The 85,998-nt window shown below is 60.4% G+C and carries 62 protein-coding genes (1 of these 62 only partly in view); 31 read left to right on the top strand and 31 right to left on the bottom strand.

Annotation, left to right across the window (positions count from 1 at the left end; all coding sequences use genetic code 11):
* Positions 1 to 52: 52 nt before the first annotated feature.
* Positions 53 to 856, bottom strand: coding sequence for a tetratricopeptide repeat protein (locus tag E4P00_RS10700; RefSeq protein ID WP_032877640.1), 804 nt, complete (start codon positions 854 to 856; stop codon positions 53 to 55).
* A gap of 186 nt (positions 857 to 1,042) precedes the next feature.
* Here E4P00_RS10700 and E4P00_RS10695 point away from each other — a divergent pair, with 186 nt between their 5' ends.
* Positions 1,043 to 2,062 carry a Glu/Leu/Phe/Val dehydrogenase dimerization domain-containing protein gene (locus E4P00_RS10695; RefSeq protein WP_248128073.1) on the top strand — a complete coding sequence of 340 codons (1,020 nt, stop codon included), beginning with the start codon at positions 1,043 to 1,045 and terminating at the stop codon, positions 2,060 to 2,062.
* 55 nt (positions 2,063 to 2,117) lie between these two features.
* Here E4P00_RS10695 and E4P00_RS10690 read toward each other — a convergent pair whose 3' ends face one another.
* Entirely contained in the window at positions 2,118 to 2,378 is a 261-nt protein-coding gene (locus E4P00_RS10690) for a YebG family protein (protein WP_003188807.1), read from the bottom strand.
* Positions 2,379 to 2,657: 279 nt separating this feature from the next.
* Between E4P00_RS10690 and E4P00_RS10685 the strand changes: the two genes are divergently transcribed.
* On the top strand, positions 2,658 to 3,146 hold the full coding sequence (locus E4P00_RS10685; RefSeq protein WP_003188808.1) for a phosphate-starvation-inducible PsiE family protein: 489 nt from the start codon (positions 2,658 to 2,660) through the stop codon (positions 3,144 to 3,146).
* On the opposite strand, the gene E4P00_RS10680 is transcribed toward E4P00_RS10685, so the two are convergent.
* The 3 genes from E4P00_RS10680 to E4P00_RS10670 all read right to left on the bottom strand — a co-directional run bounded on the left by E4P00_RS10680 (position 3,143) and on the right by E4P00_RS10670 (position 6,452).
* Entirely contained in the window at positions 3,143 to 3,460 is a 318-nt protein-coding gene (locus E4P00_RS10680) for a DUF3509 domain-containing protein (RefSeq protein ID WP_032877639.1), read from the bottom strand. The two genes, E4P00_RS10685 and E4P00_RS10680, sit on opposite strands and share 4 nt — an antisense overlap.
* Positions 3,461 to 3,727: 267 nt before the next feature.
* Positions 3,728 to 5,014, bottom strand: coding sequence for a serine/threonine transporter (locus tag E4P00_RS10675; RefSeq protein ID WP_248131384.1), 1,287 nt, complete (start codon positions 5,012 to 5,014; stop codon positions 3,728 to 3,730).
* Between the two features lie 61 nt (positions 5,015 to 5,075).
* Positions 5,076 to 6,452, bottom strand: a complete 1,377-nt coding sequence (locus tag E4P00_RS10670; protein WP_032877637.1) for an L-serine ammonia-lyase — start codon at positions 6,450 to 6,452, stop codon at positions 5,076 to 5,078.
* Between the two features lie 137 nt (positions 6,453 to 6,589).
* Between E4P00_RS10670 and E4P00_RS10665 the strand changes: the two genes are divergently transcribed.
* Together E4P00_RS10665 and E4P00_RS10660 are read left to right on the top strand one after the other, a co-directional pair.
* A complete protein-coding gene (locus E4P00_RS10665; RefSeq protein WP_005785109.1) occupies positions 6,590 to 7,537 on the top strand; it encodes a LysR substrate-binding domain-containing protein in 948 nt (315 codons plus the stop codon).
* 213 nt (positions 7,538 to 7,750) lie between these two features.
* Positions 7,751 to 8,161, top strand: a complete 411-nt coding sequence (locus E4P00_RS10660) for an HPF/RaiA family ribosome-associated protein (protein ID WP_005785111.1) — start codon at positions 7,751 to 7,753, stop codon at positions 8,159 to 8,161.
* A 54-nt stretch (positions 8,162 to 8,215) separates the two neighbouring features.
* Here E4P00_RS10660 and E4P00_RS10655 read toward each other — a convergent pair whose 3' ends face one another.
* Positions 8,216 to 9,727: an MFS transporter gene (locus E4P00_RS10655; RefSeq protein ID WP_078820354.1), complete on the bottom strand. Its 1,512-nt coding sequence runs from the start codon at positions 9,725 to 9,727 to the stop codon at positions 8,216 to 8,218.
* Between the two features lie 106 nt (positions 9,728 to 9,833).
* On the opposite strand from E4P00_RS10655, the gene E4P00_RS10650 reads away from it, so the two are divergent.
* Positions 9,834 to 10,706: a LysR family transcriptional regulator gene (locus E4P00_RS10650; RefSeq protein ID WP_032877634.1), complete on the top strand. Its 873-nt coding sequence runs from the start codon at positions 9,834 to 9,836 to the stop codon at positions 10,704 to 10,706.
* Positions 10,707 to 10,841: 135 nt separating this feature from the next.
* On the opposite strand, the gene fecA is transcribed toward E4P00_RS10650, so the two are convergent.
* The 3 genes from fecA to E4P00_RS10635 all read right to left on the bottom strand — a co-directional run bounded on the left by fecA (position 10,842) and on the right by E4P00_RS10635 (position 14,695).
* A complete protein-coding gene (gene fecA, locus E4P00_RS10645) occupies positions 10,842 to 13,178 on the bottom strand; it encodes a TonB-dependent Fe(3+) dicitrate receptor FecA (RefSeq protein WP_248131382.1) in 2,337 nt (778 codons plus the stop codon).
* Positions 13,179 to 13,268: 90 nt separating this feature from the next.
* Positions 13,269 to 14,210: a FecR domain-containing protein gene (locus E4P00_RS10640; protein WP_248131380.1), complete on the bottom strand. Its 942-nt coding sequence runs from the start codon at positions 14,208 to 14,210 to the stop codon at positions 13,269 to 13,271.
* Complete coding sequence (locus E4P00_RS10635; protein WP_248131386.1) at positions 14,207 to 14,695, bottom strand: sigma-70 family RNA polymerase sigma factor; 489 nt, start codon at positions 14,693 to 14,695, stop codon at positions 14,207 to 14,209. Before E4P00_RS10635 ends, E4P00_RS10640 begins: the two co-directional genes overlap by 4 nt.
* Positions 14,696 to 14,865: 170 nt before the next feature.
* Here E4P00_RS10635 and E4P00_RS10630 point away from each other — a divergent pair, with 170 nt between their 5' ends.
* The 6 genes from E4P00_RS10630 to E4P00_RS10605 all read left to right on the top strand — a co-directional run bounded on the left by E4P00_RS10630 (position 14,866) and on the right by E4P00_RS10605 (position 21,022).
* Positions 14,866 to 15,168 carry a DUF3649 domain-containing protein gene (locus tag E4P00_RS10630; RefSeq protein WP_032877631.1) on the top strand — a complete coding sequence of 101 codons (303 nt, stop codon included), beginning with the start codon at positions 14,866 to 14,868 and terminating at the stop codon, positions 15,166 to 15,168.
* The gene (locus E4P00_RS10625) at positions 15,165 to 16,739 is read left to right on the top strand and encodes a PepSY-associated TM helix domain-containing protein (RefSeq protein ID WP_248131378.1); all 1,575 of its coding nucleotides are present in this window, start codon (positions 15,165 to 15,167) and stop codon (positions 16,737 to 16,739) included. Before E4P00_RS10630 ends, E4P00_RS10625 begins: the two co-directional genes overlap by 4 nt.
* A complete protein-coding gene (locus tag E4P00_RS10620; protein ID WP_005785124.1) occupies positions 16,739 to 17,065 on the top strand; it encodes a DUF3325 domain-containing protein in 327 nt (108 codons plus the stop codon). Before E4P00_RS10625 ends, E4P00_RS10620 begins: the two co-directional genes overlap by 1 nt.
* 7 nt (positions 17,066 to 17,072) lie before the next feature.
* Complete coding sequence (locus E4P00_RS10615) at positions 17,073 to 17,651, top strand: RNA polymerase sigma factor (protein ID WP_248131376.1); 579 nt, start codon at positions 17,073 to 17,075, stop codon at positions 17,649 to 17,651.
* Complete coding sequence (locus tag E4P00_RS10610; RefSeq protein WP_078820358.1) at positions 17,648 to 18,625, top strand: FecR family protein; 978 nt, start codon at positions 17,648 to 17,650, stop codon at positions 18,623 to 18,625. Before E4P00_RS10615 ends, E4P00_RS10610 begins: the two co-directional genes overlap by 4 nt.
* 156 nt (positions 18,626 to 18,781) lie before the next feature.
* A complete protein-coding gene (locus E4P00_RS10605; protein WP_228309375.1) occupies positions 18,782 to 21,022 on the top strand; it encodes a TonB-dependent receptor in 2,241 nt (746 codons plus the stop codon).
* A 135-nt stretch (positions 21,023 to 21,157) separates the two neighbouring features.
* Here the strand turns inward: E4P00_RS10605 and E4P00_RS10600 are convergent, their stop codons facing one another.
* Together E4P00_RS10600 and yejK are read right to left on the bottom strand one after the other, a co-directional pair.
* On the bottom strand, positions 21,158 to 21,508 hold the full coding sequence (locus tag E4P00_RS10600; RefSeq protein WP_032877625.1) for a glutaredoxin family protein: 351 nt from the start codon (positions 21,506 to 21,508) through the stop codon (positions 21,158 to 21,160).
* Positions 21,508 to 22,512 (bottom strand): nucleoid-associated protein YejK, encoded by a 1,005-nt coding sequence (yejK, locus tag E4P00_RS10595; RefSeq protein WP_003171997.1) that lies wholly within the window; start codon positions 22,510 to 22,512, stop codon positions 21,508 to 21,510. Before yejK ends, E4P00_RS10600 begins: the two co-directional genes overlap by 1 nt.
* Positions 22,513 to 22,909: 397 nt before the next feature.
* Here yejK and E4P00_RS10590 point away from each other — a divergent pair, with 397 nt between their 5' ends.
* Positions 22,910 to 23,191 carry an HU family DNA-binding protein gene (locus tag E4P00_RS10590; protein ID WP_005785131.1) on the top strand — a complete coding sequence of 94 codons (282 nt, stop codon included), beginning with the start codon at positions 22,910 to 22,912 and terminating at the stop codon, positions 23,189 to 23,191.
* A 74-nt stretch (positions 23,192 to 23,265) separates the two neighbouring features.
* Here the strand turns inward: E4P00_RS10590 and rlmF are convergent, their stop codons facing one another.
* The 5 genes from rlmF to E4P00_RS10565 all read right to left on the bottom strand — a co-directional run bounded on the left by rlmF (position 23,266) and on the right by E4P00_RS10565 (position 29,902).
* A complete protein-coding gene (rlmF, locus tag E4P00_RS10585) occupies positions 23,266 to 24,285 on the bottom strand; it encodes a 23S rRNA (adenine(1618)-N(6))-methyltransferase RlmF (RefSeq protein WP_005785132.1) in 1,020 nt (339 codons plus the stop codon).
* Between the two features lie 204 nt (positions 24,286 to 24,489).
* Entirely contained in the window at positions 24,490 to 27,336 is a 2,847-nt protein-coding gene (locus tag E4P00_RS10580; RefSeq protein WP_248131374.1) for a valine--tRNA ligase, read from the bottom strand.
* Positions 27,337 to 27,548: 212 nt separating this feature from the next.
* Positions 27,549 to 27,923, bottom strand: a complete 375-nt coding sequence (locus E4P00_RS10575; protein WP_005785135.1) for a hypothetical protein — start codon at positions 27,921 to 27,923, stop codon at positions 27,549 to 27,551.
* Between the two features lie 8 nt (positions 27,924 to 27,931).
* Complete coding sequence (locus E4P00_RS10570; protein WP_005785137.1) at positions 27,932 to 28,360, bottom strand: DNA polymerase III subunit chi; 429 nt, start codon at positions 28,358 to 28,360, stop codon at positions 27,932 to 27,934.
* 51 nt (positions 28,361 to 28,411) lie between these two features.
* On the bottom strand, positions 28,412 to 29,902 hold the full coding sequence (locus E4P00_RS10565; protein WP_032877622.1) for a leucyl aminopeptidase: 1,491 nt from the start codon (positions 29,900 to 29,902) through the stop codon (positions 28,412 to 28,414).
* A 284-nt stretch (positions 29,903 to 30,186) separates the two neighbouring features.
* On the opposite strand from E4P00_RS10565, the gene lptF reads away from it, so the two are divergent.
* From lptF to tadA, 10 genes are all read left to right on the top strand, one after another.
* Entirely contained in the window at positions 30,187 to 31,305 is a 1,119-nt protein-coding gene (gene lptF / locus E4P00_RS10560; protein ID WP_032877621.1) for an LPS export ABC transporter permease LptF, read from the top strand.
* Positions 31,298 to 32,377: an LPS export ABC transporter permease LptG gene (lptG, locus tag E4P00_RS10555; RefSeq protein WP_032877620.1), complete on the top strand. Its 1,080-nt coding sequence runs from the start codon at positions 31,298 to 31,300 to the stop codon at positions 32,375 to 32,377. The genes lptF and lptG overlap by 8 nt, the downstream gene beginning before the upstream one ends.
* 151 nt (positions 32,378 to 32,528) lie before the next feature.
* A complete protein-coding gene (gene lepA / locus E4P00_RS10550; RefSeq protein ID WP_032877619.1) occupies positions 32,529 to 34,328 on the top strand; it encodes a translation elongation factor 4 in 1,800 nt (599 codons plus the stop codon).
* A gap of 5 nt (positions 34,329 to 34,333) precedes the next feature.
* Complete coding sequence (gene lepB / locus E4P00_RS10545) at positions 34,334 to 35,188, top strand: signal peptidase I (RefSeq protein WP_032877618.1); 855 nt, start codon at positions 34,334 to 34,336, stop codon at positions 35,186 to 35,188.
* Positions 35,189 to 35,340: 152 nt separating this feature from the next.
* The gene (rnc, locus tag E4P00_RS10540; RefSeq protein WP_005785145.1) at positions 35,341 to 36,030 is read left to right on the top strand and encodes a ribonuclease III; all 690 of its coding nucleotides are present in this window, start codon (positions 35,341 to 35,343) and stop codon (positions 36,028 to 36,030) included.
* Positions 36,023 to 36,925, top strand: coding sequence for a GTPase Era (gene era, locus E4P00_RS10535; protein WP_005785147.1), 903 nt, complete (start codon positions 36,023 to 36,025; stop codon positions 36,923 to 36,925). Before rnc ends, era begins: the two co-directional genes overlap by 8 nt.
* A gap of 157 nt (positions 36,926 to 37,082) precedes the next feature.
* Positions 37,083 to 37,772 carry a DNA repair protein RecO gene (gene recO / locus E4P00_RS10530; protein ID WP_005785148.1) on the top strand — a complete coding sequence of 230 codons (690 nt, stop codon included), beginning with the start codon at positions 37,083 to 37,085 and terminating at the stop codon, positions 37,770 to 37,772.
* A gap of 51 nt (positions 37,773 to 37,823) precedes the next feature.
* The gene (pdxJ, locus tag E4P00_RS10525; RefSeq protein WP_032877617.1) at positions 37,824 to 38,567 is read left to right on the top strand and encodes a pyridoxine 5'-phosphate synthase; all 744 of its coding nucleotides are present in this window, start codon (positions 37,824 to 37,826) and stop codon (positions 38,565 to 38,567) included.
* 249 nt (positions 38,568 to 38,816) lie between these two features.
* Positions 38,817 to 40,199, top strand: a complete 1,383-nt coding sequence (locus E4P00_RS10520; RefSeq protein WP_032877616.1) for a multicopper oxidase family protein — start codon at positions 38,817 to 38,819, stop codon at positions 40,197 to 40,199.
* A complete protein-coding gene (gene tadA / locus E4P00_RS10515; RefSeq protein WP_216090793.1) occupies positions 40,199 to 40,696 on the top strand; it encodes a tRNA adenosine(34) deaminase TadA in 498 nt (165 codons plus the stop codon). Before E4P00_RS10520 ends, tadA begins: the two co-directional genes overlap by 1 nt.
* Before the next feature lie 141 nt (positions 40,697 to 40,837).
* Here the strand turns inward: tadA and cmoB are convergent, their stop codons facing one another.
* The 5 genes from cmoB to lon all read right to left on the bottom strand — a co-directional run bounded on the left by cmoB (position 40,838) and on the right by lon (position 46,224).
* Positions 40,838 to 41,794: a tRNA 5-methoxyuridine(34)/uridine 5-oxyacetic acid(34) synthase CmoB gene (gene cmoB / locus E4P00_RS10510; protein WP_248131371.1), complete on the bottom strand. Its 957-nt coding sequence runs from the start codon at positions 41,792 to 41,794 to the stop codon at positions 40,838 to 40,840.
* Entirely contained in the window at positions 41,791 to 42,534 is a 744-nt protein-coding gene (gene cmoA / locus E4P00_RS10505) for a carboxy-S-adenosyl-L-methionine synthase CmoA (RefSeq protein ID WP_078820363.1), read from the bottom strand. Before cmoA ends, cmoB begins: the two co-directional genes overlap by 4 nt.
* A gap of 35 nt (positions 42,535 to 42,569) precedes the next feature.
* Positions 42,570 to 43,226 carry a lysoplasmalogenase gene (locus tag E4P00_RS10500; RefSeq protein ID WP_103733385.1) on the bottom strand — a complete coding sequence of 219 codons (657 nt, stop codon included), beginning with the start codon at positions 43,224 to 43,226 and terminating at the stop codon, positions 42,570 to 42,572.
* A gap of 1 nt (position 43,227) precedes the next feature.
* Complete coding sequence (locus E4P00_RS10495) at positions 43,228 to 43,617, bottom strand: protease inhibitor I42 family protein (RefSeq protein ID WP_078820365.1); 390 nt, start codon at positions 43,615 to 43,617, stop codon at positions 43,228 to 43,230.
* A 186-nt stretch (positions 43,618 to 43,803) separates the two neighbouring features.
* Entirely contained in the window at positions 43,804 to 46,224 is a 2,421-nt protein-coding gene (gene lon, locus E4P00_RS10490) for an endopeptidase La (RefSeq protein ID WP_032877610.1), read from the bottom strand.
* A 312-nt stretch (positions 46,225 to 46,536) separates the two neighbouring features.
* Here lon and E4P00_RS10485 point away from each other — a divergent pair, with 312 nt between their 5' ends.
* On the top strand, positions 46,537 to 48,873 hold the full coding sequence (locus E4P00_RS10485; protein WP_078820366.1) for a GGDEF domain-containing phosphodiesterase: 2,337 nt from the start codon (positions 46,537 to 46,539) through the stop codon (positions 48,871 to 48,873).
* Here the strand turns inward: E4P00_RS10485 and E4P00_RS10480 are convergent.
* From E4P00_RS10480 to E4P00_RS10465, 4 genes are all read right to left on the bottom strand, one after another.
* Positions 48,870 to 50,291, bottom strand: coding sequence for a pyridoxal-dependent decarboxylase (locus E4P00_RS10480; RefSeq protein ID WP_248131369.1), 1,422 nt, complete (start codon positions 50,289 to 50,291; stop codon positions 48,870 to 48,872). The two genes, E4P00_RS10485 and E4P00_RS10480, sit on opposite strands and share 4 nt — an antisense overlap.
* Before the next feature lie 34 nt (positions 50,292 to 50,325).
* Positions 50,326 to 51,171 carry a 2OG-Fe(II) oxygenase gene (locus tag E4P00_RS10475; RefSeq protein ID WP_032877604.1) on the bottom strand — a complete coding sequence of 282 codons (846 nt, stop codon included), beginning with the start codon at positions 51,169 to 51,171 and terminating at the stop codon, positions 50,326 to 50,328.
* 243 nt (positions 51,172 to 51,414) lie between these two features.
* On the bottom strand, positions 51,415 to 53,832 hold the full coding sequence (locus E4P00_RS10470; protein ID WP_032877602.1) for a glucose/quinate/shikimate family membrane-bound PQQ-dependent dehydrogenase: 2,418 nt from the start codon (positions 53,830 to 53,832) through the stop codon (positions 51,415 to 51,417).
* Between the two features lie 372 nt (positions 53,833 to 54,204).
* Complete coding sequence (locus E4P00_RS10465; RefSeq protein ID WP_032877600.1) at positions 54,205 to 56,223, bottom strand: TonB-dependent receptor; 2,019 nt, start codon at positions 56,221 to 56,223, stop codon at positions 54,205 to 54,207.
* A 171-nt stretch (positions 56,224 to 56,394) separates the two neighbouring features.
* Here E4P00_RS10465 and E4P00_RS10460 point away from each other — a divergent pair, with 171 nt between their 5' ends.
* Complete coding sequence (locus tag E4P00_RS10460; protein WP_003188882.1) at positions 56,395 to 56,628, top strand: VF530 family protein; 234 nt, start codon at positions 56,395 to 56,397, stop codon at positions 56,626 to 56,628.
* Between the two features lie 4 nt (positions 56,629 to 56,632).
* Entirely contained in the window at positions 56,633 to 57,256 is a 624-nt protein-coding gene (locus E4P00_RS10455; protein WP_032877598.1) for a Pr6Pr family membrane protein, read from the top strand.
* 1 nt (position 57,257) lies between these two features.
* On the opposite strand, the gene E4P00_RS10450 is transcribed toward E4P00_RS10455, so the two are convergent.
* Positions 57,258 to 58,025 (bottom strand): siderophore-interacting protein, encoded by a 768-nt coding sequence (locus E4P00_RS10450; protein WP_248131367.1) that lies wholly within the window; start codon positions 58,023 to 58,025, stop codon positions 57,258 to 57,260.
* Complete coding sequence (locus E4P00_RS10445) at positions 58,022 to 58,531, bottom strand: PadR family transcriptional regulator (RefSeq protein WP_005785185.1); 510 nt, start codon at positions 58,529 to 58,531, stop codon at positions 58,022 to 58,024. The genes E4P00_RS10450 and E4P00_RS10445 overlap by 4 nt, the downstream gene beginning before the upstream one ends.
* Before the next feature lie 493 nt (positions 58,532 to 59,024).
* Here E4P00_RS10445 and E4P00_RS10440 point away from each other — a divergent pair, with 493 nt between their 5' ends.
* The 5 genes from E4P00_RS10440 (at position 59,025) to E4P00_RS10420 (ending at position 64,733) form a co-directional block, all read left to right on the top strand.
* Complete coding sequence (locus E4P00_RS10440) at positions 59,025 to 59,522, top strand: CS1 type fimbrial major subunit (protein ID WP_032877593.1); 498 nt, start codon at positions 59,025 to 59,027, stop codon at positions 59,520 to 59,522.
* A gap of 108 nt (positions 59,523 to 59,630) precedes the next feature.
* Complete coding sequence (locus tag E4P00_RS10435; protein WP_216090796.1) at positions 59,631 to 62,153, top strand: CS1-pili formation C-terminal domain-containing protein; 2,523 nt, start codon at positions 59,631 to 59,633, stop codon at positions 62,151 to 62,153.
* Positions 62,154 to 62,200: 47 nt separating this feature from the next.
* A complete protein-coding gene (locus tag E4P00_RS10430; protein WP_248129975.1) occupies positions 62,201 to 63,427 on the top strand; it encodes a hypothetical protein in 1,227 nt (408 codons plus the stop codon).
* 59 nt (positions 63,428 to 63,486) lie between these two features.
* Positions 63,487 to 64,245, top strand: coding sequence for a molecular chaperone (locus E4P00_RS10425; protein WP_248131365.1), 759 nt, complete (start codon positions 63,487 to 63,489; stop codon positions 64,243 to 64,245).
* 5 nt (positions 64,246 to 64,250) lie between these two features.
* Entirely contained in the window at positions 64,251 to 64,733 is a 483-nt protein-coding gene (locus tag E4P00_RS10420) for a CS1 type fimbrial major subunit (RefSeq protein ID WP_078820401.1), read from the top strand.
* A 98-nt stretch (positions 64,734 to 64,831) separates the two neighbouring features.
* Here the strand turns inward: E4P00_RS10420 and E4P00_RS10415 are convergent, their stop codons facing one another.
* Both E4P00_RS10415 and E4P00_RS10410 read right to left on the bottom strand, forming a co-directional pair.
* A complete protein-coding gene (locus E4P00_RS10415; RefSeq protein WP_248131363.1) occupies positions 64,832 to 71,050 on the bottom strand; it encodes a membrane-targeted effector domain-containing toxin in 6,219 nt (2,072 codons plus the stop codon).
* 216 nt (positions 71,051 to 71,266) lie between these two features.
* Complete coding sequence (locus E4P00_RS10410) at positions 71,267 to 76,345, bottom strand: DUF6543 domain-containing protein (protein ID WP_248131361.1); 5,079 nt, start codon at positions 76,343 to 76,345, stop codon at positions 71,267 to 71,269.
* 134 nt (positions 76,346 to 76,479) lie between these two features.
* On the opposite strand from E4P00_RS10410, the gene E4P00_RS10405 reads away from it, so the two are divergent.
* Positions 76,480 to 81,117, top strand: coding sequence for a hypothetical protein (locus E4P00_RS10405; RefSeq protein WP_248131359.1), 4,638 nt, complete (start codon positions 76,480 to 76,482; stop codon positions 81,115 to 81,117).
* Here the strand turns inward: E4P00_RS10405 and E4P00_RS10400 are convergent.
* The gene (locus E4P00_RS10400; RefSeq protein ID WP_248131357.1) at positions 81,104 to 84,196 is read right to left on the bottom strand and encodes a transglycosylase domain-containing protein; all 3,093 of its coding nucleotides are present in this window, start codon (positions 84,194 to 84,196) and stop codon (positions 81,104 to 81,106) included. The genes E4P00_RS10405 and E4P00_RS10400 overlap by 14 nt on opposite strands.
* Before the next feature lie 80 nt (positions 84,197 to 84,276).
* Positions 84,277 to 85,998 carry the end of a hypothetical protein gene (locus tag E4P00_RS10395; RefSeq protein ID WP_248131355.1) on the bottom strand. The gene runs 3,315 nt beyond the window's last position, so the window shows 1,722 of its 5,037 coding nt (coding positions 3,316-5,037); the start codon falls outside the window, past its right edge; the stop codon is at positions 84,277 to 84,279.

The raw sequence follows: 85,998 nt of genomic DNA, 5'->3' as shown, positions 1-85,998 counted from the left end.
CCGCTTTAAGGCGACAACGCGGCGGGGAAACTAATTGAGAACGCCCCCTAGGTCAATGCACCACTGAATTGGGCGGCAGGTGCCCCAGTCGCTCGGTCAGGCGCAGGCGCTGGATTGGGTCTTCGCTGAGCATCAATGCGTGTTCCAGGTCAAAGCGCTCGGCGCTCGGGCAATCCAGTCGCTGGTACAGGCTGGCGCGGGCAAGGTAGTCGGCGGCGCTGGCATTGCCCAGTTCCAGTACGCGCTCGGCGTCCACCAGGGCGGCCAGGGGATCGTCGTTGGCGAGGTGCAGTTGGCGCAGGTTGCGCGACAGCCGCTGCAGGATCGCCCTTGGCTCGGCGGTGTGCAGGTGGTCGGCGTGCAAGTTGAGTTTTGGCCCGTATTGGCGGTGCAGCAGTTCGCGACAGTCGTTGGGGTACAGGCGTCGACCGCCGCACGGGTCCAGCAGGTGGTCGGCACCGGGTACCCGTAGCAGGAAGTGGCCGGGGAAATTTACCCCGACCATGGGGATATCCAGGCGCCGTGCCATTTCCAGTGCGATCAGGCCCATGGCCAAGGGTTGCCCGCGTTTTCGCAGCAGCACTTTGTCCAGCAGCGCGGCGGCGGGGCGCAACGGGGTGTGATCATCCTGGGCAAACCCCAGGTCATTCAGGCGCCGCAGCAGCGGCTGGCCGAGTTCATCGGCCGGCAACAGGGGCATGCCCAGGCTGACCTGCTGTTGCAGTACGCGCAGCTCTTGCAGGATCAGCAACGGCTGTACGCTGGCATCGTGCTCGGCAGCCATCCACAGCGCGGCTTCAAACAGCGCAGGGGGTGAACGGTCCAGGCAGGCGAAAAAGGCTGTGCGGGGATTCATCGCGTTCTCCGGCGGATGCCCCGTTTTAGCCTTGCCAGGAATTTTCGTCCAGTATCTTGAAAAATATCCTGCGTGCTTATGTCCTGGATCTTACGAAACAGCGCGGCTTATTCCAGTGCAATCCAGCAGTTTTCTGCCGCGAGCCTATACTTTGCCCACAACCAAAAGTGATTCGGGAGCTCATTGATGTTTGCGCTCATGCACAGCACCCGCCTTGAATCGCTGCACCTGAGCGTCGACCCGGTGACCGGGCTGAAAGCGATCATCGCCATCCACAACAGTCGCCTGGGGCCTGCCTTGGGCGGCTGTCGCTACCTGGCTTACCCCAACGATGACAGTGCCGTGGCCGATGCCGCGCGCCTGGCCCAAGGCATGAGCTACAAGGCTGCATTGGCCGGGCTGGCGGTGGGCGGCGGCACGGCGGTCATCATCCGCCCTGTGCACGTGGAGAGCCGCGCCGCGCTATTCGAGGCGTTTGGCCGCTGTATCGAAAAACTCGACGGCCGTTTCATTACCTCGATCGACAGCGGCACCTCGGTCGCCGACATGGATTGCATCGCCCAGAACACCCGCTTTGTCACCAGCACCACCGCCGCTGGCGACCCCGCGCCCCATGCCGCCATGGGCGTGTTCGCCGGTATCCGCACCACCGCCATGGCGCGCCTGGGCAGCGACAACCTTGAGGGCCTGCGCGTAGCGGTGCAGGGCCTGGGCAACGTTGGTTATGCCCTGGCCGAGCAACTGCACGCCGCGGGTGCAGAACTGCTGGTCAGCGACATCGACCACGGCAAGGTGCAACTGGCCATGGAGCAACTGGGCGCCCACCCGATTGCCAACGATGCTTTGCTCAGCACCCCCTGCGACATCCTCGCGCCCTGCGGCGTCGGCGCCGTATTCAACCGCAACAGCGTCGGCCAACTGCGCTGCGCCGCCGTGGCAGGTGCCGCCAGCGCACAATTGACCAACCTGGACATCGCCGACCAGTTGGAAGGCCGCGGCATCCTCTATGCCCCGGACTACGTGATCAACTCCGGCGGCCTGATCTACGTCGCCCTCAAACACGCCGGCACCGATCTGCCCGGCATCACCGCGCACCTATCGAACATTGGCACGCGCCTGACCGAAATCTTCGCCCACGCCCAAGCCGAAAAGCGCTCCCCCGCACGGGTCGCCGATGAGCTGGCCGAACGCTTGCTGTACAAATAGGCCGGGCATTAAAAAGGCCCTGAATCCATGATTCAGGGCCTGTTCAATTCGGGCTTTACTCTGCCGCCGGGTTCAACAACTCGGACAGCGCGTCCGGTTGGCTCTTGAACGCCTTGGCAAATACATCGCGGTTCTTCGCCATGTAGATCCCGGCTTCTTCCACCTGCTGCTCGCTCAACGACGGCACGGCTTTTTGCAACACCTCTGCCAGCAACTCAGCGAGTTCAAGCATCTTGTCATGACGGTCAGCTTCGGCTTTATCCATGAACAAACGCTCCAGATCTCGGCTGCTGCGGTATACCACTTCGACGGCCATTCACCACCTCACATGCCTTCACGATAGTTGTCTTTTGCGACTACTGTATTTATATACAGCGAAAAGGATAAGCCAAACGTTGGGGTTTGGATAGTAGGTTTTTAATGTAGTTGGGAAATGGGGGCGCTGCGCACCCCAGCGGGAGCAAGGATTGATTAAGTGCCTAATGTCAGCCCGCCACCATCTCACTATCCTGTCTATGGCCTTGTTTCTGCATACAGAACAACCGTCACGTCCAACCCGCATTATCCGGTCGAACCGACCTAAGGAAGCATCATCGTGAAAATCAACTGGGCCGAAAGGCTGCGCCAGCAAGTCCATGGGCTGGCCGAGTCCCTGGGCAATCTGTTTGTCGAGTCGTTTCACTACCTGGCGTTGTTTGCCATTGGTGCGGTGACCGCCTGGGCAGCGGTGATGGAGTTTTTGGGGATGCTGGAAAATGGGCACATCAAGATCGATGACATCTTGCTGCTGTTCATCTACCTGGAACTGGGCGCGATGGTCGGGATTTACTTCAAGACCAACCACATGCCGGTACGCTTCCTGATCTATGTGGCAATCACCGCGCTCACGCGTTTGCTGATCTCCAACGTGTCGCACCACAACCCGCCGGATGTAGGCATCATCTACCTGTGCGGCGGAATTCTGTTGTTGGCGTTCGCGATCCTGGTGGTGCGCTATGCGTCGTCGGCGTTCCCTTCGGTGAAGGTCGAGAGCCCGCGCCGCAAGGGCGAAGCGAGCCTTGAGACCGAGAAGGGCGAGCTTTAAAGCCCCACGCTGAAGGGCAGGGTACGGGCGGGCGGTCGCTGCAGGAGTTTGTGGCTGTCGCCGTCCGTCATCAGCTCCAGGATTTCCACGGCGCTATGACCCTGTTCGATGGCGATGCCGAACTGGATGCTTTGCACCAGGCGCTTGAGGCGCTGCGGGTCGTTGCGCTGTTCGGCGCTGATCATGCGCTTGGCCACCACGCCGGTCTCGTCCGAGAGGGTGAGCATGATGCTGCCGTCCAACCGTTGGATGCTCAGATTGACGCGGTATTGGGGGGTGAAGGTGTCGGTGATGATCTGAAAAGGATTGTCCATGGTGCGTTACCGCCTGATAAGAACATGCAGTCATTGACGGCCGGTGTCAGGATTAGTTCGCATTGCCTGACCATCGGCCAAATTCCGTTTTCCTCAATAGCTCTACAGCAAGGGCCGTGCCGTACAGGCGCTGGAAGCTCAATGTGGGAGGGGGCTTGCCCCCGATAGCAGTCTTTGAGCCGAGTATTTATTGGCTGATACACCGCTATCGGGGGCAAGCCCCCTCCCACATTTGATCTGCGTTGTGCTTGAGGTCGGTGAGCTATTTCAGGGCATCACGGAAAAAACGATCGCAGACAGCGCAATCAGCCCGATGACCACCACAAACACATTCGATACCTGTCCCGAATACTGGCGCAGCGATGGCACGAGGAGAATCGCGTACATCGGCATCAGGAACAGCAGACACGCGATAATCGGTCCGCCCATGGTTTCGATCATGCCCAGAATGCTTGGGTTGAAGGTGGCCACGGCCCAGCAGGTCAGCACCATGAACAGCGCGGTGGAGCGTTCCAGCCATTTCGCCGACATCGAGCGGTTGCGCCCGCGCAGGGATTTGACGATCAAGCCCTGGAAGCCTTCGCTGGCGCCGATGTAGTGGCCCAGGAACGATTTGGTAATCGCCACCAGCGCGATCAGCGGCGCGGCGTAGGCGATCACTGGGGTCTGGAAGTGGTTGGCCAGGTACGACAGGATCGAGATGTTCTGCGCCTTGGCGGCGGCCAGGTCAGCAGGTGACAGCGCCAGTACGCAACTGAAGCAGAAGAACATCACCGTCAATACCATCATGGCGTGGGCGGTGGCGAGGATGCCGCTGCTTTTGCGCTCGGCCTGGGCGCCGTAGACGCGCTTCTGGTCCACGGCGAAAGCGGAGATGATCGGTGAGTGGTTGAACGAGAACACCATCACCGGGATCGCCAGCCACAGCGTCTTGAAGAACAGCGGCAGCGGCATGCCTTCGCTGGCGGAGGCGAAGAACGCGCCATTCCAGTTGGGGATCAGGCTGACAGCCAGCAGCAACAGCGCAGCAACGAAAGGGTACACCAGCACACTCATGGCCTTGACGATCACACCCTGGCCACAACGCACGATGGCCATCAGGCCGAGGATCAGCACCAGGGACAAGATCGCACGGGGCGGTGGGGTCATGTGCAGTTGGTGCTCCATGAAACTGCCCAATGTGTTGGTCAGTGCCACGCTGTACACCAGCAGGATCGGGAAGATCGCAAAGAAGTAGAGTAGGGTGATCAGCTTGCCGGCGCCGACACCAAAGTGTTCCTCGACCACTTCGGTGATGTCGCCGGATTTGCCCGACAACACAAAGCGCGTCAGCCCACGGTGGGCGAAGAAAGTCATCGGAAAAGCCAGCAGCGCCAGCACGATCAGCGGCCAGAACCCGCCGACGCCTGCGTTGATCGGCAGGAACAGGGTACCGGCGCCGATGGCGGTGCCGTAGAGGCCGAGCATCCAGGTGGTGTCGTGTTTGGTCCAGCCGGTGGTAACGGTGTTGTCCAGAGCGGGATTTTCGGCAGCAGGTGTACGTACATCAGTCATCGGTATTGCCTCGTTATTATTTTTGCGCGGGCTCACGTTGGGGCGGGTAGTAGTGCTCCGATCAGCACTCCACCCAGCTGACCGCCAGGCCGCCCCGTGAAGTTTCTTTGTATTTGTCATGCATATCGGCGCCGGTATCGCGCATGGTGCGGATTACCCGGTCGAGGGAAATGAAGTGCTTGCCGTCACCGCGCAGGGCCATTTGCGTGGCGTTGATCGCCTTGACCGCGGCAATGGCATTACGCTCGATGCACGGCACCTGCACCAGGCCGCCGACCGGGTCGCAGGTCAGGCCGAGGTTATGTTCCAGGCCGATTTCGGCGGCGTTTTCCAGTTGCTCGGGGGTGGCGCCGAGAATATCGGCCAGGCCGGCAGCGGCCATGGCGCAGGCCGAGCCCACTTCGCCCTGGCAGCCGACTTCGGCGCCGGAGATCGAGGCGTTTTTCTTGCAGAGGATGCCGACGGCGGCGGCGGCCAGGAAGAAATTGACCACATCATCGTCAGACGCGTCGGCGTTGAATTTCATGTAGTAATGCAGCACCGCCGGGATGATGCCGGCCGCGCCATTGGTCGGGGCAGTGACCATGCGCCCGCCGGCGGCGTTTTCTTCATTGACGGCGAGGGCGAACAGGTTGACCCATTCCATCGCCGACAAGGTTGAAGTGATCACATTGGGTTTGCCGATTTCCAGCAGGCTGCGGTGCAGTTTCGCCGCCCTGCGCGGTACGTCCAGCCCGCCGGGCAAGATGCCTTCATCGCGCAGGCCCTGTTCCACGCATTCGCGCATCACCGACCAGATGTGCAGCAGGCCACTACGGATCTCTTCGTCGCTGCGCCACGCACGTTCGTTGGCCATCATCAGTTCGGAAACCCGCAAGCCATGCTTGTTGCACAACGCCAGCAGTTCCACGGCACTGGAAAAGTCGTACGGCAATTGCACGTCGCTGGTCGGCGCAATGCCCGAGGCGGCTTCCGCGGCTTCGATGATGAAACCACCGCCTACCGAGTAATAGGTCTGCTCGCTCAGCAGGCCGCTGTCGCCATAGGCGTGCAGGGACATGGCGTTGGGGTGGTAAGGCAGGCTTTCATCCAGCAGCAGCAGGTCGGTGTGCCAGTTGAAAGCGATTGCCTGGGAGCCGGCCAATAGCAATTGACCCGACTCGCGCAGTTGCTGGATACGCGCATTGATCGAGGTGGGGTCGACGCGGTCCGGCCATTCGCCCATCAAGCCCATCACACAGGCGCGATCAGTGGCATGGCCTACGCCGGTGGCGGACAGCGAGCCGTACAGGCGCACTTCAACGCGGCGGGTTTGGCTGAGCAAATGCTGATCGGTCAGGGCCTGGGCGAACGTCGCGGCAGCGCGCATCGGGCCGACGGTATGGGAGCTGGAGGGGCCAATGCCCACCTTGAATAGATCGAAAACACTGATAGCCATGCTAAAGCCTTACAAGCAATGGAGTAGAAATCGCTGCCATGTTTTGTAGAGCAGGCGGAATTGGCGCGATACTGAGCCTCTGGATCGGCACTGACCAACGAATTATCCTAAGACACCCTTTAGCAGGACTAAACGCTATGACCCGCCCCCTTCACGGCCAGACCTATGTGTGGCTGCATGTGTTTTCTTGCGCTGCACGGCATCTGTCGTTCACCCGCTGCGCCGAAGAACTGCACATCACACCGGGGGCGGTGAGCCAGCAGATTCGCCAGTTGGAGGAGCGCCTGGGCTTTCGTCTGTTTCATCGGCGCGCCCGTGGCGTTGAACTCAGCGCCGAGGGGCAGCGCCTGGCGGCGGTGGTCGGCGAGGCTTATGGCAGCATTGATGCGGAATTGCAGCGCTTGGATGCCGGGATGATCAGCGGCACCCTGCGCCTGCGCTCGATCCCCTCGTTTCTCGGCAAATGGCTGACCCCGCGCCTGCCACGTTTGCAGCAGCGCTTTCCCGATATCCAACTGCGCATGGTCGCCGAAGACAGCAGCATCGCCCTGCATGAAGGCGACTTCGACCTGGCCATCGACCTCAACGATGGCAGCTACCCCGGCTTGTTATCCACAGCCCTGCTGGACGAGCAGATATTCCCGGTGTGCGCCCCCAGCCTTCTACGTGGACGGCCGCCGTTGCATGGCCCGGCCGATCTGGCGCATTTTCCGCTGCTGCACGACATCACTGCCTGGCGTGGGAGTTATGAATATGCCGAGTGGGAGTTCTACCTGAATGCCATCGGCCACCACGGTGCCGACGTGCGGCGCGGGCATACCTTCAACCGCAACCACCTGACCATCGAAGCCGCCATTGCCGGCATGGGGGTAGCGATTGCGCGGCGCACGTTGCTCAATGATGAACTGGAACGCGGCACCTTGATTGTGCCGTTTGGCCTGGCCGTGCCCAACCATAAGCGCTATGTGCTGCTGTATGCGCCAGGTGCATTGAGCCACCCCGGCGTGCGCGCGGTGCACGACTGGCTGGTGGAGGAAGCAGGGATTTTTCGCGGTTTGCACCCGTTGGGAGAGGGGCAATTGTGAGGAAAACAGAACGTAAGAAGTTGTAACTAACTCCCCACCCTACCAGCGTTTTTGCCCGTCGTCAGGGTTAATTTGTAATGTAGGATTTATCTTTGCAAAGGGGTTGAATTGTTTTAGCAGGTGCTCAATTGTGTAATCAGGAGGTCATGGTTTCACCACCCTGGTGTTGCAGTTTGTGACCTCTGGCGAGCTAGCTGAAATAAGGGAAGAACTATGCAAATCCAAGTCAATAGCGATAACCATATTGAAAGCAGCATCCGACTGGAGGAGTGGGTACGTACTACCATTGAGAGCACGCTCGAACGTTACGAAGAAGACCTGACCCGCGTTGAGGTTTACCTGCGGGATGAGAACGGCGACAAGCCCGGTCCCCACGATTTAAGTTGCCGCCTGGAAGCACGGCCAAAGGGCCACCAACCAGTTTCCGTGTGCCATAAAGCCGATACGCTGGAGCAAGCGATCGATGGCGCCGCCACTAAGCTGGATCATGCGTTGGAGCACCTGTTCGGCAAACTGCAAGGCAAGCCTCGCGCTGCCGGGAAAAACCAGCCGATCAACAAAGTGAATGAAGACGCGCTGGAAGAGGAATTCCTGGAAAACGAAAACGCTGTCATTAACAGCTAACTGTTTTTTCATTCCCCACTGAAAACGGGCCTGCATATGCAGGCCCGTTTTCGTTCAACGCCGTCGCTGGAAGAAATACCGGCTCAGAGCGGCCAGTCCGCAAGCGCCCAAGCCCGCAAACAGCATGGCCCAACCAGCGCCGCTACGCAGGGCCGTCTGTGCCTCCAGGCTTGTGAGTCCAGGCGCGTTCAGCTTGCCCGCCGCAATATGCTGGCTGAGGGTTGCCCAATCCGCCGCCGTGCTGGTCGGCAATACATTGGCCAGGTGATGGCTGATTCCGAGCAACAGCACCAGCCCCATCAATGCGATGTTGAGCGCCAGGGTGATCAGCCGTGCGCTGAAGTCGATGCCCGAGGCCATGCCTGCGCGGTCAGTCGAGACGGCGCCGGTGGTGGTATTGGTGGTCGGCGAATTGGTCAGTGCCAGCCCAATGCCGGCGATCGCGCAACTGAGCAGCACCAGTGCTGTGCTGGGCTGTTCGGCATAATTAACGGCGGCCATGCCCAAAAAACCTGCGCCCATCGTCCCCAGGCCCAGGGGGATGATGCGTTCGGCGCCAAAGCGCAGGGCCAGGCGTTCGGCCAATGGCGGTACCAACAAAGTGGGCAAGGTATACGCGAGCAGTGCGGCGCCGGTGGTCAGCGTGTCGTAACCCAGGCCCGCCTGGAAATACAGTGGCAAGTAGATCATGAACGGCCAGAAGCTGAAGTTCATGCCGATTGAGCCCATCAAGGCGCCGTTGAAACGTTGGATGCGGAACACCGAGAAGTCGAACATCGGATGGGCGCTGCGCCGTTCGATCAAGATAAACAGCAGCAGTCCGAAGACCGACAGGCCGGCCCAGCCGAGCATCGCCGGGGTGCCGAAGCCGTTCTCGCTGCCCTGGGTGATGAAGTAGACCAGCGCAAACACCGCCAGCGTCATGGTCAACATGCCGGCAATGTCGAGGCGATGGCTGGCCGGGTCACGGGATTCCTGCACGCTGATGTGCAGCAGCGCCAAGGTAAACAGGGTCAGTGGTACATGCACCAGGAACACCCAGCGCCAGTCCGCGACGGCCAGTATCACTGCCCCGATCATCGGCCCGAAACCCAGGCCCACGCCAGCAATTACGCCCCATATCGCGAACGCTCGCGCCCGCGCCGCCGGTTCGCGGAACTGGTGGGACAAGATGGCAAACTGGCAAATCATCATCGCGCCGGCGCCAATGCCCTGGATGAACCGCGCCACGATCAGTGTCGGCGCCTCGTTGGCCAGGCCACACGCCAGCGAGGCCAGGGCGAACACCCACAGACACAGCACCAGCACGCGCCGCCTACCAAAACGATCCGCCAGCGTGCCTGCCGCCATCAGCACGCTGGTGCAGGCCAGGGTGTAGGCATTCATGATCCATTGGGCGTCTTGAAAGCCGGTGCCCAATTCCTGTTCCAGCGTCGGCAGGATCACCGGCACGCTGGAGATTTCCAGGCCGAACATGAGGGCCACCAGGCAAACGGCGGTGAGGGCCAGGGCATTTCTGGCGGTGCTCGGCGGGTTGAGGGCCGATGCAGCTGCGGCGGACGGCATGACGAGTTCCTTTCAAATAGGGGAGGGCTCTATTCTCTCGGGAACCAGATTCGTTATTCGTGATAAGTTTTCCATTGATATGGGAATCAAAGGCGACAATTGACGCATGGCTACCCCGCGTTTTGATGGCGTTGAGCTGTTTTTGCAAATCGTCGAGAGCGGCAACCTGACCGACGCCGCCGAGCGCCTGAACCTTACACGCTCGGCCGTCGGTAAAGGCTTGGCGCGTCTGGAAGCGCGGCTGGGCACGTGCCTGTTGCAGCGCTCCACGCGCCGCCAGCGGTTGACCGAGGACGGGCAGGCGTACTACGAACATTGCCTGCGCGCATTGGCCGAACTGGAAGCGGCCGAATCGGTGCTCGAAAGTGGTCGGCAACAACCACGGGGACGGCTGAGGGTCAGTGTGCCGCTGGCGTTCGGGCACCACTATGCGGCACCGGCCTTGTGGGGCTTGATGGAGAGTTACCCTGAACTTGAAATCGAGATTTGCTTCTCCGACCGCATGATCGATTTGGCGCAAGAAGGCTTCGACATGGCCGTACGCATCGGCCCGTTGCCGGACACCGACCGCCTGAGTGCCCGTCGCCTGGGCCAGCAGGCCATGGGGCTGGCAGCCTCGCCGGCGTATCTGCAGCGCAAGGGCGCCATTGAACGTATCGAAGACCTGGCCGCTCATCGCGGCATTGCGTATCGCAGCAACACCACGCATCGCTCGCGTCTGGCTTCGCCCCTGATAGTGGACGACCTCCAGGCGCTGGCCGATGCCGCCATCGCGGGCGTGGGCCTGGCCTGGTTGCCGAGTTGGTTGATTGCTCACTATGCGCTGCGGGGGCAATTGGAAGCGGTGCTGCCCAGCTATCGCGAACAGCCTGCGCCGATCCATGTGGTCTGGCCGACGGCGGTGCATATGCCGGCCAAGACGCGGTGTGCCATCGATGCGTTGGTGGCGGCCACGCCCAGTTGCCTGGCGGGCAGTTGAAGTCGGTTAGGTCCAATGTGGGAGGGGGCTTGCTCCCGATGGCGGTGTATCAGTGGCAAATGTACCGACTGACACACCGCCATCGGGAGCAAGCCCCCTCCCACAGTAGGTTCTGTGTTGTTCTGCAGATTTGGGTCAGAACGCGATAGAGGTTTGCACATACACCGTACGCGGCTCACCCACATACTTGCCCTTGTTGTTGTCGTCAAACGAGCGGGTGTAGTACTGCTTGTTGAAGATGTTCTTCACCCCCACCGCCACATTCAAATCCGACAATTGCGGGCCGAAGTCATAGGCCGCGCGGCTGCTGAACAGCATGTAGCCGGGGATGCGCCCATTGGCACCGTCGGCGCTTTCGGCCTGGGTGTTGGCATTGTCGGCGAATTGGCTGCTCTGGTAGCTGCTGTCCACATTCAGCTTCCACGGGCCTTCGGTGTAACCCACGCCGAGGGTGCCTTTGTGCTTGGACGAGAAGGGCACGCGGTTGCCTTTGTTCGGGCCGTCTTCGCGAATGGTCGCGTCGACATAGGCATAAGTGGCATACACATCGAAACCCGCCAGCGCCGGGCTCAGGCCGTCGAGCGCATAGTTGATGCTCGACTCGATGCCCTGGTGACGGGTTTCACCGCGGGCGATCACCGTGTCGTTGGTCTGGTTGCTGTCGTACTGGTTGTCGAAGTTGATCAGGAACGCGCCGATTTCTGCGCGCAGGCTGCCATTGTCGTAGCGCGTGCCGAGTTCCCAGGTGCGGGCTTTTTCCGGTTTTACTTCGCCGCTGTTCACGCGGTTGGGCATCTGGCTGTACTGCACGCTGCCGAACGAGCCTTCGGTGTTGGCGTAGAGGTTCCAGTCGTCGGTGAGGTGATAGAGCACGTTCAGTGCCGGCAGTGCGGTGTTGTAGTCGCCTTTGTATTTGACGTTGCTGAGGTTGTTGGTCTGCTGGGACTCGATCATCTCGTAGCGCACGCCCGGTGTGATGGTCCACTTGCCGATATCAATGCGGTCGTCGATAAAGAACGCGTTGGCTTCAGTGCCGCCACGGGTGTCGCGGTCGTTGCGACTGTTGGTGTTGGGGATTTGCTGGTTCGCGGCAATCGGCGTGCGGTAGCGCAACTCGTGACCCGCTTCATTGATATAGCGATAGCCGACACCCACTTCATGGCTGGTAGGGCCAAGGTCGAAGCCCTGCGCGAAGCGGGTTTCCAGGCCGCGTACCCAGTATTCGCGTGGCGACAGCGACAGGAAGCTGCCCTGGTCCAGGTAACCGCTGCGCAGGGTCTTGGTGAAGAAACTGTTGACCGTGAATTCGCGGCGATCCTGCTCGTAGCGATAGCCGACGTTGAACATCGTACGGCGGCCCCAGAATTTGTCGTACGGGCGGGTGGACTGATACGGGTCGGCCTTGTAATCCTTGACGTTCAAGCCTCCGGGCATGTCGGCCTGGCCTTCGTAGTACTGCGCCATGGCGTTGAAGCTGTTGGCGTCGTCCAGTTGGTATTTGCCCTTGAGGATCAGGTCGTCGATGCGCGTGTTGCTGTTTTCGCGCCAGTCGCCACCCCGGGTGCCGGAGTACAGGATCGCGCCGCCCAAGCCGTTGTCAGCAGTGCCGCCGGCCAGCAGGTTGCCGGTGGTCTTGAAGCCGTCGTGGCTGGAAGACGGGCTGGTCTCGGTCTGCAAGCCGCCCTTGACCGTGGGCGCATCCGGGATGGCGCGGGTCACGAAGTTGACGATGCCGCCGACGTTCTGCGGGCCGTAGCGCACCGCACCGCCGCCACGGACCACGTCTACCGCGTCCATGTTGCCCATGCTGATCGGCGCAAAGGACAACTGCGGCTGGCCATAGGGCGCGAAGGGCACCGGGATGCCATCCATCAGCACCGTGGAGCGCGATGCCAGGCGCGGGTTGAGCCCGCGAATGCCGAAGTTCAGCGCCATGTCATGGCTGCCGGTGCCGTTGTTTTCCGGGGCGTTGACGCCGGGAATGCGGTTGAGTACGTCGCGGGCTTGGGTTGCACCTTGGCGTTCGAACTCTTCGCGGCGGATCACATCACGGGCGCCGGGGTGTTCGAACACGTTGGTTTGCGCCGCGTCACCGAGCCAGTCGCCGACCACGTTGGAGGTTTGCAGTTCGAGGGTGACGGGGGCGCCAGCCGGTTGCAGGCTGAAGGCATTGTCGCCCTCGGCCCGGGCTTGCAGGCCGGTGCCCTCCAGCAGTTTGCTCAGGCCCTCGGCCGCGCTGTAATCGCCCGACAGGCCAGGGCTTTGCATACCGGCCGTCACGTGGGAACCGAATGACACCAGCACACCGGCTTGGCGGCCAAATTGATTCAGGGCCGCTTCCAGGGTGGTCGGCGCGATGTGGTACGCCTTGGCGTCGGCGGCCATCACCGCAGGCAGCACGGTCAGGCTGAGGCTGGCGCCCAGTAGGAGTTGGCGCAAGGTGCGGGCAAGAAGCGTCGGTTGCTGGGGCATGAAGGTGGTCCTGAGAAGGAAGGATCAAGGTGGCTTTCCTTCTCTGTCACGCCAGGTGCGGAAAACAGCTCACACAAATGCAAAATAAATTCAGGCTCGGGCCTGCACGGTCACCCAATAGCGGGTAAAGCGCCGAACTTTCACCGGCAGGCTGATTTCCAGCAGGTCCAGGATGCGTTCGCTGTTATCCAGTGGGTAGCTGCCGGACAGCAAAAGGTTTGCCACTTGCGGGTCACAATTGAGCTGGCCGCGACGATAACGCCCCAGTTCATTCAAGAAGTCTTCAAGGCGCATGTGTGCAGCCACCAACATACCGTCGGCCCAGGCGCCGCTGTTGGCGTCGGTGGCGCGTGGGGTGTCCCAGCCCTTGCGGGTGAAATTGACCTGGCGTGCGGCATCGACGCTCAGCGGCAAGCCGCTGTAGTTGTTGGGCATCACCTCGACCTGGCCGGCCAGCATCGCCAATTGGGTGTGGTCGTTGAACTGGCGCACATTCAGGCGCGCCGCCTGGCTGCTGAGCAGGCCCTGGCCGGTCAGCACGCGCAACGGCGTATCACCGGCACGGGAGGTGAGCAGGATTTCCCCTTCGAGCAGGCGTACCAGGCGCTGCCGACCGTCGAAATGTACATCCACCGCGCTGCCGGTGTTGAGCTGCAACTGGCTGCCGTCGGCCAATTGCACCGTACGGCGCTGGCCAACCGGGCTGCGATAGTCGGCGCTCAGCGGCGGCAGAATATGTTGCTGACGCAGGCTCCAGGCCGCTGCCGAGCCAGCGCCCAGGATTAACAGCAACTTCAGCGCCTGGCGTCGGCTGCTGGAGCGCGGTGCATTCAACGCAGCGTGCGCCAGGGGCGAGGGCATCCCGCGCAAGCGCTGATTGACCTGCTGAATCTGCTCCCACGCACGCTGGTGCTCGCTGTGGGCGTTCAGCCATTGTTGCCAGGCCGCTTGCTGGCGAGGGTTGAGCGCGCCTTGCTGCATTTCCAGCAGCCAGTGCACGGCTTGTTCGGCGACTTGGCTGGACACGTTCATAGGGCGAAGTAGCAGCGCATGGCGGCTTTGGTCAGGTGGCGTTTGACCGTGGCGATGGAAATGCCCAGTTCTGCGCTGATTTGCGCGTAGGTCAGGCCGTCGAGCTGGGCCAGCAGGAACGCACGTTTAACCAGCCTGGGCAGGCCGTCGAGCAGTTGGTCCAGCTCCAGCAGGGTTTGCAGAAAGATTGCGCGGTCTTCTTCCGATGGCGCCACGTGCTCGGGCATTTGCGCCAAAGCATCGAGGTAGGCGCGCTCCAGGTCCTGGCGGCGATAGAAGTTGCACAGCACGCGCTTGGCCACGGTGGTGAGGAAGGCGCGGGGCTCGATCAGTGTCGGGGTACCCCGTGCGCTGAGCACGCGAATAAAGGTGTCCTGGGCCAAGTCGGCCGCGTTTTCCGGGCAGCCGAGCTTGCGTCGCAACCAGCCGGTGAGCCAGTGGTGATGGTCGTTATACAAAACTTCGACGGTGTTGGACGGCTGCAACGCGATCACTCCACAAGCATTGATATGCCTTAGAGAACAAGAATTGTTCGCATTGTAGGGCGAGTAACGAGCTTCGGCAATCGGCCAGGGCAGGTGATTCATCCGTTCTCTTTTGCTTATGAGAATATTTATCATTAATATTGCGCGTTGATGAACTTGGCGCCTGCCGCATGAAAAGCAAAACCGCATTGCCCATTTCCTATCGCCTCGCCGTCACCTCGCGCGTGCTGGCGGCTGTGATCGGTGGTTACTTGATGGCCTCCCTGGCCGCCATCTGCCTGGCGCTCTGGTTGCCCACTTCCCGCGCCGATGCGGTGGTCACCGGCATGATGAGTTCGTTTGTGTTCTACCTGCTGGCGGTGCTCTGGTGTTTTGCTTGCCGCACGGCCTGGCGCGCCTGGGCCGGGGTGATGGTGCCAAGTGCGCTGTTTGCAACGTTGGCCGGCGTTGGTTTCTGGGTGGCGCGCACATGAAAGAGGGCTTTCGCCAGGCCATGGCCTGGCTGCATACCTGGGCTGGATTGATCTTCGGCTGGCTGCTGTTTGCGATTTTCCTGACCGGCACCCTGGCCTACTTCAAAGACGAAATTACCCACTGGATGCAGCCCGAAGTGCAGGCCCATCCCCTGGACGACGGGCGTAGCCTTGCCGTAGCCCAGAATTACCTGCAACAACAGGCGCCCACGGCCGCACGCTGGTTCATTACCTTGCCTACCCATCGTGATCCCGGCCTGTCCGTGATGTGGCAAGACAAGGTCGAGCCCGGCAAGCGCGGCACCTTCATCCAGAAAACCCTCGACCCGGTCAGCGGCCAACCCGTCCAGGCCCGCGACAGCAAGGGCGGCGAGTTCTTCTATCGGTTCCACTTCCAGCTGCAGATGCCTTACCCGTGGGGCCGCTGGCTGTCGACCATCGCCGCCATGGTGATGTTGGTCGCGCTGATCACCGGGATCATCACCCACAAGAAAATCTTCAAGGACTTCTTCACTTTCCGCCCGCGCAAAGGTCAGCGCTCCTGGCTCGACGGGCACAACGCGGTGGGCGTGCTGGTGCTGCCGTTTCACCTGATGATCACCTACAGCAGCCTGGTGATTTTCATGAACATGGTCATGCCCGCGCCTATCATGGCGTCCTATGGCGACGACAGCCGGGCGTTCTTCGATGAGTTGTTCCCCGCTACCAACAATGCGCCGGCCCTCGGCCAGCCCGGTCAGTTGCTGCCGTTACTGCCGATGTACCAGCAGGCGCGCGAGAAGTGGGCGGGCGGCCATGTGGGGCGGCTGGCGGTCAATAACCCTGGCGATGTCAACGCCTCGGTGAATGTGTTTCGCGCTGGCTCCGACAGCGTGGTGCACGCCTTTGGCAATACCCTGTCGTTCAACGGCACCACTGGCGAGCTGTTGCGGGCCAGTGGCGAGCCGTCTTTGCCTGCGGTGATTGGTGGCAGTTTCTATGGTTTGCACATGGGCCATTTTGCCGGTCCCGTGCTGCGTTGGTTGTACTTTATCTGCGGCCTGGCGGGCACTGCGATGATTGGCACGGGGCTGGTGATCTGGCTCGGCAAGCGCCAGCTCAAGCATGCCAAAACTTCGGTGATGCCGTTTGAACTGCGGTTGGTGGAAGTGTTGAACATTGCCAGCATGTCCGGGCTGATGATCGCCATCGCTGCGTTTTTCTGGGCCAACCGACTGTTGCCGGTGAGTTTCGCCGAGCGTTCCGACTGGGAAGTACAAGCGTTCTTTATCGCCTGGGGCCTGAGCCTGTTGCACGCCATGTTGCGTCGCGGTCGCCAGGGTTGGGTCGAGCAACTGAGCTTCGGCGCGTTGCTGTTTGCGGCGGTCCCACTGCTTAACGCCAGCACCACCTCGCAACATTTGGGCGTTTCTCTGGTCAATGGCGACTGGGCCATGGCCGGCTTCGACCTGACCTGCCTGGCCAGTGGTGCGTTTCTCGCCTGGGCGGCCTGGAAGATGCACCATCGCACCGCGCCGCAACCCAAGGCCGAACGTGCACGTGGCCTGACGCTCAAGCAGGAGGCCAGCTGATGCTGCTCGCGCTGCTGATGTGCTACGCCGGGTTTACTGCGCTGTGCCTGTCCACAGACCGTCACCACGGCGAGTTGCTGCACAGCAAACCCACCCCCACTCGGCGTTTGGGGCTGCGCGTGGGCGGTTGGTTGCTGCTGATTGTCGCGATCTGGCCCGCGGTGCTTGCCGCCGGTTGGAGCCAGGGCCTGGTGCAGTGGTGCGCGGTGTTGATGCTCAGCGCCTTGCTGCTGGTGTTGCTGCTGCCTTATCGCCCAAGGCTGGCCTTGATCCTGGCGGGCCTGAGCCTGCTGGCCAGCCCTGTTGCGGCATTCGCCCTGTCCTGAGCCTGCCATGATGATCAGTCCACCGCCGGAACCCCAGGACAGCCTGCACACAGATGCGGGCGGTGGGCGAGCGCATTTCCTGCAGGTATTTTTGTCCCAGCGCTCGCAGATGGAGGCACTGGTCAGCCGCCGTGTCGGTTGCCGCGCCACCGCGGCCGACCTGGTGCAGGATTTGTTCCTGCGTTTCTGGCGCCGCCCCCTGGTGCAGGTCGAAGAGCTCAGTACCTACTTGCTGCGCTGCGCGGGCAATATCGCCATTGACCATTTGCGCACTGAAGGCGCCCGAGTGCGCAGCAATGAAGGCTGGTTGCCGGAGCAACAAGATAACCAGCGGTGCGAACCCCAGGCGGCGCTGGAGGCCGGCAATGATCTGCGCCATGTCGAAGCCGCCTTGCGCAGCTTGCCCGAGCGCACCCGGCAGATTTTCCTGCTCAACCGCATCCACGGTCGCAAATACGCGGAGATCGCCAAGGCCATGGGGCTGTCCCAAAGCGCCGTGGAAAAACATATGATGCGCGCCCTCGAAGCCTGCAAGGCCAGCCTTCGCGAACCGCCGCCTCCACGCACGCCAGGGAAAGCACCGTGAACGTTACGCCCACACCCGCCCAGGAACAGGCCGCGCTGGCCTGGCTGAGCCTGTTGCATGATCAGCCCAGCAGCGGCGACCAGGCTACTTTCAGCCGCTGGCTGCGCGCTGATCCCGCGCATGTCGAGGCCTACGCCCAGGCCCAGGTGCTGTGGGAGTTGAGCGAAGTGCCGGCACGCCAGCTGGCTGATGAGGATGCGCTGGCCTTGCAGGGCTACCTCAATAAGATCAACACCTCCAAGCATTCACGTGGGGTGCGTTGGTCCGGCGCCCTGGCGATGGCCGCAAGCCTGCTGTTGATGGTGGCGATGGGCGCCGGTTGGCAGCCGTCGCGCTGGGTTGATGAGTTAGGTGCCGATTACGTGACGGCGGCGGGGGAGGTGAAGACTTTTACCCTGGCAGATCAATCCCAGGTCACCCTCGATGCCGACAGCGCGATTGCCGTGGATTTCAGCCATGGCGAGCGGCATATCCAACTGCGTCGCGGTGCGGGATTTTTCAGTGTGACCCACACGGGCCAGCCTTTCGTGGTGGAGGCAGGCGGTGGTGAAGCGCGGGTGCTGGGCACCCAGTTTGAAGTGCGCCTGCAACCTGCCGGGGCAGAGGTCACCGTGTTATCCGGACGGGTTGGCGTGACGCCATCCAAACAGGGCCTGCAACAGGTACTGGCTGCAGGTCAGCAAGTGGCCTATGCCGACGGCGTAGCCGACACCCTGCACGCTGTCGACAGCCAGTCACGCCTGGCCTGGCGTGACGGCTGGCTCAATTACTACAAGGCGCCGCTGGCGGATGTGGTCAAGGACCTGAGCCGTTATTACCCGGGCCGCATCGTGTTGCTTAACGATGAGATGGGCGCCAGGCGCGTCAGCGGCAGCTTTCCAAGCAAGGATCCGCAGGCGGTGTTGAATGCGCTGCAAGCGGTGCTCGGCTTTGAACAACACTCGCTGCTGGGGCGCATGATCGTGTTGCGCTAGGCCCACGGCGCGCTTCACCAAACCTTCATCGCAATCGCCAAAACCTGTCACCAAACGGTTACACGTGCCGTGGATCATCCCTGGGGTCCTGAACAAGTGGTCAGGAAGAGCACCTCTGCCCCATACAACACAACAATGTCAGTAAGGGATCTACACGTGAACTACAACACTCTTTATGCCCTGCTTATGGCATCGGGCCTGGGCGGCTTTGCGCCGCTGGTTCTGGCCGATGACACACAGGATGTGGGGTCGGTGAACGTTACCGGCAAGCAGACCCTGGGCAACGGCCATATGATCCGCGAAGAAAGTGCCAAGGCGCGTTCCACGGTCACCAAAGAAGCCATGGATGAAATGTCGGGCACCGCCAACGCCATCGACAAGCTCAAGTACACCCCGGGCATCAACGTTTCCAGTGATGACGCCAGCGGCACCAGCGGCACCACCTTCACCATGCGCGGCATGAGTTCGGACCAGGTCGGGGTTTCGGTCGACGGCGTGCCGATCAACGACTCGGGCAACTACAGCGTGTATTCCAACCAGCTGGGTGACCCGGAAAACCTCGCCGAAGTGTTCGCCACCCAAGGCTCTTCCGAGGCAGACGGCCCGCACATTGGCTCCAGCGGCGGCAACATCGGCATGATCACTGTCCGGCCGACCAAGGATGCCGGGGTATTCGCCAAGCAGATCGTAGGTGCCAACGCCCTGCGCAAGACGTTTGTGCGGGCTAATACCGGCGATTTTGGCGGCCTGAAAACCTGGGTCTCGGCGTCGCATCTGGAAGGCGACAAGTGGCGCGGCAAGGGCACTCTGCGCAGCGACAAGATCGAGTGGAGCAGCTTGTTCGAAGATGACAACGGCAATTCCACACTGGCCACGGTCAAGTACAACAAACAGGAAAACTACAACTACAACAGCCTGAGCAAATCACAGTTTGACACGCAGGGGCGGCGCAAGGACTACGCCGAAAGCCCGGTGTACAAGGCAGGTCTGTTGTCTGCGTCCTACAAGCTCAACCGCAACCCCTTCGAAAGCGTAAACGCCACGCTGACCCAGCGCTGGCAATTGCAAGACAACCTGTCGCTGACAGTCACGCCGTACTACTACTGGTCCAACGGCGGCAGCTTCAGCGGCCAGACCGCCTCCAACCTGGGGCCAAAGTCTGACAAGGCCGGCAACTACGACCTGAGTAACCTGCAATCGGCCAACTATTACCGCCCTTCATGGACCGAGACCTGGCGCCCCGGCGTCACGGCCAAAATGAAGTGGGACATCAACGAAGCGCACAGTCTGGACTACGGCTACTGGTATGAACGCGCACGCCAGCGCCAGACCCAGCCATTTATCGGGATCAACGGCGAGGGCGCACCCGATGATGTGTGGGGCGATTACAACAGCGGCGGGCAGGTGGTCGACAAGAATGGCGCCACTGTACAAGGCCGCCACTATTACACCGTTACCCCGGCGCAGAAACTCTGGGTACAGGACAACTGGCAAGCCACGCCGGACCTGAGTTTTGTCGCGGGCCTGGCCTACCAATACGTCGAGCGCGACGGCAACAATCTCGGCAGCCTCTACGACAAAGCGGAAAAACGTAACACCCGTTACCATCAGTTCCTGCCCAACTTCAGCGCCAAGTACCAGGTCGATGAAAGCAACCAGGCGTTCTACAACGTCACTCGCAATATGCGCACGCCTCCCAACTACGTGCTGTACAACAAGGGCGACTCCGTCAGCCTCAAGTCCGAATTGAGCTGGAACCAGGAACTGGGCTGGCGCTACACCGAAGACGACATGGCGCTGAGTGCGACCTTGTTCTATATCAGTTTCAAGGATCGCCAGGTGTCGACCACCGACGCCAGCGGTGACTACATGGTGCTTAACGTCGGCAGCGTCGATAACAAGGGCCTGGAGCTGGAGTGGAGTGGCTTGTTGCCGCACAACTTCAACTACTACGCGTCGTACACCTACACCCAGTCCGAGCAGAAGGACGACCTGCTCAGTAAGAATGTGCTGCTGCCAACGTCGGGCAAGCAACTGGCCAACGTGCCGGAAAACATGTTCAACCTGGTGCTCGGGTACGACGACTCGCGGTTTTACGGCAACGTCGCGGGCAAGTATGTCGGCAGCTTCTATGGTGATTTGACCAACAAGGAGAAGATCGAAGGCCGTACGGTGTTTGACCTCAATGCCGGTATTTACTTGCCGGTGGACAAGAGGGTCATCAAGTCGGCGACCCTGCGCCTGTCGATGCTCAACGTCTTCGACAAGGAATACTTGAGTTCGGCGCGTACCGTGGCGTTCAACTCGGCGCCGGTCAACGGGTTGGGGGCGAGTACGGCGTATTACAACGTGGGTGAAGAGCGCACGGCGATGGTGTCGCTGGAGGCCAACTTCTAAGACCACCACAAACCAAATGTGGGAGGGGGCTTGCTCCCGATAGCGGTGAATCAGTCATCATTTTCATTGATTGGCACACTGCTATCGGGAGCAAGCCCCCTCCCACATTTGATCCACGGTGTTTCAGGAATCAGGTTACTTCAGCGCCGCCATGATCGCATCCGGGTTGTAGTCGCGAATCAAAGTCCCGTTCACATCCACAAACGGAATCCCACCCCCGCCCAGTGCTTCATACGCCTTGCGCGCCTGGGCATCCTTCTCGATATCGACGGCCTGGTACGGGATACCCTTCTGGTCCAGAAAACGCCGGATCTGCTTGCAGTACCCACACCACTCGGTGGCATAGAGCACCACACGCGCCGAGGCGCGTACCTGCTCCGGCACCACCTGGGACGGGTTGAACACCCGCTCGATCTTGCCCCAGTTCTGGATCGCGACTACCACCAGCAACACCAGCAGGACTTTCTTTAAAACCCCGCCCAGCATCAATTACGGCGCTTGAGCTGATCGGTCAGTTGGGTCGGCAGGCCCTTGATGATCAAGGTGCCGGCGGCTTCGTCGTATTCGATCTTGTCGCCCAGCAGGTGCGCTTCAAAGCTGATGGACAAGCCCTCGGCGCGCCCGGTGAAGCGGCGGAACTGGTTGAGAGTGCGTTTGTCGGCCGGAATCTCCGGCGACAGGCCGTAATCCTTGTTGCGGATATGGTCGTAGAACGCTTTTGGCCGATCTTCATCGATCAGGCCGGAGAGTTCTTCCAGGCCCATGGGTTCGCCGAGCTTGGCCTGGCTGCTGGCGTAGTCCACCAGGGTCTTGGTCTTTTCGCGGGCGGATTCGTCAGGCAGGTCTTCGCTTTCAACGAAGTCACTGAACGCCTTGAGCAGGGTGCGGGTTTCGCCCGGGCCGTCGACGCCTTCCTGGCAACCGATAAAGTCGCGGAAATACTCCGAGACCTTTTTGCCGTTCTTGCCCTTGATAAAGGAGATGTATTGCTTGGACTGCTTGTTGTTCTGCCACTCGGAGACGTTGATGCGCGCCGCCAGGTGCAACTGGCCCAGGTCCAGGTGGCGCGAGGGCGTCACGTCCAGCTCGTCGGTGACCGCCACGCCTTCGCTGTGGTGCAGCAGGGCGATGGCCAGGTAGTCGGTCATGCCTTGTTGGTAATGGGCAAACAGCACATGGCCGCCGGTGGAGAGGTTGGACTCCTCCATCAGCTTCTGCAGGTGTTCCACCGCAGTGCGGCTGAAGGTGGTGAAGTCCTGGCCACCGTCAAAGTATTCCTTCAACCAGCCGCTGAACGGATGCGCGCCGGACTCGGCATGGAAGAAACCCCAGGCCTTGCCTTGTTTGGCGTTGTAGCTCTCGTTGAGGTCGGCAAGCATGTTCTCGATGGCGGCCGACTCGGACAGTTCGGAGTCGCGGGCATGGAGCACTGCGGGGGTGCCGTCGGGTTTTTTGTCGATCAGGTGGACGATGCAATGACGGATCGGCATAGGCTTCTCGGCTGGTTGAAGGGGGAGGGGGCGGCCTCCCCGAAAAGTCGCCCAGTGTACCGCACCCATTGGCCGTGACGTGCCCCGAAGGGCATTTTGGATGCCCTCCGACTGCCCATATGCCTTTTTTTCACGGTTTAGAGCGATAAAGCTGACCAAATGGGTATGTTGAGGCGGATATTTCCCCGTCTCTGTGCTAGTTTTGCCCCGTCTTACGCCAAGTCTCGGCGTTAAGCGTGCATTCAGCATTTGTCAGGTCGAACCAATCCCCGTTTCAAGCATCTATAACCCCGATCTCCGTGGTTATAGCCGGGGGTGCCAGGCCATGACGGTCGGGCTCGACGGCTGACACTGCACTCTGCAATCCATATGAATTTGATAGGGAAGGAACACCACAATGGCTTTGACTAAAGACCAACTGATCGCTGATATCGCTGAAGCTATCGACGCGCCAAAAACCACCGCGCGCGCTGCTCTGGACCAACTGGGCCAGATCGTTGCTGATCAGCTGGAAAATGGCGGCGAAATCACTCTGCCGGGCATTGGCAAGCTGAAAGTAACCGAGCGTCCTGCCCGTACTGGCCGTAACCCTTCGACTGGCGCTGCCATCGAAATCGCTGCCAAGAAAGTTATCAAGCTGGTTGTGGCTAAAGGCCTGACCGACGCTGTTAACAAGTAAGACGCAGTAAAAAAAACCGTGCTCCGGAGTGATCCGGGCACGGTTTTTTGTTGCCTGCGGTTTTATTGTGATGATTAGTCGCGCACCCAGCGCTGGCGCCAGATCTGCTGCTCATTCTTGGTCTGGAACGTCCAGGCCACAAACCGGCTTTGCTTCTGCCCCTGAGACATCTCTACCACCTGGCTTTCCAGCACGCCGGCTTTTTTCAGCGCGGTTTCGATCGCAGGCAAGTTGGACGCTTTTGACACCAGGGTGCTGAACCACAACACCTTGTGGGCAAAATGCGCGCTCTCGGCGATCAACTGCGTCACAAAGCGTGCTTCGCCGCCTTCACACCACAGTTCAGCCGATTGGCCGCCAAAGTTGAGTACCGGCAACTTGCGTTTCGGATCCGCCTTGCCCAGGGCGCGCCACTTGCGCTCGCTGCCCTTGGTGGCTTCATCCATGGATGCATGGAACGGCGGGTTGCACATGGTCAGGTCAAAGCGCTCACCGGGTTCCAGCAAACCCAGCAGGATCTGCTTGGGGTTGGGCTGCTGGCGCAGCTGGATAACCTTGCTCAGGTCGTTGGACTGCACGATGGCCTTGGCGGCGCTCACGGCGATAGGGTCGACCTCCGAGCCCAGGAAGTTCCAGCGGTACTCCATGTAGCCAATCAGCGGGTAGACGCAGTTGGCGCCCATGCCGATATCCAGCACCTTGACGATCGAGCCACGCGGGATCTTGCCGTCGTTGACGCTGGCCAGCAGGTCGGCGAGGAAGTGCACATAGTCGGCACGTCCCGGTACCGGCGGGCACAGGTAATCGGCCGGGATGTCCCAATGCTGGATGCCATAGAACGACTTGAGCAACGCCCGGTTGAACACCCGCACCGCGTCCGGGCTGGCGAAGTCGATGCTTTCCTTGCCATAGGGGTTGATGATCACGAATTTCGCCAGTTCTGGCGTGGTCTTGATCAGCGCCGGGAAGTCGTAACGGCCCGTGTGGCGGTTGCGCGGGTGCAGAGTGGCCTCTTTGCGCGGTACCACGGGCTTGGCCGGGGTAGCGGATTTAGGCTTCTTGCGCGAAGGTTTAGGCGTAGTGGGGGCGGTCATGATGATTCTGGTGTTGGCTCAAAGTGGCGGCCATTGTCACACATCCTGAGCTCAACCCGGTCAAATGTGGGAGGGGGCTTGCTCCCGATAGCGGTGTGACAGTCAAAAATATTGAGACTGATACACCGCTATCGGGAGCAAGCCCCCTCCCACAGAGGCAAAAAAAAGAGACCCGAAGGTCTCTTTCTTTACGCGACTCAAGCCTTACAGGCTGGAAATCCGCGCATGTTGCTCGGCCAGTTTGCCCAAAGCCTGTTCAGCTTCGGCCAACTTGGCGCGTTCTTTCTCGATCACCTCCGCCGGCGCCTTGTCGACGAATGCCGCGTTGGACAGCTTACCGCCCACGCGTTGCACTTCGCCTTGCAGGCGGGCGATTTCCTTGTCGAGACGGGCCAGTTCGGCGCCCTTGTCGATCAGGCCTGCCATCGGTACCAGCACTTCCATGTCGCCCACCAATGCAGTGGCGGACAGCGGCGCTTCGGCATCGGCAGCCAATACGGTGATCGACTCCAGCTTGGCCAGCTTCTTGAGCAACGCGTCGTTCTCGCCGAGACGGCGCTGATCTTCGGCACTGGCGTTCTTGACGAACACGGCCAATGGCTTGCCCGGCCCGATGTTCATCTCGGCGCGGATGTTGCGCGTGCCGAGCATCAGGGTCTTGAGCCATTCGATATCGCTTTCGGCGGCCTCATCGATGCGCGCTTCATTGGCCACTGGCCAAGGTTGCAGCATGATGGTCTTGCCTTCGATACCGGCCAGCGGCGCCAGGCGCTGCCAGATTTCTTCGGTGATGAACGGCATGAACGGATGCGCCAGGCGCAATGCCACTTCCAGTACGCGCACCAGGGTGCGGCGAGTACCGCGCTGGCGTTCGACCGGGGCGTTTTCGTCCCACAGCACCGGCTTGGACAGTTCCAGGTACCAGTCGCAGTATTGGTTCCAGATGAACTCGTACAGCGCCTGTGCAGCCAGGTCGAAACGGAACTGGTCGAGTTGGCGGGTCACTTCGGCTTCGGTGCGCTGCAACTGCGAGATGATCCAGCGATCAGCCAGGCTCAACTCATAGGCTTCGCCGTTCTGGCCGCAGTCTTCGCCTTTATCCAGCACGTAGCGCGCGGCGTTCCAGATCTTGTTGCAGAAGTTGCGATAGCCTTCGACGCGGCCCATGTCGAACTTGATGTCGCGACCGGTAGAGGCCAGCGAGCAGAAGGTGAAGCGCAGGGCGTCGGTGCCGTAGCTGGCGATGCCGTCGGCGAATTCGTCGCGAGTCTGCTTCTCGATCTTTTTCGCCAGTTTTGGCTGCATCAGGCCCGAGGTGCGTTTCTGCACCAGGGTTTCCAGGTCGATGCCGTCGATGATGTCCAGCGGGTCCAGGACGTTGCCCTTGGACTTGGACATCTTCTGGCCCTGGCCGTCGCGTACCAGGCCGTGTACGTACACGGTCTTGAACGGTACCTGCGGGGTGCCGTCTTCGTTTTTCACCAAATGCATGGTGAGCATGATCATCCGGGCAACCCAGAAGAAAATGATATCGAAGCCGGTGACCAGCACGTCGGTGGAGTGGAATTTCTTCAGGAATTCGGTCTGCTGCGGCCAACCCAGGGTGGAGAACGTCCACAGGCCCGAGCTGAACCAGGTGTCCAGTACGTCGTTGTCCTGTTGCAGCGCGATGTCGGCGCCGAGGTTGTGCTTGGCACGCACTTCGGCTTCGTCGCGGCCTACATAGACCTTGCCCGACTCGTCATACCAGGCCGGAATACGATGGCCCCACCACAGCTGACGGCTGATGCACCAATCCTGGATGTCGCGCATCCACGAGAAGTACATGTTTTCGTACTGTTTAGGCACGAACTGGATGCGGCCATCTTCCACGGCGGCGATGGCAGGCTCTGCCAGCGGCTTGGTGGACACGTACCATTGGTCGGTCAGCCACGGTTCGATCACGGTGCCGGAGCGATCGCCCTTCGGCACTTTCAGGCCGTGGTCGTCGACGCTGACCAGCAAGCCGGCGGCGTCGAAGGCGGCAACGATCTGCTTGCGCGCTTCAAAACGGTCCAGGCCGGCATATTCGGCCGGAATCTTGCCGTCGATGCTGTCGTTCAACGAGCCGTCCAGGTTGAATATCTGGCAGGCCGGCAATACGGCGGCATTCTTGTCGAAGATGTTCAGCAGCGGCAGGTTGTGGCGCTTGCCGACTTCATAGTCGTTGAAATCGTGGGCCGGGGTGATTTTCACGCAGCCGGTGCCGAATTCAGGATCGCAATAGTCGTCCGCAATGATCGGGATGCGACGGCCAACCAGTGGCAGTTCGACGAACTTGCCGATCAGCGCCTGGTAGCGCTCGTCGTTCGGGTTAACGGCGACGGCGGCATCGCCGAGCATAGTTTCCGGACGAGTGGTGGCGACGATCAGGTAATCGTTGCCCTCAGCGGTCCGGGCGCCGTCAGCCAGTGGGTACTTGAGGTTCCACAGGAAACCTTTCTCATCGTGGTTTTCCACTTCGAGGTCGGAAATGGCCGTGTGCAACTTGGTGTCCCAGTTGACCAGGCGCTTGCCGCGGTAGATCAGGCCGTCTTCGTGCAGGCGCACGAAGGCTTCCTTCACGGCTTCCGACAGGCCGTCGTCCATGGTGAAGCGCTCGCGGCTCCAATCCACGGAGGAGCCCAGGCGACGGATCTGACGGCTGATATTGCCGCCGGACTGATCTTTCCATTCCCAGACTTTCTCCAGGAATTTCTCGCGGCCCAGGTCGTGACGGTTCTGGCCGGTGGCTTCCAGTTGGCGTTCCACCAGCATCTGCGTGGCGATACCAGCGTGGTCGGTGCCCGGCTGCCACAGGGTGTCGCGACCCTGCATACGGCGGAAACGGATCAACGCATCCATGATCGCATTGTTGAAGCCATGGCCCATGTGCAGGCTGCCAGTGACGTTCGGTGGCGGGATCATGATGGTGTACGAGTCGCCCGCACCTTGTGGGGCGAAATAGTTCTCGGACTCCCAGGTGTTGTACCAGGAAGTTTCGATAGCGTGGGGCTGGTAGGTCTTATCCATGCGCGGCGGGACCCTAGTTGGCATTTATTCAGGAAAGCCGGCAAGTATAACGGGGCAAGGCGTGGAGGGCGAGTTGAAGACGGACTTAAGGCTGATGCAAAACTAATGTGGGAGGGGGCTTGCTCCCGATTGCTGAGTGTCAGCCACCGAATCATCGGCTGATACAACGCTATCGGGAGCAAGCCCCCTCCCACAGGAAATATCAGTGTCGTTTAGGACTGGTACTGGCTGAGCAACCGCTCCATCCGCGCATCCATCCGACGCTTGATCTCGGCTTCAATATGCGGCGCAAAGTCGTCAATCACATCCTGCATGATCAATTGCGCGGCGGCGCGCAGTTCATTGTCCAGGTGCAGGAGCAGGGCATCGGGGGCTTTTTCTGCGGCGGGAGCGGGTTCTGCAACCACAGGTTCCGGCGCGGCAGGCTTGCCGCTGACCATGTCGAACAGCAGCGGGATCTGTACCTCGCCGTCGGCCGTTTCGGTCAGCAGCGGCGGTTGCAGGTTGTCATCACCCAGCAACTGACGGATCGACTCCAGGTCGTCCAGCAGGTGGTCGTCTTTTTTCAGCGGGTTGGGAGTGTCCATCGTGTGCTCTAAAGTCGTTGTAGCCGGTGATCCTGCAGAGAATAGCCCTGTTCGCGATAGAAACGGAAACTCTCCCGCGCGGCCTGACGAATAGCCGGGTCTTCCACCACCACTTCCGCCACGCGGGCGAAAGCCTTGGCAAAGGCCGGTACTTTCAGGTCCAGGTTGACCAGCAGGTCATGGTGATCGCCGCAACTGTCGCCCACACCCAGGACTACCAGGCTTTCAGGTTCGGATTCGGCGGGGCCGTGGGGCACGAAGCTTTCGCCCTTGAAGCGCCACAGGCGGGCATCCAGCTCATCGCGTTGGGCGGCATCGCTGCAATGCAGGTAGATGCGGTGGCCCATGCGCCAGGCTTTTTCGGTGAGCTTGCAGGCAAAGTCCAGGCGCGCGAGGGGATCGGCGCTGGGCAATATATAGAAGTCGACTTGGGTCATTGCGGTTCCTGAGACCGGGGCGGCGGGATGGTCGCCCCGGCATCTTCAGTTTCAGGCCTTGGCGCGATCCAGCAGGTATTGGGTCAACAGTGGCACCGGACGGCCGGTTGCGCCCTTGTCCTTGCCGCCGCTGGTCCAGGCGGTGCCGGCGATGTCCAGGTGGGCCCAGTTGAAGTTCTTGGCAAAGCGCGACAGGAAGCAGGCCGCCGTAATGGTGCCGGCTTTCGGGCCACCGATGTTGGCGATGTCGGCGAACGGACTGTCCAGTTGTTCCTGGTACTCATCGAACAGCGGCAGTTGCCAGGCGCGGTCGTCGGCAGCCTTGCCGGCGCTGAGCAGTTGCTCGATCAGTTCGTCGTTGTTGCCCAGCAGTCCCGAAGTGTGGGAGCCCAAGGCAACGATGCACGCGCCGGTCAGGGTGGCGATGTCGATCACGGCCTGGGGCTTGAAGCGCTCGGCGTAGGTCAGGGCGTCGCACAGCACCAGGCGGCCTTCGGCGTCGGTGTTGAGGATTTCCACGGTCTGGCCGCTCATGGTCGTGACGATATCGCCCGGGCGGGCCGCGCCGCCGCTCGGCATGTTCTCGGCACAGGCCAGGATGCACACCAGGTTGATCGGCAGCTTGAGTTCCAGCACGGCACGCAGGGTACCGAACACGCTGGCCGCGCCGCCCATGTCGTATTTCATCTCATCCATGCCCGCGCCCGGCTTGAGGCTGATGCCGCCGGTGTCGAAGGTGATGCCTTTACCCACCAGGGCGTAGGGCTTCTCGGATTTCTTGCCGCCGTTGTATTGCATCACGATCAGACGTGGCGGCTGGTCGCTGCCCTGGCCTACGGCATAGAACGAGCCCATGCCCAGGTCCTTGATCTTCTTTTCATCCAGCACTTCAACCTTCAAGCCCTTGAACTCTTTGCCCAATGCTTTGGCCTGTTCGCCCAGGAATGTCGGGTGGCAGATGTTCGGCGGCAGGTTGCCCAGGTCGCGGGTGAACGACATGCCGTTGGCGATGGCCTGGGCGTGGGTCACGGCGCGCTGAACTTCAGCCTGGGCAGCCTTGATGGTCAGCAGGGTGATTTTCTTCAGGGCGCGGGGTTCGGCCTTCTGGCTCTTGAACTGGTCGAAAATATAGCCGCCGTCCAGCAGCGACTCGGCCAGCAGGCGGGTCTTGCCGTAGCTGTCACGGCCCTTGATCACGATTTCGTCGAGGGCCAGTGCCGCATCGCTGCCGCCCAGGCCCTTGAGGGTGGTAAGGATGCCGCTGATGATCTTGCGCAATGGACGGTCGCCCAGTTCGGCGTCCTTGCCCACGCCTACCAGCAATACGCGCTCGGCCTTGAGGTTGGGCAGGCTCTGCAGCAGCAGGCTCTGGCCGACTTTGCCGGCCAGGTCGCCGCGCTTGAGGATCGCGCTGATCGCGCCGCCGCTCAGTTCGTCCAGTTGCTTGGCGGCGACGCCGAGTGTGCGGCCTTCGCCGACAGCGACCACGAGGGTGGCGGTTTTCAACGTTTCGGGGCTAACGCTTTTTACAACCAATTCCATGTTCGGGTCCCTTATCAAGGTCTGTGAGCCTGGAGTTTGTACTCAGGCTTGAAGCTCGGCAGCTTGGTAAACCGCCAGCGGACAAAGGCCGCAGTTTGAACCTCGCCGGCGGAGCCTGACAACCCTTGGCGCACGCTTTGTGCGTGCGCATGAGTAAGCTCCGTGACAGGCGCGGTCAATCACAGGATAATGCGCCATCTTTTTAGCCGATCCGTGATAAACGGGTCGTCTCGGTATGCTTGCTTGTTTGGCCGCCTTAGCCTGACAACCCTGGAGTGTCTGGTTTGATCGTCTTCCGTTATCTGTCCCGCGAAGTCCTGTTGACCCTGAGTGCCGTGAGTGCGGTGTTGCTGGTCATCATCATGAGTGGTCGTTTCGTCAAGTTCCTGGCTCAAGCCGCCGCAGGCGCCCTGGATCCGGGGTCGTTGTTCTTGATCATGGGCTACCGGATGCCCGGGATGCTGCAGCTGATCCTGCCCCTTGGCCTGTTTCTCGGCATATTGTTGGCCTATGGCCGCTTGTACCTTGAGAGTGAAATGACCGTGCTGTCGGCCACCGGCATGAGCCAGCAACGTTTGCTGGCCATGACCATGGTGCCGGCCGCCGGCGTTGCCCTGGTGGTGGCCTGGTTGAGCATGAGCCTGGCGCCCCAGGGCGCCATGCAGTTCCAGCTGCTGTTGAACAAGCAGGATGCGATGACCGAGTTCGATACCCTCGAGCCCGGGCGCTTCCAGGCGCTCAGTGACGGTTCGCGGGTCACCTATACCGAAACCATGACCGATGACCGCTCCAACCTCGGCGGCGTGTTCATTTCCCAGAAAAACCTCGGCCAGAACCAGAAAGACCGTGGCATTACTATTCTGGTGGCCGATAGCGGGCGCCAGGAAATACGCCCCGACGGCAACCGCTACCTGATCCTGGAAAATGGCTACCGCTACGACGGCAGCCCTGGTCTGGCGGACTACCGGGCGATCAAGTACGACACTTATGGCGTCATGCTGCCCAAGCCTGAGATCAGCGGCGAGGTCACCGACCGCGACGCACTGCCGACTGCATCGCTGTTCGGCAGCCAGGAACTGCGCTCCATTGCCGAGCTGCAATGGCGTTTGTCCTTGCCGCTGCTGGTGTTTATCGTAACCTTGATGGCCGTGCCGCTGTCGCGCGTCAACCCGCGCCAGGGGCGTTTCCTCAAGCTGCTGCCGGCGATCCTGCTGTACATGGCCTACCTGACCATCCTGATTTCCGCCCGTGGCTCCCTCGAGAAAGGCAAGTTGCCGCCAGCCCTTGGCCTGTGGTGGGTGCACGGGGTTTTCCTGTTGATCGGCCTGGGGCTGCTCTATTGGGAACCTATCCGTTTGAAAATGAAGAGCCGTCGTGGCCTGAAGGAGTTGGCCCGTGGCTAAGCTTGATCGCTACATAGGCAGCAGCGTACTGATCGCCATCCTGGCGGTACTGGGCATCATTCTTGGCCTGGCCTTGCTGTTCGCCTTCATTGATGAAGTGGGCAACGTCACCGACACCTACACGGTCACGGATGTACTGAGCTACGTGGCACTGACTGCGCCGCGCCGCCTCTACGACATGATGCCGATGGCGGCGCTGATCGGTTGCCTGATCGGCCTGGGCACCCTGGCCAGCAACAGCGAGCTGACCATCATGCGCGCCGCCGGCGTTTCCATTGGTCGTATCGTCTGGGCGGTGATGAAGCCGATGCTGCTGCTGATGGCGTGCAGCGTGCTGATCGGTGAATACGTAGCGCCCCCGGCCGAAGCCACTGCCCAGGCCAATCGCGCCCTGGCCCAAGGCTCGGGCGATGCGCAAAGCGCCAAGCACGGCCTGTGGCACCGCCAGGGTGATGAGTTCATCCACATCAACGCCGTGCAGCCAGGCGGCCTGTTGATCGGTGTCACGCGCTATACCTTCGATAAAGAGCGGCACATGCTGTCCTCCAGCTTCGCCAAGCGCGCGCAATACAATGCCGAGCAATGGCAACTGAGCGACGTCACCACCACCTACTTCCGCAATGTGGGCCAGGGCACCAAGGCCAGCACCGAAGTGGTCAATGCACCGACCGAGCAGTGGGATATCGCCCTGAAGCCGGAACTGCTCAACACCGTGGTGATGGTCCCCGAAGCGCTGCCGATCTCGGGGTTGTGGAGCTACATCCATTACCTCAAGGACCAGGGCCTGAACAACGGCCGCTACTGGTTGGCGTTCTGGGTGAAAGTCCTGCAGCCGGTGGTAACCGCCGCGTTGGTGTTGATGGCGATCTCCTTCATCTTCGGGCCGTTGCGCTCCGTAACCCTGGGCCAGCGGGTATTTACCGGCGTGCTGGTGGGCTTTACCTTCCGCATCGCCCAGGATCTGCTCGGGCCGTCGAGCCTGGTGTTCGGTTTCTCGCCGCTGTTTGCGGTGCTGGTGCCGACGGCCATCTGCGCCGTGGCCGGGTTCTGGCTGCTGCGTCGGGCCGGTTGAAGCTGCGCTTATGCACAAAAAATGCCCCGCTCTCGTGAGTGGGGCATTTTTGTTCTGGTCAGCAAAGATGACGTCTGGCCTGAGCATCAGGTACAATTCCCGGCTATTTTTCAGCGGGCAATCTGCCTGCAGCCTTTTTGAGTGTTGATCCGTGAGTGATTTGAGTCATATCCGCAATTTCTCCATCATCGCCCACATTGACCATGGCAAGTCGACGCTGGCCGATCGATTCATCCAGATGTGCGGCGGCCTTGCCGAGCGTGAAATGGAAGCCCAGGTACTGGACTCCATGGACCTCGAACGCGAACGCGGGATCACCATCAAGGCCCACAGCGTTACTCTGTATTACAAGGCCAAAGACGGCATCACCTACCAGCTGAACTTCATTGACACCCCGGGCCACGTCGACTTCACCTATGAAGTCAGCCGTTCGCTTGCGGCCTGTGAAGGTGCCTTGCTGGTAGTCGACGCCGGCCAGGGCGTCGAGGCGCAGTCGGTTGCCAACTGCTACACCGCGATCGAGCAGGGCCTGGAAGTCATGCCCGTGCTCAACAAGATCGACCTGCCCCAGGCCGAGCCTGAGCGTGTCAAGGAAGAGATCGAGAAGATCATCGGCATCGACGCCACCGACGCCGTCACCTGCAGCGCCAAGACCGGCCTGGGTGTCGACGAAGTACTCGAGCGTCTGGTGCACACCATTCCCGCGCCGACCGGCAACTACGAAGATCCGCTGCAAGCGTTGATCATTGACTCCTGGTTCGACAACTACCTGGGCGTTGTCTCCCTGGTCCGCGTGCGCCATGGCCGTGTGAAGAAGGGCGACAAGATCCTGGTCAAGTCCACCGGCAAGATCCACCTGGTGGACAGCGTCGGTGTATTCAACCCCAAGCACACCGCCACCACTGATCTGAAAGCCGGTGAAGTAGGCTTCATCATCGCCGGTATCAAGGACATCCACGGTGCACCGGTGGGTGACACCCTGACCCTGAGCTCCACGCCCGACGTCGACGTACTGCCCGGCTTCAAGCGTATCCAGCCACAGGTCTACGCCGGCCTGTTCCCGGTCAGCTCCGACGACTTCGAGGATTTTCGCGAAGCGCTGCAAAAGCTGACCCTCAACGACTCGTCGTTGCAGTACACCCCGGAAAGCTCCGACGCCCTGGGCTTCGGCTTCCGCTGCGGGTTCCTGGGCATGCTGCACATGGAAATCATCCAGGAGCGTCTTGAGCGCGAGTACGACCTGGACCTGATCACCACGGCGCCGACCGTTATTTTCGAGCTGTTGCTCAAAACCGGTGAAACGATTTACGTCGACAACCCGTCCAAGCTTCCGGATCTGTCGGCCATCGAAGACATGCGTGAGCCAATCGTGCGGGCCAATATCCTGGTCCCGCAGGAGCACCTGGGCAACGTCATCACCCTGTGTATCGAGAAGCGTGGCGTACAGCGCGACATGCTGTTCCTCGGTACCCAGGTGCAAGTGACCTACGATATGCCGATGAACGAAGTGGTCCTGGACTTCTTCGACCGTCTCAAATCCACCAGTCGCGGCTATGCTTCGCTGGATTACCATTTCGATCGTTACCAATCGGCTAATCTGGTGAAACTGGATGTGCTGATCAACGGCGACAAGGTAGATGCCCTGGCACTGATCGTGCACAAGGACAACGCGCACTACAAAGGTCGCCAACTGACCGAGAAGATGAAAGAACTGATTCCGCGCCAGATGTTCGACGTTGCGATCCAGGCCGCCATTGGCGGGCAGATCATTGCACGGACTTCCGTCAAGGCTCTCAGAAAGAACGTACTGGCCAAATGCTACGGCGGTGACGTAAGCCGTAAGCGCAAGCTGCTTGAGAAGCAAAAGGCCGGTAAAAAACGCATGAAGCAAGTAGGTAACGTGGAAGTTCCACAAGAAGCCTTCCTTGCGGTGCTCAGGTTGGATAGTTAGGTCCTATGTCACTAAATTTCCCGCTGTTGCTGGTTATCGCCGTCGCCGTTTGCGGCCTCCTGGCGTTGCTCGATCTGGTGTTCTTCGCCCCGCGTCGGCGGTCGGCCATTGCTTCCTATCAGGGCAGCGTCAGCCAGCCCGATGCGGTGGTGATCGAGAAGCTGAACAAAGAGCCCTTGCTGGTTGAATACGGCAAGTCGTTCTTCCCGGTGTTGTTCATCGTGCTGGTGCTGCGTTCGTTCCTGGTGGAGCCGTTCCAGATCCCTTCCGGGTCGATGAAGCCGACCCTGGACGTGGGCGACTTTATCCTGGTGAACAAGTTTTCCTACGGGATCCGCTTGCCGGTGATCGACAAGAAAGTCATCGAGGTCGGTGACCCGCAGCGCGGCGATGTGATGGTATTCCGCTACCCGAGCGACCCCAACGTCAACTACATCAAGCGTGTAGTCGGCCTGCCGGGCGACGTGGTGCGCTACACCAGCGACAAGCGCCTGTTCATCAACGGTGAATCGGTGGCCGAGAAGCTGCTGGGCGCCGAGCCGAACACCCTGGGCAGCGCCGAGTTGTACCAGGAAAAACTCGGTGCGGTAGAGCACGAGATCCGCAAGGAAATGAGCCGCTACCGCGCAATGCCTGATGGCCAGTGGAAAGTACCCGCCGGGCACTACTTCATGATGGGCGACAACCGCGACAACTCCAATGACAGCCGTTACTGGGATGACCCCAATATTCCCAAGGACCTGCTGGGCATGGTGCCCGACGAGAACATCGTCGGCAAAGCCTTCGCGGTCTGGATGAGTTGGCCGGAGCCCAAGCTCAGCCACCTGCCGAACTTCTCGCGGGTCGGGCTGATCAAGTAATACAGGCGGCGCTGTGAACACAGCGCCGAATGCTTTTCTGGGGTTTGGACAATTAACCGTCCGGCCCCATGCAGCACCAATCAGGATGTGAATTTGAACACTGCGTCAATCGTCGATGGCCGCCGGTGCCACCAACTAGATATGGATAAACCGTGACCGTTTCTCTAAGTCGTCTCGAGCGCCAGCTCGGCTACACCTTCAAGGACCCCGAATTGATGGTCCTTGCCCTCACACACCGCAGCTTTGCAGGGCGCAATAACGAGCGCCTGGAATTCCTCGGTGATGCCATCCTCAATTTTGCCGCCGGTGAGGCGCTGTTCGAGCGTTTTCCTCAAGCGCGCGAAGGCCAGCTTTCGCGCCTGCGGGCGCGCCTTGTGAAAGGCGAGACCCTGGCCGTGCTGGCCCGAGGTTTCGGCCTGGGCGAGTACCTGCGGTTGGGGTCCGGTGAGTTGAAAAGCGGCGGTTTCCGTCGCGAATCGATTCTGGCCGATGCCCTGGAAGCCTTGATCGGCGCGATCTACCTCGATGCAGGGATGGAGACGGCCAAGGAGCGCGTGGTCGCCTGGCTGGCTTCTGAAATCGAAAGCCTGACGCTGGTCGACACCAACAAAGATCCCAAGACCCGCCTGCAGGAATACCTGCAGTCCCGCGGTTGCGAACTGCCACGCTACGAAGTGGTGGATATCCAGGGTGAGCCCCATTGCCGCGTGTTCTTCGTGGAGTGTGAAATCACCTTATTGAACGAAAAAAGCCGAGGTCAGGGTGTGAGCCGTCGCATTGCCGAACAGGTAGCGGCCGCTGCAGCACTGATTGCCCTGGGCGTGGAGAATGGCCATGACTGATTCAACCGCAACACGCTGTGGCTATGTTGCCATCGTCGGCCGCCCGAACGTGGGCAAGTCCACGCTGCTCAACCACATCCTCGGCCAGAAGCTCGCGATCACTTCGCGCAAGCCCCAGACCACTCGCCACAACATGCTGGGCATCAAGACCGAAGGCAACGTGCAAGCGGTGTATGTCGATACCCCGGGCATGCACAAAGGCGGTGAGAAAGCCCTGAACCGCTACATGAACAAGACTGCTTCGGCGGCGTTGAAAGACGTCGACGTGGTGATCTTCGTGGTCGACCGCACCAAGTGGACCGACGAAGATCAGATGGTTCTCGAGCGCGTGCAGTACGTCACCGGCCCCTTGATCGTCGCGTTGAACAAGACCGACCGCATCGAAGACAAAGCCGAGCTGATGCCGCACCTGACCTGGTTGCAGGAACAACTGCCGAACGCCCAGATCATGCCGATCTCGGCCCAGCACGGCCACAACCTCGAAGCCCTGGAGCGCGTGATCGCCGGTTACCTGCCGGAAAACGAGCATTTCTTCCCGGAAGACCAGATCACCGACCGCAGCAGCCGCTTCCTCGCCGCCGAGCTGGTACGCGAGAAAATCATGCGCCAGATGGGTGCCGAGCTGCCGTACCAGATCACCGTCGAGATCGAAGAGTTCAAGCAGCAGGGCAAGACCTTGCATATCCATGCGCTGATCCTCGTCGAGCGTGACGGCCAGAAGAAAATCATCATTGGCGACAAAGGCGAGCGCATCAAGCGCATCGGCACCGAAGCGCGCAAGGACATGGAGCTGCTGTTCGACTCCAAGATCATGCTTAACCTGTGGGTGAAGGTTAAGGGTGGCTGGTCAGATGATGAGCGTGCGTTGCGCTCACTGGGCTATGGCGACCTTTAAGAACACCGCAGGTCTGAAAAAATGTGGGAGGGGGCTTGCTCCCGATAGCGGAGGGTCAGTCACTTATTTGTTTAACTGACCCACCGCCATCGGGAGCAAGCCCCCTCCCACATTAGGTTGTGTGGTTTTAAAAATTGCATTCCAGCAGTGAGTTCCCATGTCTCAATCCCCACCTCCCAGCCAACTCGCCTACGTGCTGCACAGCCGCGCCTACCGCGAGACCAGCGCGCTGGTGGACTTCCTCACGCCTCAAGGCCGCCTGCGTGCGGTGCTGCGCAGCGCACGGGGCAAGGCAGGTACCTTGGCGCGGCCCTTCGTGGCCCTGGATGTGGAGTTTCGCGGTAAGGGCGAGTTGAAAAACGTCGGCCGCCTGGAAAGCGTCGGCACCTCTGCCTGGCTTAACGGCGATGCACTGTTCAGCGGCCTTTACCTCAATGAACTGCTGATCCGGCTGTTACCCGCCGAAGACCCGCACCCGGCAGTCTTCGATCACTACGCCGCGACGCTGCTGGCCCTGGCTGAAGGGCGCCCCCTGGAACCGCTGCTGCGCGCCTTCGAATGGCGCTTGCTCGACGACCTGGGCTATGGCTTTGAATTGCACAACGACCTGCACGGCGATCCCGTCGCCGCCGACGGCATGTACCGCCTGCAAGTGGATGCGGGCCTTGAGCGCGTGTACCTGTTGCAGCCGGGGCTGTTCCAGGGCAGCGAACTGCTGGCCATGAGCGACGCGGACTGGAGCGCGCCGGGCGCCTTGTCCGCCGCCAAGCGCCTGATGCGCCAGGCCCTTGCCGTGCACCTGGGCGGGCGACCGCTGGTCAGTCGCGAGTTGTTTCGAAAGCCCTGACGTCCCCGTGTATGCTGTGCACCGATTCTTTCCCTTTTCAGGAGCGCTTCCGTGACCACCAGCAATCGCATTCTTCTTGGCGTCAACATCGACCACGTCGCCACCCTGCGCCAGGCCCGGGGCACCCGTTACCCTGACCCGGTCAAGGCCGCGCTGGACGCCGAAGAAGCGGGCGCCGACGGCATTACCGTGCACCTGCGCGAAGACCGCCGCCACATCCAGGAGCGTGATGTGCTGCTGCTCAAGGACGTGCTGCAAACGCGCATGAACTTCGAAATGGGCGTCACCGAAGAAATGATGGCGTTTGCCGAGCGCATTCGCCCGGCGCATATCTGCCTGGTGCCCGAAACCCGCCAGGAGCTGACCACCGAGGGCGGCCTCGACGTCGCCGGCCAGGAAGCGCGGATCAAGGCCGCGGTGGAGCGCCTGTCGAAGATCGGCAGTGAAGTCTCGTTGTTCATTGACGCCGACGAGCGCCAGATCGAAGCCTCGCGCCGGGTCGGTGCCCCGGCCATCGAATTGCACACTGGCCGTTACGCCGACGCCACCACCCCGACCGAAGTGGCCGACGAGCTGCAACGCATCATCGACGGCGTGAACTGCGGGCTCAACGAAGGCTTGATCGTCAATGCCGGCCATGGCTTGCACTACCACAACGTCGAAGCTGTGGCGGCGATCAAGGGCATCAACGAGCTGAACATCGGCCATGCACTGGTGGCCCATGCGCTGTTCGTCGGTTTCAAGGGTGCGGTTGCCGAGATGAAAGCCTTGATTCTGGCGGCTGCCAGGACCTGAGCAAACACAATATAAGCCACAATGAAGTTCACAATGTGGGAGGGGGCTTGCTCCCGATAGCAGTGTGTCAGTCAGCATGTTTTTAGCTGACCCACCGCCATCGGGAGCAAGCCCCCTCCCACATGTTGATCTTTATCGACATCCACAATTGCGCCATGCGGCAATGCGAAGCCTTACTGTTTAGGCGACGCAGGTGTATCGTATCTGCCCTTTGCGGGCCTTGGCCTGCGGCAGATACGTGAGGTTGCTGTGTCCCAATCGTTTTCCCGTCGACAGATCCTCGGTGGCCTTGCCGGCCTGGCAGTCGTCGGTGTGGGCGCCGGTGGCGCCTATCGTTACTGGCTGGGCAAGGTCGCCGATGCCAACGCAGGAAGCGACTACCAACTGATTGCCGCGCCCCTGGACGTGGAACTGGTACCGGGGCACAAGACCCAAGCCTGGGCATTCGGCCCTTCGGCGCCTGGCACCGAGTTGCGCGTGCGCCAGGGCGAATGGCTGCGGGTACGTTTCATCAATCACCTGCCGGTCGCCACTACCATCCACTGGCACGGCATCCGCCTGCCGCTGGAAATGGACGGCGTCCCCTACGTTTCGCAATTGCCGGTGCTGCCTGGGGAATATTTCGACTACCAATTTCGCGTGCCCGATGCCGGCAGCTACTGGTATCACCCCCACGTAAGCAGCAGCGAAGAACTTGGCCGTGGCCTGGTCGGCCCATTGATTGTGGAAGAGCGCGAACCCACCGGTTTCAAATACGAACGTACCTTGAGCCTGAAGAACTGGCACATCGACGAAGAAGGTGCGTTTGTCGAGTTCAGTATCCCCCGTGAAGCGGCGCGGGGCGGCACTGCAGGGCGCCTCTCCACCATCAACGGCGTGCCCCAGGCGGTCATCGACCTGCCCGCTGGGCAAATCACTCGCGTGCGCTTGCTCAACCTCGACAACACCCTGACCTATCGCCTCAACATCCCCGGCGTCGAAGCGCAGATCTACGCGTTGGACGGCAACCCCATCGAGCCGCGCCCGCTGGGCAAGGAATACTGGCTGGGCCCAGGGATGCGCATCTGTCTGGCAATCAAGGCCCCGCCGGCGGGTGAAGAATTGTCGATCCGCAACGGCCCGGTGCGCCTGGGCACCTTCCGTTCGGTGGCCAACACCGATGCGCCTACCCAGTGGCCACCGGCATTGCCGGCCAACCCGGTTGCCGAGCCGGACCTGGCCAATGCCGAGAAACTCAACTTCAATTTCGAATGGGTCGGTTCGGTGTCGGTCAATGTCGAAAACGGTAAGCCACCCAGCCTGTGGCAGATCAACGGGCAGGCCTGGGACATCACCGACAAGACCTGTGCCGACCGCCCGATTGCCAGGCTTGAAAAGGGCAAGAGCTACATCTTTGAATTGAAGAACATGACCCAGTACCAGCACCCGATCCACCTGCATGGCATGAGCTTCAAGGTGATTGCGTCGAACCGCCACAAGGTCATCCCGTATTTCACCGACACCTACCTGCTGGGCAAGAACGAACGCGCCCGTGTGGCGCTGGTGGCGGATAACCCGGGAGTGTGGATGTTCCATTGCCACGTGATCGACCATATGGAAACCGGCCTGATGGCCGCTATCGAGGTGGCGTGATGCGCCAGATTCGCCCCGGCGCGATTATCGACCGCAGCCGCGACCAGGACTTTATGCGCGAAGCCCTCGCCCTGGCCGCCCAAGGCGCCGCACTGGGCGAAGTGCCGGTGGGCGCGGTGCTGGTGCAGGATGGTGCAATCATCGGCCGCGGTTTCAATTGCCCGATCAGCGGCAACGACCCCAGCGCCCATGCCGAAATGGTCGCGATCCGTGCCGCTGCGCAAGCCATCAGCAACTATCGCCTGGTGGGCAGCACGCTGTATGTGACCCTGGAACCGTGCAGCATGTGCGCCGGGTTGATCGTGCATTCACGCATCGCAAGGGTGGTGTATGGCGCACTGGAGCCCAAGGCCGGGATTGTGCAAAGCCAGGGGCAGTTTTTTACCCAGGGCTTTCTCAACCATAAGGTACTGTTTGAAGGCGGCGTGCTGGCCGAGGAGTGCGGCACGGTGTTGAGCGAGTTCTTCAAGGCTCGCCGGGCTAAACCAGCACTCTAAAGAACACTGAGAACAAAAAATGTGGGAGGGGGCTTGCTCCCGATAGCGGTGTATCAGCCATAAATGTGGTGGCTGACACTCTGCTATCGGGAGCAAGCCCCCTCCCACATTTGGCCCTGTGTTTCTTCAGGGAGATCGGGGTTACTTTTTGGCGATGATCACCGCCCGCATCGGCGCCGGCAGCCCTTCGATGGTCTTGCTGTGATCTTCGGGGTCGAGGAAGTCACTGAGCGACTGATATTTCATCCACTCTGTTCCACGCTGTTCCTCAACCGTGGTCACGCTCACATCCACGCACCGCACCTCACTGAAGCCTGCACGGCGCAGCCACAACATCAACGCCGGCACCGAGGGTAGGAACCACACGTTACGCATCTGTGCATAACGGTCTTCCGGCACCAGCACCTGCTGCTGATCGCCTTCCACCACCAGGGTTTCCAGGACCAGTTCGCCGCCCTTGACCAGGGTGTCCTTGAGCGCCAGCAAGTGCTCGATCGGCGAGCGGCGATGGTAGAACACGCCCATGGAGAACACCGTGTCGAAGCCTTCCAGGTTCGCCGGCAAGTCTTCGAACGGGAACGGCAGGTGCCAGGCTTTGGGCTCAGACAGATAACGTTGCACTGCCTGGAACTGGCAGAAGAACAGCCAGTTGGGGTCCACGCCAATCACACTGTCGGCGCCCGCGCCGAGCATTCGCCACATGTAGTAACCGTTGCCGCAGCCCACATCGAGGATGCGTTTGCCCTTCAAGTTCAAGTGCGGCGCAACCCGCGACCACTTCCAGTCCGAACGCCATTCGGTGTCCACATGCACGCCGAACAGGTGGAACGGGCCTTTGCGCCATGGGCTCAGCCCCATCAGTGCCGAGTGCATCCGGGCGCGGGTTTCGTCGTCGCAATCGGTGTCCAGCATCAGGCCGTTCAACAGGTCGACTTCGTTGGGCTGGATCTTCGGCAGTGCGTCCAAAGCACTCTGCCAACGCTCGAGGTCGCCGTGACCTTTTTCCATCTTGCTGTCGAGCTGCGCTTGCAGGCCCTGGGCCCAAACGGCCAAAGGAGTGCCGACCAGATGGCGGGCGAGGGGGGATAAATCAATCATGGCAAGGCAATCAACGAGGCAAAGTTAAGACACTGGAACCACGGCACGACTTTCGAGAACCCGGCCGCCAGCAGGCGTTCGCGGTGTTCTTCGAGGCTGTCGGGTTTCATGACGTTTTCGATGGCGCTGCGCTTCTGGGCGATTTCCAGTTCGCTGTAGCCGTTGGCGCGTTTGAACGCGATATGCAGGTCGGTCAGCAGTGCGTGTTCTTCAACATCGTTAAAGCGCAGCTTTTCCGAGAGGATCAACGCCCCGCCCGGCAGCAGCGATTGGCGGATACGCCCGAGCAACGCCAAACGTTCGTCAGGGGCGATAAATTGCAGGGTGAAGTTCAGCGCTACTACCGAGGCGGGCTGAAATTGCAACGCGAGGATATCGCCCTCGATCACCTCGACCGGCAGCAACTCCTGGAACATCGAGTCCTGGCCGTTGAGGTATTCGCGGCAACGTTCGACCATCGCCGCCGAGTTGTCCACCGCGATCACCCGGCAGCCATCGGTGCGCACATGGCGACGCAGGGCTTGGGTCACGGCACCCAGGGACGAGCCCAGGTCATACAGCACGCTACCCGGCTGGGCAAATTGCGCGGCCAGCACGCCGAGGTTCTCGACGATGGTCGGGTAGCCCGGTACCGAGCGTTTGATCATGTCCGGGAACACCCGCACCACATCCTCGTTAAAGGCGAAGTCCGGCACCTGGGGCAGGGGCTGGGCGAATAGGCGATCGGGTTCTTTGCTCACGGTTGTTCCGGCGACGAGGGGGAAAGGCCGGCATTTTAGCCAAGTTGGTCGTCGGATGCGCGGGTTGTCTGATGGAAAGCTGAGGCGGTGATGCCCCATTGCCCGAGCCAATAAGTGGCGATCAACAAATAGGGCGCCGCATCGAAGGCCAATACAAACCGGTTGATACCGATCAACGTATCGGAAAACACAAACGACACCGCACCCGCTGCCGCCAGCAGTGCCGAGCGTTGCGGCACCGCGCTGCCCAACCTTGCCAATGCACGCCAGAGCATGGCGCTGATCACCAGCGCGTAAACCACCACCGGTATCAGCAACTCGCCTAAACCGTGGGAGATCAGGATGCCCAGCAGGATCGCCCCGACAGCCAGGGCCAGCACCAGCGGTACTATTGCCAGGCGCCGACAGTCGCTGAAATAGGCTTTGAGGTAAGCCAGATGCGCAAACAGAAATGCGCCCAGGCCAAAGATAAACAGGTCCCCCGGCCAGGCGAGCAATACGTCGCCCACCACGGAAAAAATCAACCCCAGGCTGATCCAGCGTCGATAGTCGGTAGGCGGTGCGTCATGCAGCCAACCCAGCAGCGCCAGAACCGGCAGTGGCTTGACCAGCAGGCACAGCAGCGTCGCGTGAGTCGCCAGGCCGTAGATAAAGGTACCGGCGCCCATCAAGGCAAGGATCAGCCAAGGCATATCAGTTCACCGTAATGGCGCAGTCAAAGGTTTCGACAGGTTCGGCTTCCGGCTCCCAGGGTTGCTGGGAGGTCAGGCGCAAACGGCCTTGCCCTGGGGCGAATGCCTGGAAGCGCCAGGTCGATTGACCACCGCCGCCGATCACACCGGATTCGGTGCTGCTATAGACCTCGGGGCTTAATGCGCGCAGAACACCGCCAGCCGAATCCTGGATGGCCCAGCGGTAGCCGGTGGTGGGATTGCTGGGCAAGGTGAGGATCAGGTTTTGATTGGTTTTAAGCTGGAGCGGGCAGGCGCTCTGGTTGTCCACGGTGACGTTTTGCTTCGGTGCACTGGCGCACGCGGCCAACAGGGCAAGGCTCAAGGGGAGAAGCAGGCGGGCAGCGGTCATGGAGGCTCCGTTTATACACGACGAAGGGCGAGCATAACCGAAGATGAGGCAGGATATGTGTCGCGGCCACTCACGCCATCGGGGGCAAGCCCCCTCCCACATTTGACCGCGTTGTCATTCACGACGCCGGTTCCCTGTGGGAGGGGGCTTGCCCCCGATGAGGCCGGTTCAGGCGCTAGAGCTCTATCAGAACAGCACCTTCGCCACATCCGCAAAGCGCTTGGCGAAGTGCACTGTCATGCCTTCCTTCAGGTACTCCGGCAGCTCTTCAAAGCTGCCACGGTTGGGCTCCGGCAGGATCAGCTCGTGGATCTTCTGGCGCCGCGCCGCAATCACCTTTTCACGCACCCCGCCAATCGGCAGCACATGCCCGGTCAAGGTCAGTTCGCCGGTCATGGCCACGCCTTTCTTTGGCGGCTGGTTGCGTGCCAGCGACAGCAGCGCACTGGCCATGGTCACACCCGCACTCGGGCCGTCTTTCGGCGTGGCGCCTTCCGGCACGTGCAAGTGAACGAAGGCTTCGTCGAAGAACTTCGGATCACCGCCAAACGACTTCAGGTTCGAGCTGATGTAGCTGTAGGCGATTTCGGCGGATTCCTTCATCACTTCACCCAACTGCCCGGTGAGCTTGAAGCCGCGATTGAGCGTGTGGATACGCGTTGCTTCAATCGGCAAAGTGGCGCCGCCCATGCTGGTCCAGGCCAGGCCGGTGATCACGCCGGTGCCGGACAGCACCTGCTCGTTACGGAATACCGGCATCCCCAGGGAGCTTTCCAGGTCCTTGTTGCCGATCTTGATCACGCTGTCGGGCTCATCCAGCAGCTTGACCACCGCCTTGCGCACCAGTTTGCCCAGTTGTTTCTCCAGCTGACGCACCCCGGCTTCCCGCGCATAACCGTCGATCAACGCACGCAGCGCGCCGTCGCTGATGGTCAGGCTGTTTTTCGCGACGCCGGCTTTTTCCAGCTGTTTGGGCCACAGGTGGCGCTTGGCGATGGCGACTTTTTCTTCGGTGATATAGCCCGACAGGCGAATCACTTCCATGCGGTCCAGCAACGGGCCAGGAATCGAGTCCAGGGTGTTGGCGGTGCACACGAACAGCACTTTGGACAGGTCCAGGCGCAGGTCCAGGTAGTGGTCGAGAAATTCGACGTTCTGCTCCGGGTCCAGGGTTTCCAGCAGCGCCGATGCCGGGTCGCCCTGGAAGCTCTGGCCCATCTTGTCGATCTCGTCGAGCATGATCACCGGGTTCATGACTTCCACGTCTTTCAGTGCCTGCACCAGCTTGCCGGGCAGGGCGCCGATGTAGGTGCGGCGATGGCCCTTGATCTCGGCCTCGTCGCGCATACCGCCGACGCTGAAACGGTAGAACGGTCGGCCCAGGGACTCGGCAATGGATTTGCCCACGCTGGTCTTGCCCACGCCCGGCGGGCCCACGAGCAGCACGATGGAGCCGGCGACTTCGCCTTTATAGGCGCCCACCGCGAGGAATTCGAGGATGCGACTCTTGATGTCATCCAGGCCCGCATGGTGCTTGTCCAGCACCTTGCGCGCGTGTTTGAGGTCGAGCTTATCCGCGCCGTATACGCCCCACGGCACCGAGGTAGCCCAGTCCAGGTAGTTGCGCGTGACGGCGTATTCCGGCGAGCCCGTCTCAAGGATCGACAGTTTGTTCAATTCTTCATCAATGCGTTTTTTCGCCTGGGCCGGCAGCACCTTGCCTTCCAGGCGCTGCTCGAACTGCTCGACGTCCGCACTGCGGTCGTCCTTGGTGAGGCCCAGCTCCTGCTGGATGACCTTGAGCTGTTCCTTGAGGAAGAATTCGCGCTGGTGCTCGCCGATCTTGCGGTTCACTTCGGCAGACAGTTCTTTTTGCAGCCGCGCCACTTCGACCTCTTTGCGCAGCATCGGCAGCACTTTTTCCATGCGCTTGAGCATGGGTACGCAGTCCAGCACTTCCTGCAGCTCATTACCTGTCGCCGAGGTGAGGGCGGCGGCGAAGTCGGTGAGCGGCGACGGGTCGTTGGGGCTGAAGCGGTTGAGGTAGTTCTTCAACTCTTCGCTGTACAGCGGGTTGAGCGGCAGCAGTTCCTTGATCGCATTGATCAACGCCATGCCGTAGGCCTTGACCTCGTCGGTGGGCTCGCTGGGCTGATGCGGGTATTCGACCTCCACCAGGTACGGTGGGCGATGGTGCTTGAGCCAGGTTTTGATGCGCACACGGGTCAGGCCCTGGGCCACGAATTGCAGCTTGCCGTTCTCGCGGCTGGCGTGGTGCACCTTGACCAGGGTGCCGTACAGCGGCAGGGCCGAGGTGTCGAAGTGCCGCGGGTCTTCTGGTGGCGTGTCCATGAAAAACAGGGCAAGGGAGTGGTGGTCGGATTTGCTCACCAGCTCCAGGGTCTCAGCCCACGGCTCTTCATTGACGATCACCGGCAGCACTTGCGCCGGGAAAAACGGCCGGTTGTGGATCGGGATGATATAGACCTTGTCCGGCAGGTTCTGCCCAGGAAGCGCCAGGCCGGTGTTGGACGAGGAGGTTTCTGCGTTTTCGGGGTCGGCGTAATCGTTGAGGTCGTAATCAGGGACGTCTTGCTGGTCGCTCATGGGGCACCTGCATAAGGGAGTATGCAGGTTAGATGGGGCGGGGGAGCGGTGGTTTCAATGGTGGGGGTGAGATAGCAACATATTGCATGAAATTACCAAAATGACGCTGTCTCAGTGCTTTAGTCAATAATATGACGCTAGCGGTGCCGTATTTATTGGGTTTACTTATGCCTTGTCCAAGCTAATCTAGCCTAAACAAAATTCTCTTTAAGGATGGACGTTTTTTTGACGCCAGCTCAGCAACCGGCAGGGATGCATATGAGAGACGCAACGCACCGCACAGAACGCCGAGCGCGGCCGGCGGGTGCGGCATTGCAGTGGCGTCACACCTTTCAAACCCGGATTGCCGGAGTACTGGCGCTGTTGTTGCTGGTGGTCGTGGCGGCCACGTATTTCGCCGTCAAGGCCGCTACTACCCGCGCCGTGGAGAACCAGGCCCAGGTGCAGTTGGACACTGGGCGGCAGGTGTTCGAGCGCTTGTTGGACCTGCGCGGCCGCCGCCTGCAATATGGGTTGGACTGGCTCACCATCGATGGCCCGTTCAAGCAGGCCGTGGCCGGTGGCGCAACTGTGCCGATCCTGGAGGCCCTGGGACGCCACGGTACGGGGGTCAATTCCAGCGAAGTGTTCGTGTTGGGCCTGGATGACAGGGTCATGGTCAGTACCTTGCTGGCGATGACGCAAGGGGAGGCGTTCCCTTATGCCAATGCATTGCGCAGCGCGCGCCGCAGCGGCCAGCAAATGCTGATCGTCGCCATGGCTGGGCGCCCCTACTTGCTGGTGCAGAAGGAAGTCCTTGAACCCGCGCCCATCGCCCGAGTGATCATGGGCTTTCCCATGGATACGCAATTTGCCCATGAGTTGCGCTCCATGAGCAACCTTGAGGTGTCGTTTCTCAGCGTACAAGGCGGCCATGTCGGCCAGCTCTTCACGACCCAGCCGGGCAGTTTGCGCCCGAGCGTTATCGACCTGCTGCTGGGTACGTCAATCGATCCGCAGGCGCGGGTCCAAGGGTTCCATGGCCAGCGCGTGCTCAGCCAGGTGTTGCCCTTGGCCAATAGCGGCGAAGGCGATGAAGTGCGCGTGTTGCTGCAAAGCCCGCTGGACCACGCCCTGGAATCCTTCGCACCGCTGGACCGGCAGTTTCTGGTGATTGCCGTGGCGGTGCTGTTGGTCTCGCTGGGGGCGGCGTTATTTCTTGCGCGGCGTGTATCACGCCCGCTCAATGCATTGGTGCGGGCCGCTGAGCGGATCGGCGCCGGTGACTACCACACGCCGGTGCGGGTGCGCAGCCACGATGAGTTCGGCCTCTTGGCCCGCGCTTTCAATGCCATGCAAAGCGGCATCGCCGTGCGCGAACGACAGTTGGCCCATAACGCTTTGCATGATGCGCTCACCGGCCTGCCCAATCGCGCCCTGGCCATGGAGCGTCTGGGCAGTGCGATCAGTGCGCGGCGGCCGGTGGTGTTGCTGTACCTGGGGATTGAAAACTATCGGGTCATCAACGAAGGCTTCGGCCCCCAGGGTGTGGAAGAAATGTTGTGCGAAGCCAGCCGCTGCCTGTCCATGAGTCTGCTGGCCAGCGACACCGCCGCGCGCATTGCCGGCAGTGAGTTTCTGCTGTTGCTGGAAAACACCGAAATCGACTCCGCCGTCGCCCGTGCCGACCGCGTATACGGGCTGCTGACCGAACCCCAGCGCATCGGTAACGATGAAGTGCGTCATGAAGTGAGCATCGGTATTGCCGCGTATCCCGCAGACGGTCAGCAGGTCGAGGAACTGATCAACCGCGCCGCCATCGCTCGGCATGACGCGGCCACCATGCCGGGGCATTTGCAGATCTACCAGCCTGATCGCGACCTCGCTCACCAACGCCAGATTACCCTGATCCGCGATCTGCGCCGGGCGGTGGTCGAAGGCGAGTTGTTCCTGTGCTATCAGCCCAAGCTCGACCTCAAGCACGGCCATGTGGGCCAGGCCGAAGCCTTGTTGCGCTGGCAACACCCGACCCTTGGGCAAGTGTCGCCCACAGAATTCATTCCCCTGGCCGAACGCACCGGCAGCATGGGGCCCCTGACCTTATGGGTGATTGAAGAGGCCATCCGCCAGATTGCCGAATGGGCGCTGCGTGGCCTGGTGATTCAACTGTCGGTGAATATCTCGGTGAACGACCTGGTCGATGACGACTTGGCCATTCGCGTCACTGCGCTATTGATCCAATACGAGGTGAGCGCCGAGCATTTGCTTTTCGAAATCACCGAAAGCGCCATCATGCACAATCCACAGCAAGCCCTCAGCGTGCTGGAACAACTGCGCGGCTGCGGCATCAGCCTGTCGGTGGACGACTTCGGTACCGGTTACTCATCACTGGCGCAGTTGCAGCGCCTGCCGGTACAGGAGTTGAAGATCGACCAGTCGTTCATACGTAACCTCGACAGCACCAGCGGCGACGGCGTGATCGTGCGCTCCACCATCGAGATGAGCCACAACCTGGGCCTCAAGGTCGTGGCCGAGGGGGTGGAGTTCGAGCACAGCCTCACCCTGCTCAAGCACTGGCAGTGCGACACGGCCCAGGGCTACCTGATCAGCCGGCCACTGAATGCCATGGCGTTCGAGCGCTGGATGCGCCGTTCGCGGGTGTCGACCTAAGAATACGTTTGCTCGACCAGGCTTTGCAGCCGCGTCCATAACCGTTCGACATGCTGGCGCTCGGTGCCCAATGCACCGATGGACACCCGCACCATCCAGCGCTCTTCGAGGAGGGCAGGGGTGACATAGGCATGACCGGACTGGTTGAGTTTTTCTGCCCAGGCCCGCGTGTGCTGATCCAGCGCCTCACCGTTCAGCCCTGGCGGTTCATGGCGAATACACAGGGTTTGCAGGGCTGGCGCGGCCACCAGTTTCCATTGCGCGCTGCTTTCGATCTGTTCAGCCAGCCAGCGTGCATTGGCCAGGTCGCGCCTCAGCCGCGCCTGTAAGCCGCTGACGCCTTGTTCGCGTATCAGAAACCACAGCTTCAGGGCGCGGAAGCGGCTGCCCAATGAAATCCGCCAGTCGCGGTAGTTTCTGACTTGGCCGTCGGCACTGGACTGCAAGTAGCTCGGGTTGGTGGTCATGATGCGAATCAAATGCTCGGGGTCGCGCACGAAGTACACCGAGCAATCGAAGGCCGCGCCCAGCCATTTGTGCGGGTTGAGCACCAGGGAGTCGGCTTTTTCGATGCCCTGCCACAGTGCCCGGCATTCCGGCAGGATCATCGCAGCGCCGGCCATCGCCGAGTCCACATGCAGCCACACACCGTGGCGTTGTGTCAGGTCGCCAATCGCATCCAGAGGGTCGATCGCCATGGCGGCTGTGGTCCCGGTGGTAGCAATTACTACGCAGGGGCGATTGCCGGCGGCCAGGTCCTGTTCGATGGCGTGCGCCAATGCCTGGGGCGACATTGCATTGTGTTGGTCGGTGGCGATGGTGCGGATATGGTTCTGGCCGAATCCGGCCAGGATCGCCGCCTTGTTGACCGAGCTATGGGCGTGGGCTGAGGTGTAGACGATCAGGGGGGCGCCGCTGTTTTGCAGGCCGTCATGCATCAGCGCGTAATCGGAGCTGCGCTCCCTGGCGCTGATGAGGGCCACCAGGGTGGAGGTTGACGCGGAGTCCTGGATCACGCCGCTCCAGGCGCTGCTCAGGCCGAGCATGTCGCGCAGCCAATCGGTGGTCACTTCTTCGATTTCGGTGAGGGCCGGGCTGGATTGCCAGGACAAGCCCACCACACCCAGGCCAGTGCTCAGGCAATCGCCCAGCACCGAAGACAGCTCCACGTTGGAAGGGAAGAAGCCGAAAAAACTCGGATGCTGCCAATGCAGCAGCCCGGGCATGATCAGCTTTTCGACATCGCCCATGATCTGTTCGAACGGTTCGGCGCTGTCAGGCGGGCTCGCTGGCAGGGCGGCCTTGATTTCGCCAGGCACCGTGGTGGGCTGCACGCCGCGTTGCTCGATGTTTTCTCGATAGTCTGCGATCAGGTCGATCATGGCGTAGCCATGGCGACGGAATTCTTCGGGGGTCATAAAAAGATGTCCATTTGCAAGAGGGTTAAAAGTATCAGCACCAGAAATAAAACGGTTTGCCAGCGGTATAGCCGATAAACGACTGCATGCTGATACGTTTGCCCGATTCGAATCCGCAAATGGCATGGGGACGGCGAGTATTGATGATCACCAATTCGTTCTTGCGCGGCTGGATACGCAACGGCTTTTGCAAGCGCTCCTCGGGTAGCTGCGCACCTTCGAAACGCTTGACCTCGGCATAGGCAAAGGCCTCGGTATCCCAGATGATCAACTCTCCGCCTGATGGCGGCGTTTCCAGATAAATATTGGCGCTGAATTGGTGTTCCAGTTCCGCGATCGACAGGGGCAGGCAATCAACATGGGGAACCGTTTCCGAGAGGTGCGCCGTCTCGGGAAACATGGCGCGGATAATCCCGCAGAACATCGGTTGGCCCTGGAATGCAGCGGCTTGTGCGCCTTGCGGCCAAATGCTCTGGAACTGCTCCATCAAGTCTTGAATGGGCGGTTGTTGCGGGGCGCAAATACGGTCGATCAGGCTGCGCATATGGGCAGCGTCAGCGTAATACTTGCGTTGGGCATCACTGCCCGCAACCTTGCCATAGGTGGAATTGAACGGCGTGCCCCAGCGATGCACGCCATAGAAGTGCTGTACGACGTGCCCGCCCTCGTAGGTTTCGTGGCTGTATTGTTCCAGCGTGGCGGTTTCGCTGATGCTCTGAATCAGCCGTGCGCTGGTTTTTTCGTTGGCGAAGTCGGGCACTCGAATGGCAAGCACTTGCCCGCTGATCAGCTTTCTTAAACTTGGACTGTCGAGTTGTTCCAGTTCCAGGATTTTTGTCGAGATACAAAGGTTTGGTTGTACAGCGCTATGGTCCGTCATAGTGAAAAGCTCCATTTAAAATTTCATCCGTGCGCCTAGGTATTGCGTAAGCGGTGCGCGAGCTAAAGCAATCTCGAGCGGGAGGCTAAATCATTTTTGCGCAGTTAAAACCTGTCAACCATGACAGGTTTGGATAGATATTTGCCATACCCGCTAGCATCCTGTGGCTGATGTACAGGACACGGATATAAAAAAAGGCGGCTACTGTGAGGTAGCCGCCTTTGCTTTTATCGCCGGTGCTGCTTAATCCGGCAGTTTGAACGCCATCACATAGTCACCCTGCTTGGTGCCCAGGGAGCCGTGACCGCCGGCCATGACCAGCACGTATTGCTTGCCGTCCTTGCCGGTGTAGGTCATCGGGGTGGTTTGCGCGCCTGCTGGCAGGCGGCCTTCCCACAGTTGCTTGCCGTTTTTCACGTCATAGGCACGCAGGTACTGGTCCAGGGTGCCGCTGAGGAACGCGACGCCACCGGCGGTGGTGAACGTACCGCCCAGGCTAGGCACGCCCATGGTCAGCGGGATCGGGACCGGCGAGCTGTCACGCACGGTGCCGTTCTTGTGCATCCAGATGGTCTGGTGGTTGGTCAGGTCGACCGCTGCCACGTAGCCCCACGCTGGCGCCTGGCACGGCAGGCCCATCGGCGACAGCAGTGCTTCAAGGATCACACCGTACGGCGCGCCTTTGTTCGGCTGTACGCCTTCGGTTTCGCTGACGCGTGGGCCTTGCTTGGCGATGTCGGCTGCCGGGATCAGTTTCGATTTGAACGCCATGTAGCTTGGGTTCACGAACGCGATCTGACGCACCGGGTCAACCGAGATGCCGCCCCAGTCGAACACGCCGAAGTTGCCTGGGTACACGATCGAGCCTTGCAGCGACGGCGGGGTGAATGGGCCGTCGTAGCGCATCGACTTGAAGTCGATCCGGCAGATCAGTTGGTCGAACGGCGTCACGCCCCACATGTCACGCTCCTTGAGGGGCGGCGGCATGAAGTTCAGGTCGGACTTGGGTTGGGTCGGGGAGGTGCGATCACCAGCCACTGCGCCTTGCGGTACAGGGATTTCGTTGATCGGAACCACTGGCTGACCGTTGCTGCGATCCAGCACGTAGATGCTGCCTTGCTTGGTCGATGCCATCACCGCTTGCTTGACGCCGTCAGCAGTCTTGATGTCGATCAGCGAAGGCTGGCCGCCCACGTCCATGTCCCACAGGTCATGGTGGGTGAACTGGAAGGTCCACTTCACGTGGCCGGTGTCGATGTCCAGAGCGGTCAGGCCCGCTGCGTATTTCTCGGAATCATCGGTACGGTCGCCGCCGTACTGGTCGGGCATCTGGTTGCCCATCGGCAGGTACAACATGCCGAGTTTTTCATCTACGGCGAACATGGACCACATGTTCGGCGAGTTGCGGGTGTAGGTCTTGCCCTCGGCCAACGGGGTGGTGTCGTCCGGGTTGCCGCTGTCCCAGTTCCACACCAGCTTGCCGGTGTGCACGTCGAACGCGCGGATCACACCGCTAGGCTCGTCGATGGAAACGTTATCGGTCACATGACCGCCGATCACCACCAGGTTCTTGGTCACGGCCGGTGGCGAAGTGGAGTAGTAGCCGCCTGGGGCGAAGCTGCCGATGTTGGCGCGCAGGTCGACTTGGCCTTTGTCACCGAAGTCTTCGCACATCTTGCCGGTGTCGGCGTTCAGGGCGATCAGACGAGTGTCGGCAGTCGGCACAAAGATGCGTTTCGGGCAGGCAGTCGGTGCCGCAGCCGGGCTAGCGCTGCCAGTCGGGCTCTGTTCGGAAGCGTAGGCGGCGTCATCGTGATACGACACGCCACGGCAGGTCATGTGCGCCCAACCCTTGAAGTTCTCGGCGCCCTGGCTGCTGATCTTCGGATCGAAGCGCCAGATTTCCTTGCCGGTGTCCGGGTCCAGCGCGATCACCTGGCTGTGCGGCGTGCACACGTAGAGCATGCCGTTGACTTTCAGCGGGGTGTTTTCCGCGGTGGTTTCACCCGGATCGTTCGGCCCCGGGATATCGCCGGTGCGATAGGTCCACGCCGGCACCAGTTTGTGGGCGTTTTCCGGAGTGATCTGTGCCAGTGGCGAGTAACGGTCGCCGAAGGCCGAACGGCCATAGGAGTTCCAGTCGCCATCGGCTTGGGAGGGTGCGGCGTTGGCCATGCCGGGTACCGCGTCGCGGTCCAGTTGGCCGGTCTTGACCATTTCACCTGGGTTGGTGAACTGGCTGGCCAGGGCGGTTGCGCCCGCCAGCACCACGGCCACGCTCAGCGCGCCAGTGCCCAGCGGCGCGGCTTGGCCACGCAGCAATGGCCGGCGAAACCACGGCAGCAGCATGACGATGCCCAGGGCGAACAGCAGGGCCAGGCGCGGCACCAGTTGCCACCAGTCCAGGCCCACTTCCCACAGGGCCCACACGGTGCTGGCGAACAACACCAGTGCATACAGGCCCAGCGCAGCGCGGCGGGTAGCCAGCAGCAACACGCCGGTCAGGGCAATGCCGATACCGGCCAGCAGGTAGTACAGCGACCCGCCGAGCATACTCAGCTTGACGCCGCCGGCCAGCAAGGCCAGCCCCATGATCAGCAGCAAGACCCCCAGCAGCCTGGGCAACAGGCGGCTTGGGCTTGAGGCACCATCAGTGCTCATAGTGTGTTTCTCCGTTACGTTGGAATTATGTAACCCCGTGCTTCACTCACTGTAGATGACGATTCGGCTCGGGCTTGGTTCATCGTTATTTTTGGTTTTTTCTGTGGATAACTCGGTTATCCACAGGCGGGCAATAACCCCCCCGGCGCTGGTCGATTCAAGACAGCGCTGTCTTTGTGCATGAAGAGATTCGGCAAATGGGGCGACCGGGAGGTGAAGCGTTTCAGATTGTTGCGAAGGATAATGCGGCGGGGCGTTTTGAGAAAGGGTGAATCGCAAGATGCATCATTTCAGTTTTGGTAACAGTGACAGATAGTCGCTGGCTAATAATGTGGGAGGGGGCTTGCTCCCACAAAGGGTTTTCGGTGTTGGTCAGAAGGTGGTGCGGATGCCGAACTGCACACTGCGCCCCGGTGCCGGTGCGATGTCGCGCAGGATCGAGCTGGCGTAGCGCACGGTCTGGTTGGTCAGGTTTTCACCGTTGACGAACGCCAGCCACTGGCTGCCACCGACGTTGAAGCGATACCCCGCGCTTGCTCCCAAAGTGGTGTAGCCATCGGTGCCGCTCTCGTTATCCGGCACGCGCCCTTGGCCCGCAGCATGTTCCACATCGATACGTGCCTGCCAGCGATCCAGTTCCCACAGCAAGCCGCTGTTCAAACGCAGGGGCGCAATGCGCGGCAAGGCTTCGCCGCTGTCCAGGTTGGTGGCGCGGGTGTAGTCGCCCGACAGTTCCAGAGCGAACTTGCCGTAGGCGCCTTCGCCGAGCTTCCAGTGATCCTGGGCTTCGAAACCGGCGAAACGCGCACGTACGCCGGAGTAGCCGTACTCGGGAATACCGCCAGCATCCTCTTCACCCTCGTCGTTCAACGTGCGGCCAGTGCCGAGCAAACCGATGTAGTTGGAGAAGCGGCTGTAGAACACGCCAAAGCTGCCCTTATGGGTGCCATTGTCAAAACGCAGGGCCAGGTCGCTGGACACGGCCTTTTCTTTCGACAGGTTGGCGTCGCCCAATTCATAGGTGCCGGTGGCGACGTGGGCACCGTTGGCATACAGCTCGTAGAAGGTCGGGGCGCGCTCGGTGTAGCCCAGCGTCGCGGCCACCGACCAGATTGGCGTAAGCGTGTAGACCGCACCCGACGACAGGCTGCCTGCGGTGAAGTCGTTGGATTTATCCGCAGTGGCAAAGCGCGCATTGCCCTTGCCATCCGGGTCGACGTTGGTGTGCTCAAGGCGCGCACCCAGGCTGAGTTTCAAGCGCTCGGTGGCTTGCATCTCTTCCAGGATAAACAGGGCGCCAGCGTTGGTATCGGTCTGCGGTACGAACGCTTCCTCACCCAGGGCCGAAAATTCATTGCGGGTCACTTGGGCGCCGACCACGCCGTCGAACGGGCCGATGGGCTGGTGACGCGCCTCCACTCGGGCTTCATAGCCTTTGTTCTTGAAGGTGGTGCCGGTTTCGCCGCCTTCAATTTCGCGGTGCTGATACTCGGTGTAGCCCGCGTCGATCTTCACCGAGGTAAACGGGCCCTGCAGGTTGCGGATTTCGGAGGCAAAGGCGTAATGATCCTGCTTCATGCGGATGCGTACATCCTGCTCGGCGGGGGAGCCATAATTACTGTCGTAGTTGCTGTAGGACAGGCCCGCGTAACCATCATCCCAGGTGTAGGAACCACCCACCGCACCGCCGTCCTGACGTCCGTTGCTGTTACCCAGGCGGCCGTTTTTGCCGGGGCCGTTTTCGCTCTCCGGCGCGTGGCGGCTGCGCGCATAACCGGGGATTTTCAGGTCATTGAATTCCCGCGCATTGGCGTCCAGGTGCAAGGCGAATGTGCCGTTGCCGGCCTCCAGCTTGCCCGCGCTGCTGCGGGTGGTGTCGGCGCCGCCGTAGCGCAGTTCCCCCGCACCGTGGATGCCTTCGATGGCCTCGGTGGGGATGCGGTTGTCGAAGGTGTTGACCACGCCACCGATGGCACTGCCGCCGTACAGCAGTGCTGCGGGGCCGCGCACGATTTCGATACGGTCGACATTGATCGGGTCCAGCGGCACCGCGTGGTCATAGGACAGCGACGACGCATCCAGCGCCCCCACGCCGTTGCGCAGGATGCGAATACGGTCGCCATCCTGGCCGCGAATGATCGGGCGGCTGGCGCCTGGGCCGAAATACGACGATGACACCCCGGGCTGCTTGTTCAGGGTTTCGCCGAGGCTGCCTTTTTGTTGCAGGGTCAGCTCATCACCTTCCAGCACAGTGGTGGGCGAGGCCAATTGTTCGCTACCCAGCGGGTTGCCAGTAACGACTTGGGGGGGCAGTTCCAGGGCATAGGCTTGTGAGCTGATCAACAAGGCGGCGGCGAGAGGGGACAAGCGCCAGAGAGAAGGCAGGGACATCGGATATTCCTAGGCAAAACGTCTGATAGATATAGTTACAATATAACATCTCTTTTTTCGTCTGGAAGGGGAACTTTTCCTGGCGGGCTATATTCAATGCGATGCTTCCACCTGCACGCCTCGTCGGCTAAGGTGCGCGGCTGTGTTTCCTCTTTTTGCAAAAGGCCCGGCATGACCGCGACAAGCAACGACCCGCTCCACGGCGTGACCCTGCAACACGTGCTCACCACCCTGGTGGAGCATTACGAATGGAGCGGCTTGGCCGAACGTATTGATATCCGCTGCTTCAAGAGCGACCCGAGCATCAAGTCGAGCCTGACCTTCCTGCGCAAGACGCCTTGGGCGCGGGAAAAAGTCGAAGGGTTGTACGTCAAGCTGATGCGCACCAAACGCCCGCTGGACTGAACCCATGAAGCGTTTTGTCGCGACGGCGGCGCTTGCCGGCTGGGTGGGGTTGGCGATCCAGCAGTACCTGATCCTTTATTCACGCTGGTCCATTGAAGCCAGCTTGCTGGGTGGGCTGGTGAGTTTTTTCAGTTTCTTCACCGTGTTGACCAACACCCTGGTGGTGGTGGTGTTGAGCTATGCCTGGGTCAACCGGGAGTCAGCCGGCAAACGGTTTTTCCTGGCACCTCACATCAGCAGTGGAGTCGCCGTGAGCATTGTGGTGGTAAGCCTGGCCTACAACCTGCTGCTGCGGCATTTGTGGAGCCCTGAAGGCTTTCAATTTATCGCCGATGAATTGCTGCACGACGTGATGCCGTTGCTGTTTCTGATTTATTGGTGGCGCTGTGTGCCCAAGGGTTTTTTGCGCCTCAAGCACATCGGCGCCTGGGTGATTTACCCATTGATGTACTTCGCGTATGTGCTGATGCGTGGGCATTTGCTTGGGCAATATCAGTACCCGTTCATCGATGTGGACCGCCTCGGTTATCCACAAGTGTTTGTGAATGCCGGGGGGATTCTGGCGGGGTTTGTGGCGATAGCGTTGGTGATGGTGGGGCTGGATAAATTCATCAAGCCCCGGCCCTGACTCACTCTTGCGGGCTACCGTCGGCGCGCCAGTAACCCACGGCCTTGAGGTATTCCTCATTGACTTTGTGGGTGTCCAGCAACCCCCGCCGTACTTGGCGCGACAACCTGGTTTCGGTCGCCACGAAGCTGTACAGCGTGCCGTCGGGCAGCGTCAGGTTTTGCACCACCTCAAGCAGGTCATCGCGGCCACGCAGCGCCCAGATCACCTCCACATCGGCCGCACTTTGCAGCGTCTGTTGCTCCGCCGCATCGGCGATTTCAATCACCGCAAGCACCTTGCGCCCAGCGGGCAACTCCTCCAGACGCCGCGCAATGGCGGGCAGGGCAGTTTCGTCGCCGATCAGCAGGTAGCTGTCGAAAATGTCCGGCACGATCATCGAGCCCCGTGGCCCACCGATATACAGGTGCTGCCCGACCTGCGCCTGCTCGGCCCAGGTGGACGCAGGGCCATCGCCATGCAGCACGAAGTCGATATCCAGCTCGCCGGTTTCCAGGTTGTAGCGCCGTGGCGTGTAGTCGCGCATGGCCGGTTGCGGGCCGTCGCCCTTGATGGCGAACGTCGGGCTTTCAAGCGCTGCTTGCTCGGCGGCGTTCTGCGGGAACAGCAGCTTGATGTGATCGTCGCTGCCCAGGCTGATAAAGCCCTCCAGCTCAGGCCCGCCCAGTGTGATGCGGCGCATGCGTGGGGTGATGTCCACCACCCGCAGAACTTCCAGGCGGCGGCGTTTGATTTCGTGGGTCACGCGATGAATGGCTTGTGTGTTCATTGGTCTGTCCCGTCGGCAATGGCTTGAGCGGTGCGATTGAGCAGCGCCGCGACACGAATGATTTCTTCCGGGCTCCAGTGCCCGTTGTGCGAATGCAAGGCGTGGCGCAGGTTGTGCACCGCCTCATGGATCTGGGGTGGGCGGTCGTGGCCACGCAGCGAGCGCTTGCTGACATCCAGGCGCATGCGCACGCCATCCAGGGCAACGGCTTGTTCGCTTAAGAAGAGACGACCGGCGTCGGTGATTGTGTAGCGTTTTTTTCCACCATCGGCGTCGCCGCTGATCAGCTCGCTCTCTTCAAGAAAGGTCAGGGTGGGGTAGATCACGCCGGGACTGGGGCTGTAGGCGCCGTCGAACAGGCTCTCGATGCGGCGGATCAGGTCGTAGCCATGGCAAGGTTGCTCGGCGATCAATGACAACAGCAGCAGCTTCAGGTCGCCGGGGGCGAATACCCGTGGGCCGCGGCCGCCGCGTTTTTCAAATTCGCCGCGATGCTCGTGTTTCATGCGCAAGTCCTCTGTACAGGTTTAGATATAACTTAAGATATATCTTTGTACGAAGGGTAGCCCTTGGCGACCAACGGTCAACGGGGTAGCCGCGGGTTTCGGTCATAAGTGAAACAAGTCCGATTGGATCTTTTTAATTTATAGAGTTATAACTTTAATTAGAGTCATGACTCGAATTCTTATCTGGCCCGTGGTTGTGGAGGCGCTTTTGAGTTGGTGTGGTCTGCGTCTTACAGTAACTTCCTTATCGTGTTTTTAAGTGTGTAGCCTGTTTCCTACGGATACTTTTAAAGTTTTGGCGAAATGCCATCTTTTTCGCTCGACCCCTGTTTACAAGGGCTACGCTCATTTTAGAATGCGCCTGCATACCTGCCTCTAGTTTCAATTGATCATTGTTTGGCATTGCTTGTTCCAACTAATCGGCAATGTAATTCGTTGTTAGGGATCTCCTTGGCAATGAACCAATCAATGTTGTCAACTACAGGTATTGACCATGTTCAAGAAGTTTGCTGTTGCTGTTCCCCTGGCTGTTCTGGCGCTGTCTTCCTCGGTAACCGCTATCGCTGCCGGTGAAGCCAGCCACACCGTCAACCTCAAGGCAAACATCCCGACCACCGTGTTCCACGCCCAGCCGCGTGATCCGAACTGGGGCCGTGACGAGACCATGACCTACAACCTGGTCAGCGGTGAATTGGCTCCCCTGAGCGCCATCTACGACATCAAGAACACCAACGGTTCGGTTGCCGCCTACATCGAAGGTGGCCCGGCGGTGCTGTTCAACGGTGATGCCGCGCAGAACATCCCGGTTACCACCACCCTCAACGGGGTGACCCTCACCGGCACGCCACAGGAAGTGGTCAACGAAGCCGACTCCACCCCAGGCGTGGGTGCGGAAATGCGCATCGCTGCCGCCAAGCCTACGGCGACTCAGCGCGGTGCCTACACCACCACCATTCCGGTGGTATTCGACGCCGTACTGCCAGCCCTGTGATGCCAATGAGTGCCTGTTAATCACGGGCATTCACTTGCAGGTCGGCTGATTCCCTTCTCTGTCCGCCGACCTGGTTTTTTTATCTCTTGGCATTCAGGGTATCCGTTCATGTTTCCGATGACGCCTATCGCGGCTGCGCTTGCGCTGTTGATGTGTACGAGTGCGCTGGCTGCACCCGCTGCCTCCGGCGCTGCAACCCCTGGCAGCTTGATTACCCAGGCCCAAGGCCTGCCCGCAGGTTTCAGTGATCACTTTTTCGACGTGCCGTTGGCGGTGCGTGTGGACCTGGACCAGCAACCGCTGGGCGAGGCTCTGATTGTGCTGTCACGGGATGATCGCGTGACCTTGCTCGAATTTACCGACACCGGCGACAGCAAAGTCCCGGCCGCTACCCGTGATACCTGGCAAGCCGTGTTGGAAAAAGGCGTGGCCCTGGGCGCCTGCACCCAGGCCTGCCCGGAAAAAATGATCTCGGCGTTCTACAACCTGGAAAACTCCCAGTTGTCGATCCTGACCCAGGACGTCGAACGCAGTGACGACATTCCGCGTTTCTATGACCAGCCCGAAGGCGGCAGCCTGGGGCTGATCATTAACAACCAGCTCAACCTCAACGGCAGCCAGGAGGACAGCCTGGGCGGTCGCTATGGCTTGCAAGCCAGTTCCAGCGTGGGTAACTGGAGCCAGGTGTTCAACCTGCAACTGGCGCGCCAGAGTGGCGATGAAGAACAAGTGCGCCATGCGATTCACGAGCTGTACACCCAGCGCGAACTCGAAGGGCAGTTTTTCCGCCTGGGTCACTTCACCCCCAATTCCGACGGCCTGACCCGTCAACTGCGCAGCTTCGGCGCCAGCCCCGACACGGCGCTGGGCCTGATGTATGGCAGCTCCGACAGCCTGGCCATCAACAACACCAAGCCCAGCGTGTACCCGATCTACGTTACCGCCAACCGCCAAGCGGCGGTGGAGATCTACCGCAACGGCTTGCTGATCAACACCCAGGCGGTAGCGGCAGGCCTGCAAACCCTCGATACACGGCCACTGCCCGGCGGCATCTATGAAGTGGAAGTGCGCCTGGTGGAAGACGGCCTCACCACCAGCACCACCCAGGAGCTGGTGTACAAGCCCAGTAACTGGCGCAACGCCGAAGACCGCTGGCGCTACAACCTGTTCGCCGGGCGCGAAACCAAGTTGTTCAGCAACTGGGACGAACAGGCTTCGGGCGCAATGACGGCCGGTGCGTCGCTCAACTATCTGGTACACCCGCGCGTGATCCTTGGCCTGTCGGCCCGCCAGGTGCGCGAGCAACTCCAGTACGGCGGGTCGATGGACTGGACGGTGGCCAACAACACCAGCGTCTATGCCAACCTGTACCAGACCCAGGAACATGGCACCGGCATGGACCTGCAAGGGCTCTACACCTTGGGCTCAACCAACCTGGTGTTCAGCCATAACCGCAGCTGGCTAGACACGCGTGACACCTACGAAACACTGCCGGACGGTACGCGTCTGCGCCGCAATACCTTCGTGGGCGAGGCCAGCAACACCGCGTTGTCGGTCAACCACCGGCTCGACGCGAAAAACACCCTGAACATGCGCCTGTCCCACAGTGAGGGCAATATCGAGGGCGCGGGGTTGGACCTGGGCTGGAGCCGCCACGACAACCTGTTCGGCAGCGATGCCAACTGGCGCTTCTCGGTGTTCGATCGGCCCGGTAGCGCTGGCACCAACGATGCGCGCAATCGCGGCGTGGACGTGAGCGTCAGCATGAACCTGGGCCGCGATGGCCGGCAGATTTCCGGCAGCATCGGCACCCGTACCGCCCGTGATGGCGGGCGCGACAATAACGCTTCGGTGACCCTGCGCCAGGACCTCACCGACCACGCGCTGCAAAGCGTCTCGGCGACAGCGATCACCGATACCTATGGTGTCGGCCTGTCGGGCATGGCCAGCTTCAATACAGACGCGTTCAGTGGCGACGGTTTTGTGCAGCGCAGCTCCTTCAATGGCGACCTGAGTGGCGGTTTGAACCTCAACAGCACCTTTGTCGCCGGTGCCGGCAAGATGCTGCTGAGCAGCCAATACCAGGGTAACGGTGCCGGGATGATCATCGACGTGGAAACCGACCTCGATGAAATCGCTCTGCGCGCCGACGATCTGGGCGGTGGCGGCGCCATCTTGCGGCCCGGGCGCAACTACGTGCCGGTCTCGGCCTACAAGAGCAGCAGCGTGAGCTTCGATTTTGAAGGCAATCACCCGCCCGCCGCCAATATCCAGCCGACCCGCGCCAGCTATCACCTGAACAAAGGCGGCGTGGACTACCGGAAAATCACCGTGATGAAAACCGTCACCGTGCTCGGCCGCTTGTTGGATGAGCACGGCGCACCGCTCAAGGGCCATCACGTGATCAATCATGCCAGCCGTGGGGTCAGCGAAGTGGACGGGTTCTTCTCGATGGAAATGAGTTCCAGCGCACCTACCTTGCAAGTGCGCTACCAAAACCAGCTGCTTTGCCAGTTTCGCTTGGACCCCAGCAATGCGCCGAACGAAAACGACGTGTTGATGATTGGCGACTTGCGTTGCACCCCGGATACGTTGGCCGAGGTCGGTCGTGCGTCCGAGGCGGCCGGATGAACTTCCTAACCAGAACGATGCGTGTTCAGAGGCATGAGTTGACCAGCATGAGCAATCCAATCAAGAACCTGACTTGGCGAGCAGTATCAGTGGCTGCAGCATTGTGTGCGTTTACGCCGTTGTCCTTGGCTGCCACGCAAGACATTACCGCTGAGTTCCGCCCTGACCCCGGTAACCCGATGGTAAACAAGTTCACCAACACCACCCCACAAAGCGGGGTATGCCCAGGGCATATGCCGGCAAGGTGCGAGGCGTTGGGGATTTTCAGTATCCGGACCTGGGATATCAACTTTGTCGCCAGCGGTCCGATAGAGGCCAACCATGCAAACCCGCGTCAAGGTTTGATGTTCAAGGTCCCCTCCGAGTGGCGAAGTTTTGAGGTGGTTTCATCCAAGGGCGACCGGAAAACAGTGGAGATGCGTATTTCCGGGGTTGGCAGCCGCTTCAATACGACTAATCCGCCGGGCGTTCAGGCCTGGAGTTCGTTACCCGCCAACTGGACGAACGCACCGGCTCCGTGCCAGTACACCGGCATGTGGGCAGCTGCCCCCACGTTAAGGCTGTGGTTCTGGCTCGTACCGGAAGGCGCCGGTGCTTGTAATCTGGTGACGCCGTTTGATGTGCCCACCTCCAGTTTCAGCATGCTTGAGTACACGTACGAATTGCGTACGCCTAATCCTTTGGATATGGAAGCGGGGGATTACAGAGGGTCGATTACTTACCGTGTCGGGCCGTATCAGGATTTCGATTTTGGTGACCTCTACCTTCCAAACGATGATGTGTTGACCTTCAACTTCGATCTTCGGGTAGAGCACAACCTTAAGGTGGACCTGCCACCGGGGGGCAACCGCGTGGAGCTGTTGCCCGAGGGCGGCTGGCAGGCTTGGCTCAACCGTGGGCGCCAACCGGCGCGGTTGTTCCGTGACCAGACCTTCGTCATTTCCGCCAGTACCCGCTTCAAGATGCAACTCGAATGCGGCCTGACCATCGGCAACACCTGCGGCCTGCGCAATAGCGCGGGGGACGAAGTGCCGCTGCAGGTCGGTGTGACCTTGCCTTTTGGCTTGCAAGACCAGTACGGCCAGGCCGTGAGCAAGTTGCCTTTGCGTCTTGACGGCACTGGCACCGAGCTGTTCCAGCCTGGCCATTACGTCAATAACCGTCCCGCAAGCCTGCACTTTGCCGTGGAGCGAGACGACGTGAAAGAGATGCTCAAGCAACCCGGCAGCACCTACACCGGCGTGGTCACGGTGATCTGGGATTCAGAAGTCTGAGTGGGCACTGGCCGCATATCAGCCGTTGGCTGGGTTCAATCTATAAGGCGTAATCAAACATGAAACATGCAGTGTTAGCGGTGGGGCTGTTCCTGATGTCGTTGGGCGCTTATGCGGGGCCGGCGATCAACGTTGGGGTGGTCTATGACTATCTGGACGGCGACCGCAGCTCTTACCTCAAGCGGGTCTACAACGGCGGCACCAGTTCCGCGTTTATCAAGGTCAATGTGCTGGAGATCGTCTACAACGCCGACGGCACGTCCCGGGAAGTGCCCGTCGCGTCGATGACCGACGCCAAAGGCAGCACCACCAATCGCGACGGCCTGATGGCCAGCCCGGCGCGCCTGATCGTACCGGCCGGTGGGCGTCAGGGCACACGGTTGCTGTATATGGGCCTGCGAGACAAGGAGCGCTATTTCCGCGTGCGCTTCATTCCGGTGGTGCCGGAAAAGGAAGATGACTTTGCCGTGACCGATCAAGAGCGTGCCGAGTACAAAAACGCGCTGGCGGCCGGGGTCAATGTCATGGCGGGCTACGGCACGGTGTTTTTCGTCAGGCCCAAGGACACCCGTTTCGATACGCAAATCAGCGAGACCGCCAGCCAGTACACCCTGCGTAATGCGGGCAACAGCGTGGTGGTGCTCGATGAGTTCCGCGATTGTTCGGTGGCGAAAAAGACCGACTGTGAGGCCACCACCAAGCACCACATCCTGCCCGGTCGCCAGTTGGTGCTCGAGAAAAAGCCGGAGCGCCAGTTCAACTTCCAGATGATCGAAGGCCGCAACAAAAAACCGATGTCGGTCAGCAGTAACGGGTGATGACTATGTTCAAGCAACTAACGGTACTGGCGGTACTGATGGCGCCTGTGCTGATGGGCGAACGGGCGCTGGCGTTCCAGGAGCGCCACACGTTTGATGTGTCGGTGACCATCCCGATCCATGAAGCCTATGTGCTGCCCTCCGAGCCCGACTGGATTGGGCAGGACCAGGTGCTGGCCTGGGATCTGGCGACTGCCCGGCTGGGACGCCTGCGCAAGAACTTCGACGTGAAGAACATCAATGGCGGGGTGGCCGCGCGCCTGGGTGATACGCCTTACCTGTTGAGTGGCCGCAACCGTATCGAACTGCAGGTGTTGTTCAATCGGGTGCCGCTGACGCTGGATTCGACCCTGGTCCTCAGCGCCGACGAGGCACGTGCCGGCCGCCGCGCCGAGCTGGAAATTGCCGCCATCGAACCGGCGGACGGTTACAAGGGCGGCGAGTATTACGGCACGGTGCACCTGTTGTTTGATTTTCCGGCGCCTTGACCGCAATAGGTTTGCGAGTATGAATATGATGTTGCTGTGTGTGATCAGAAAGCTGGTGGCCCGCACTGCGCGAGCGCGGGCCAAAACCGAACACGGCATTATGAAGCGGCCGTCAAACCCACGTCCTTTATGAGTGCATCAATCAAATCATCCAGCGTTGGGTAACGTTTATTTTGCAACTGCGGCCAACGATCAATATAGAACTGCCCCTCAGGATTTGTTTCAACGACGGTGGAATATATATTCATATCACCGGAACGGTGGATCACAGTGGCTTGAGGCGGTAAAGCCCGTTGCTCAACCACGAATTGACCTGCCGATACCAGCCGCGTTCGGGGCGAAGCCGTAGGGGTGACAAATGACAACTGGACTTCTCGCTTGAGTGCCTCGATCAAATGTTCGACCGTCCGGAAGCGCCTGTTGTCCAGGTTCCAACGTTTAATAAAGAACTGATTACTGGCGTCCTGTTCAATAAGCGTGCGAACGACTTCTCCGCTGTTGGAATGGTGGACCAACCAGGTATCAAGAATAGTAGGTCGCTCGATCAGGGCGTCGCCGATGGTTCTCAGCCGTGCGCTCGGCAGGGTCGTAGCGGAAACGAGGGTCATATACGCGTCGTCTTTAAGTGCCTGGCTCACCTGTTCCAACGTTGTGAAACGTTTATCTTTCAATAGCGGAAAATCTTCAATAAAGAACTTCCCCAGGTCGTCAATTTTAATCGGGGTGCTCGCCTGCCCTCCGAGAATGGTGCGGTAGACCACATTGGCTTCGGTGCTTGAGGGTTGTTCGATCAGGAAGTCGTCGACATTTCTCAACCATGCACGATCCGGTGCAGTTTTAGGCGACGGCGCGCGAATGTCGGCAATACCGACGTGCAATTTGAAGTCACTGCGCAGGGTTTTTGTTCCGGGAGAGCCAATCTGACCCTCGACGAATTCCCATCCTCCCCTCTGCAGCGGCAATGCCTGGGTGGGGTGAACATCGCGTATCCTCAAGCTGACCCCATCCTGCAATTGCGCAATGCCTGGGACACCCAGGTACGTATCGCAGTGGGAGTCCCCTATGAGCGCTACCCATTTATGCGGGCCCTGTGCCAACTGGTCGGCCTTGATCACCTCATTGGCGAAATAGTTGAAAAGGTTCGTGCGGGCGTTGTTCGTGTTCATGCCTTTAACGTGATAGCTGGCCGTACAATCGAGCGCACGCACGCGAATGCCTACCTTGTTCGCGGCTTTGACCACATTGGTGTAAGTGTCGGGCCCGGTATAACCGTGCATCTGGCCGGCATCTTGCGCTCTCAGATAGCGTTTCAGGTTCTTCGGCATTTTGCTCGTGCGGTAGAAAAGCTCCAGTTCTGCCTGATGCAGATCGGTGAGCAGGTGCTCCAGGTACAAGGTCTCGACGCCCTCCTTCTTCAACAGCTTCATGTATTTGATCAGGAACTGTTTGCTGTAGGTATCAAGATGGGATTCGCCGATAATCAGTCCCCGTATCTTTTTATACAGCTGCCTGATAAACGCCTCCTCACTTGTCGCCGTGGCGAGGTCGGCGAAGTCCGGGCGTGGCAGTGGCGTGTAAGCGGTAAAAGCCTTTTTGGCGGCTTCATCCAGGCGACTGCGTGTTTGCTTGAACGCCTGGTGCGCCGGATGGTACGGGTCTTCCGCTGCAGGTCCGTAGCGGGGGTCAAAGCTTTTTTGCCTATGCACCATTTCGTCCAGGTCCGGTTTGAACGATGCGGGCAGATCAAACTCATTGTAATGAGACGGTGATGGGGGGACCTGTACCGCTCTCGAGGGGCCGGCCTTCGGCAAGGTTTGGGTGTTTGCGGCCATTGTCAGCTTGTAATCACCCCGAGACAGCGCGGCGGAGGATGTATCAGGCAGGATGCCCACTGCCTGGCCAGGGATAGCATCATCCACACGCAAGGCGATGACATTCTGCAAGTCGGCCAGCCCCGGCACCTCGTCGGTACTGCCTATGCGAATGTGATCTACCAGGGCGATCCAGCCATCATCGGGATCGTTTTGCGCAAGCGCTTGGTGGGAATAAAAGTTTCTGAGTTGACTGTTACGCGGGATAAATCGCTCTTTGTCAGATAGCTCCAGCACATGCTCCATATGATATGAGCTCGAGGCGTCCACGCCGTCGATCGCGACCTTGTGCTGATGGGCTTCAAGCATCAGTTTACGGAAGGTAAAAGGCGCATCTGCATCCCAGCCCAAGCCTGCGTCGACCCGCGCCAAATGGTCCTCGACTTGCTTCAAGGCATGCGCAAGATTGCCCTTGGTTTCGCCGTTGATTATTTTGAGTTTGGTGCGGAAAACATCGGCCGGCAGGTTTTCGATGTGCAAGCGTTTGAGCCCTTGCGCGGCCAAGGCCTGAAGGTTTTCGATCAGTAACTGCTTACTGGCAACGCTGGTGTTGGATGCGCCGATGATCAGCGCCTTCTTGAGTGGGAACAGGGTGGCAAGTACGGTAGACGGGTTGGAGTCCGGTGCCAGTGCCGGCAAACCGGTGCGGTCCGGGCGCGCTGGAGGTGAGGCGTAAAGCGCCTGCGCATCTTCAGTCAGGTGTTTCACCTGATCGGGATAGCTATTACGTAGAGGCTTCAAATCAAAATGGGCCCCTTCACGTACGCCCTGCGCAATAACGTCATCCGGATGGTTGACGACGTTGCGCACATATTCAAGGTTGAGCGCTGATCTGAAGTACTTACCTTGCTCGGATGCAATCTCGTAGCGAGCCAGTGGCTGGTCCACTTCCTCCTGGAGTACCGTATATGTCTTTCTGCGCCCGCCTGCCGCAACCCCGGAACGTATCCACTGGCCATCGGTGTTCTTGTTGACCAGACGTGTAGTCGACTGCATTTGCCCGGTGACTGGGTCATGGCGAAACAGCAGATGCCGCCCCAGAGAATCCTGTGTGTTCTTGACCCAGAACGGATGGCCATCGAACAGCACCGGTTTCATTCCGGCAGTAATGCCAGGGTCGATATCGTTGATCAGCGTGGCCTGCTGTATCGCTTTAGTAACCGGTCTGACAGACAGTGTGTTGAAAGGGCCTTTTAGAGCCGGGCGAAAGTCAAACAACACAGCACCGCCCACATTGGCCAGGTAGCCGATGTAGTGTCTCAAGGCCCCGGCCATGTCACCCTGTTGGTAGGCACTGATGGCGAGCATCGCGTCCTTGAACGCCAGCAAACCACCCAGGCCCAGGCTCAATACGGGAAAAGGGATGGTGGCGATGGCGGTGACCAGTTCGACGCACATCCAGAGAATCCCCATGATCATCTCCGTTCGATTGACCGTGGTGGCGATCACATCATCAATTTTTCGCTGCAATACCATGTTGTAGAGGTCATTGCGCAGGTCGGTCAGGGTTGTGTCGGAGGTTGTCCGGTCATAGCGCGCCGGGCTTGGAGTGGTACGGTCAATCGTCGCTGGCAATCCATCGCGGGCAGTTTTCAGAAACATCCCGATCCGTACCTGGGATTGGATCGGCACCCGACCCTGCAGGTAACCCGACACGCCGTCGACTTTTTTCAGCCAGTAGTTGAACAGCTTCGCCTCACGAAAGCTGATGCCATCGGGTGCGTTGGGGGAGTAGAGCAAAACCGGGTTATCGGCGTGGCTGAACAGGTAGTTGCCCATCACCCAATCGCCGTCAAGCGTCAGGCGATGTACTTGGTAAGTGGAGCGAGTCGCAGCCGCTGTATCGCCCAGGCTGTCGATGGCACGCTCCAGCCAGGTCAAGTCGACCCGGGCGATATGGCCGCGTAGACAGCAATCCAGAGCTGCGTATTTCATCTGCAGTTGCGTGATCGCCAAGGTGGCGTCGCGCCGTTTGGCGTAACCGGGGCTGCTCGCGCTTTGCAATTTGGTGCGCACTTCGTCGGTGTAGCGTTGACCGATCCATACACCGGTCACCGACCTTGATACGTTCTGTGGCGTCAAGTGGCTCAGGTCGACACCCGCCGGGCCACTGAACGTGGCCGAGGTGGAAAATTTCGCGTCGATGAAACCGACGTTATCCGTGTAACCGTCCCTGTACAGCCTGGTATAGGAGATGGGCTGGGGCTTGCCACCCAGTAACGGCCAGGGCGCCGACACGAACACGGTGTCCGGGTCGATATCATTCTGAGGGCGGCCCAGCAGCGTGTTCAGGCTGAGTTTGGCTTTATCGTGCAAATAGGCATTGAAGGTAATGAAGTTCGCTTCTGAATCGGGCATGGCGTTATAGACGCGCAAGGCACCTGCGGCATCTTCAGCAAGGCGGGTCAAACGGGTTCGGTCTTGCGGCTTGGCCGAGCGATACCAGAGCGGGGTGCTGTATTCGTAGTCGTCCTGCGCTGCGCTTTGCGAATGAACGACCATGGCGTCCAGGCAGACCGTGTGGGAGCACACTGGGCCGAATGTCACCTCTTCGTGTTCCTTTGCGTCGGGCCTGAAGCCCAGCCCGGCGAGAAAGGTGCCCATCTTCGGGCGAAAACGCAGCGGGCATTGCTCCAACAGGTAGTCGCTCATGGTGCGACCCTTAAGCCGCGTTTTGTCATCGGCCCAACCGATGATATGCGTCTGGCATTCGCGCTCGGTGGCAAATACCAGGAACTGTCGCTCACGTGGCGAATCCGGGGTGCACAACAGCAAGCGCCGGATTTGGCCGTCGGCATCCTCCTCGCGCAATAACCACAGGTCTTTGAGTTGCGCGCCATGCAGCAGCACGGTTCGCGCACACAGGAGCGGGTTCGTACCGGCTCGCAACGTGTCGAACAGGCTGTGGTCTCCCTGGCTCAGGTCGCCTCGCAACCGAGCGATAAAGGCCAGCAACACCAGCCGGTGATCAAACAGGTCGCGAGCAGCCTTGTTGAACTCAGTATCGGCCTGCATTTTTTTTTGTAGCGCGGCAAAGTCCAGGCGCGGTTGCAGGCCGGGTTCGCGGAGTATGTCGAGCAGGCTCTGCGCGTTCAGAATGGCATGGTCGCCTTGCAGTGCCGCGCCCGCATAGGTCAGGGTGGTATTGGCCAAAAAATCAGAGCCGGGCAACTCGTCGCCGGTGTGCAGCCCGTCATAGCTTAACTGCACCAGGTCGCGTGTCTGCTCATAGGTGCCGACATGGGTGACGTTGCGCCGGGTGGTGATCTTCAGGTGGTGCGGGTCCAGGTCGTGGATTTCCAGCGCTTCGTCCAGATACTCGGTCAACTGGAAATTCGCCAGCGCTTGAGGCGAAGCGACAGGCCCCAGCAACTCGATATAGGTGGCCCGGGCCTGATTGTAATCCTGCATGAAACGACTCAGGGTTTGCTGGTCCGTCGCAGCTGCATTGCGATACCAGTGCGGCAGGCTGTTATAGACGCTGCGCTCCAGTAGCTGTTGGCGCCTGAACGCCAAGCGTGACGACAAGTCTGGCAGGGCGGCCTTCACCGCGTTATCCAAGGCTGACTGGAGCAGTGTTGCCTCGTGGAGCGGGTTTTCAACCAGGCTCAATGCCAGTTCAATATCCTGGCTGCGCTTGTTGATGATCGCGTTGTAGGTATGTTCGAACAGTGGCTCGTCGTCGATGGGCAGCAATTGCAATGGCCAGATGTCATCGACGTCCAGCGCCTGATAACGCATAGGCAGGTGTTGGCAGAATTCCTCATGGCCTGCCGGCAACGCCAGCGTCGCCTTGAGTCGCTGGTCCAGTTGCGCCAGCGAGTCGAAGGCCTCCAGGCCTCGGTTTGGGGTGAACAACAGGACCTGGCCGAGGTCTTCTTTCGACGTCAGGTTGTCTACGACTGGGCTGGGTTTACGCGTCAGTACAAACGCCCCGGCAAACGCCACGGTTTTGTCCTGGTAGCTGAAGTTGAGCGAGTACATGCCAGGGCGAAAGGTCGGGCCTCGGGAGCAGTCTTCAACCATGCGCTGTTCGGCAGGGCTTAGCAGGTAATCGCGCACATCCAGCTTGGCTTGCTGCTCCAACGCGCCAAGGCCAGCTGTTTGGATGAGGTAGCTCTTGCGGCCTTGACCGTCCACGGTGCTGGCTTCGTCAAGGCCTAGCAGGTGCTTGTTCAAGTCGGTTTTGAGTTGGGCAAGCAACGTCTTGCCGGCCGCTTGGGTGAGGTCTGCTTGCGTGAGTGCCTCAAACAAGCTGTGTGACCTCGCCAGCAGGACGTTGTTGGCGCTGGTTAGGGTAGTGTTCAGTTTTTCCAGCGCAAGCAGTTCAGGCGGTACTGCGGCAGGCTGTTGGGTTTGAGTGCGCAACGCTGGGTCGATTTCAAGCAGGTGGGTACGTATTTCTTGAAGCGTCGGTGATGCCGCTGGTGTGTTCGACGTGCTCATTGGCATTGTGCTCATGCTGATGGGGTGAACCATCAGCATGAGGTGGGTGAGGATTGTGTCGGCGGTAACTATTCACGGTGCGGGTCAAGCACGCGTGTTCAGATCGTTACGTACCTTAACCACTACACGGGCCTTTCATCTCTGCGCTCAGTTGAGGTTTTTGCAGGAACCAGGGGCACGCCTGGTGCCTGCTCGCTTCTGCAATGGGGGGGAGGGTTAAACCCCGGCGGCAACCATGGCCTCGCGAGTCAGGCGGCGGCCCAGTTCCTGTTCATCGTCGAAACTCTTGAGAAACAGGCTCAAGTACAGCTCTTCTGTCATAGGCTCGCCGGTCAGGACTTGTTCAGGGGGTACATTCAGCCTGTCTGCCAGGTCGAGCAGACGCTGGCGCAGTTGGGCTGTGGTGGCGGAATTCTTGCGTTGCACTGACAGTTGTTCATTGGCCGCCCAGGCGTTTTGAGCCAGGCGCAAATCGTCGATGCTTTCACTGGCTAGTTCATGCTGGCATTTGATTGTCCGGTATTCGTCGGGATGCATATTGAGCAAGTAGTCGCTCCAGAAGTACTGCTCAAGCATTTGGTTCACCAGCCCATCACCTTGCTCCTGCTCAATGACTTTGTCGTAGGCGTCGGCCAGTTGCCGGGCTTCGACGTTGCCGGCACTGCGATAGAGCATGTGATCGGCCAGCCAAGGCAGATCCAGGCGGATCTTCAGGCCAGTCTGATAGGCGCTGTACACCTCGACTTCATCCACCGTACCCGCCACACCGCCGACGACATCGGTGGTCAGCCGCAAGGCCGGGCCTTCACTGCCATCATCATTGAGCGTGGGGGTATTGAGGCGGGTCTGGATATCCTGCTGCGCGATTCGATTGACCTTGTTCAACCGTGCCTTTTGTTTGGCCAGCCGCACCAATGCATGGGTGCGAGCTTCAACGGTGGGCTCGCGCCAAGCCTCCAGCTTCATGGCTTCGATACCCATGGCGTTGAACAGCTGGGCGCCCGCATCGGCACAGTTGGCCGGCGTGGCGCTCAGGTTGAACAGCGCGGTGCGGGTTGGCTCGTCACTGTCGGCGGCCCTCAGCAGGCGTAGCACATTGGTACGCAATTGGCGCAGGTTCAGGTTGTAGCGCATTAGATCGTCCGGGTCGTGGACGATTTCAGGGGGCGGGAGCTGCTGGCTTTTGATGACCTCGAAAAAGCCCTGGGAGCCGTGCTCTCGTTCAAGGTCGTCCCAGATCTCCTGCCACCCCTGGCGTTGTTCGGGGGGCAGGTGTTCGAGCCAGAATTGACTGTCCAGTTCACCGCGTGGGGGGTAGGTACGATAGGGGTCCAGGCCAGCCGTGCGGCGGTAGCGGACCAGCCTGTCCTCGGCGTCGCTCGCCAGTTTGTTGTTGTCCAGGCGTGCCCGTGTCACCAGTTCGGCGTGCGCCGAACCGGGTTCGACAACTGGTACTTGGGTGATCCGTGTATTCAACAGGTTCAGGTTGAAGTCGGGCGAGCGCGGCAGTTCGAACAACCCTATGGGCCAATCGCGAATGAGCGTGTTATTGAGCGCCAGTATGCGCAGTTCCGGCATCCGGCTGATGTCCGGTGGTGTGACCAAGTGTTCGTTGTGCGAGAGGATCAACACCTTCAGATGGTTCAATTGCCTGAGGTGCTCCAGGTGCTGCGCACGCCAGCGAATCGGATTTTCGGCCAGGCCCAGGTGGGTGAGGCGACGCATACCAGTGACGGCCTGGGGGAGGGTGTTCAGGCGTTTACCGGTGATATCCAGAATGCGCAGGTTGGGGAAGTTGTCCAGGAAGGGGCTGTCGGCATCCGTGAAGTCGGTGCCTGCCAGGTTGAGACTGGTGATGTGTTCCAGCCGGGTATCGAGGGGGGGGAAGTTCTGCAAAAAGCCGTAGATGGTTTCTCCGCGCAGGTCTAGTTCGCCACCCACTCGACGCTCACCGAAGTCCGTTTCGTAACCCTTGGCCGATTGCTCCCAGCTTTGCTGTATGAGCGCGCTCACGCGTTTCCTGAACAACTGCTCCGGGAATGCCGGGCGGCGTCTCTGGGTGCCGGCGGCGGGGCGTTCTTGCCAGTCTTTGAGGGACTTGCACAGGGCTTTTTTTTGGGTTTCAAGCTCGGTCAACAGGTGCTGCCCTTCGGTCGAGCGCAGCGATTGGGCGTAGGCCGTCACGTCGTCTTCGGTCAGCATCGGATACAGGGCCCTGAGCCGCTCTTCAACGCTGGCGAGGCCCAGCCTGTGGCGCAGTGCGCTGAACCGAGGCTTTTGCAGCAGGTGCTGGATAGCTGGAGAGGCGACGTCAAGGGTTGGCGGTTCGGCCAACACCGTGCGGCGTTCGGCGGGCGGTTGCAGGGTACGTGTCAGCCATTGGCGCAGCGCTTCGCTGTCGCCAGGCGCGAAGCCCAGGGTGTTACGCGGTATGGCTTGAAGTACGGCTTCATACAGATCCAAAGCGGTATCGGCGCTAGCGCCGTGGAGCAAGTATCGCCCTGGCGCTGTGCGTATCAGCAGCGTATCGGTGGTCGCGTCGTCCGGGCCGACGCGGCAACGCAATTGCCCGCTGGGCTGTTGCTCGCGGATGCTCAGGCGCAGGTCGCCGAAGGCGTCACTGTGGATTCTCAACGCGTTGAGCAGCAGCCGTTCGGTATCGGGTGTGGGCGTGTTGTCCGGGTAGAAACCTTCGTAGGCGTGGGTGGTTCGCGTTTCAAACTGCAACTCCCTGGCCAGGTGTTTGAGGCGCAGTGGCACGCGTTGTTCTTCGTTCATCAACTGCACTTCAGCCGGGCGGGCCTGGGCCACTATCGCTCGGGCCAGGTTGTCGGGCAGCTCGGGAAACTGCCGTTGCAGCAGTAACCCGTGGGTGCTGTTGGATTGGCGTTTGAAACTGTACAGATGCTCGAAGATGTCGTCTTTACGCGAGGCCACGTAACGGCTCAGTTGTTCACGCAGGGTGTGTACGCGCGTGTTGTTGTCGGCGGGCAACGGTTCTCCGAGCAACCCGGCGAGTTCGGTTTCATCCAGAAAGTCCACCACTCGCTGGGCCAATCGGCCGGCCAGCAGGTCTTCACGGCTGAGGGTCAGTGTTGCGTCCGGCGTGGCCTGCATCGCGCCATGTCGGATCGACTCGCCGCTCAAGTCGGACGCTTCGAATACTGCGAGCGCTTTCCCGCTGGGCCAGCCGTCCATTCGCGTGACCATGTCGGCCGCCCAGTAGGCCGCTTCACCGTTGTCGGCGGCTGGATCGCTGAGGGTATCGATGTGCTGCCGGAGTTCAAGGCGGCCTAAAGTGTCGGCCAACAACGGCGGCGGTGGTTGGTTTTCAGAGTAGATATGCCGCAGCGTGCCGGGTTCGATACCACTGATCGCGCGCAACTGCTGCAGGCGTGCTTCTGGCCAGGTAGCGGTGGTCGGGCTCAGGCGCTGGAGCAGTTGTGAGTCGCTCCAGGCCCGGGGAGCTTCGCCCTCCAGCACCACGGCGCCGTGACCGTTCAGCCGTACTTCAGGGCGATAAGCCTCGGTGCGTTGTGGGTGGATGATCCGGTGCCGGCCGGTGTCGGGTTCCTGGCTGACCTCGTAGTGCTTGTTCTCCAGGCGCAGGATTTTTTTGCCTGCGTGCGAGTGAAACCCATGGGCATCGGGTTTCGAACCGGGGGCCAGGGTTACGGCTTTTTGTTCATAGGGGCTCAAGTCCGCATGCCATAAACGGGTTTTGCCGTCAGCCGGCGTCACAGGCTTCAAACCCTCGACAAAGGGGGACAGCTTAAGATGGGCCAGTTGCCCGGCGGCGCCGAATGCGATCAGTTGCACCACGTTCTCCGTCACCCCTGCCACATGTTCAATGGCCTCCAGGCCCTGGCCTTCGGCCCAATCCAACAATCCTTCGAACACCTCGTCGGCGAGTTGGTAAGCGGTATAGGCCAGCATCAATTCGCCCAAAAACGGAACGAAGGGGGTCACCACTAATAGCGCCGCGTTGAGAATGTCCGAGAGGACTTTTTCTAGATTGTCCCACCAGGCCCAACGTGCCATGCGGTCGGCGTAGGCGGTTGCGATCGCCAGTTCACGGGCATCGTTGAGGATTTTATTGAGACTTTGCTGATACAGGTGCTCCCACAGTGGCGTGCGTACACGCGTCACGCTGAACTGCAGGTTGGGGTTGTCGCGGGGTGTTTCACGCCAGGTCGGCTGTGGATCGCCGGGCGCGTGTTGATGCCATTTCATCTGGCTCAAACGCGTGCCCAACTGGTTGAAAAAATGCCCCTGGTACTGATGCTCGACAAACCGGCTGAAGAATTGCTGGTAGTCGGGCTGGCGCAGTTGCCCCGTCAGTGCCTGCATGAACTCCACCGTCGAGGCATAGCGCTTGAGTGGGTGCTGCGGGTCATCCGGGATATAGGCGATCACGGGCGATGCCTGGCGACTGACTTCCAGGTCGGCGGCAATCAGTACCACGCCGGTCAAGGTGGCATCCATCAGGCTCAGGTCATGACAGTGCGCGGCCTTGCCGTCGAGCGTGAGGTTTTGCTGGCCCCTGACCAAGCCTGTGATCAACGCATGATCCAACGCCTGGATATCGCCCCTGATTAATGCCATGCGCGCAGCCACCTTGAGGGCGGCCTGCTGATTGAGCATCACCCGGGCTCGCAGCACGCCTTCGACCACCGGGGCGGTGCGGCCGAGATAGTTCTCAAGGTGCTGTTGGTACTGGGCGCCGATGTCCAGGCCGCGAACCAGCGTTTTGAACTGCTGGATCGACAGCTGGGCTTTCAGCGGGACGACGTCGAAATGGCCCAGGGCGTCGGGCCGGGTGATGAATTGCGAATCGGCGGTAAACGCCTCGCTGTCGGCAAAGTTGTGCAGTGCCGCGTCCAGCAGCGACACCGTGCGGCTTTGCACACCACCGCTAAAATCTCCGACCCACCATGCCTGGTTGGCTGGGGCATAGAGCCGCAGGCAAGTGCTGCGGACATCGACGTCGAGGTTGTATTGCTGTTTCAGCGCGGCTTTCAACAACGGCTCGGCAAAGCCTTTGAGGTCGGTGACCGCGGCGAGTTTCTGGTCGACAAGGGTTTGGGTTTGCCAATGTTCGGCAATCGCGGTTTTCAATAATTGATGCTGGTGGGGCGAGGCACTTTTATACCAGGGCGCAATAGTTTTGCGGCTGGACTTCAAGGCGCTGACACGTGATGCCGACAGCGTAGTGATCCAGTCGGGCAAGGCCTTGCGAATGACTTCGTAGTGCTGGCCTTTATCTTCGTGTGTCGAGGGGGTAATGGTGCTCATGGCTTGTTTTCTGTAGTGGGTCGGGCACTCAGACTAGATTCGCGCAGGGGAGCGTCTGGCAGTAACTGTTTATCGACACTGGGTGTCGGGCAGTCTGTAGCGTCGATGGCTCTATCACAGCGAGAAACCCTGTCATGACCTCGACCGAGCCCAGCCCCGCTTCCCTGCGCCAACCCCATATTGACCAGATCGAGACCCTGTTCCGCGATCCGCCGTCACTGCTCACTGTGGCGCAAGAGGCTGCCCAAGCCTATCTGGACCAGCATTTTGCGCCGCAGCAGTGGATGGCCGGCCTGATCCATATCGCCACACCTACCGCTGGCAGCTCCGCTGCATTGCCGTCCTACACTTACCAGCCTTTGCCCGAATTACTGGTGCAGCGCTTGGCCAGTGCCAGGCCGACATTGCTGGTCGAGCAGTATCAGGTTGTGGTCCGGCGGGTTCGCGAGGTGTTTGCGCCGAGTGGGCCGACCCTGGCTGAGCTGGAGAAATTGATCAATGAGTGCGGCGCCGTGCTTCTGAAGTCTTTTTCCAATCGTTTGCAAACATGGTGGCGTGAGCTTCTTGCGAAAAACAGGGGCCGTTGGGGCTATCTGTCCGACCACCTGTTGGCGTTGCTCTACGACTCACCGAACCCCCCTGGCATGGACGAAAAACATTTCGCTGCGCTGTTCCCCAAAACCCTGTTACGCCCGGTGCGGCCGACCGCTGCATGGAGCCTGCATGGCGGCCCGTTGCGGGTGCAGACCGTCCACCTGCAAGGGGGCGATCAAACGCAGATGTTGCCGCTGCTGGTCCTCAACCATGGCTCTACTACCTTGCTGTTCAGCCCTGCGAGCGGTATGCACGTGCTCAATAGACTGGACGACATCGGCGCTTTGTTGGCGGCTTACACCAGCCCGGTGCTGACAGGGGCGGCTGACCAGTGGTTCGTCGTGGAGGCTCAAGGCGACCCGTTCGATGCCTTGGCGTCGAGTTACCTGGCACGCCAACTGCTGGAGATCGCTAGCATCCCGCGCACGGTGCTGCGTACGCCGCAGGTGTGCCAAGCGTTGCTCGATTACATCATTGATCCCAGGCGTTGGTTTATCTGTGAACTGAGCGCGCCCCAGCAGCGTTTGCGCCAGGCCATGCCGGGGTGGCTGATCCAGGCGAGCCCTGAGGACAGCATCGCCTACGCCCAGTTGTTGCAGCAGTGGGTGTTGGCCCAGCATGAAAGCGGGGCTGCGCATTTTCTTGAGGGTATCGAGTCGATTAGCCAGTACGCCGACCGCCAGTTACAGCAGTGCCTGAGGAGGCAACCGGGTGCGAAGAACCTTGAGCCGGGTGACGTTTCGCTGACTTTTGATCGAGTGGTCGCGGCAGCCGTGCCGGTGCCTGGCGGGTTCATTGCCGGGGAAGTGGACCCTGTCACGGTGACAATGACCGAGCTGGCCCTGGAAAATCTCGCCGGCTTCCCGCACACCCCCAAACGCATCACGCTCAACGACGCAGAGGCACCGGCCTGGCTGACGTACGACCTGATCAAACGCTGTATGGACGAGGCGGATGTGGGACAAACCTATCCTGCCCTGCTGAAAAAAACACTGATCGACGACACGGCTGGGGCCGCCCGCCGCCGGCAGCAGTTCAGCCGGCAACTGCGGGTGCAACTGCCGATGTTGGCCCTGGAATCGAAGATCAAGGGCGAGCACGGTGTGACGTGGAGCGGTTTTCAGCGGGTACTCGCGGCCTTGCAGGCGAGTGCCGTCGAACGCAAGGCGGGTGGGCAGGCGGTCGCGCTGTGGCCGTTGGCGTTCAAGGCTTCGGCGCAGGCCGCAGCGGATGTGGTCGCCAACATGTTCATCATTGGGTCGCAACAAGGGCAAGTCGGCCCGCACCTGTTGTACCGGCCACTGTTCAGCCCGATGCTGCTGGAATATGAATCGCTGGAGGCTCTGTTTACGGCGATCAAGACCCCAGGTGCCCTGCAGGACAATGTGTTGACCTGGCTTGTGCCTGAGCGCCAGGCGATCTATGCCAACAATGGCTTTCATGAGCCGCATATTCGCCGCGTTCTACCGGGCGATGAGTTCAGCGTGTATGAGGCGCCGGCACCGGCACAACTGAGCAAACAGGTAGGCGCCACCGACCCGGCGGACCAGGTGTTCAACGCCACGACCCAGGCATTGGTAGCCCTGGCAGACCGCCAGTCGGTGTCGAATGCCGAGCAGCGTTGGGCCAACTTGAAGCAGGTCGGTTGGCTGCTACTGGGCACTGTGCTGCCGTTGCTCAACGGGCCGTTGATGCTGGGAGGCTGGCTGGCTCAGTTAGTTGACAGCGCGCAGCGCGATGTCCGAGGGCTGCAGAGTGACGACGCGCAAACGAGGAGTGCAGCCCTCACCGACATGCTGGTGAACCTGATGGCGATTGTGGCCCATCAGGCCACGCCCCAGGATGCCCAACAGCATTTGGCGCTGGAGCACCCGGTATTTGCACCTTTGGCGCGTGTCGAACCCGTGCAACGGGCTGTACCGCTCAAGCCTGTTCCCCCGCCGGCGACGTTCTACACGTCCACCCGCTGGGCCAATGCCCGCGACGTGCTGACCCCGCAACAGCGGGCGTTGATCCAGCCGTTGCGCCTGAAGACCTTCCCCACGCCCTGGCCGGTTGCCCTGGATAACGCCGAGCCCAGTGGTGCGATCCAGGGCTTGTTGCGTGATACCTCCCATGTGCCCCCGCAATGGCAGGCGTTGGTTCGAGGGGCGCTGTACCGGGTGCAAATCAATCAAGGCGTGGTCCGGGTGGTCAGCGCTGATGGCGCCACCCTTGGGCCTTGGCTCAGGCATCTGGGCCAGGGGCGGTGGGACTTTGACTTGAGACTGCGGTTGTCGGGCGGCAATGCCGACGAGGTGATTGAGCAAGCCCGGCAAGCGCAGCCGGCCATCCTCTCAGCACTTGAGGCTGACTATAGAAATGCCCAGGCGGACTGCGCCAGGGCGAACACCGCGATGCACCTGGCACGCACGTTGGCGACCCGGCCCGCCGGGCAAATCACTGACCCGCAACGTACCCAGGCATGGGAGCGCTATGGTCGGGAAATGAGCAACAAGTTTCAGCATGCACAGCGGGAGTTGCGACTGCTCAAGCACCTACGGGAATTGGCTCCTCGCCCTGGTTATGAAGAAGAGCTTTGCAACGTGTTGGCGTCAGTGATTCTGACCGCACAGTTATTGGATACACAGTCTCGACGACACGTAGTGGACTGCAATGCCAGGCTCAGACCGCTGCTGGACCGACTGAGTGAGGAAACCCCGGAAGAAGCCGAATCGGATATCAACCGGCAGGATCATGCCAAGCTGGGCACCCTCATGCGTGAGTTGGCGGCCGTGCAGGAAAAGGGCATCCGCTGGCGAACCCTGGAGGCCGGGTATCTGGATGACTTGAGCCGTGTTCCCCGACTAGGTCGGGACAAGGCCCAAGAGCTGACACTAGCCGGGCGCCCTTTGATACAGGATCTGCAAGTCTTGCAACTGACGACCTTGTGGGGCATTTCGATTGATGTTGCGGGACCTGAGCTCAGCGACGATTTCTTCGACGCTGTCAACGAAGCCGTCAAGCGTGCACGCCGTGCCACTCGCTCTCTGGCGGACTTACAACAGCTGCAAACAACGCCGGCAGAACGAATTGAACTGCTTAAGAATATTGACCACGTCTATGCGCAAGTCGACGATCAGATTGAATTCTGGCGTGCCATGGAACCGGAAAGATTCGACTTGGAGTACCTGCAAAAACTGCAGGAGCTGCTTGCAAGCCTGCACCAACAGGTCGAAAAAGAACTGGCGAGCCTCTTGCAACCTGAACCCCAGACAGAGCGGCCTACTGCACCCGCCCCAGTGCCCCAGGGCGCCCGGCGTAAAAGAATTATCCGTACGCGTAATCACGATATGTATGTGGTACAGATCAATGAAGCCACGTCATTGGCGCCCGTCACCGCAGAGCTGCATGAGGCTGACGGCGAGCTGATCGGCACGTTTACCGAGGCCCGGGACGGGGTTTGGGAACCGGTGACGCCGACGCCCAAGCCTGATGCGCAGCTTGGTAGCTTGCTGAAAAAGGGTCAGGCACTGCTGGATGATGAGCGTAGAGCGATCCAGCAGGTGGAGGTTCTGATTGAGCGGATCAACGATCCGTCTTCCCTGGAGTACCTGCTCGAGGCGCAGGCCAATAACCGCCGCTGGACCGCCGAGGCGATTGACCGCAGGCGCCAGGGTATGGAAACCGTTCGACTGGTGGCTGTGCAGCAAGCCAAGGCACTGGCGATGGCGCGCGACCTACGGCTGGCCGAGGCCCGACTGAAGGCTGCCGGGTTGGCGGCACGGATTAAAGCGACCCGGCTGCGGCCCCGCACTCAGGACCACGTCGACTTTCTTAAGCGCCACAATGAAGTGCTCATTTACCGCAAGGGGCAGCGCGTACTGCTCAAGGACACGGTTGATGATTACCTGCAGGTGTATGTGGTCGTTGACGCGAGGAATACCGTCCGGGTTTTGTGCTATGCCCACTTCCACTACAAAACGGCCCAGGGGCCGGATGATCATTATGTGGGCGATCCCCACCTCAAGAGCCCCGAGCAGGAGCGCCTGGGGCGCCAGGCCCAGGCCCGGGTCGAGGCCGAGGCGTTCACACGTATGCGCAGTGGCCAGACCGGGCGTGTGCGCCAGACTCTGGAAATTGACCGGGATAAGATTACGCGGCCTTTTGCCCGACGCCTGTTTTTCAGTGTTGACTAGCCACGGGCTGGCACAGCGTGTGGCTGCCTGGATTTAGGTACGGCAGCAGAATTGGCGCCATGCCTTTGAGCACCTGCACGGGCAACGCCGAGGTGAACTTGAAGGTTTGTGCCGAACTGCCTGGGACGAAGGCAGTGAGCGTGCCGAAGTGCCGGTCACCGATATAGAACACAAAGGTGGCAGTGCGGTTGATCGCCTTGGAACTGAGTACCCGGCCGCCGGCGCCGATGGCTTCGATACGGTTGTCACCGGTGCCGGTCTTGCCGCCCATGGCCAGCGGTGTGCCGTCGTCCAGCTTGAAACTGCCGGCCACGCGTTTGGCCGTACCGGCATCCACCACTTGGGACAAGGCCCCGCGCAGTGCTCGCGCCACTTCGAGCGGCATCACCCGTTTGCCTTCGGCGGGGTCGTTGATCACTTGGGTTTCATACGGTGTATCAGCGGCAAAGTGCAGACTGTCGATACGCACCACCCGCGCACGCACGCCATCGTTGAGGATGATCCCCATCAATTCCGCGAGCGCCGCCGGGCGATCGCCGGAGCTGCCGATGGCCGTGGCCAGGGAGGGCACCAGATGGTCGAACGGATAGCCCACCGCCTGCCAGCGCTGATGAATATCGAGGAAGGCTTCGACCTCGAGCATGGTCCGGATACGACTGTCGCGGGCGCTCTGATGACGGCTCTTGAACAGCCAGCTGTAGACCTCCTGGCGCTCGAACTGGCTGGCTTTGACCACCTCACTGAAGGTTGCCTCGGGATGATTGAGCAGGTAGCCCATCAGCCACAGGTCCAGAGGGTGCACCTTGGCGATATAGCCCTGGTCGGGCAGGTCATAGTTGCCGGGGCCGTAAGCTTTGTAGAGATTTTGCAGGCGCTCATCGGTGAGTTTCTCATTGGTTTTGATGCCGTTCAGGTGCGCACGCACGAACAGGTCGAAGCTGCCCTGGCTGGCGTTGGGCAACAAGTAACGGTGCACGGCGGCCAGGCGGATCGGCGTGGGGCGCAGGCCGTCGAGAAAGGTGTCGAGGCGGTCCTGGGTGTCTTTCTTCTGGTACTTCTTCCAGAACTTGCGCAGGAACGTCGTACCCTCGCGGTCGGCGAAGTCGGCAAGGTATTCCTGGCGGCGCGGGTCACTGTCGTCCTTGAGCAACTCGGCGCTGTTGTTGGCGCCCGCATAGGTGCTGAAACGCACCAGGTCACGCATCAGGCGAATGAACGGCAGGTTGATCGACTCGCGCAGGGCGTCGCGCAGGGTCGGGCTGCGGCCGTTGTCTTCGTTGCGAAAATTGTGGAAGCGATGCATACCGCCGCCGGTGAAAAAACCTTCGTTGGGGCTGGCCGAGTAAGTGCGGTCGAGGGCGGCGTCGAGCATGTTGGCCAAGGATTTATCCGGTGTCTGGATCAGATAGTCGACGGCCCAGCGGCTGATGCGGTCCTGTTCGGCGATGTCGACTTTCTTCAGTGCGGCGCTCGTTTGGGGGGCGTACTTGTCGTGCAGCTCGGTGATGATTTGCAGGTAGGTGGTCAGCACTCGCAGCTTGGCCGTGGAGCCTAGCTCGAGTTTGCTGCCTTCGTTGATATCGAAGGGCTGGTCGGTATTGTCGGTTTGTACACGTACCCGTGAGCCGTCCGGTGTCAGCTCGAACAGGGTGAAGCTGTAACGTACTTGCGCGGTACTGGTTGGGGTCAGCAGGCGATCGCCGAGCAGGCCGACCTGGCGTGCGTAGTCCGGTTCGGCGAGGCGTTTGAGGTAATCGCTGGCCTGGGCCTGCAACGGTGCTTGCAGAGTGCTGGTGGCCGAGAGATCGAGGCGGTCCAGATCGTACAGCGGGCGGTCGAGCAGGGCGGCGAGGCGGGCGCGGGCCATGCTGATGCCTTTGGTCGTCTCGATGGGTTGCATTGTGGGTTGTTGCACCCAGTCGCGATAACTGACCTTGGATGTCAGCGCTGCCTGCAACAGCGCAGGGGCAATCACACCGTTGTGGGCCAGCAACCGCAGATGGCTGTCGGTGAGTTGGGCCAGCTCTTCCCGACCTTTGGCCAGGTAGTAAGAAGGGCGGCGCTGGGCAATGATCAACGACAACACCTGACGCAGGGCCAGACCTTGCTCGCTATTCACCGGGCCGACCAGCGCCTGATTGACCTGGTTGAAGTCGGCGCCGTACCACACTCGCAGCCCCTCGGCCAAACCGTGCACTTCGCCATGGCCGGGCACTGCCGACAGCGGCACGCTGTTGAGGTAGTCACGCAGGATATTCTGCCGCGCCGGTAAGGTTTGTGGCCCATTGCGATAGGCCCGCACGGCGGCAGAAAACATCTGTCGCAGTTTCTCGGTGCCCGACACGGTCAGGCCATCCGGAGAGTGGCGGTATTTTTCCAGCTGCGTGGCCAAGGTGCTGCCGCCGGCACTCTGTCCCGGCAGATGCAGCGCCTTTGCCACTTGCGACCACGCGGCGTTGGCAAAGCGCGGCCAGTCAACGGCAGGGTTGGCCTGAGGTTGAGTGGGGTCGAGAAGGTCGCGGTTTTCAATGAACAGCAGGCTGCTGATCACCAGAGGCGCAATGGCGTCGAAGCTCTCATACAACTGTTGCGGGTACTTGTACTGGTAGAGCGGCACGGCTCGGCAATCGGTGATGGACAGCCCGGCCTGGATCTTTTCCGTGTAGGGCACGAACAGGCCCTTGGCGCTGTAGTCCATCAATTGGGGCGAAAAGCGTGCCTGGGCCTCGATTACATAGCCGCGTTTGAGCAAGCGCGGCAGGAAGGTGCCGAGGTCGCTGTAACCCAGGCGCCGGTCGAACGGGCCGGCACCGGGATAGGCGATGGCATCGCTGGGGCCGGGTTGTACCTGGTAGGTGAGGGTACGGGCCAGGCGGCTGAGTTCCTGGGCCTGCAGGCGTGAAGTGCGCATCTCTTTGGTGGCGGCAAACCCCAAGGCCACCAGCGCCATCAGCACGATCAACCAGAACAGCCGCCGTACATAACGGGGCTGGGGTTTATTTTTAGGTAAAGGCGCTGGGTCCGGACTGCCTTGTAGTTTCGCAGCCTTGCTTGATTCGGTTTGCCACAGTGCGCCCATAGTCGATTGACCCCTGCACGCAGATTGATCGGACTTGCCTGAAGCTTAGTCGCGGGTAGCCGGTTGGGGAAAAAATGTGTTCATGGCATCGGATATTTAATGCTGGTCTCCAGTATGTTCAGCCAGGTCGGGTCATTGGCCGGTGCCCAGCGACGGCTCACGCCATCATGGAAAAACACCATCTTGTCCTCCAGGTACCAGACGGTCATTTTTATCTTCAGTTGCCGTATATAGTCCTGCGCCGGACACGTAATGGATGCCCAGGGGTCGCAGATAGACAGGTTCGCCCAGTCGGCGCCCTGGAAATCCAGGGTCTGGGTCAAGCCCGCAGGGACCGTACCGACCACCACAAAGGTATGACCCCGGCAGTACCACACGTGAGCGACGCCACCATTGGTTCGGATCATTTCACACGCCACATGGGCCATCTGGTCACAATTGCCGGCACCGGTCTTGAGAATGACCTCGGTGTAGTTCGGGTGGCCGATCTTGCTGTATTCCCACATCACAACGGGTTCAGCTTCTTGCAGTCGCAGGATTTCAGCCGGGGTCGCCCCGACGACGTTGTTTGATCTCAGGCCGGTTCTATCCACCACTGCCTGGGTGCTGACGTTGGCTTGCTCTGCGAGGTATTTGTTGAGCGGGCTACCCGTGGCGGAGCTGGGTGGCCAGATGTCCAGTTGCACCGGCCGCGAGACCACATTGATATCCAGGCGCCTTCCCTCGTCCGAGGCGTTAAGCAGCAGTTCCCGCTGCTTGATGACCCTCAGGGGGCTGGCCTTTTTGCGGATATTTTCGATTTTTTTCGGCAAAAACCCGCGCTTGCTCAACTGTCGGTACAGGACTTCGAGGGTCGGCAGTGTGATCAGCGGTTGGTCGGGAATCATCCCGCCGGCTTTCAAGAACTGCATTTTGGTATCGCAGTAGGCCCTGATCAGCGCTGTATCGTCGCCGCCTTGGCTGAAATTCAATTGCTGGAATTGCAAGGTGTCGGCGCCGCTGGGCGTTGCGTTTGTCCGGTAAAAAACACCCACATCGGGCTCGGCCACCCAGTAAGGTGTTGTCGTGTTGGGTAGGGTGATCTCCAGCGCCCGAAGCGTTCTGCGGTCATTGATGAGGTTCACCAGCCCATCGATTTCAACGACTTGGGTTTTACGGGTGAGCAGGTTGTCCAGGTCGTCTTCGGGCAAGCCGAACTGCGGCTCGCTGTCAATGCGCCTGCCGCTGACCTGCTGTTGGTAGATCAATGCTGAGGGTTGGGGGTGAGGGGTCAGCTCGAAGCCGTCGAAGTCCGGGGTGACATCATGCACGTTTCGGTAATAGACCAACTGGCGTTTGTTGCCGCCGATCATCGGCGCCGGCTGGATGCGAATATGGTCGAGCGCCTGGACTCGACGTTTATGAATCGAATCCTTAAAGGCGTACAGCCTTTTGGTGAAACAGATGAGGGGCACCCCCGGGCTGCGCTTTGCTCTGCCGACGGGGCAGACCGAGTCGAAGTGGTCGGTGAGCTTGGCATGGGCCGCTGAGGTGAGTTCGTCCAGCTGGCTGGGGTGTTTATGGGACAAACGCCAGACGCGGCCTTGGTCCAACAAGTCGGTCGCGTCGGCGCGTTGAATGAGCAAGGGCGCCGTGTCAAAAAAGGGCTCTACAACGAGCGCCTTGTAGCCGTCGGCGAAGCTGACCGGTGTGACGGCCATCATGGTGTCCAGTTGCAAACCTTCCAGCGCGGGACCGTACGGCCTTGCACTGAAGGGGTCAAAGGCATGCCAGGCGTTGGCGCGCCTGATCGCCAACAGAGG

This window comes from Pseudomonas sp. B329, assembly GCF_023127835.1.
Classification (GTDB): Bacteria; Pseudomonadota; Gammaproteobacteria; order Pseudomonadales; family Pseudomonadaceae; genus Aquipseudomonas; species Aquipseudomonas synxantha_A.
This window is presented reverse-complemented; position numbering and strand designations above follow the sequence as displayed.

Coding starts and splice junctions, on each gene's coding strand:
- E4P00_RS10415 (WP_248131363.1), bottom strand. CDS start 71,050: ATGAGCACGTCGAACACACCAGCGGCATCACCGACGCTTCAAGAAATA.
- E4P00_RS10455 (WP_032877598.1), top strand. CDS start 56,633: ATGAAGCGTTTTGTCGCGACGGCGGCGCTTGCCGGCTGGGTGGGGTTG.
- E4P00_RS10430 (WP_248129975.1), top strand. CDS start 62,201: ATGAGCAATCCAATCAAGAACCTGACTTGGCGAGCAGTATCAGTGGCT.
- E4P00_RS10680 (WP_032877639.1), bottom strand. CDS start 3,460: ATGGACAATCCTTTTCAGATCATCACCGACACCTTCACCCCCCAATAC.
- E4P00_RS10650 (WP_032877634.1), top strand. CDS start 9,834: ATGGCTACCCCGCGTTTTGATGGCGTTGAGCTGTTTTTGCAAATCGTC.
- E4P00_RS10600 (WP_032877625.1), bottom strand. CDS start 21,508: ATGCTGGGCGGGGTTTTAAAGAAAGTCCTGCTGGTGTTGCTGGTGGTA.
- E4P00_RS10500 (WP_103733385.1), bottom strand. CDS start 43,226: ATGCCTTGGCTGATCCTTGCCTTGATGGGCGCCGGTACCTTTATCTAC.
- E4P00_RS10615 (WP_248131376.1), top strand. CDS start 17,073: ATGATGATCAGTCCACCGCCGGAACCCCAGGACAGCCTGCACACAGAT.
- rlmF (WP_005785132.1), bottom strand. CDS start 24,285: ATGACCGCCCCCACTACGCCTAAACCTTCGCGCAAGAAGCCTAAATCC.
- E4P00_RS10580 (WP_248131374.1), bottom strand. CDS start 27,336: ATGGATAAGACCTACCAGCCCCACGCTATCGAAACTTCCTGGTACAAC.
- E4P00_RS10700 (WP_032877640.1), bottom strand. CDS start 856: ATGAATCCCCGCACAGCCTTTTTCGCCTGCCTGGACCGTTCACCCCCT.
- E4P00_RS10625 (WP_248131378.1), top strand. CDS start 15,165: ATGAAAGAGGGCTTTCGCCAGGCCATGGCCTGGCTGCATACCTGGGCT.
- recO (WP_005785148.1), top strand. CDS start 37,083: ATGTCTCAATCCCCACCTCCCAGCCAACTCGCCTACGTGCTGCACAGC.
- E4P00_RS10565 (WP_032877622.1), bottom strand. CDS start 29,902: ATGGAATTGGTTGTAAAAAGCGTTAGCCCCGAAACGTTGAAAACCGCC.
- E4P00_RS10410 (WP_248131361.1), bottom strand. CDS start 76,345: ATGAGCACCATTACCCCCTCGACACACGAAGATAAAGGCCAGCACTAC.
- era (WP_005785147.1), top strand. CDS start 36,023: ATGACTGATTCAACCGCAACACGCTGTGGCTATGTTGCCATCGTCGGC.
- E4P00_RS10435 (WP_216090796.1), top strand. CDS start 59,631: ATGTTTCCGATGACGCCTATCGCGGCTGCGCTTGCGCTGTTGATGTGT.
- E4P00_RS10660 (WP_005785111.1), top strand. CDS start 7,751: ATGCAAATCCAAGTCAATAGCGATAACCATATTGAAAGCAGCATCCGA.
- E4P00_RS10480 (WP_248131369.1), bottom strand. CDS start 50,291: ATGACCCCCGAAGAATTCCGTCGCCATGGCTACGCCATGATCGACCTG.
- lepB (WP_032877618.1), top strand. CDS start 34,334: ATGTCACTAAATTTCCCGCTGTTGCTGGTTATCGCCGTCGCCGTTTGC.
- E4P00_RS10405 (WP_248131359.1), top strand. CDS start 76,480: ATGACCTCGACCGAGCCCAGCCCCGCTTCCCTGCGCCAACCCCATATT.
- E4P00_RS10475 (WP_032877604.1), bottom strand. CDS start 51,171: ATGACGGACCATAGCGCTGTACAACCAAACCTTTGTATCTCGACAAAA.
- E4P00_RS10655 (WP_078820354.1), bottom strand. CDS start 9,727: ATGCCGTCCGCCGCAGCTGCATCGGCCCTCAACCCGCCGAGCACCGCC.
- E4P00_RS10400 (WP_248131357.1), bottom strand. CDS start 84,196: ATGGGCGCACTGTGGCAAACCGAATCAAGCAAGGCTGCGAAACTACAA.
- E4P00_RS10420 (WP_078820401.1), top strand. CDS start 64,251: ATGTTCAAGCAACTAACGGTACTGGCGGTACTGATGGCGCCTGTGCTG.
- E4P00_RS10440 (WP_032877593.1), top strand. CDS start 59,025: ATGTTCAAGAAGTTTGCTGTTGCTGTTCCCCTGGCTGTTCTGGCGCTG.
- E4P00_RS10590 (WP_005785131.1), top strand. CDS start 22,910: ATGGCTTTGACTAAAGACCAACTGATCGCTGATATCGCTGAAGCTATC.
- fecA (WP_248131382.1), bottom strand. CDS start 13,178: ATGCCCCAGCAACCGACGCTTCTTGCCCGCACCTTGCGCCAACTCCTA.
- E4P00_RS10470 (WP_032877602.1), bottom strand. CDS start 53,832: ATGAGCACTGATGGTGCCTCAAGCCCAAGCCGCCTGTTGCCCAGGCTG.
- E4P00_RS10690 (WP_003188807.1), bottom strand. CDS start 2,378: ATGGCCGTCGAAGTGGTATACCGCAGCAGCCGAGATCTGGAGCGTTTG.
- E4P00_RS10640 (WP_248131380.1), bottom strand. CDS start 14,210: ATGAACGTGTCCAGCCAAGTCGCCGAACAAGCCGTGCACTGGCTGCTG.
- E4P00_RS10495 (WP_078820365.1), bottom strand. CDS start 43,617: ATGACCGCTGCCCGCCTGCTTCTCCCCTTGAGCCTTGCCCTGTTGGCC.
- E4P00_RS10570 (WP_005785137.1), bottom strand. CDS start 28,360: ATGACCCAAGTCGACTTCTATATATTGCCCAGCGCCGATCCCCTCGCG.
- E4P00_RS10630 (WP_032877631.1), top strand. CDS start 14,866: ATGAAAAGCAAAACCGCATTGCCCATTTCCTATCGCCTCGCCGTCACC.
- E4P00_RS10465 (WP_032877600.1), bottom strand. CDS start 56,223: ATGTCCCTGCCTTCTCTCTGGCGCTTGTCCCCTCTCGCCGCCGCCTTG.
- E4P00_RS10695 (WP_248128073.1), top strand. CDS start 1,043: ATGTTTGCGCTCATGCACAGCACCCGCCTTGAATCGCTGCACCTGAGC.
- E4P00_RS10575 (WP_005785135.1), bottom strand. CDS start 27,923: ATGGACACTCCCAACCCGCTGAAAAAAGACGACCACCTGCTGGACGAC.
- tadA (WP_216090793.1), top strand. CDS start 40,199: ATGCGCCAGATTCGCCCCGGCGCGATTATCGACCGCAGCCGCGACCAG.
- E4P00_RS10670 (WP_032877637.1), bottom strand. CDS start 6,452: ATGGCTATCAGTGTTTTCGATCTATTCAAGGTGGGCATTGGCCCCTCC.
- yejK (WP_003171997.1), bottom strand. CDS start 22,512: ATGCCGATCCGTCATTGCATCGTCCACCTGATCGACAAAAAACCCGAC.
- E4P00_RS10460 (WP_003188882.1), top strand. CDS start 56,395: ATGACCGCGACAAGCAACGACCCGCTCCACGGCGTGACCCTGCAACAC.
- E4P00_RS10620 (WP_005785124.1), top strand. CDS start 16,739: ATGCTGCTCGCGCTGCTGATGTGCTACGCCGGGTTTACTGCGCTGTGC.
- E4P00_RS10450 (WP_248131367.1), bottom strand. CDS start 58,025: ATGAACACACAAGCCATTCATCGCGTGACCCACGAAATCAAACGCCGC.
- E4P00_RS10425 (WP_248131365.1), top strand. CDS start 63,487: ATGAAACATGCAGTGTTAGCGGTGGGGCTGTTCCTGATGTCGTTGGGC.
- lon (WP_032877610.1), bottom strand. CDS start 46,224: ATGAGCGACCAGCAAGACGTCCCTGATTACGACCTCAACGATTACGCC.
- E4P00_RS10445 (WP_005785185.1), bottom strand. CDS start 58,531: ATGAAACACGAGCATCGCGGCGAATTTGAAAAACGCGGCGGCCGCGGC.
- E4P00_RS10675 (WP_248131384.1), bottom strand. CDS start 5,014: ATGACTGATGTACGTACACCTGCTGCCGAAAATCCCGCTCTGGACAAC.
- cmoB (WP_248131371.1), bottom strand. CDS start 41,794: ATGATTGATTTATCCCCCCTCGCCCGCCATCTGGTCGGCACTCCTTTG.
- E4P00_RS10665 (WP_005785109.1), top strand. CDS start 6,590: ATGACCCGCCCCCTTCACGGCCAGACCTATGTGTGGCTGCATGTGTTT.